The 115,343-nt window shown below is 31.0% G+C and carries 93 protein-coding genes, 1 other RNA gene and 1 other annotated feature (2 of these 95 cut by a window edge); of the genes, 9 read left to right on the top strand and 85 right to left on the bottom strand.

Annotated elements, in window-relative coordinates; all coding sequences use genetic code 11:
* The 24 genes from ileS to yfmF all read right to left on the bottom strand — a co-directional run.
* Nucleotides 1-1,568, bottom strand: partial view of an isoleucine--tRNA ligase gene (gene ileS / locus ACK2WO_RS05405; RefSeq protein WP_178412121.1) — the 5' portion only. The gene continues 1,552 nt to the left of window position 1, outside the view; only the first 1,568 of its 3,120 coding nucleotides appear in the window; it begins with the start codon at nt 1,566-1,568; the stop codon falls past the left edge of the window.
* A 102-nt stretch (nt 1,569-1,670) separates the two neighbouring features.
* Nucleotides 1,671-1,919: a binding site (T-box leader), on the bottom strand.
* Between the two features lie 154 nt (nt 1,920-2,073).
* A complete protein-coding gene (locus ACK2WO_RS05400; protein ID WP_178412120.1) occupies nt 2,074-2,688 on the bottom strand; it encodes a DivIVA domain-containing protein in 615 nt (204 codons plus the stop codon).
* 14 nt (nt 2,689-2,702) lie between these two features.
* Nucleotides 2,703-3,488 (bottom strand): RNA-binding protein, encoded by a 786-nt coding sequence (locus ACK2WO_RS05395; protein WP_414698645.1) that lies wholly within the window; start codon nt 3,486-3,488, stop codon nt 2,703-2,705.
* 1 nt (nt 3,489) lies between these two features.
* Nucleotides 3,490-3,738 (bottom strand): YggT family protein, encoded by a 249-nt coding sequence (locus ACK2WO_RS05390; protein WP_178412118.1) that lies wholly within the window; start codon nt 3,736-3,738, stop codon nt 3,490-3,492.
* 34 nt (nt 3,739-3,772) lie between these two features.
* Nucleotides 3,773-4,246, bottom strand: a complete 474-nt coding sequence (locus tag ACK2WO_RS05385; RefSeq protein WP_178412117.1) for a cell division protein SepF — start codon at nt 4,244-4,246, stop codon at nt 3,773-3,775.
* 24 nt (nt 4,247-4,270) lie between these two features.
* On the bottom strand, nt 4,271-4,972 hold the full coding sequence (locus tag ACK2WO_RS05380; protein ID WP_414698644.1) for a YggS family pyridoxal phosphate-dependent enzyme: 702 nt from the start codon (nt 4,970-4,972) through the stop codon (nt 4,271-4,273).
* Nucleotides 4,973-5,602: 630 nt separating this feature from the next.
* A complete protein-coding gene (locus tag ACK2WO_RS05375) occupies nt 5,603-6,610 on the bottom strand; it encodes an NAD(P)H-dependent glycerol-3-phosphate dehydrogenase (protein WP_414698643.1) in 1,008 nt (335 codons plus the stop codon).
* 20 nt (nt 6,611-6,630) lie between these two features.
* Nucleotides 6,631-7,239, bottom strand: a complete 609-nt coding sequence (gene plsY, locus ACK2WO_RS05370) for a glycerol-3-phosphate 1-O-acyltransferase PlsY (protein WP_414698642.1) — start codon at nt 7,237-7,239, stop codon at nt 6,631-6,633.
* Nucleotides 7,240-7,261: 22 nt separating this feature from the next.
* Entirely contained in the window at nt 7,262-8,587 is a 1,326-nt protein-coding gene (gene der, locus ACK2WO_RS05365) for a ribosome biogenesis GTPase Der (protein ID WP_414698641.1), read from the bottom strand.
* A gap of 30 nt (nt 8,588-8,617) precedes the next feature.
* Nucleotides 8,618-9,295 (bottom strand): hypothetical protein, encoded by a 678-nt coding sequence (locus ACK2WO_RS05360; RefSeq protein WP_414698640.1) that lies wholly within the window; start codon nt 9,293-9,295, stop codon nt 8,618-8,620.
* 12 nt (nt 9,296-9,307) lie between these two features.
* Nucleotides 9,308-10,636 (bottom strand): DUF512 domain-containing protein, encoded by a 1,329-nt coding sequence (locus tag ACK2WO_RS05355; RefSeq protein ID WP_178412114.1) that lies wholly within the window; start codon nt 10,634-10,636, stop codon nt 9,308-9,310.
* A 227-nt stretch (nt 10,637-10,863) separates the two neighbouring features.
* Nucleotides 10,864-12,144: an ATP-binding protein gene (locus ACK2WO_RS05350; RefSeq protein WP_178412113.1), complete on the bottom strand. Its 1,281-nt coding sequence runs from the start codon at nt 12,142-12,144 to the stop codon at nt 10,864-10,866.
* A 14-nt stretch (nt 12,145-12,158) separates the two neighbouring features.
* A complete protein-coding gene (locus tag ACK2WO_RS05345) occupies nt 12,159-12,848 on the bottom strand; it encodes a winged helix-turn-helix domain-containing protein (protein ID WP_178412112.1) in 690 nt (229 codons plus the stop codon).
* 36 nt (nt 12,849-12,884) lie between these two features.
* A complete protein-coding gene (gene pgeF, locus ACK2WO_RS05340) occupies nt 12,885-13,703 on the bottom strand; it encodes a peptidoglycan editing factor PgeF (protein ID WP_414698639.1) in 819 nt (272 codons plus the stop codon).
* A 3-nt stretch (nt 13,704-13,706) separates the two neighbouring features.
* Nucleotides 13,707-14,165 carry a transcriptional regulator NrdR gene (nrdR, locus tag ACK2WO_RS05335; protein WP_178412111.1) on the bottom strand — a complete coding sequence of 153 codons (459 nt, stop codon included), beginning with the start codon at nt 14,163-14,165 and terminating at the stop codon, nt 13,707-13,709.
* A 768-nt stretch (nt 14,166-14,933) separates the two neighbouring features.
* Nucleotides 14,934-16,085, bottom strand: a complete 1,152-nt coding sequence (gene ftsZ, locus ACK2WO_RS05330) for a cell division protein FtsZ (RefSeq protein WP_178412110.1) — start codon at nt 16,083-16,085, stop codon at nt 14,934-14,936.
* Between the two features lie 268 nt (nt 16,086-16,353).
* The gene (gene murG / locus ACK2WO_RS05325; RefSeq protein ID WP_414698638.1) at nt 16,354-17,454 is read right to left on the bottom strand and encodes an undecaprenyldiphospho-muramoylpentapeptide beta-N-acetylglucosaminyltransferase; all 1,101 of its coding nucleotides are present in this window, start codon (nt 17,452-17,454) and stop codon (nt 16,354-16,356) included.
* A 274-nt stretch (nt 17,455-17,728) separates the two neighbouring features.
* The gene (murD, locus tag ACK2WO_RS05320; protein WP_414698637.1) at nt 17,729-19,081 is read right to left on the bottom strand and encodes a UDP-N-acetylmuramoyl-L-alanine--D-glutamate ligase; all 1,353 of its coding nucleotides are present in this window, start codon (nt 19,079-19,081) and stop codon (nt 17,729-17,731) included.
* 19 nt (nt 19,082-19,100) lie between these two features.
* Nucleotides 19,101-20,063, bottom strand: a complete 963-nt coding sequence (gene mraY, locus ACK2WO_RS05315; protein WP_414698636.1) for a phospho-N-acetylmuramoyl-pentapeptide-transferase — start codon at nt 20,061-20,063, stop codon at nt 19,101-19,103.
* A gap of 91 nt (nt 20,064-20,154) precedes the next feature.
* Nucleotides 20,155-21,540: a UDP-N-acetylmuramoyl-tripeptide--D-alanyl-D-alanine ligase gene (locus tag ACK2WO_RS05310; RefSeq protein ID WP_178412617.1), complete on the bottom strand. Its 1,386-nt coding sequence runs from the start codon at nt 21,538-21,540 to the stop codon at nt 20,155-20,157.
* Nucleotides 21,541-21,861: 321 nt separating this feature from the next.
* The gene (gene rsmH / locus ACK2WO_RS05305; protein WP_414698635.1) at nt 21,862-22,797 is read right to left on the bottom strand and encodes a 16S rRNA (cytosine(1402)-N(4))-methyltransferase RsmH; all 936 of its coding nucleotides are present in this window, start codon (nt 22,795-22,797) and stop codon (nt 21,862-21,864) included.
* Nucleotides 22,798-22,855: 58 nt separating this feature from the next.
* Nucleotides 22,856-23,599, bottom strand: a complete 744-nt coding sequence (gene lgt / locus ACK2WO_RS05300; protein WP_414698634.1) for a prolipoprotein diacylglyceryl transferase — start codon at nt 23,597-23,599, stop codon at nt 22,856-22,858.
* A 98-nt stretch (nt 23,600-23,697) separates the two neighbouring features.
* Nucleotides 23,698-24,999, bottom strand: coding sequence for an EF-P 5-aminopentanol modification-associated protein YfmH (yfmH, locus tag ACK2WO_RS05295; protein ID WP_414698633.1), 1,302 nt, complete (start codon nt 24,997-24,999; stop codon nt 23,698-23,700).
* A 10-nt stretch (nt 25,000-25,009) separates the two neighbouring features.
* Nucleotides 25,010-26,278, bottom strand: a complete 1,269-nt coding sequence (gene yfmF / locus ACK2WO_RS05290) for an EF-P 5-aminopentanol modification-associated protein YfmF (protein ID WP_414698632.1) — start codon at nt 26,276-26,278, stop codon at nt 25,010-25,012.
* A gap of 217 nt (nt 26,279-26,495) precedes the next feature.
* On the opposite strand from yfmF, the gene ychF reads away from it, so the two are divergent.
* Nucleotides 26,496-27,593: a redox-regulated ATPase YchF gene (gene ychF / locus ACK2WO_RS05285; RefSeq protein ID WP_006439960.1), complete on the top strand. Its 1,098-nt coding sequence runs from the start codon at nt 26,496-26,498 to the stop codon at nt 27,591-27,593.
* Between the two features lie 153 nt (nt 27,594-27,746).
* Here the strand turns inward: ychF and ACK2WO_RS05280 are convergent, their stop codons facing one another.
* The 23 genes from ACK2WO_RS05280 to ACK2WO_RS05170 form a co-directional block, all read right to left on the bottom strand.
* Nucleotides 27,747-28,619, bottom strand: coding sequence for an IS3 family transposase (locus ACK2WO_RS05280; protein ID WP_414698735.1), 873 nt, complete (start codon nt 28,617-28,619; stop codon nt 27,747-27,749).
* A gap of 5 nt (nt 28,620-28,624) precedes the next feature.
* Nucleotides 28,625-28,795: a hypothetical protein gene (locus ACK2WO_RS05275; protein WP_158573270.1), complete on the bottom strand. Its 171-nt coding sequence runs from the start codon at nt 28,793-28,795 to the stop codon at nt 28,625-28,627.
* Nucleotides 28,762-29,511: a transposase gene (locus ACK2WO_RS05270; RefSeq protein ID WP_178411908.1), complete on the bottom strand. Its 750-nt coding sequence runs from the start codon at nt 29,509-29,511 to the stop codon at nt 28,762-28,764. The genes ACK2WO_RS05275 and ACK2WO_RS05270 overlap by 34 nt, the downstream gene beginning before the upstream one ends.
* Before the next feature lie 487 nt (nt 29,512-29,998).
* On the bottom strand, nt 29,999-30,814 hold the full coding sequence (locus tag ACK2WO_RS05265; protein WP_414698631.1) for a 4Fe-4S binding protein: 816 nt from the start codon (nt 30,812-30,814) through the stop codon (nt 29,999-30,001).
* Nucleotides 30,815-30,955, bottom strand: coding sequence for a CD1871A family CXXC motif-containing protein (locus ACK2WO_RS05260; protein ID WP_414698630.1), 141 nt, complete (start codon nt 30,953-30,955; stop codon nt 30,815-30,817).
* Nucleotides 30,955-31,488, bottom strand: a complete 534-nt coding sequence (locus tag ACK2WO_RS05255) for a TlpA family protein disulfide reductase (protein WP_414698629.1) — start codon at nt 31,486-31,488, stop codon at nt 30,955-30,957. Before ACK2WO_RS05255 ends, ACK2WO_RS05260 begins: the two co-directional genes overlap by 1 nt.
* A 220-nt stretch (nt 31,489-31,708) precedes the next feature.
* Entirely contained in the window at nt 31,709-33,241 is a 1,533-nt protein-coding gene (locus ACK2WO_RS05250; protein ID WP_414698628.1) for a hypothetical protein, read from the bottom strand.
* Between the two features lie 29 nt (nt 33,242-33,270).
* Nucleotides 33,271-33,756 carry a hypothetical protein gene (locus tag ACK2WO_RS05245; protein ID WP_178411815.1) on the bottom strand — a complete coding sequence of 162 codons (486 nt, stop codon included), beginning with the start codon at nt 33,754-33,756 and terminating at the stop codon, nt 33,271-33,273.
* Nucleotides 33,756-35,138 carry a dicarboxylate/amino acid:cation symporter gene (locus ACK2WO_RS05240; protein ID WP_414698627.1) on the bottom strand — a complete coding sequence of 461 codons (1,383 nt, stop codon included), beginning with the start codon at nt 35,136-35,138 and terminating at the stop codon, nt 33,756-33,758. The genes ACK2WO_RS05245 and ACK2WO_RS05240 overlap by 1 nt, the downstream gene beginning before the upstream one ends.
* 587 nt (nt 35,139-35,725) lie before the next feature.
* Nucleotides 35,726-36,937 carry a dicarboxylate/amino acid:cation symporter gene (locus ACK2WO_RS05235; protein ID WP_414698626.1) on the bottom strand — a complete coding sequence of 404 codons (1,212 nt, stop codon included), beginning with the start codon at nt 36,935-36,937 and terminating at the stop codon, nt 35,726-35,728.
* Nucleotides 36,938-37,435: 498 nt separating this feature from the next.
* Nucleotides 37,436-38,644, bottom strand: coding sequence for a dicarboxylate/amino acid:cation symporter (locus ACK2WO_RS05230; RefSeq protein WP_414698625.1), 1,209 nt, complete (start codon nt 38,642-38,644; stop codon nt 37,436-37,438).
* A 193-nt stretch (nt 38,645-38,837) separates the two neighbouring features.
* Nucleotides 38,838-39,845: an aspartate--ammonia ligase gene (gene asnA / locus ACK2WO_RS05225; RefSeq protein ID WP_414698624.1), complete on the bottom strand. Its 1,008-nt coding sequence runs from the start codon at nt 39,843-39,845 to the stop codon at nt 38,838-38,840.
* A gap of 422 nt (nt 39,846-40,267) precedes the next feature.
* Complete coding sequence (locus tag ACK2WO_RS05220) at nt 40,268-41,233, bottom strand: carbohydrate kinase family protein (RefSeq protein WP_414698623.1); 966 nt, start codon at nt 41,231-41,233, stop codon at nt 40,268-40,270.
* Between the two features lie 84 nt (nt 41,234-41,317).
* Nucleotides 41,318-42,763, bottom strand: a complete 1,446-nt coding sequence (locus tag ACK2WO_RS05215; RefSeq protein ID WP_414698622.1) for a glycoside hydrolase family 32 protein — start codon at nt 42,761-42,763, stop codon at nt 41,318-41,320.
* Between the two features lie 129 nt (nt 42,764-42,892).
* Nucleotides 42,893-44,818 (bottom strand): sucrose-specific PTS transporter subunit IIBC, encoded by a 1,926-nt coding sequence (locus tag ACK2WO_RS05210; RefSeq protein ID WP_414698621.1) that lies wholly within the window; start codon nt 44,816-44,818, stop codon nt 42,893-42,895.
* 184 nt (nt 44,819-45,002) lie between these two features.
* Entirely contained in the window at nt 45,003-46,001 is a 999-nt protein-coding gene (locus ACK2WO_RS05205; protein WP_414698620.1) for a LacI family DNA-binding transcriptional regulator, read from the bottom strand.
* Nucleotides 46,002-46,029: 28 nt separating this feature from the next.
* Nucleotides 46,030-47,193 carry a DUF3798 domain-containing protein gene (locus ACK2WO_RS05200; RefSeq protein WP_414698619.1) on the bottom strand — a complete coding sequence of 388 codons (1,164 nt, stop codon included), beginning with the start codon at nt 47,191-47,193 and terminating at the stop codon, nt 46,030-46,032.
* 10 nt (nt 47,194-47,203) lie between these two features.
* Entirely contained in the window at nt 47,204-48,337 is a 1,134-nt protein-coding gene (locus ACK2WO_RS05195) for a DUF3798 domain-containing protein (RefSeq protein WP_414698618.1), read from the bottom strand.
* Nucleotides 48,338-48,634: 297 nt separating this feature from the next.
* Nucleotides 48,635-49,930, bottom strand: a complete 1,296-nt coding sequence (gene brnQ / locus ACK2WO_RS05190; protein ID WP_414698617.1) for a branched-chain amino acid transport system II carrier protein — start codon at nt 49,928-49,930, stop codon at nt 48,635-48,637.
* 188 nt (nt 49,931-50,118) lie between these two features.
* Nucleotides 50,119-51,984: an HIRAN domain-containing protein gene (locus tag ACK2WO_RS05185; RefSeq protein ID WP_414698616.1), complete on the bottom strand. Its 1,866-nt coding sequence runs from the start codon at nt 51,982-51,984 to the stop codon at nt 50,119-50,121.
* A 115-nt stretch (nt 51,985-52,099) separates the two neighbouring features.
* Nucleotides 52,100-53,905 (bottom strand): cell wall-binding repeat-containing protein, encoded by a 1,806-nt coding sequence (locus ACK2WO_RS05180; protein WP_414698615.1) that lies wholly within the window; start codon nt 53,903-53,905, stop codon nt 52,100-52,102.
* 125 nt (nt 53,906-54,030) lie between these two features.
* Nucleotides 54,031-55,047 (bottom strand): UDP-glucose 4-epimerase GalE, encoded by a 1,017-nt coding sequence (gene galE, locus ACK2WO_RS05175; protein WP_178412784.1) that lies wholly within the window; start codon nt 55,045-55,047, stop codon nt 54,031-54,033.
* A 197-nt stretch (nt 55,048-55,244) separates the two neighbouring features.
* Nucleotides 55,245-56,126, bottom strand: a complete 882-nt coding sequence (locus tag ACK2WO_RS05170; protein WP_414698614.1) for a metallophosphoesterase — start codon at nt 56,124-56,126, stop codon at nt 55,245-55,247.
* Nucleotides 56,127-56,396: 270 nt separating this feature from the next.
* Between ACK2WO_RS05170 and ACK2WO_RS05165 the strand changes: the two genes are divergently transcribed.
* Nucleotides 56,397-56,567 (top strand): hypothetical protein, encoded by a 171-nt coding sequence (locus ACK2WO_RS05165; protein WP_414698613.1) that lies wholly within the window; start codon nt 56,397-56,399, stop codon nt 56,565-56,567.
* Nucleotides 56,568-56,750: 183 nt separating this feature from the next.
* On the opposite strand, the gene ACK2WO_RS05160 is transcribed toward ACK2WO_RS05165, so the two are convergent.
* The 11 genes from ACK2WO_RS05160 to ACK2WO_RS05110 all read right to left on the bottom strand — a co-directional run bounded on the left by ACK2WO_RS05160 (nt 56,751) and on the right by ACK2WO_RS05110 (nt 72,053).
* The gene (locus ACK2WO_RS05160; protein WP_414698612.1) at nt 56,751-58,211 is read right to left on the bottom strand and encodes a UDP-N-acetylmuramoyl-L-alanyl-D-glutamate--2,6-diaminopimelate ligase; all 1,461 of its coding nucleotides are present in this window, start codon (nt 58,209-58,211) and stop codon (nt 56,751-56,753) included.
* Between the two features lie 316 nt (nt 58,212-58,527).
* Entirely contained in the window at nt 58,528-62,064 is a 3,537-nt protein-coding gene (gene nifJ / locus ACK2WO_RS05155) for a pyruvate:ferredoxin (flavodoxin) oxidoreductase (RefSeq protein ID WP_414698611.1), read from the bottom strand.
* 278 nt (nt 62,065-62,342) lie between these two features.
* Complete coding sequence (gene pduL / locus ACK2WO_RS05150) at nt 62,343-62,909, bottom strand: phosphate propanoyltransferase (RefSeq protein WP_006439936.1); 567 nt, start codon at nt 62,907-62,909, stop codon at nt 62,343-62,345.
* A 211-nt stretch (nt 62,910-63,120) separates the two neighbouring features.
* The gene (gene aroB, locus ACK2WO_RS05145; protein ID WP_414698610.1) at nt 63,121-64,227 is read right to left on the bottom strand and encodes a 3-dehydroquinate synthase; all 1,107 of its coding nucleotides are present in this window, start codon (nt 64,225-64,227) and stop codon (nt 63,121-63,123) included.
* Nucleotides 64,228-64,358: 131 nt separating this feature from the next.
* Entirely contained in the window at nt 64,359-64,958 is a 600-nt protein-coding gene (locus ACK2WO_RS05140) for a flavodoxin family protein (protein ID WP_414698609.1), read from the bottom strand.
* Between the two features lie 58 nt (nt 64,959-65,016).
* Nucleotides 65,017-66,816 carry a GAF domain-containing SpoIIE family protein phosphatase gene (locus tag ACK2WO_RS05135; RefSeq protein WP_414698608.1) on the bottom strand — a complete coding sequence of 600 codons (1,800 nt, stop codon included), beginning with the start codon at nt 66,814-66,816 and terminating at the stop codon, nt 65,017-65,019.
* 183 nt (nt 66,817-66,999) lie between these two features.
* Nucleotides 67,000-67,446, bottom strand: a complete 447-nt coding sequence (locus ACK2WO_RS05130) for a hypothetical protein (RefSeq protein WP_414698607.1) — start codon at nt 67,444-67,446, stop codon at nt 67,000-67,002.
* A gap of 571 nt (nt 67,447-68,017) precedes the next feature.
* The gene (locus ACK2WO_RS05125; protein WP_414698606.1) at nt 68,018-69,244 is read right to left on the bottom strand and encodes an NAD(P)/FAD-dependent oxidoreductase; all 1,227 of its coding nucleotides are present in this window, start codon (nt 69,242-69,244) and stop codon (nt 68,018-68,020) included.
* A gap of 60 nt (nt 69,245-69,304) precedes the next feature.
* On the bottom strand, nt 69,305-70,216 hold the full coding sequence (locus ACK2WO_RS05120) for a phosphatase PAP2 family protein (RefSeq protein ID WP_414698605.1): 912 nt from the start codon (nt 70,214-70,216) through the stop codon (nt 69,305-69,307).
* Nucleotides 70,217-70,313: 97 nt separating this feature from the next.
* Nucleotides 70,314-70,844 (bottom strand): hypoxanthine phosphoribosyltransferase, encoded by a 531-nt coding sequence (hpt, locus tag ACK2WO_RS05115; protein WP_414698604.1) that lies wholly within the window; start codon nt 70,842-70,844, stop codon nt 70,314-70,316.
* A 642-nt stretch (nt 70,845-71,486) separates the two neighbouring features.
* Entirely contained in the window at nt 71,487-72,053 is a 567-nt protein-coding gene (locus ACK2WO_RS05110) for a hydrolase (protein ID WP_414698603.1), read from the bottom strand.
* Between the two features lie 373 nt (nt 72,054-72,426).
* Here ACK2WO_RS05110 and ACK2WO_RS05105 point away from each other — a divergent pair, with 373 nt between their 5' ends.
* On the top strand, nt 72,427-72,684 hold the full coding sequence (locus tag ACK2WO_RS05105) for a hypothetical protein (RefSeq protein ID WP_178411671.1): 258 nt from the start codon (nt 72,427-72,429) through the stop codon (nt 72,682-72,684).
* A gap of 58 nt (nt 72,685-72,742) precedes the next feature.
* Complete coding sequence (locus ACK2WO_RS05100; protein ID WP_414698602.1) at nt 72,743-73,819, top strand: pyridoxal phosphate-dependent aminotransferase; 1,077 nt, start codon at nt 72,743-72,745, stop codon at nt 73,817-73,819.
* A 310-nt stretch (nt 73,820-74,129) separates the two neighbouring features.
* Here the strand turns inward: ACK2WO_RS05100 and ACK2WO_RS05095 are convergent, their stop codons facing one another.
* From ACK2WO_RS05095 to ACK2WO_RS05065, 7 genes are all read right to left on the bottom strand, one after another.
* Complete coding sequence (locus tag ACK2WO_RS05095; RefSeq protein ID WP_414698601.1) at nt 74,130-75,020, bottom strand: Abi family protein; 891 nt, start codon at nt 75,018-75,020, stop codon at nt 74,130-74,132.
* Between the two features lie 420 nt (nt 75,021-75,440).
* The gene (locus ACK2WO_RS05090; protein ID WP_414698600.1) at nt 75,441-78,656 is read right to left on the bottom strand and encodes a cell wall-binding repeat-containing protein; all 3,216 of its coding nucleotides are present in this window, start codon (nt 78,654-78,656) and stop codon (nt 75,441-75,443) included.
* A gap of 699 nt (nt 78,657-79,355) precedes the next feature.
* On the bottom strand, nt 79,356-79,670 hold the full coding sequence (locus tag ACK2WO_RS05085) for a hypothetical protein (RefSeq protein ID WP_178411480.1): 315 nt from the start codon (nt 79,668-79,670) through the stop codon (nt 79,356-79,358).
* Complete coding sequence (locus tag ACK2WO_RS05080; protein ID WP_414698599.1) at nt 79,663-81,660, bottom strand: hypothetical protein; 1,998 nt, start codon at nt 81,658-81,660, stop codon at nt 79,663-79,665. Before ACK2WO_RS05080 ends, ACK2WO_RS05085 begins: the two co-directional genes overlap by 8 nt.
* A 146-nt stretch (nt 81,661-81,806) precedes the next feature.
* Nucleotides 81,807-84,404 (bottom strand): SPOR domain-containing protein, encoded by a 2,598-nt coding sequence (locus ACK2WO_RS05075; protein WP_414698598.1) that lies wholly within the window; start codon nt 84,402-84,404, stop codon nt 81,807-81,809.
* Between the two features lie 339 nt (nt 84,405-84,743).
* Nucleotides 84,744-85,046, bottom strand: an RNA gene (rnpB, locus tag ACK2WO_RS05070) — RNase P RNA component class A.
* Nucleotides 85,047-85,150: 104 nt separating this feature from the next.
* Nucleotides 85,151-86,302 carry an RNA-guided endonuclease InsQ/TnpB family protein gene (locus ACK2WO_RS05065; RefSeq protein ID WP_414698597.1) on the bottom strand — a complete coding sequence of 384 codons (1,152 nt, stop codon included), beginning with the start codon at nt 86,300-86,302 and terminating at the stop codon, nt 85,151-85,153.
* Between the two features lie 1,017 nt (nt 86,303-87,319).
* Between ACK2WO_RS05065 and srtB the strand changes: the two genes are divergently transcribed.
* The 3 genes from srtB to ACK2WO_RS05050 all read left to right on the top strand — a co-directional run bounded on the left by srtB (nt 87,320) and on the right by ACK2WO_RS05050 (nt 89,683).
* The gene (srtB, locus tag ACK2WO_RS05060; RefSeq protein WP_414698596.1) at nt 87,320-88,066 is read left to right on the top strand and encodes a class B sortase; all 747 of its coding nucleotides are present in this window, start codon (nt 87,320-87,322) and stop codon (nt 88,064-88,066) included.
* Nucleotides 88,067-88,211: 145 nt separating this feature from the next.
* Nucleotides 88,212-89,030, top strand: coding sequence for a threonine/serine exporter family protein (locus ACK2WO_RS05055; protein ID WP_414698595.1), 819 nt, complete (start codon nt 88,212-88,214; stop codon nt 89,028-89,030).
* A complete protein-coding gene (locus ACK2WO_RS05050) occupies nt 89,030-89,683 on the top strand; it encodes a threonine/serine exporter family protein (RefSeq protein ID WP_178411704.1) in 654 nt (217 codons plus the stop codon). The genes ACK2WO_RS05055 and ACK2WO_RS05050 overlap by 1 nt, the downstream gene beginning before the upstream one ends.
* Before the next feature lie 121 nt (nt 89,684-89,804).
* Here ACK2WO_RS05050 and ACK2WO_RS05045 read toward each other — a convergent pair whose 3' ends face one another.
* The 16 genes from ACK2WO_RS05045 to ACK2WO_RS04970 form a co-directional block, all read right to left on the bottom strand.
* Complete coding sequence (locus tag ACK2WO_RS05045) at nt 89,805-90,242, bottom strand: SoxR reducing system RseC family protein (RefSeq protein ID WP_178411705.1); 438 nt, start codon at nt 90,240-90,242, stop codon at nt 89,805-89,807.
* 8 nt (nt 90,243-90,250) lie between these two features.
* Nucleotides 90,251-90,583, bottom strand: a complete 333-nt coding sequence (locus tag ACK2WO_RS05040) for a metal-sensing transcriptional repressor (RefSeq protein WP_178411706.1) — start codon at nt 90,581-90,583, stop codon at nt 90,251-90,253.
* A gap of 97 nt (nt 90,584-90,680) precedes the next feature.
* Nucleotides 90,681-91,103, bottom strand: coding sequence for a hypothetical protein (locus ACK2WO_RS05035; protein ID WP_414698594.1), 423 nt, complete (start codon nt 91,101-91,103; stop codon nt 90,681-90,683).
* A 44-nt stretch (nt 91,104-91,147) separates the two neighbouring features.
* Nucleotides 91,148-91,357 (bottom strand): hypothetical protein, encoded by a 210-nt coding sequence (locus ACK2WO_RS05030; protein WP_178411708.1) that lies wholly within the window; start codon nt 91,355-91,357, stop codon nt 91,148-91,150.
* Between the two features lie 152 nt (nt 91,358-91,509).
* Complete coding sequence (locus ACK2WO_RS05025; RefSeq protein ID WP_414698593.1) at nt 91,510-92,280, bottom strand: lysozyme inhibitor LprI family protein; 771 nt, start codon at nt 92,278-92,280, stop codon at nt 91,510-91,512.
* A 38-nt stretch (nt 92,281-92,318) separates the two neighbouring features.
* Nucleotides 92,319-93,182 (bottom strand): N-acetylmuramoyl-L-alanine amidase family protein, encoded by an 864-nt coding sequence (locus ACK2WO_RS05020; protein WP_414698592.1) that lies wholly within the window; start codon nt 93,180-93,182, stop codon nt 92,319-92,321.
* Nucleotides 93,183-93,445: 263 nt separating this feature from the next.
* Nucleotides 93,446-94,171: a YARHG domain-containing protein gene (locus ACK2WO_RS05015; protein ID WP_414698591.1), complete on the bottom strand. Its 726-nt coding sequence runs from the start codon at nt 94,169-94,171 to the stop codon at nt 93,446-93,448.
* Between the two features lie 275 nt (nt 94,172-94,446).
* Nucleotides 94,447-94,794 (bottom strand): hypothetical protein, encoded by a 348-nt coding sequence (locus ACK2WO_RS05010; protein WP_414698590.1) that lies wholly within the window; start codon nt 94,792-94,794, stop codon nt 94,447-94,449.
* Between the two features lie 895 nt (nt 94,795-95,689).
* Nucleotides 95,690-96,520 carry a hypothetical protein gene (locus ACK2WO_RS05005; protein ID WP_178411875.1) on the bottom strand — a complete coding sequence of 277 codons (831 nt, stop codon included), beginning with the start codon at nt 96,518-96,520 and terminating at the stop codon, nt 95,690-95,692.
* A 474-nt stretch (nt 96,521-96,994) separates the two neighbouring features.
* A complete protein-coding gene (gene ptsP / locus ACK2WO_RS05000) occupies nt 96,995-98,707 on the bottom strand; it encodes a phosphoenolpyruvate--protein phosphotransferase (RefSeq protein ID WP_414698589.1) in 1,713 nt (570 codons plus the stop codon).
* A 41-nt stretch (nt 98,708-98,748) separates the two neighbouring features.
* Nucleotides 98,749-99,009 carry an HPr family phosphocarrier protein gene (locus ACK2WO_RS04995; protein WP_006439908.1) on the bottom strand — a complete coding sequence of 87 codons (261 nt, stop codon included), beginning with the start codon at nt 99,007-99,009 and terminating at the stop codon, nt 98,749-98,751.
* Between the two features lie 295 nt (nt 99,010-99,304).
* Nucleotides 99,305-100,510: a patatin-like phospholipase family protein gene (locus ACK2WO_RS04990; protein ID WP_414698588.1), complete on the bottom strand. Its 1,206-nt coding sequence runs from the start codon at nt 100,508-100,510 to the stop codon at nt 99,305-99,307.
* Between the two features lie 32 nt (nt 100,511-100,542).
* The gene (locus ACK2WO_RS04985) at nt 100,543-102,357 is read right to left on the bottom strand and encodes an Eco57I restriction-modification methylase domain-containing protein (RefSeq protein WP_414698587.1); all 1,815 of its coding nucleotides are present in this window, start codon (nt 102,355-102,357) and stop codon (nt 100,543-100,545) included.
* Nucleotides 102,358-102,509: 152 nt separating this feature from the next.
* Nucleotides 102,510-103,622, bottom strand: a complete 1,113-nt coding sequence (locus ACK2WO_RS04980) for an N-acetylmuramoyl-L-alanine amidase (protein WP_414698586.1) — start codon at nt 103,620-103,622, stop codon at nt 102,510-102,512.
* 165 nt (nt 103,623-103,787) lie between these two features.
* Nucleotides 103,788-104,267, bottom strand: a complete 480-nt coding sequence (locus ACK2WO_RS04975) for a hypothetical protein (protein ID WP_414698585.1) — start codon at nt 104,265-104,267, stop codon at nt 103,788-103,790.
* A gap of 748 nt (nt 104,268-105,015) precedes the next feature.
* The gene (locus ACK2WO_RS04970; RefSeq protein ID WP_414698584.1) at nt 105,016-105,807 is read right to left on the bottom strand and encodes an HAD family hydrolase; all 792 of its coding nucleotides are present in this window, start codon (nt 105,805-105,807) and stop codon (nt 105,016-105,018) included.
* A gap of 263 nt (nt 105,808-106,070) precedes the next feature.
* On the opposite strand from ACK2WO_RS04970, the gene ACK2WO_RS04965 reads away from it, so the two are divergent.
* On the top strand, nt 106,071-107,369 hold the full coding sequence (locus ACK2WO_RS04965) for an LCP family protein (RefSeq protein ID WP_414698583.1): 1,299 nt from the start codon (nt 106,071-106,073) through the stop codon (nt 107,367-107,369).
* 236 nt (nt 107,370-107,605) lie between these two features.
* Nucleotides 107,606-108,961 (top strand): LCP family protein, encoded by a 1,356-nt coding sequence (locus tag ACK2WO_RS04960; protein ID WP_414698582.1) that lies wholly within the window; start codon nt 107,606-107,608, stop codon nt 108,959-108,961.
* Between the two features lie 165 nt (nt 108,962-109,126).
* Here ACK2WO_RS04960 and ACK2WO_RS04955 read toward each other — a convergent pair whose 3' ends face one another.
* From ACK2WO_RS04955 to ACK2WO_RS04940, 4 genes are all read right to left on the bottom strand, one after another.
* On the bottom strand, nt 109,127-111,256 hold the full coding sequence (locus tag ACK2WO_RS04955) for a family 10 glycosylhydrolase (RefSeq protein ID WP_414698581.1): 2,130 nt from the start codon (nt 111,254-111,256) through the stop codon (nt 109,127-109,129).
* Between the two features lie 294 nt (nt 111,257-111,550).
* Nucleotides 111,551-112,519, bottom strand: a complete 969-nt coding sequence (locus ACK2WO_RS04950; RefSeq protein ID WP_178411952.1) for an NlpC/P60 family protein — start codon at nt 112,517-112,519, stop codon at nt 111,551-111,553.
* 329 nt (nt 112,520-112,848) lie between these two features.
* Nucleotides 112,849-114,636 carry an aminopeptidase P family N-terminal domain-containing protein gene (locus ACK2WO_RS04945; protein WP_414698580.1) on the bottom strand — a complete coding sequence of 596 codons (1,788 nt, stop codon included), beginning with the start codon at nt 114,634-114,636 and terminating at the stop codon, nt 112,849-112,851.
* Nucleotides 114,637-114,796: 160 nt separating this feature from the next.
* Nucleotides 114,797-115,343, bottom strand: partial view of an MFS transporter gene (locus ACK2WO_RS04940; RefSeq protein ID WP_178412228.1) — the 3' end only. It continues 836 nt past the right edge of the window; only the last 547 of its 1,383 coding nucleotides appear in the window; its start codon lies beyond the right edge, outside the window; it ends in the stop codon at nt 114,797-114,799.

The raw sequence follows: 115,343 nt of genomic DNA, 5'->3' as shown, positions 1-115,343 counted from the left end.
CAGCAGTCTATAACGTCTTTTACTCTAGTCATTGGTTTACCACATTTTGGACATTTTAGATGTATTTCATCAACGTATGGTCTGTGTAGTTCTACAGTTGCTGGATCTACTTCTTCAACAGCCATATCAGCTAATTCCTGTCTTGATCCTACAGATTCTGTGTTTCCACATTCACATCTCCACATTGGAAGAGGAGTTCCCCAATATCTACTTCTTGATATTGCCCAGTCTTTTAATTCTTCTAGCCAGTTACCGAATCTTCCCTGACCAACGAATTCTGGATACCAGTTTACAGTGTTGTTGTTAGCTATTAACTGGTCTTTTAATTTAGTCATTTCTATGTACCAACTTGGTTTAGCGTAGTAAACAAGTGGAGTCTGACATCTCCAGCAGTGAGGATAGTTGTGAGCAACTTTTTCTTTGCTGAATAATTTATTTTCTTTAGCTAGATATTTTATTATTTCAACATCTAGTCCTTCTTCCATTACGAATTTACCTTTCCATGGAGTTGCAGTAAATTCTCCTCTTTCATCAACTGGCTGAAGTACTGGTAATCCGTATTTTTTACCACAGTTGTAGTCGTCTTCCCCAAATGCTGGAGCAGTATGTACTATACCTGTACCATCTTCAGTAGTTACGTAATCAGCGCAAGTTATGAAGAATGCTTTTTTATCTGGTTTTACGAAGTCTAATAACTGTTCATATTCAACGTATTCTAAGTCTTTACCAGTCATTTTTTCAACAACTTCGTATTCTCTATCTTTCATTACTTTTTCTAGTAATGGTTCAGCTAAGTAGTAGAACTCATCTACATCAGCTGGTTTAACTTTTACATAAGTAACTTCTGGGTTTACTGTTAATGATACATTTGATGGTAATGTCCATGGAGTAGTTGTCCATGCTAAGAAGTATTCATTTTCAGTTCCAGCTTTTTTGAATTTAGCTACTAATGTATTAGTTTTTACTTCTTTGTATCCCTGTGCAACTTCGTGTGATGCAAGACCAGTTCCACATCTTGGGCAGTAAGGAAGTATTTTATGTCCTTCATACATATATCCTTCTTTGTTGAATTTGTTTAATATCCACCAAACAGATTCTATGTAGTTGTTATCTAATGTTATGTATGGGTTATCAAGGTCAACTTCATAAGCCATTCTTTCAGTCATATTTCTCCACTGTTTTTCAAAAGAGAATACTGAATCTCTACATTTATCACAGAATTCTGCTATTCCGTAATCTTCTATAGCCTGTTTATCTGATAATCCTAATTCTTTTTCTACCTGTATTTCTACTGGAAGACCATGAGTATCCCAACCAGCTTTTCTTTTTACCTGGTATCCAGACATTGTTTTATATCTACATACCCAGTCTTTTAATGTTCTGGCAACAACGTGGTGTATACCAGGGTTTCCGTTTGCTGTTGGAGGTCCTTCAAAGAATACGAAACTTGGATCGTTCTGACCTTTTTCTAAAGTTCTTTCTAGTATATCGATGTCCTGCCAGTAATCAAATACTTTTGCTTCTGCTTCTTTAACAGAAGTGTCTACTAATGGTTTAAAGTTCGCCATTATTAATTCACCCTTTCTTTTTAATATTCCCTTTATTTTTCATTGCTCAAAGTTTTCTAAAATAAGTTGCTCAAATAAAAAAACTCGTCGCCTTTGCATACACAAAGGGACGAGTTGCTCGCGTTACCACCCTAATTCCGCATAGATAATTTTAAATTTATATCTACACGACACTCTACTGTATAACGGCACATTACCGGAATAACTTATTCGATAAATCTTTATTAAGATAAATCTTTCAGCATTCAGCTCCGAAGTGATATTCAACTCAGTATATTTCACTGGTTCTCAGCTAACCCAGCTCTCTGTAAAAATAAAATCCGAATCTACTGTCTTCATCATAGCCTTTAAAGATTTTGTTTTCTATACTTTGAAAGTTTATACCAAAATTTAATTTTAGTCAATAGTTATTTTTTGATTTTTTCAGATAATTCTATATTGTTTCTAAATTCAAGCATATCTATAACAAAAAATTATAGTAAAAATCATAAAATTATAGATAATTTTATAGACCAAATATATTTTCTGGAGATGTATTTTCGTCATCAGAATCGTATTCTTCAACATCATCTTCCATTGCAGCAGTTGCCCCAAAATCCTCTATATCGAATCTATCATCTTCATACTCATCCATAGCAGTTCTCCATTCATACTGACTTGAAAGACCTGTATCTATATTAGAGCATATTTCATCAATATTTTTAATTTCACTCTCTAAAAGAGATTTAAATTTATTTTTAAACATTTTAAATTCAGCAGTAATATTATCATACTCTTTTCTTATTTCGATAACTCTGCTAGTAGCCTCATCTATTTTCTGTTTACCCATAAATTCAGCTTCTTCTATTATTATTCTAGCTTTTTTATTTGCAGCAGATGTTGTATCTTCTGCAGCTGTCTGAGCAGTTATAAGAGTTTCTTTTAAAGTATCCTCTATGTTTGTATATTTATTTAGCTGCTCACTATACATTCTAACTCTTTCTTTAAGAGATTCATTTTCTCTTATAAGATTTTCATAATCTACTCTTAAATCATCTAAAAATTCATCAACCTCTTCACAGTTGAATCCTCTCATAGACTTTCTAAAAACTTTTTCTTCTATCTCCTGTGGTGTTATCATTATCTTCTCCTCAACTATAATATTATTCTAGCCTTTACTCTAGTTCTTCCTTTTCTGGTCTCCCCGCCTATTTCAATAACTTCAGACCTACCTTTTCCCCTTACTGAAATAAGATCTCCTGAAGATACTGCCTTAGATGCAGATGTAATTTTTTCATAATTTACATGAACTCTCTCCGCATTTATATACTTTAGACTTTCCTGTCTTGAAATATTGTATATTCCACTTATTACACAATCTAGTCTATCTGAAGATACTGTAAACGAGATATCTTTATATTTCTTTTCTGAAGTTTTTAATTCTTCTCTTTTAATTTCTTTAACTTTTACAGAATTTGTCGCTACTTTTGTAAGGTTCATAACGATATAATCACAAATATCGCTACTTACTACAACCTGACAAAATTCTTCGTGAATTAATATATCGCCTATCTTTTCTCTTTTTATCCCAAGCCCTAAAATAGAACCTAAATAATCCTTATGTGATACACTTCTAAATTTAAAATTACCATCAATCTGAACAAATTTTATAGGTGGCTCAATATCCTCATACTCCATATAAAATGGAAATATAGTCATGACACTTCTTTCAGCACCTTCATATCCCCCGTCAGAATGGTATTTTAAATCTGATTCAGAATTAATTATATCCATAGCATTTTTAATTTCAAAAGGATTCATAAATTCTGTACTTTTTGCTTCATAATTTTTTAGACAAGTATTTGCCTTATCTATCAACTTAAACATTTTGTTCTTTAATTCTATATCTTTTATATGATTAGTAAGTCTTATCTTGTCCATCTTATAGCACTAATCCTTTCAAGAATATAAGTATTATTATCGCTATTACCGGTGAAAAATCTACAGGTCCAGAATAATTTCTGTAAAGAATTTTTCTAATTGGCCCTTCTATTGGCTCTGTTATTTCATCCATTATCTGGTATAACTTAGTGTCCATAAGAGCTGGTACCCATGTAAATAGACTTTTTACTACTATTACCCATGAAATTATATCAAGAAGATAGGCTATTGCTATCCTTAATGTATGCATTAGCATTCCCACTTTCATCTATATTATTTTGTTATTATTTCTGCCAAGGGAAAAGTGCTCTACTTTCAAGTTCTTTTTTCACACTGGCATCTATATCAACATTATTTGGAGCTAATATAAATATTGATCCTGCTACTTTCTGAATATCTCCATCTAGCACATAAACCGCTCCATTTAAAAAGTCGAATATAGATTTTTTAACCTGTGGAGAAGATACTCCATCTAGGTTTACTACTACTGTTTTTCTCTGTTTTAAAGCATCTGCAATCTGAGTTGCTTCGTCGTATATTTTAGGAGCATATATTACCACTTTCATCTGTCCTGTTGGGTAATCTATCACTTTACCTATTTTTTTATTAGATGCTAAAGCATTGTATTCTTCTGCTTCTTCGTGATTTTCTTCTGCTTCCTCGTATTCATCTTCTTCATATTCTTCTTCGTATTCATCATAATCTAAATCTTCGTCATCACTGAATATATTCTTCACTTTGTCGATTATTTTTGCCATTTTTCTTTCCTCCAATTTGCTTTATTATTTGTTATAATTTCTTTTTCCGAATATAGCAGTTCCGACTCTAACCATTGTAGCTCCTTCTTCTACAGCTATTTCAAAGTCATTTGTCATACCCATAGAAAGCTCCCTCATCTCAACATTTCCTATATTCATATTATTTATTTCATCAGAAAGCTCTTTAAGATCTCTGAATACTTTTCTTATTTCATCTTTTTCTGCATCAAAAGGTGCCATTGTCATAAGCCCTTTAATCTTTATATTAGGGTATTTTTCGGCAACAAGTCTAACAAATGGCTCTACTTCTTCTCTTGACATACCATGTTTGCTCTCTTCTCCAGAAATATTTACCTGAACAAGACAATCAATCACCCTACCTATTTTACTTGCTCTCTTGTCTATCTCCTCAGCAAGCCCTTCTCTATCTAAAGAATGTATCATACAAACTTTATCTATTATGTATTTAACCTTATTTGTCTGTAATGAACCAATCTGATGCCATCTAATCTTATCCCCTAGAACCTCATACTTTCTAGCTAATTCCTGAGGTTTATTCTCTCCAGCATCTAAAGCATCTGCTGCTATAGCTTCCTCAACCTTGTCAACATCAACAGTCTTAGTAACTGCAATAAGCTTTATATCATCGGCATCTCTACCTGTTCTAACTGCCGCATCTGCTATTCTCTTTCTTATACTTTCAATATTTTCTCTAATATTTTCCATATAAATCACCGCCTATTTTTAATATTTAAAAATATATGATCTATATCATACTTTTAACTATCTGAATTTATCATATTTTTAATTATAAAATCAAAAACACAATCAAATGACAAAATCAGAGCATAATTTCAATAGTTTATACCATATTATATTATACCAAATTTATCAACTTATAAAAAGGAAAAATAAAAATAATAAAAAGAAGAAGAAAAATAACTGCTCTTTGCTCCAGGCTTCAGCGCCCCATTCATTTTTATAACACATTGCAAGGTATGGGGCGCTTCCAGAATTGTCGCTTATAGAGCAGTTATTTTCCTTCTTCACATTTAATTAAATCGCTTACACAACAAAAATGAACATAAAAGAGGGTATATCCAAATACACTTATCATTTTACTAACTTATTACCTAACTATCTCATATTACTCTATAAGGTTGTCGCAATTTATTTTGTGGTGATGTCTTTTTTTTAAGAAAAAATTTGATTGATTTGTACCGACAATCTGCAGAACTTTGCAACATTTTGAAAGCTTTGCTTGAAAAAGCAAAGTTCGAAGCCTGGAGGAAAAATTATCAAATTTTTCATAAAAAAAGCCACCACAAATAATTGTGGCGGCCTCCTCTTTATTTCTTATAGCCCTATATGTTCTACTTCGTTCTTTTTGTTTCTAGTCATTAGTCCTTTTATTCCTTCAAAAGGTTCAAGTCCATCGTGAACAACTGCGTAGATAGCATTTGTTATAGGCATATCTATATTTAATTTTTCAGCTACATCATGTGCAACTTCTGTTGCTGTAATTCCTTCAACAACCATCTTAACCTTTTCAAGAGTTTCCTCAACAGAGTATCCTTCTCCTATAAGTATACCTGCTCTTCTATTTCTACTGTGCATACTTGTACAAGTAACGATTAAATCCCCTATACCAGAAAGTCCAGTAAAAGTAATCGCCTTTGCACCCATAGCAACACCAAGTCTACTTATCTCTGTTATACCTCTAGTCATAAGTGCTGCCTTAGTATTATCTCCATAGCCTAAACCGTCGCATATACCTGCTCCAAAAGCTATAATATTCTTTAAAGCACCACCAAGCTCAACACCTATAAGGTCTGAATTTGTATAAACTCTAAGTGCTGGAGACATAAATGTATCCTGCACTATCTGTGCGTATTCTATATCTTCTGATGAAACCACTATTGTAGTAGGTAAGCCTTTTGCAACCTCCTCTGCATGAGATGGTCCAGATAACATAACATACTTAGATTCAGGAAGTTCCTCTGCACAAACTTCAGAAAGTCTTTTTCCAGTTCCCTTTTCAAGACCTTTTGCAACATTTACAATAATCTGATTTGGTGTTAATTTTCCTTTTAATTTAGTACACATTCCTCTAACAGCCTGAGATGGAACTGCTATAACAACTATTTTACTATCTTTTACAGCTTCATCTAAATCAGAAGTAACGTTTAAATTATCAGGAAATACTGCTCCTGGTAGATATTCCGTATTTTCTCTATTTTTATTTATACTTTCAGCCCGTTCTTCTCTTCTAGACCACATAAGTACATCAAAATCATTTTTTGCTAGGCTTAATGCTAAAGCTGTTCCCCAGCTACCTGTTCCTAATACGCATACCTTTTTCATAATATCCCTCCTGAAGATGATTAATTCTTCTTCTGTCCAATTTTTCTTTCTGTTCCATTAAATACTCTTTTTAAGTTCGCTCTATGTGTGTATATTACTGATAATGCTAAGAATACAGTTACAGGGACAGCCTCTTTTTTACCCATTAAATATACTATAAATGGTGAACTAGCTATACCAACTACTGATCCTAAAGACACATATTTAGTAACTGCAACAACAACGCCAAATACTGCAAAACAAGTAAGCGCTGCTACTGGATGTACTGCAAGCATTGCACCAAGAGATGTGGCAACACCTTTTCCACCTCTAAATCCTAAAAATGCTGGCCAGTTATGACCTGCAACAACACCTAGCACTGCAACATATTTAGCAGTTAAAGTATCTATTGGCATAAATTTAGATACTATGCATGCTACTAAAACAGCAAGAGCACCTTTAAGTACATCCCCTAAAAATGTCATTAACCCTGCTTTTTTACCTAGAGTTCTTAAAACATTTGTAGATCCTGCATTTCCAGAACCCTGAGTTCTTATATCAATACCAGCTATTCTTTTGGCTATTATATAAGATGTCGATATATTTCCTAGTAAATATGCCACAACGGCAATTAGAATATAACCTAACATTCTCTATAATTACCCCCTTTAATTATCTCTTTTTCTGTCTGTATTCAAATCTTATTGAAGTTCCTTCAAATCCAAAGTTTTCTCTTATTCTATTTTCTAAATATCTCTGATATGAGAAGTGAGTAAGCTCTTTATCATTTATAAATAGAGTTATCTTAGGAGGTTTAACATCTGTCTGTGCTCCATAGTATATTTTTAATCTTCTACCTTTATCTGATGGTGGCTGATTTAGCATAACTGCTTCCCCTATTACCTCATTTAAAGCAGAAGTAGATATTCTCTTAGCATGTTCTGATGCTACATAATCAACTGTTTCAAGTATTTTATTCATTCTCTTATTTGTAAGAGCTGATACAAATAGTATCGGAGCATAAGACATGAATGGGAATTTAGTTCTTATTTCATCAGTATATTTTTTAACTGTTTTATTGTCTTTTTCTATTAAATCCCATTTGTTTATTACAAATATACACGCTTTACCTTCATCATGTGCTATACCAGCAACTTTAGTATCCTGTTCTGTAACACCTTCCTGAGCATCTATTACTATAAGAACAACATCTGCTCTATCTACAGCACTCATAGCTCTTATAACACTGTATTTTTCAACACTTTCGTATACTTTACTTTTTCTTCTAAGTCCTGCTGTATCTATAAGAAGATAGTTCTGTCCATTTTTTTCGAAATATGTATCGACAGCATCTCTTGTAGTACCTGCTATTGGACTTACTATAACTCTGTCCTCACCTAATATGTTGTTAAGTATAGAACTCTTACCTGCATTTGGTTTACCTGTTATAGCAACTTTTATAGTATCTTCGTCTATTTCTGTATTAAGTCCTTCTGGGAAATTAGCAACTATTTCATCTAATAAATCCCCAAGTCCCATACTGTTTGCCCCAGATATTGCAAACGGCTCGCCAAGACCTAATTCATAGAAGTCGTATACATTGTCATACTGACTCATACTATCTATTTTATTTACTACTAATATTACTGGTTTATTTGTTCTTCTTAGAGTTTCTGCTATTTCTCTATCTGCTGCAGTTATACCCTGTTTACCATCGACAACCATTAGTATAACGTGAGCCATGTCCATAGCAAGCATAGCCTGATTTCTCATCTGAGATACGATTATATCGTCGCTCTTTGGCTCAATCCCACCTGTATCTATTAGAGTGAAGTATTTGTTTAACCACTCTACCTCTGTAAATATTCTATCTCTTGTTACTCCTGGAGTATCTTCAACTATTGAGATTCTTTTCCCTGCAAATTTGTTAAATATTGTAGATTTCCCGACGTTAGGTCTACCAACTACGGCTACAATCGGTCTATTCATATCTGACATTTTATCAACCTTCCTTTCAAAATATATTATTTACATCCATCCTGCACAATCTAAACATTGATTACTAGGATAATCATACTCATATTCCTCTACCCAATTACCACAACGTGGACACTTAACTTCATCTCTAGCAAGACATTCTGGGCATAAATCTGACCAATCATCATCCTCTGGCTGAGTAAATATCTTACCACATTGTACACATGGAGCTTCATTTTTTCCCAAAGTTTTTTCATTAGTAGTCTCTTCTTCGATTTCCTTTTTTTCTTCAACTTTTTTTTCTATTTGTATTGAGTCATAATTTTTTTCATATAACTTTATAGTATTTTCTATATATTTATAAAATAACATTTCATCATTAGATTTTAAATTTAATATTGATTTATCTCCATTTAATGCACTTATATATCCTGCTATACAACTTTTATAATCAAAATCTTTATTTTCTTCATTTTTTTCTTTTGTTAGTTTTAATATTTTATCAATAGATAAATCGTTATATAACTCATTTTCTACAACATAATCATATGCTTCTTTAAATTCCTTACTATCTTCTTTATATGACTTTTCCTTTTTAGCATGATCTAACGCAATACTTTCTTTTTTATCTATTTCATATTCTTTATACCTACTTCCAACTATGTATCCTGTACCTATACATATTGCAATAGATAGTAATACTAAAATAAATTGTAGTCCTTTTTTCAAATGAACCCCCTCCTATTTCAATATCTTATCCACGAAATCATGTCCTTCATTTTCACAAGGAACGACTTCATTACCTAAAATTTCTTCAAGCTGCTCAAGCGTTACATCATCTAAGAATATAAGCTCATCAGCTTTTAACATACTTCTTGTTATATAAAGAGTTTCTCCTCTTTCTTTACCTTCTGTCTGTTTAATAATATCCTGAGCTGTTATAAGCCCTGAAACTGTTATTGTTTCCCCCCAGAATTCATTCACTATTCTATACACATTTATCTTAACCTGAGGGAATTTTTTCATAATAAGTTCTGCCATACTGTTTATAAACTCGTACGCAGACTTACCTGTAGCTATTGAAACAGTTTTTTCTCTTACATCGTAATCATCTGGAAGCTCATCAAGATAATTTATTATCTCTGTTCCAAGCTTTCTTATCATACCTACACCATCCTCAAACTGAAGGAATCCTTCATAAGAATCGTAGTCTGGTATTTCTCTTTTGGCAATTATATAGAACTCGTCTGACATAAATGCAAATCTTGAGCCAAATTTTTCTAAGCATTTTTTCTGAAGTCCTTCAACTAAATCAAGTGCCTCATTAGCTGTTTTTTCGTTGAATATTTCAAGATGAGGTAGATGATCTCTGTATCTAGTTACCCCAACTGGAACTATTGCAACACTGTTTACATTTGGATAAAGATTAGATAAATCAGTTATAGTTCTTTCTAATTCCTTACCATCATTTACGCCCGGACATAAAACTATCTGGCAGTTCATAGTTATTCCCGCCTCAGCTAGTCTTTCCATTATGCTGTATAATCTTCCAGCGAATCTATTTGTAATCATTCTCTGTCTTAACTCTGGGTTAGTAGTGTGGACAGATATATTTATCGGACTAATTCTATATCTTATTATATCCTCTATATCCTGCTCGCTCATATTTGTAAGAGTTACAAAGTTTCCCTGTAGGAATGATAGTCTTGAATCATCGTCTTTAAAGTATAAAGTCTCTCTCATTCCCTTTGGAAGCTGGTCTATAAAGCAAAACATACATTTATTTCTGCAGCTTTTTGCCTTATCTATAATAGGGTTAGTAAACTCTAATCCTAATTCTTCGTCGTAATCTTTCTCTATCTCGTATACCACTCTTTCTCCGCTCTTTGTCTGTATTTCAAGCTCGATATACTCGTCATCAGTTAAGAATCTGTACTGAATAATATCCTTAACCTTTTCTCCATTTACAGATATTAAAAGGTCGCCAACCTCTATCTCCAACTCTTCCGCTATACTTCCTGGATATATTCTACTTATTATATTGTTAGAATTTTTTACATTAACTTCCACTTTGATATTCCCCTTCCTAAACTTGATTATATCTCTAACTCAATTTATTAATTACAAAATATCAAATTTAAATCACGCTCTTAAAAAAAGTTATCACATATCATTTTATGATACCATTTTTACAGAAAGTATTCAACTCTTTAAGAAAATTGTTGTTCTTCTTATAAATAAAGAATTTACAAAAATATAAAAAATGGGCTGCTGTACAATACAACAACCCATAAATATTAATCTCTTTTAATAGGAATTTTTACTGTAAATGTACTTCCTTTTTCAAGCACACTTTCAACAGAAATAGTTCCTCCAAGGTTTATAACTATATGTTTTGTAATAGCAAGTCCAAGGCCTGTTCCACCTATTTCTCTACTTCTAGCTTTGTCTACTCTATAGAATCTTTCAAAAATTCTAGCTTGGTCTTCTTTAGGTATTCCCATACCTGTATCAGATACCTTTATTACTGCATAATCTTTTTCTTTAAATATTTTTACGTTTACATCTCCATTTTCTGGAGTGTATTTTATTGCATTATCAACTAAATTTAAAATTATCTGCTTTACATAATCTGCATTTGCCCGTATATTTATCGACTCATCCGCATCACATACTAGTTCAATGCTTTTTGTTTTTGCAGATATCATAAGCATATCCTCAACTCTTCTATACACAGAGTATAGATTTATAGATTCTTTCTCTTCTTTTTTATCATTTTCTATAAATGAAAGTGTAAGTATATCCTCTATAAGTCTCTTTAATCTATTTGCCTCTCCATCAATTATTCCAAGGAATCTATTTCTTGTTTCTTTATCTATATTTTCATTTAATTTTAATGTTTCGGCAAATCCACTTATAGAAGTAAGAGGAGTTTTTAATTCGTGGCTGACATTTGCCACAAAGTCTTTTCTCATATTTTCTGCTCTAACTCTTTCCGAAATATCCTCTATATTTACTATAGAACCTATAACTATGCTTTTATTATTTTGAAGGTATACAGGGTCTAGCTTTATTCTTAAAAATCTTCCATCATCTAAATTGACAACTGTTTTTTCATTTTCCTTTGACCCCATAAACATCATTATCTGTTTTAGAATCATATCATTTCTAATTGCAAATGATATATTCCTTCCTTCTACCATTACCTCTTTAGGGCAATTTATCATTTTTTTTGCTTCATCATTGATAAGAAGTATATTCCCCTCTATGTCTATTGCAAGTATCCCATTAGAAATACTTTTTAATATCGATCTTAGCTGTAAATTCTTATATTCTAACTCATCAAATGTATTGTATAAGTTTTTTATCATGTCGTTGTAGTTTTTAGCAAATTCCCCTAATTCGCCATTTCCACCTAAATCCATTCTTGCATGATGTTCGTTGTTGCTCACTCTTTTTGAAACATCTATAATCTCTCTTAAATATTTTCTTACATTTATCGCATATCTAGCCGAAACTATAGCTATTACTACAGAAACAAGTGTAATTATTATCTCTATGTTAATCGTATCCACCATATTACACCTCCAAGTTAGTCTATTTTATATCCAACACCTCTTATTGTTTCGATATATTTTTCATCTGCTCCAGCTTCTTCTAATTTTTTTCTAAGGTATCTTATATGAACGTCTACAGTTCTAGTTTCACCGTAGTATTCGTAACCCCATATCTCATCTAATAGGAAGTTTCTTGAAAGAACCTTTCCTCTATTTTTAAGAAGTAGCTTTAAAAGCTCGAATTCTTTTAATGTTAAATCAACTTTTTTATCATTTATTTTAACTTCATGTTTTGTAAGGTTTAATTTTAAATTACCTGCTGTAAGCTCTTCACTTTCTCTGCCTGTATTCATTCCATATCTTCTCATTACAGAAGTTATTCTAGCTAAAAGTTCTTTAATACTGAATGGTTTTGTTATATAATCGTCAGCACCAATTTCTAAACCTTCAACCTTATCGTCTTCCATATTTTTTGCTGTAAGCATTATAACAGGAATCTTCTTTAAATCTGCATCCTGTCTTATTTTCTTTAACACTTCTATTCCACTTATATTGGGTAGCATCCAATCTAAAAGTATTAAATCTGGTTTTTCCTCTTTCGCTTTTATAAATCCGTCAAATCCATCGTATGAATATATTGTTTTGTATCCTGATGTCTCTAGGTTGAATCTAAGTAATTCAACTATATGCATTTCATCGTCTATTATCAAAACTTTTTCACTCACTACAAACACCTCTCCTATCCTCTAACCTTTTTTTCTCTATAATTTTATCTGAACAATAGTACCTATTCTTTTATCGGTTTTATTATCCTTTCTATATGAATAGAATTTATCATTCTGACAAGATGTACAAATGTTAAGATTGTGTATATTTTCTTTCTTAACACCGCATTTTTCAAGTAAATAACTATTAATTTTTGTTAAATCTATATGAAATCTGTCCTCTTTTATTATATAGAATTTAAAGTCTTTGTTTGTAACGATTGTGTTAAATTTATCTACTAGGTCTTTTGATACCTCATAACAGCACGAACCTATTGCAGGGCCTATGATACAGACGATGTCCTCAGGATTTGTTCCAAAGTTATTTAACATAGATTTAATCGTTTTAACAACTATTTCAGCGTATGTACCTCTCCAACCAGCGTGTATATCCGCGATTATTTTCTTATTTGTATCCACCAAAACTATCGGAACACAGTCTGCTGTGTATATCATAAGAGGTATCTGAGGAATATCTGTTATCATTGCATCGGCTTCCTCTGTTACACCGATGTCGTCTTTTTTTATAATTCTCACTATATCAGAATGGATTTGCTTACAGTCTGTCATATTTTCATAATTTAATCCACATTCATCAAAAACTACTTTAATATCCTCTTTATTTTTTGCATCGTATTTTCTCTCTGTTATCACTACCTTGGCAAATCCACCATCTTTGAATTTTATCTCCTTAGTTATGAAATCGTTCATATCTGTTGTGCAATTATTCATATCAGTTATATAATCATTCGTATTTGTTGTACAACCATTCGTATTTGTTATACAACTGTTCATATTAGCTGTAAAATTTTCCATAAATTACTCTCCCTTTTCTGTAAGAATATTTTTAAGTTCATTTACAAAAGTATTTATATCTTTAAACTGTCTATACACTGAAGCAAATCTTATATAAGCTACTTCATCTAAATCCTTTAAACTATCCATAACAATCTCACCAATTACATTAGATTCTACTTCTCCTGAATACTTTCTATTTATCTCATACTCCACTTTAGATACTATTCTCTCTATATCCTCGACAGAAACCGGTCTTTTCTCACAAGCCTTCATTATTCCACGCTTAACCTTATCCCTATCGAACACTTCTCTTGTATCATCCTTTTTTATAACCATTGTAGGTGTCATTTCTATTTTTTCATAAGTAGTAAATCTTTTTTTACACTCTTCACATTCTCTTCTTCTTCTAATTGTATTTGGATCTGTGTGTCTTGAGTCGACAACTTTTGATTCTCTAAAGCCACAAAATGGACACTGCATACCTATTTCCTCCATTTTTTAATATTTCTTGATTGTTTATAATATCATAACACTATTATTATATTTGTCAACTTTTTTGTAAATAAAAAGGAGAAGCTAAATAACTGCTCTTTGCTCCAGGCTTCAGCGCCCCATACTTTTATATAACACATTTCAATGTATGGGGCGCTTGCAGAATTGTCGCTATAGAGCAGTTATTTAGCTTCTCCTTATCTTATTCACATGCTAGAACATACTAATTTGGTATTTCAAGAGCTTGTCTTATTTTCAAATATATATATACTGTAGATTATATTTTGTTAGTTAATTTATTTTTAAGGTTTAAATTATAATTTTTATTATTTATGGCTTTGGAATAAAATTTGGATAAAAGATTACTTTTGCTCGGATATTAACCTTTCTAATATTTTAAAACTCCTAAAAGCAACTCTATTTTTTTCTTTTCCTTATCTGCATGCGTAACCATATTTAACTGCTTTCTGGAAGCCTGTCTTTTTTTCAAAATATAGATGGGCTTGCGATTATATTTTGTTAGTCGGTCTATTTTTTATGATTTGAATTTATTATATTAGGCTTTTAGCAAAATCTCTCTTTTTGTTTTTAGCTTGAAAATTAAATATATCTACGAACTCGACAATGCAGCTTGACTGCCTGGAGAGGAGTAGATATATTTTTTTCAAGTTTAAAAAGAGATATTTTGCAAAAGCCTTTTAATATTTAAGACAAAAAAAATAGGCTGACACAAAATATTGCGCCAGCCCATCTATATTATTTTCTTCTTTTTCTGTTTCTTAAGAATGGTGGTATTTCCATGTCATAGTCATCTTCTATGTTTGCTTCTCCAACTGTGCTTGTTATTGATGGAGTAGGTTCTTCTTTTTCTTCAGAAGATGTTTCAACAGTAGCTATATCACTATCTAATTCTCTTCTTATTACTTTTTCAGCTTCTTTAGCAACTTTCTGCATATCAGGATCGAATCCAGTAGCTATAACTGTTACTGTTACTTCATCACCTAATTCTTCTTTAACATTAGCACCGAATATTAAATCCACGTCTTCATGGCATGATTCGTAGATTATGTTAGAAGCTTCGTTTATTTCAACTAAGCTTAGGTCTAATCCACCAGATATGTTAAGTATAACTCCTCTAGCTCCAACTATTGAAGTTTCAAGAAGTGGAGATTCTATAGCCTGTCTTACAGCTTCGATAGCTTTATTATCACCTTTTGCACTACCTATACCTATGTGAGCAAGACCTTTGTCTCCCATTATTCTCTTAACATCGGCAAAGTCAAGGTTGATTATTCCAGGAACTTTTATAAGTTCTGATACTGACTGTATAGCCTGTCTTAAAACATCATCTGCTATTGAGAATGCTTTAAGCATAGATGTATTTTTCTGAACAACCTGAAGTAATCTATCATTAGGTATTGTTATAAGAGTATCGACTTTGCTCTTTAACTCTTCTATACCTAATTCAGCCTGTTTCATTCTTTTTTTACCTTCAAAAGTAAATGGTTTAGTAACTACACCAACTGTTAGTTTACCCATTTCTTTAGCTAGCTGAGCTATTACAGGAGCTGCACCAGTACCTGTTCCACCACCCATACCAGCTGTTATAAATACCATTTCTGAGTCTTCTAATAATTTTATGATTTCGTTTTTGCTTTCTTCAGCAGCTTTTCTTCCTACTTCAGGATCTGCTCCTGCTCCAAGTCCTTTAGTTAGTTTTTCACCTATCTGAACTTTGTATTCTGCTTTAGATCTACATAGAGCCTGTTTATCAGTATTAACTGATATAAAATCTACCCCATTTATTTTGGCGTCAACCATTCCGTCTACTGCGTTACTACCGCCACCGCCGACACCGACAACTTTTATTTTGACCCATTCCTCTAATTCTACATCAAAGCCTAGCATCAATTCTCCTCCTTCTTTATCTCCAATATAATACATCTTCTCTATTATATATAATATTCGTTTTCTTATTTAGCCATAATTCTAAATTATATGATTATAAATTTTACTATAATTACACAGATAGCTATAATACCATTTTACTTCTAAATACCTAGTTATTGCAAGTCAATTTTGACAATTATAGAATAAATATTTATTTTTTTTACTATTTGTATTTTTTTATCACTTTTTATAAATATTTTACTCTTTTTATACTAGATTTCACCTTTTATCTGACTAATTCCTCTATTTCATCATAAATTAATTTTATAGCTTCAGGTTTACCTGCTTTTTTACTAGCTGCTGCCATATCAGATAATAATTTTTCATCTCCTAACATAGTAAATACAGCTTTATCTAATCTTTCAGGAGTTAATTCTTTTTCTAATATTGCTATACCAGCACCTTTAGCTTCTATACTTTTTGCATTGTATTCCTGATGATTTTCTGCAGTATAAGCTTTTGGTATGATTATAGATGGTTTACCAAGTGCAGTTATTTCTGCTAAAGATATAGCCCCAGCACTTCCTATAACTATATCACTTGCAGCTAGACCATTTGCCATATCTTCTAAATAAGGCATAACTCTCTGGTCTTTGTTTAATTTTATATCTTTTATTTCTTCCATAAATCCATCATAGAATCTTTTACCTGTAGCAAATATAAACGCTACATCTTCTTTAACCATGTGTTTTATAACTTTTTTCATAGCCTTGTTTATTGTACTAGATCCACCACTACCACCGTAGCATAGTACTAATTTTTTATCAGGGTCTATTCCTAGTTTTTTTCTTGCTTCTGTTTTATCGGCATCTAAAATTTCCTGTCTTACTGGGTTCCCAACAAATTTTAATTTATGCTGACTAGCTTCTGGGAATCTTGCATGAGAATCCTCAAAACTAGTAAGTACTTTTGTAACTGTTTTTGATAATATCTTATTTGTAACACCTGGGAATGAGTTCTGCTCGTGAACTACACAAGGTATTTTTTTCATAGACGCGTTAAATAGTACAGGTCCACTTACGTATCCTCCTGTACCAATTACAACATCTGGTTTAAAAGTTTTAACTATTTTTTTAGTCTGATGTAGACCTTTCATAAGTTTAAAAACTCTTTTTACATTTTCTAAATCTACTTTTCTCTTAAATCCCTGAACAGTAACAGTCTCTAATCTATACCCGTATTTAGGTACTATCTCAGACTCTATTCCACTCTGTGTTCCAACAAAAAGAATTTCTGCATCTGGATTATTGCTTTTTATTTCATTAGCTATGGCTATGGCTGGATAAACGTGACCTCCAGTTCCTCCGCCTGATAATATTACTCTCATTTTCTATCTCCTATTTTTTATTTTCAATTTATCTAATTTTACTCAGTAATGGTTAACTCACTTTCCACTTATAATATTATATCAGATTGACAATTTTTTTAAACTCCCTTTAATAGATTAGCATCCATTATTGTCAATTTTATTTAATTATTCTTATAAATTTTAATTCTTTAAACCTAATTTTACTAAAAAAATAGTTGTGCCGAAAAATTTTAACAGCACAACTTTTATATTATTTATATTAATTCCAAATTTTATAAACTATTTGCATTTTTTATAAACTATTTACATTATCTTTGAAATCTTTTCCTCTTACTTCAAAGTTTTTATACATTCCCCAACTAGCACATGCTGGAGATAAAAGCACTATATCTCCTTCTTTTGCTATGTCGTGGCAAGTTTTAACTGCTTCTTTCATATCCTCTACTCTGTGTATGTCTGTAAATCCTATTCTTCTAGCAGCTTCCTCGATTTTATCTGCAGTCTGTCCAAGTAAAACTAGTGTTTTAACATTTTTCTTTGCTATTTCAAGAAGTTCATCGTATGTACTTCCTTTATCGTATCCACCTGCTATAAGTATTATTGGATTTTCGTAAGCCTGAACTGCTTTTATTGTAGAATCTGGATTTGTTCCTTTAGAGTCATTTACATACTTAACCCCTTCTACCTCTTTTACAAATTCAAGTCTATGCTCAACAGCTTTGAAAGTTTTTAAAACCTCTCTTATAACTTCTATATCAATTCCAGATACGTAAGCCATTGCAGCTGCTGCCATACAGTTTTCAAGATTATGTCCTCCTGGTAAAGAAAGCTCGCAAACCTTCATTAAATTAATTTTTTCGTTTATATCTATTATGATGTCTCCATTTTCTACATAGATACCTTTTTCTAATTTTTCTAATCTAGAGAAAAATACCACATTTGCATTACATTTTTCTGCTAAAGCTTTTGTTAATTCATCGTCGTAATTTAAAACACAGAAGTTTTCCTTATCCTGATTCATAAATACTCTAGCCTTAGCATCTATATAATTTTCCATAGTATGATGTCTGTTCATGTGGTCTTCAGTTATATTAAGAACAGCACTCACACTTGGTTTAAAATCTTTTATACTTTCAAGCTGGAAACTACTAAGCTCTGTAACAAAGCTAGCACCTTCATTTGCAGCCTGTACAGCATCTATTACAGGGTTACCTATATTTCCGACAACATAAGTTTCTTTTCCTGCTTTTTCAAATATTTCTCCTGTTAGGCTAGTAGTTGTAGTCTTACCGTTTGTACCAGTTATTCCTACAAAATAAGGCTTTTTAGCTAACTGATAAGCTAATTCTACCTCACCTATTAATTCTTTATTTTCTTCTATTACTTTTTTGATAAATGGAAGGTCTAAAGGAACTCCCGGCGAAACAACAACCATATCTATATCCGATATATTTTCAGGATGATGTCCTAAAATATATTTTATTCCGTCAATATCTTTTATTTCTGCTATTATTTCTTCAAGCTGATCCTCTGTCTTTATATCATTAACTGTTATGTCTGCTCCGTATTTTGCAAGACATTTTATTGTTGATATTCCTGTCTTTGCAAGACCGACAAGTAGAACTTTTTTCCCTTTTAATTCCATTTTTTCATCCTCCAAATTTTTAGAATCCTGCTACTACTCCTATCCAAGCAAGTATAATTGCTACTATCCAGAATACAAATACAACTTTTGTTTCTGGCCATCCACACTGTTCAAAGTGATGGTGAAGAGGTGCCATTTTGAATATTCTTTTTCCAGTCTTTTTGAAATATGTAACCTGTATTATAACAGATAGTGCTTCTGCAAAGTATATACCACCTACTATAGGTATTAAAAGAACTGAGTTTGTAAGTACTGCAAATGCTACAACAGCTCCACCTAGTGCCATAGAACCCGTATCTCCCATAAACACTTTAGCTGGATTTACATTAAATACTAAAAATCCTACACATCCACCTACTGTAGCTGCAGCAAATATTGCAACACCAGCATCTTTAGCTACAAATATAGCAAATACTACGAAGAATGTAGATACTATAGCTGTTATACCTGAAGCAAGTCCATCAAGTCCATCAGTTAAGTTTACTGCATTTACTGTACCGATTATTATAAACATCATTATAGGTACATATAAAATACCTAAATCTATGAATTTATCTGTAAAAGGTATCATTATTTTTGATGCTGCTGGAGAAGATGTATACTGATAGAATGCTACATATCCAGATATAACAAACTGCATAGCTATCTTCTGCCAAGGTTTTAATCCTAGTGATCTTCTCATTTTGATTATTATAAAGTCATCAAGGAATCCTACTAATCCAAATCCTAACATACAAACAAGTCCTACAAACACATCTGGACCTAATTCAGCTCTGAATAGAACTGTTATCGTTATAGCAACCATAAACATAAGTCCACCCATTGTAGGCGTACCATTTTTAGCAAGGTGAGTCTGAGGACCGTCATCCCTTACTGTCTGACCAAATTTTAATCTATGTAGCATAGGTAAAAATATTGGCCCAATTATTACAACTATTATAAATGACATAAGCATCGTAATAGTTAAACTTTTAATATCCATACTAAAATTTCCTCCTATATTTCTCTTAAATCTTACTTTATCTATTATATACTTTCTATTTTAGTTGTAAATAGAAAATCCTATCTTTAGATTAATTGATTTCAGAAACTTCTTTAACATATTCTACAAATTTTTCAAATTTCATTCCTCTAGAAGCCTTAAATAACATAGTATCTCCATGCTGCATTAATTCTCCTAAAAGTTCTTTTGCCGCTTCTAAGTTATCAAAGTGATATGAATTTTTTGCATCAAATCCATTTTCTTCAGCTTCTTTATTTATAAATACTGCATTTTCTCCAACAGTTATTATAACATCTGAATTATCAACACAAGCTTTTCCTACTCTTCTATGTCCAAATTCAGCTAAATCTCCCATTTCAAGCATATCTCCAAGAACAGCTATTCTTCTACCTTCGTATCTTCCTAGTATGCTAAGAGATGCCTCCATTGAGTCAGGACTTGCATTGTAAGTGTCGTTTATAACAGTGTACTCACCTATTTTTCTTATATCCTGTCTCATTCCTGTAGCTTCAAAATTAGAAAGACCTCTTTTAATTCCTTCCATAGAAATTCCTTCCACTGTTCCGACAGCTATTGCAGCCATCGCATTGTAGATATTGTGTTTTCCTACAGTTGGTATAAATATTTTTTCTAATTTTCCCATAACAGAACATTCAAATTCTATACTATCCTCTGTCATATCATAAGATACACAGTATATATCATTATTTTTCTCAAATCCAAATGTTATAAGGTCGTAATCTTTTTCAACATTTCTTAAAGTAGATAAGAACTTATCATCCCCATTTACAACAAGAGTGTTTCCTTTTCCAAATCCAGTAGTTATTTCCATTTTAGCTTTGAAAATACCTTCCTGAGATCCAAGATTTTCAACGTGCGAAAGACCTATATTTGATATAACCGCAACTTTTGGATTTACCATATTTGCAAGGTACTCGATTTCTCCAAATCCTGACATCCCCATCTCTATAACAGCACATTCATAGCTACTATCTAAGTTGAATAATGTTAGTGGAACTCCAAAATGGTTGTTGAAGTTCTTTTCATTCTTTAAAGTAGCTCTTTCTGAAGAAAGTGCTGCATATACCATATCTCTAGTAGTTGTTTTTCCAACACTACCTGTTATTCCTATAAATGGTATATCAAATTTCTTTTTATAATAGTGTCCTATATCTCCAAGTGCTTTTGAAGTATCTTTAACCTCTATTATATTCATATCAGGTTTTATATCGATGTCTTTTCCTTCATTAACAATAAATACTCTGCATCCTAAGTCATAAGCAGAACCTATGTACTTATGGGCATCGTTGTTTTCCCCGACTATAGCAACAAATGCTGTATCCTCTTTAGCAAGTCTACTGTCTATAACAATACTTATTACAGATTCACTGCATTCCCCATTTTTTAAATTTCCTTTAGATGCTTCGACAATCTCTCTTACTGTCAGCCTCTCCATTCTATTTCCTCCTAACTTTCTGACACTTGTCAGTTTTGCGCAAAAAAATTTTGTGCTTTAGTTAATATTTTTCTATCAATAAAGGCAATGTATAGATGTCCACACATTGCCCTTGATAAATTTTAGCATTTATAATTATATAACAAAATCAAATTTTTTTGAAGTGATTTATAGTTATGTGTAATCAATCTGTTACATATTCAAAGTATATTCATATACATTTTAAAATTGATTACTATTTTTTATTACCATTTTATTATTGTTTTTTATTCAACTTTATTATTTTTTATTCAACTTTATTATTTTTTTCTTAAACTACTATTATTTTTTCTCAGCAACTCTAAGCTTAGCACTTCTTGATCTTGGATTCATTTCTATTTCTTCTGCACTTGGAAGTATAGGTTTTCTAGTTATAACCTTAACCTCAGAAACTTTATCACACTGGCAGAAAGGCATCTCTGGTGGGCAAACACAATCTAATGAAAGATATTTGAATTCATTTTTAACTATTCTATCCTCTAATGAGTGGAATGTTATTATACAAATTCTTCCGCCTGGATTCATTATTGAGCAGGCGTCATCTATCATTTTTGTTATTACTCCAAGCTCGTTATTTACTTCTATTCTTATTGCCTGGAATGTTCTCTTTGCTGGATGAGGTCCATCTATTCTCGCCTTTTTAGGAATAGCTTTCTTGATTATATCAACTAGCTCTCCAGTAGTTTCGATTGGTTTTTCTGCTCTTCCTTCAACGATAAACTTAGCAATTCTTTTAGCCCAGTTATCTTCACCGTAGTCTTTTATTATCTTTGCTAACTCTTCCTCTGTGTACTCATTTACAACATTGTACGCAGAAAAACCTTTTCTAACATCCATTCTCATATCAAGTGGAGCATCTTGCATATAAGAGAATCCTCTATCAGCCTCGTCTAACTGATGAGAAGAAACACCTAAATCTGCAAGCACACCATCTATTTTGTGTACACCTATTTTTTCAAGTTCTTCTTTTATATTTTCAAAGTTGCTGTGTACAAATTTTACTCTGTCGCTGTATTCTGCTAATCTCTCTTTTGCAGTTGCTATGGCATTTTTGTCCTGGTCAAATCCTATAAATAGCCCATCACTAGAAAGTCTTTTGACTATTTCTTTAGAATGTCCCGCCCCTCCCATAGTACAATCGACATATACACCATCAGGCTTTATATTCAGATTATCTATGCACTCATTAAGAAGTACCGATACATGATTAAATTCCATTGTTTTCTCCTTTTTTTGTATTATTTTTCTTCTATAATATAGCTTATCCAATTACAGATTAAGCTGCTTTTTTCTTAGCTCTATTTTTTAAGTAGAAGTGAAGTACTAAACCACCTACAACCCCAACTAAACTTATAAACTGAGCCATTCTTATAGGACCAAACATCAAGCTATCTGTTCTAAGTCCTTCTATGAAGAATCTACCTATTGAGTATAACGTTATGTAAGAAACAATAACCTCACCTTCATAAGTCTTTTTCTTTCTCATATAGAACATTATAAATAGGAATATTCCAAAGTCCCAAATTGACTCATATAAAAATGTAGGATGAACTTTAACTCCATCTACCATAATTCCCCAAGGAAGTGATGTTGGACCTCCATGAGCTTCACCATTTATAAAGTTTCCCCATCTTCCTATAGCCTGTGCAAGTGGCATACCAACCATAACTGCATCTGCTGTTTTGAAGAAGTCTAATTTTTTTACCTTTGCATATATAAATCCTGTAAGAATTCCTCCTATAAGACCACCATGGATTGCAAGACCTCCACCTCTTATATTAAAAATCTCACCTGGATTTTGTGAATAATAATCCCAACTAAATATTACATAGTACAATCTAGCACATATTATCGCCACCGGAATCGCTATAATTGCTATGTTTAAAACATCATCCTCAGATATTCCAACTCTCTTAGCTTCTCTAATAGCTAATGCAATTCCTATAAGCATCCCAGTTGCAATAAGTACCCCGTACCACATCACATCTATTCCAAAAATAGTAAATGCTACTCTGTCCATATTTTCCCCCTGTTTAATTCTTTTTTTCTCTTTTAAAATTTATTTTATTTTTTCTTAAATGCCACTTCTTTTTTAGCATTTTTAGCATTTTTTAGCAATTAATTTTCTTCTGCTTCTATAGGCTCAACTATTGATATTACACAGTTTTCTTCTTTGAAGTGAGTTCTTAGTCTGTTTTCAACATCTTCAAATTCTACTTCTTTTAAAACCTCTAAGTAGTCTAATATGTTTACATCTTTAAATGCATAAGATATAAAGTTATTAGCTATAAATTCCATAGAATCCATATATTTTAAGAACTCTCCTATTTTTTTCTTCTTAGCTCTTTCAAATCCAACTCTTGAAAGTCCTTCTTTTTTATATCTTTCTAGGTATTCAGTTATAGTATCTTTTACCTTGTGAGGATCTTTTCCTTCACCAGAAATCAATGTAAACGCATACTCAACTTCTGAATAGAATCCACCGTAGAAGCTATCGTTTACCATTCCCTTCATGTACATATCCTCATTTAATTCGCTACCTGTTTTAAATATCATATCGCAAAGAATATCGCTGACTACTTCCTTTTTAAGAAGTTCTTTTCCTCTTAAATTAACGTCCTCATCTTTGTATGCTATGTTAAACATAGGCATAGATACCTGATATTTTTCAACTATTTCCTTCTGAGCAATTTCTTTAGGCTCTTCATTTGGGAATCTCTGAATTTTTCCTTCTATTTTATCTATATCAGAGTGATTTGCTTTTTTAATTACATCCATAACCTCATTTTCGTCTAAATCACCAATTACGAATAGTATCATATTTGATGGATTGTAGAATGTGTTGTAGCATTTATAAAGCTCATCTGGAGTTATTTTGTATATGCTATCAACATCTCCAGCTATGTCTATTCTAACATTGTGTTTCTGATACATTGCCTTTAATGCATTGAAATAAACCTGCCAACTTGGGTCATCGTCGTACATTTTTATTTCCTGAGCAATTATTCCCTTTTCTTTCTCAACATTTTCTTCTGTGTAGTATGGTGTCTGAACATAGTCGATTAAATGTGTTAAACACTCATTGAAGTTTTCTGTAGCTGAGAATAAATAAGCTGTCATATTGAAGTTTGTAAATGCATTTGCACTAGCTCCGTATTTAGAGAATAAATCAAAAGCATTTCCCCCATCTGGCTGCTCAAACATCTTATGCTCTAAGAAATGAGCAATACCTTCGTGGACTCTAATTCTGTTGCACTCCCCTTTAGGAACAAATTCTAAGTCATTTGAACCGAAGTCTGTTGCAAGTATTGCATATTTCTTTACAAAGCCTCTTTTAGGCATAAAATAAACTCTTAATCCATTTTCTAATGTTTCAAAGTATAATTCTTCTTTTATTATATCGTTTACTATCTTTTCCATAATATCCTCCTTATTTTTCATTTGTAAGGAAGTATACTGTATCTTCCTGTATATCCTTCATAGCTTCTACTATGTCCTCTACTGTAATATTTTCAACATATTCGATTATTTCCTCTGCCTTGTAGTCTGTCCGTCCTAATTCTTGAGAGAATACGAATTCAGACATGCCACCTAGTCCATCACAAGAAGATCTAAGTCCATTTATTAAAGATTTTTTAGTATTTATTAATTCTTCTTCTGTTATATCTCCTTTTTTAACAGCTTCTAAGTTTTCGATTATAAGTTTTTCTGTTTTTTCTCTGTTCTGCACTTCTATTCCTGAAGAAATCATCATTATAGATTTATACTTATCCACAGATGCAAATATGTAGTAGCATAGGCTCTCTTTTTCTCTAACATTGTTGAATAATTTAGAGTGAGGACCTCCTCCTAAAACACCGGCTCCTACAACTAATGAATAATATTTTTTAGCATCTTTGTAGTCTGTGTTTGCTCTGAATCCCATAACAAGTTTACCCTGTGTTATATCCATAGCTTCGTCTACTCTTTTAACTTCTCTTACTTCTTTAGTAAACTCTTCCCTAACAACTGGCTGTATTTCTCCTCTTTCTATTGAAAAATGGCTCTTTATAGTGTTTTCGATTTCTTCACAGTCGAAATCTCCTTCTACTATTATATCTATTCTTGAATCTTTTATTATTTTTTTATAGTGTTCGTAAAGATTTTCAGGAGTTATAGCTTCTATATCATCTATTGTTCCTGCAGATGGTATACTGTATCTTTCACCTTCACACATTATTTCTATACATCTTTTATGTGCATAAGATCTTTTATCATTTATAATAGATAAAACTTTATTTTTTAGGTTTTCTTTTTCTATTTCCACATATTCTTTTTTGAATCCACCGTCTATTACAAGAGGTTTTGTTATTAAATCATTTAAAAGCTCGATTATATCTCCAAATATTTTTTCATCTATGTATTTGTCATTTGTATTTAATATTTTGAATGATATTATCTGTCTTTCTCCACGTTTTGAAGTATCTGCAGCTAAAGCAGCACCATAAAGGTCGTCAAGTCTATCAGATAATTCCTTCATTGAAGGATATTTTTCACATCCACTCGCAAGAACCTGAGGTAGTAGAGAGTTTTTAGCTGCCTCATCTTTATCTAACATTCTCTGTATATTTATGGTAATCAGATTTGATTTGAATTTTTCAGTTTTTATAAGAGTAAGCCCCATTCCTTTGGCTATTTCTTTTTTTATTATAGCTTCCATTATTTTCCTCCTATTTCAAAAATTTCCTATTATAATATTATAACCTTTTTAATTGAAAATATATATAATAAAATCTTTTGGTTTACTCAAAATATATTTTACATTGACACTTATTCTGTTGTATAATTAATCTATGTGTCAATAGATAAATAACGCTAATTGCCTAAAATGGATTTTGCATTTAGCTAAAAATACAATAAAGAGAGGACGATTAATTATGAAATTAGGTATAGTTGGTTTACCAAACGTTGGTAAAAGTACACTATTTAATGCTATAACTCAGGCTGGAGCTGAGTCAGCAAACTACCCATTCTGTACAATAGACCCTAACATAGGTGTTGTATCTGTACCAGATCCAAGATTAGACAAATTAAAAGAGCTTTACAACTCTAAAAAAATAGTTCAGACTGCTATAGAATTCTGTGATATAGCTGGACTAGTTAAAGGAGCTTCAAAAGGTGAAGGTTTAGGAAACAAATTCTTATCTAACATAAGAGAAGTTGACGCTATAGTTCACGTTGTTAGATGTTTTGAAGACCCTAACGTTGTTCACGTTGACGGTTCTGTAGATCCATTAAGAGATATAGAAACTATAAACTTAGAGTTAATATTCTCTGATATAGAAGTTCTTGAAAGAAGATTAGTTAAAACTACTAAAGCTTTAAAAGCTGATAAAACTCTTCAGGGAGAAGTTGATATATTAAACAGCTTAATGGCTACTTTAGAAGACAATAAATGTATAAGAACTATGGAATTTGACGAAGATACTGCAGCTTTCGTTAAATCATTAAACTTACTTACTTCTAAACCAGTTATATATGTAGCTAATGTTTGTGAAGATGATTTAGCAGATGACGGTGCTACTAATGCAATGGTTGCAAAAGTTAGAGAATTCGCTGAAACAGAAGGTTCTGATACAGTTGTTGTATGTGCTCAGATAGAAGCAGAAATATCTGAACTTGAAACTGATGAAGAAAAGAAAGAATTCCTTGAAACTTTAGGACTTGAACAGTCAGGTCTTGACAAGCTTATAAGAGCTTCTTACCACTTATTAGGATTAATATCATTCCTAACTGCTGGTGAAATGGAAGTTAGAGCTTGGACTATAAAAAATGGAACAAAAGCTCCTCAGGCTGGTGGAAAAATCCACTCTGATATAGAAAGAGGATTCATAAAAGCTGAAACAATAGCTTACGAAGACTTAATACAGTATGGAAACATGACTGCAGCTAAAGAAAAAGGTGCAGTAAGACTTGAAGGAAAAGAATACGTAGTTAAAGATGGAGATGTAATATTATTCAAATTTAACGTGTAATAAACAGAAGGACAAGAAAATAACTACTGTCCGTTCCAGGCTTCGACGCTTTCTTCGTCTAGCTCGAACTCCGTTCGAAGCAATGACGAAAGCGTGAAGGGGTCCCAATTTGTTGAACTTTGCGAGATAGTTTTAATAAACTATCTCGCATTTTTAAGCAGCTGAAAGGCGAAGCCTATACTCAATAGGACTCATCCAACCAAGCTTCGCTTTAATTCTTTTCTCATTATAATATTTTATATAATTTTCAATAGCCAATTTGAGTTCGTTATAGCCATTATATACATATCCATAATAAATTTCTTGTTTCAATATACCAAAAAAGTTCTCCATAACAGCATTATCAAGGCAGTTTCCTTTTCTGGACATACTTTGAAAAATTCGTTCTTTTTTTAACTTATTTCTATATAAATGCATCTGATATGCCCAACCTTGATCTGAGTGAAATGTTCTTCTATACTTACAATCGGATGTCACTTCTATAGCTTTATTTAGAGCAGACATTACATTATTTGCAGTTGGTCTTTCGGATATACTAAAACTTAATATTTCACTATTATACATATCCATAAACGCATCAAGATAGAGTTTTTTTACTATAGCTTCGCCATTTTTTCCTTTTTCATAATACTTAAACTCTGAAGTATCAGTTGCTATCTTTTGATGAGGGACACTTGTATAAAATTTCTGTCTAAATCTATTCTTTGCAGTTTTACCTACATTACCTTTATATGAGTTATATTTACGACTTTTTCTTGAAAAGGATTTTACCTGTAGACCTAATTTTTTTACTATTCTATGTACTTTTTTTATGTTAACAACCATAGTTTTTCTAAGTTCCCGATGTATACGTTTATATCCATAGTCTTTATGCTGAGCTCTAATTTCTAATATTAACTGTTCTATTTCCTGGTCTTTATTTTTTCTGTTAAATCTCTTTTGCCAATACATATATGTTGATTTTGGAAAATTGATAGCAGCAAGAATATCTTTTAATTTAAATAATCCTCGGAGATTATATACTATTCTTGCTATTTCTTCGGAAGTTGCTTTTCTTCTTCCAGATATAATCTCCTCTTTGCTTTTAAAAATTCATTCTGTATTCTTAGTTTAAGATTTTCTGCTTCGAGTTCTTCGATTCTTTTTAACGTTTTTTCATCTATATTATCTAACTTTCTTTTTTCACTTTTGGATTTAGCCATTCTTTATCATCCTTTCTTTTTACCTTCGGTTTTAAGGCACTAGTCCCATACCTTAGATACTTTATTACCCATAATCTTATTGTTGATCTATCGCTCATATTTAGATAGTCAGCTAGGCTTTGATATGAAAAATTACCTTCTAAGTATAACTTTACCACACGCATTTTATATTCAAAAGAATAATTTCCTCTTTTAGGAGCTATTTTTGAATAATCTCCGACTTTTCTAACGTAATCCATGTACCATTTAGATATGTCAGAACGAGAAGGAATATCATATTTTTTCATTAATACCTTACATCTACATTCTTCATTTATATATTCCTTAAGAACCATTTGTTTAAACTCCTTTGAAAAAGTTCTTTTTTTAGGTCGAAGACATAACGATTCATCTCCGATTTCATTTATGAACTGATTGAACCAATTAGATAGTGTACCTTTTTTTAAATCATATTTTACTTCTATTTCCTTTTGCATACATCCAGAAACAATATATTCCTGAATAATTTTCAATTTAAATGTAGTTGTATACTTACTTTTAGTCTTCGACTTTTTTATTAATGCTAAGTCCTTTGAGTTATTTTTATATTTTTCAATCCATTTGAAAACACTGCTTTGTGATACACAATACTTTTTCGAAAGTTCACTTTGCGTAATTTCAGTATCGAAATATTCACTTGCAATTTTATTCTTAAAATCTTCGCTATATTTAGGCATAAAAAATACTCCAATCGTTAGATTTTTAAGTCCAACAAATTGGAGTACCTACAGCGTCTGTAGATTGTCACTGGACTAGTAGTTATCTTTCTTGTCCTTACTTTATTTCATCGTTAAAATTTGAATAATACGGGAATACATAGCAGAAAAGCCCTCAGACGAGGGCTTTTTTTATTGTTTAAAAATATAAATATATTGCATATTATTAACCGATAGCCAACCCTTAAAACTTCTAATCTTTTTACTACCTTACTTGCGTATTTCCAGCGAATAAAATTTAAAAGAAATTTAATGCTATGAGAGGGCTGTTTATGATTTAGTAGCCGTCTTTTAAGTAATATCATCATGAATTATTTGCACCGACAATCTGCAAGCGTGAGGTTGTTTTTCAACAAAATCTTTTACCTACACCACGCTGAAGCCTGGAGTAGAATGATATGACACAATAAAAAAGAGGTTGCCACTAATAAAGCAGCAACCCCAATTATTATTTTCTTTTAAATTTTATCGCATTTTCTTTGCATTTGTTTATACATTCACCACATTGTACACATTCCATGTCTCCAACTTTTTTTACATCAAGTTTACAAGTTATTGTACATGCGTTACATCCTGTACATTTATTCTCATCTATTACAAATCCGAATACAGAAATTTTATTAAATAACCCATAGAACGCACCCAGTGGACATAAGAATCTACAGAATCCTCTAAATACAAATACTGTCATAACAAGAATTGTTATCATAATCCCTATTTTCCAATTAAATAAGAATCCTGTAAGCGACTGTAACCGCTGATTGCTAGACACTAAAGGTACACCTGCTTCTAATGTTCCAACTGGGCAAATATATTTACAGAACCCAGGCGCTGACATAGTTAGAGGTATTATTACAACGAATACCACAAGTATTACGTACTTTAATAGAGATAATTTTTCGCTCCATTTTCCTTTTTTTACCTTTTTAGTAGGTATTTTGTAAAGTAATTCCTGAATTAGCCCAAAAGGACATAAGAATCCACAAATCACCCTACCTATAAGTATTCCAAAGAGTAAAAGTATTCCTATTATATAGTATGGAAATTTATACTTGGCAGATACTAGTGCAGACTGTACACTTCCAAGTGGGCAAGATCCAATTGCTCCAGGACATGAGTAACAGTTAAGCCCTGGTACACACATTCCCTTGCTTGCTCCCTGATAGATTTTCCCCTCAGCAAATCCACCTATATTGCAATTGTATAATACTGCTGAAATTACTTGGATTAATCTTCTCTTTCTATCTTTTATCCATTCAAACATCTATCCTATTCCTATACATTCGTAGCAAATCCTATTGGCCTTGTTCATAACATCTCTAATTCCGCCATTTAAAGCTCCAACTATTATCAAAATAACTGCTGCTACGAAAATCACCTTTCTAAGTATTTTCCCCTTATTCATTATTTTTCATAAGCCTCCGTTAAAGCTCTTAAAACTCTCTTATACTGCTCATCTGCTCCAGCAGATCCTACCATAGTTTCATGTACTTTACCTTCCTTATCTACAACAACTAAATAAGGAATACCATCTGAAGGATATAAATTACATATATCCATACTTTCATCATAAGCTACTTTAAAAGTATAATTCTTATCCTTTAAAAACTCATCTACAGTCTTTTTATCCTCACCATAGTTTACTGAAACTATCTCTATCTTATCTCCGTACTCTTTCTGAAGTTTTTCTATACCAGGCATTTCTTCAACACAAGGTCCACACCAAGTTGCCCAGAAATTTATTAAAACAACTTTTCCTTTATTTTCTGAAAGTGTAAAACTCTTTCCGTTTGTAAGGTCTGCATAAAATTCAGGAGCTTCATCCCCTACTTTAAGCTCTGTTGATGCACTTGTTCCAGAATTTCCTCCACATCCAACTAAAGATAATGTCATTATTAACCCTAGTAACATAGCTAAAACTTTTATCTTTTTAGACATAAATCTTCCTCCTAATCTTTTTAATTAAATTCTATTCATAATTAACTAAATTATATAATAAAAAGTACCTCAAGAGTATAGCCTGAGGTACTTTTTTTTAATTTTTATTTAAGGATATATTTATATTATCTATTTTTTAGTAATTTATACTATATATTTTGATAAATCTATTTCTTAATAATTTATTTTTTATGGATTATTTTAAATTCCACTTTAAATATTATTTTAAATCCTGTATTTTAACACCTGTAAGTTCTCCGTATTTCTGCATAACAGTTAATATACTTTCTTTACAAGCATTTAAGTTCTTTTCTTTTCCTATAGAATATCTAGCTTCTGGATTAGAAGTATATGGCATTTCTACAAATGAAGCTATTGGAGCTATAAATCCGTCTTCATCTTTAGCATCTTTATTGAACTCGAAGAAGTAAGGTGCATCTATTATAGTTGTTCCGTCTTCCATTGTTCTTGTTCCTTCAAGATTAGTTAAATGTCTATCTATAAGATTTTTGTACATATGAACTATTGGAGAATTTTCTTCTAATATGTTAGTAGTCTGTTTGTATCCCCATTTATCTGTTGTATATGCACCATCTATCTGTGGATCATACATATAAACTCTTACATTATTCTTAACAGCATACTGGTTTACAGTAGATATTATAGAACGAGTTTTTTCGCTTCCTGGACCACCTATCATAACTAAAGAGTTTCCGTCCTGGTCAGTAAGCCATTCTAGCTGACGATATGTTATTGGGTATATATTTACCTTTTCATTCGCCTTGAATATTTCTTTTCCATAAGAATTAAACGCATCTTTCATATATTTTTCTTTATCATAATGAGCTAATTCTATTTTATTATTTTTTATGTAATCGAATATTTTCATAAGATTTTTTCTATATTCTTCAGTTACATATTTTCTAACTGGTTTTCCTTCTTTATCTAATACATCGTTTCCTTCTGCATCAGTTTCTTTTACATAAAGACCTTTTTCATCACGTTCAACCATCTGTTCAAAAGCGTAAACTACAGGGAATTTTCCTCTAGCTACACCTTTTCCACTGTTATCTTTTGTGTTGTCTTTATTGTAAAGGAACATTATTGGCTGCTGTAATCTACCTACAGTAACCTCTTTCCCAGCTGAATTTGTATAAGATATTGCAGTATCTGAATCTGATGGATATTCTATCCAGTCATCTAGATTAGTTAAGAATCTAGATACCATTTCTCCGTACATGTAGTTGTATTTAGCCCCTACTGTGTCTTTCCCGTTAGTCATACGAACAAACATAGAACCATCTTCCCCATTGTCTACGTTAAAGTCGTATGAATATATTGTGTCTATTCCATTTTTCTTTGCAAATTCGTTTACAGAAGGCCCCATGGCTCTACTGTTGTGGCACCAAGAACCACTTAACTGTATAAGGAAGTTCCCTTCCTGCTGCATTAAGTTCATAAGCTGATCATAGCTTATATCTTTGAATACTATTTCTTTATCTTCAAATGTATCTACACCATTCTGACGATCCATGTCAGCATTTGAATGTCTATTGAAATCTCCAAAAGCATATTCTTTTTCAAAATCATATTTTGGAGAAGATAGCTGAGCTTTTGTATCAGCTAAAGTTTCTTTTTTAGATGTATTTTCTGTTGCACTATTTTCTTTGTTATCACTACCACATCCTGTTAATACCCCTGCAACAAGTGTAGCTGCTAGTATTGTAGAAATAACTTTCTTATTTATCTTCATACTTTATTTATTTCTCCTTTCCTATTTAATTAGCACATTGGAATTGATACTTCTTCAGTAGCACCGCCACCGCCACTTGATGAATATTCTGATTCTAAAGCTACAAGGTCAGCATAGTTTTCGATTGACATATACTGGTCTTCTTTTAAGTAGTTAGTTACAACTTCTCTAGCTGCTTTTACATAGTTTTCAACGTCTGTGTTTGAATATTCTTCAACTGTTTTTCTTGCATCTGCAACTTTAGCTGCTTTTATTGCAAGTCTAGCGTATTCTATTTTTGCTTTGTCGAATTCTACTGTGTTTGATATCTTTTCTTCTAGCCCTAATTCTGGATCAAGAGAATTATAGTAGAAAACTGCACGATCTATTCTTTCTTTACATTCATCTGTATAAGCTACTTCACCTATGTTTGATATTGCATCTTCTGTTCTTGATACAGAGCATTTAGCTGAAACTATTGAAAGTACAAAGAACACAACAACAGATGCAAATAATAATTTTGTCGATTTTTTCATTAGTTAGCCTCCTTTATTTCTTCCTCTGTATTGAATATTTCGTCATCAAGAAGATCTGTTTTTCTTGCGACTATTGTTGCTGTAACATTAGCTGTAACAACGTTTAATAATGTACGAGCCATGTCTGACATGTTGTTTATAGGCATTAAAAGAACAACTGCTGCTATTGGTAAATCAACCGCACTGAATAACGCAACCGCAGATACAACACCTATACCTGGAACCCCAGCACTACCCATAGCTAATATAAGTGCCATGAATCCAAGAATTAAATAATCTCCAAATCCCCAGTTCATTCCTGTAGCATTCATGTAGAATATTGCTAGTAAAACTGGCCATACACTTGTACATCCTGGCATACCTATTGTAGTACCTAGTGGTGCTGTAAAGTTGGCAACTTCTTCATCTACCCCTACTTTTTTAACTAATCTATCTATAGTTATTGGAAGTGAACCAACACTACTCTGTGTAGTAAATGCTGTAACCTGAGCATCGAAAGTCTTTTTGAAGAATTCTAATGGATTTACTTTTGCTACGAATTTTAAAAGTAATCCGTTGAATATATAAGTCTGGAAGAAACATACTCCGAATATAGCAACTAATAATAATAATAACTGAACAACAGCATCCTTATCGCTGAATAACCGGCTTGCAGATGTTGCCATTAAGCATAATACTGCAAATGGTGTACAGTCTATTATGTATGATAATATACGGAATATTATTTTCTTTATTGCTTCTACAAGATTTTTGAAGCTTGATAATGTTTCTTCTCCTTCTTCAGAAGATATACTAACGTAAGCCACTGCTACAGATACCGCCATAACTATTATTGCTACGACATTATCTTCAGATAAATCTTTTATTACGTTTGTTGGGAATAATCCAAGTAAAACTTCATTTAATGAAGTTCCCATGTCTTTATATGCGTTTACAGTAGTATCAGTAACGGCTGCTATATCAGCAAATACAGCTCCTCCACCTTTACCAATTCCTGTAATTACACCAACTAACATAGTTACTACTATAGCTCCAACAGCTGATAATAATAACCAAACTACTGATTTAACACCGATATTTTTCATTTTTTCTTTATCGTTTAGTGTGATAAATCCTGAAATTACTGAAATTAAAACAACTGGCGCAACTAGTGCTGTTATTAGATTTACATAAACCTGACCGATTAAATCTAACCATACTAGATACGTGTTCCCCTCTGATGCGAATACTATACCTATTACTCCACCCATTACCATACTTATTAGTATGACAAATGTCCAGTTTACCTTATATGATATTTTTACAAGGGCTTTGAATAAAAGTAATGTAATAGATAATACTAAAAGTGAAATCCAATTCACGCTTGCTATTACGTCTATCATTTTTCAACCTCCTTTATTTTATGTCTTTGTTTTATGTTTTCTCTTAAAAAATGACTTTTTCATTATAACTTCAAACTAAAACTTTTTCAAATAGATTTCATCTATTTTCTTAATTTTGCATAGTTTTTACTAGTTATCGTTTTTATAAATTAACACTTGCATTTTTAGTTTAAACATATACAAAAATTTATTTTATATTCATTAGTTTTTCTTATGTTTAATATAAGTATTTTCAGTATATCAAATATATAATCCATTTATTTTAGAATATTTTTTTATTTTTTTAATTTTGCATGAGTAATTATTTATACATGCAAATTTCTGTTTTTATATATAGAAAAAATCTATATATGTATAGATTTTATTTGAATTAAGGGTTAATTTTATGTAAATTTAACAAAAAAATCATCTTTATTTTTGACTATTTTCGCCACACTATGAATTTTAATTTAATATTTTTGTAAAAAAATAATCCCCTTCCCGGTATACCTATCTACCGAGAAGAGGCTTATATCAAAAGTCTTTTTGGGTTTCTATTTGTTTAGATACTTTATATAGTATCTTTTACTTCTTATTATATATTTTTACTATGCTGCTTCTTTATTTTTGAATAGTTTGTCGTTTATTCTATCTACTATAACTGCTATTGCGTTATCTCCAGATACGTTACATGCTGTTCCGAAGCTGTCCTGAGTTAAGTATAAGGCTATCATTAATGATGCTAATCCACCTTCTGATGGTATACCAACCATTGGTAAGAATGGAAGAGCTGACATTATTGCTCCACCTGGTGCTCCTGGAGCTGCAACCATTGCTACACCTAGCATTGCTATATATGGGAATAATACATTGAATCCATGAGGCATATTATTCATCATAAGAACTGCTGTTGTGAAGCAAGTGATTGAAATCATTGATCCTGATAAGTGTATTGTTGCACATAGAGGAACAACGAATTCTCTTATCTGTTTAGAAACACCGTTCTTTTCTGCACATTCTACGTTTACTGGTATTGTAGCTGCTGAAGACTGAGTTCCTATTGCTGTTAAGTAACCAGGTACCTGATTTTTTAACATTGTGAAAGGATTTTTCTTTCCTATTGCACCTGCAAATGAGAACTGTCCTATTAAGTATATGAAGTGTAGAGGTATTACTGTTACGAATACTTTCCAGAATACTCCAAGTATACTCCAAACCTGTCCTGCATAAGCTATATTAGCAAATGTACCAGCTATGTATAGTGGTAATAAAGGTATTATTATTGTTGATAATGTTGCTGTTACTATATCCTGGAAATCATTGAAGAATTTATAAAGAACATCGCCTTTACCTTTGTTTCTTAATGAAGATATTCCAAGCCCCATCATAAATGCAAATACTATTGCAGCTGTTACATCTATCATAGGTTCTAGTGGTATTGAGAATATTGCACTTAACTGACCTGCACTTGGGTCACCTATCTGACTTGCTACTTCTGCGTTTATGAATTTAGGGAATAATGTTGATGCTACTATAAATGCTATTGTTCCAGCTACTAAAGTTGAGCCGTATGCTATTCCTGTAGTTATTCCTAATAATTTACCAGCACCTGTTGCTAGGTCTGCTATACCTGCTGTTACGAATCCGATTATTATAAATGGTATTACGAATGATAAGAATGCAGAGAATAATCCACTTATTGTTACTAACACCTGTATTACTGGTGCTGGACAGTATGTTCCGATTATGATACCTACTATAATCCCCATGATCAGTTTAGGGACTAGACCAATTTTTTTCTTTTTCTTTTCTTCTGCCATTGTTTTGTCCTCCTGATTATATTTTTAGGCTTTATTTTAATCACTACTGAATTTTAAATATTACCAATATAATTTCTAAATATAAATTTTCCCGTTTAAGACTTAATTGATTTAAATATTTTTTATATCTTAATTCAGTTGTGAATAAAAAACGTTTTCTGATTTTGTACGCTTTATTGTATCACGTTTTAAATAACTATGAAATAGTTTTCATAAATTTTTCTTATAAATTTTTCTTATACACCTATAAAAAAAATCGAACTATATAACTCATAACCATTGAAATCACATAGTTCGATTTGTTTTTTTATATACAAAGATTTAGTTTGAACAATAATTTTAAATTATCAAAAAAATTATTTTATTTCATTATTATTAAATTTATTATATTTAAATTAAGTTTTATTGTATTAACTGTATCATTCTATATTTATTTTTATAAATTTTAATCTATTAATCTTGTTATTATTTTATCCTAATCACATATTTTATTAATAATTAAGCTTCTTTAGCTTTGAAGAATTTGTCATTTATTCTATCTATTATAACTGCTATTGCATTATCTCCAGATACATTACAAGCTGTTCCAAAACTATCCTGAGTTAAGTATAGCGCTATCATTAATGATGCTAATCCACCATCAGAAGGTATACCAACCATTGGTAAGAATGGAAGTGCTGACATTATTGCCCCACCTGGTGCTCCAGGAGCTGCAACCATTGCTATACCTAACATTGCTATAAATGGGAATATAACACCTGGATTATGAGGCATGTTATTCATCATTAAAACTGCTGTTGTGAAGCAAGTGATTGAAATCATTGAGCCTGATAGATGTATTGTCGCACATAGAGGAACAACAAATTCTCTTATCTGTTTAGAAACTCCATTTTTTTCTGCACATCCAACATTTACTGGTATTGTAGCTGCTGAAGACTGAGTTCCTACTGCTGTTAAGTAACCAGGTATCTGATTTTTTAACATTGTAAATGGATTTTTCTTTCCTATAGCACCTGCTATACTGAACTGACATAATAAGTATATTAAGTGTAGAGGTATTACTGTTAAATATACTTTCCAGAATATTCCAAGTATATTCCAAACCTGTCCTGCATAAGCTATATTAGCAAATGTTCCAGCTATGTATAGTGGTAGTAAAGGTATTATTACTGTTGATAGAGTTGCTGTTACTATATCCTGGAAATCATTGAAGAATTTGAAAAGTACTTCACCTTTTCCATGATTTCTAAGATATGATATCCCAAGCCCCATCATAAATGCAAATACTATAGCTGCTGTTACATCTACCATAGGTTCTAGTGGTATTGAGAATATTGCACTTAACTGACCTGCACTTGGATCTCCTATTTTATCTGATACTGCTGATGTTATGAATTTAGGGAATAATGTTGATGCCACTGTAAATGCTAAAGTACCTGCTATTAAAGTTGAACCGTAAGCTATTCCTGTAGTTATTCCTAATAATTTACCAGCACCTGTTGCTAGGTCTGCTATACCTGCTGTTACAAATCCGATTATTATAAATGGTATTATAAATGATAAGAATGCTGAGAATAATCCACTTATTGTTACTAACACCTGTATTACTGGTGCTGGGCAATAAGACCCAATTACGATACCTACTATAATCCCTATAATCAGTTTAGGGACTAGACCTAATTTTTTCTTTTTGTTTTCCTCTGCCATTGCTTTGTCCTCCTATGTTTTTAATTTTTTTTAGTTTTTTAGCTTTGGTATTTTATTAAAATTCATTTTTGAATTATAATCTAATCAAAACAAATTTTAAAAATAAAAAACCGAGCTTAAATATAGTTTCACTTCCTGAAACAATACAGCTCGGTTTAATTTCGTATTTAAGTAATTCGATTTTTGATTGTATTTATAATAATTTTATTCCTGCTTTTTCACAGTCGTTGATTTGATCTTCAGGCCATATTCCAACCTGCACTTCACCTATATGTGCTTTTCTTAAATAATACATACAGATTCTAGACTGACCTATACCACCACCTACTGTGTATGGTAATTCACCGTTTAAAAGCATTTTATGATAATCAAGTTCTCTTCTATCGTCACATCCAGCTAATCTAAGCTGTCTGTCTAAACTCTCTTCATCAACCCTAATACCCATAGATGATAATTCTATAGCCTCATCTAAGATAGGATTGTAGAATAGAATGTCTCCATTTAATTCCCAATCATCATAGTCAGGACTTCTTCCATCGTGTTTTTCTCCATTTGAAAGAACTTTCCCAATCTGCATTATAAACACAGCTCCATGTTCCTTTACTGCCTCATTTTCTCTTCCTTTAGCATCTAGTCCAGGATATTTGTCTAAAAGCTCCTGAGATGTTATGAATGTTATCTCTTCTGGAAGTATTTCTGGTATATGAGGGTATAAAGAACACACGAATACTTCTGTATCTTTAAATACTCTATAAAGCTTTTCTACTGTATCTTTAAGTGTTTCTATACTTCTATCCTCTTTATTTATAACTAATTCCCAGTCCCACTGGTCTACGTATAAGGAGTGTAAATTATCAAGTTCTTCATCTTTTCTTATAGCATTCATGTCGGTGTATAATCCGGAACCTGCTGAGAATCCATATCTTTTTAATGCCATTCTTTTCCATTTTGCAAGAGACTGAACTATCTCTGCATTTTTATTATTTAAACAAGGTACGTTAAAATTAACAGCCTTTTCTACACCGTTTAAGTTATCATTCATTCCCGTTTCTGGTAAAACGAAAAGTGGTGACGATACTCTGGATAAGTTAAGCTCTCTGCTTAATCTTAACTCAAAATAGTCTTTTAATTTTTTTATTGCTATCTGCGTTTCCATTATATCTAATTTATCTTTATAATCTTTTGGTAACTTTAATCCCATAATTTATACTCCTCCTAATTGTTGCACGTTTGTATCTTTTTGATTTCTTGATATAATAAACTTTAATTTTTCATTTGTCAAGAAATTAGACAATTTTCTGATTTTTTTATTGTTCTTTAATCATTACTTTTTTATTATTAATTAAAGAAGAAATACTTTTTCTCACTTAATTTAATCTATATATCTATTGATTCTCATTTAATTTTTATTTTTTTAATTTTTATTTTTTTGAATATAATCTTTCAACAATAACTGTAAAATATCAAAAAATAACTATTTACTAGAATTATCATAATTTTTTTAAATCATATAATATAAAATAAAAAAGCTATCATCTAAATTAAAAAACTATTTCACATAAATTAAAAAGCTATCACAAAACTTTTTAATAACTAAAAAATATTGTAATAGCTTCCTCAAAATTAATTATTTTCCATAAATTTTACAGTATCTTCCATATTTGCATAAGATGCTAAAGCACCCTGTTTCTGAGTAGTTAAAGCTCCGTATGCATTGGCAAATTTTACCGCATCATAAATAAACTCTTCTGGTAATTCTTCAAGATTTCCATCAAAGTCTGCAGTTTTATATAATAAAGCTGCTATAAACGAATCCCCTGCTCCAGTAGTATCTACAGCATCTACTTTGTATCCATCATGTTTTGCCATAGCATTCTTAGTATAAACTTCTGCTCCCTCAGCACCTTTTGTGTATACTACAATCTTGCATTTATCTAGCGCAAATAAATCTTCTAAAGCATCTTCTATTTTCTGCTCTCCTGTTATAAATTCTAACTCTTCATCAGAAATTTTTATAATATCTGCATAAGGTAAAAATTCTTTGACAGCAGATTTTAAATCAGCTTCATTTTCCCAAAGAGAAAATCTTAAATTTGGATCAAAGCTTATAATCATTCCCTTTTCAGAAGCCTTTTTTATAAGTTCGACATGAGTATTTTTCATAGGACTTTCTTTTAACGAAACACTGCAAAAATGAAGTATTTCACAGTCATCTAGTACATTTTCATCTAACTCTGAAAAATCTAATGATAAGTCAGAGCAATTTCTTCTGTAAAACATGAAATCTCTATTTCCATCTGCAGCAAGTGAAACGAATGCAAGAGATGTATCCGCATCATCAGTTCTTATTACAGAATCTGTTTCTATCCCAACTTCTCTAAGAGTTTCCTCAATATAATCTCCAAACGCGTCGTTACCTAGTTTAGTTATCATTTTCGCATTTCCACCAAGTTTACAAAATGCACCCGCAACATTTGCTGGAGCTCCACCTGCAACTCTTTTAAACGTAACAACATCTTTTAATCTCTGTCCTTTTTCCATAGGCACAAAATCTATAAGTGCCTCTCCAACTGCACACAACTTTTTCATATCAAAATTCCCTTTCTTTAAAATCGAAATCGACTAATTTTAAATTTAAATTTTTAATTCATCAAAATCTAAAAGTTTTAACACTTAAAATTCATCAATTCCAAATACTATTTTTTTCATATCGTACATACAAACTTTTGCTAATCCGTCTAGTTTTTCAAATCCAATTTTTTGAGCACCATCTGTGTATGCTCTAGTTGTAAACACAATTTCTCCATTGTTTATAAATATCTCAAACGCAGATGTATCAGAGTATACGTCTATATTTCTTATCTCGTCGCAGTAAGCATATCTAACATCTCTACCACATCCACTTTTTCCCATATTTAACTCAATTAAACCTTTAGATTTATCAAAAGATAAACTTACATCATTTCTTAAATTTAATTTAAACTCATTGCATTTTTCAAACTCAGCACACAATTCAAAAGAAAGATTTTCCACTTCTAAATCTTTAAATTCCTCAGCTGCAAATGTACGATTATTTCCTCTCAAGGCTTTTATTTCCTCAACTGGTCTCTGATATATTATACCATTTTTTAATATTAATTCTCTAGGCATTGTAAGTGCGTGTTGCCAACCATTTTCAGTAGTTCTATTAGTGTAGTCTGCATCTGGAATTCCCATCCAACCTACAAGGATTCTTCTTCCTGATTCATCTTCAAAAGTCTGAGGTGCATAGAAGTCAAATCCGTAATCAAATAGTCTAAACCTAGATAATTTAACGTTTTTAGATTCTAAATCTCCACTCATTATAAAATATCCATTTTGGTGAACATTTTTGTATATGTATCCTTCTTCTGGAACTCCCTGTGGGCAAGTAACAAGCACAGTTTCACCATTTAAATCGAATAAATCTGGGCACTCCCACATATATCCAAATTTTTCATCGCTATATATTATAGTGTGGCATTCCCAATCTTTTAAATCATTCCCTTTTAAAACTAGGACACACCCTGTACTATTATCATCTCTAGCACCTAAAACCATATAATCTACACCGTTCTTTGGATAAACTTTAGGATCTCTTACATGTAAACTCAACTTAGATGGAAAATCTGTGTTTGTCATTATTAATTCCTTCTCACTAAAATTAAATCCATCCTCGCTGCTACAAGCTATTAGATTCTGCTCTCTACCTGTCATTATATAATCGTAGTCACCATCTAAATGCTTAACATTTCCTGTGTAGAAATAATTTATCTTTCCATTTCTAACTACAGCACTTCCAGAATAAACCCCATTTTGATCATATCTATAGTCAGGATATAAAACAGGCTCGTGCTCCTGATATTTAACAAAATCCTCTGTAGTTATGTGTCCCCATAATTTCAATTTTCCATTTATATCAAACGGAGAATATTGGTAATAAATATGGTAAACCCCATTAAACTGGCATAACCCATTTGGATCATTTACCCAACCACTAGTAGGCATTATATGATAATTCAATCTATCCTTATCATTTGCTGCCAATTCTCTAAGTCCTTTATTCTCTTCCCAAACTTCTCTAAATTCTTCTATGTTCATTTCAATCTCTCCAATTTTTTAGTCTTTCTATTTTTTATCATTCCTAATTCTTTAGTCTTAATAATTTTTTAGTCTTAATAATTTTTATAATTTTTAAATACTCTGTTATTTCTTCAAACATTACATATTCTATTCAAATATTATATCTTCAGTACTACATTCGCCCTGTTTTTTAAGCTCTAAATCTTTTTCAGATCCAGTTATAACCATAAGAACTTCTGATGAATAACCTGATTTTTCTACAAAATTCTTATCAAAGCTTATTAATAAATCGCCTTTTTTAACCTTCTGCATTGATTCAAGATTAGTATCAAATCCATTTCCTTCTAGTTTTACAGTGTCTATTCCGCAGTGAATTAATATTTCTGCTCCAGCATCGCTTTTTATACCGCATGCATGTCCTGTTGGGAATGTAAACACAACTTCTCCATCTACTGGTGAATAAACATTTCCGTCATGTTCAGTTATTACAACACCATCTCCCATAGCTTTTGATGAAAATGCTTCATCTGATGAATTTTCTATATCTTTTACAACACCGTTCATTGGGCTGTATATTTTTTCTTCTTTCACTTCTTCTATTCCATTTGCTTCAAGCATTTTTTCCGCTGCATCCTCTTCTTCTGCAACTTCTTTTGCCTTTCCATTTTTAATTGCGTCTCTCTTAGCAAGTATAAAGGTTAATCCAAATGCAACTACAAACGATATTATTCCACCTATTGCAAAGAATCCCCAGTTCTGAATTGGTATTGATATAAATCCTGGTATTCCTGCAGCTCCCTGTGCTATTGCTAATACGTGGAATGCCGCTAAAAATGCACTACCGCAAGCTGTTCCTATTATAGCTGCTATGAATGGATATCTAAGTTTTAAAGTAACACCAAACATCGCTGGCTCAGTTATTCCAAGTAATGCTGATATACCTGCTGCACTACAAACTGATTTCATTTTTTCGTTTTTAGTTATCCAAAGTACAGCTAAAACTGCAGCACCTTGAGCTATGTTGTTCATTGACGCTGTTGGGAATATAAAACTTCCTCCAGTAGTCGCTTTAGCTGCTATAAGCTGAGTTTCTACTGCTATAAAACTGTGGTGCATACCTGTCATTGTTATAGGTGCATATAATAAACCAAATAATCCTCCACCTACAAAGCCTAAAGTGTTGTACATCCAGCTAAGCCCATCTGCTAAGTAATCTCCAGCACTTCTCATTATAGGTCCTATGAATAAGAATGTTACAAATCCTGTGATTAATGTTGTTAATAGAGGAGTTGTTAAATTATCTAACCAACTAGGAGTTATTTTGTGTAATCTTTTTTCTATAGTCGACATTATCCAAGCTACAGCTAAAACTGGAAGAACTGTTCCCTGATATCCAGCCATAGCTATATGTAGACCAAATATATCCCAATATGGAATTTCTGTTGCAGTTCCAACTGCATAAGCATTTAATAATTCTGGATGAACCATTATCATCCCCATTGCAGCTCCTAAATATGGATTACCGCCGAATTTTTTACTAGCTGAGAATCCAAGTAATACCGGTAAAAATGTAAATGCTGCATTTGAGAATAGATTTATCATTGATGCCATTCCAGCAAACTGAGGATATAAATCTATAATTGATTTGCCACCTGCAAAAAATGCCGCAGTAAGTACATTGTAAAGTCCCATCATTAACCCACCTGCAACTATTGCTGGTATTATTGGAACAAATATATCACTTAGTCCTTTAACTGCTCTCTGTAGAAAATTTCCTTCCTGTTTAACTTCTTCATCTTCTTTTGAATTTTTATTTTCACTATTTAAATTCGCCTGTTTAATTACTTCTTCGCAAACAAGATTTACTACACCTGATCCCAATATTATCTGATACTGGCCATTTGTGTAGAATGTTCCCTTTACTGCATCGATTTCTTCAAGACCTTTTTCATCTACAATATTTTTATCTTTTAATACTAATCTTAATCTAGTTGCACAGTGCTGTGCTGATTTTATATTTTCTTTACCACCTACACAAGAGATTATATCTCTCGCTACAACTGAATAATTCATAAATCGTTTTCCTCCTGTTCATAATTAAAAATGGTACCGATTTCATATTTACAACTTTATTATAGTACCGGTTCCACTTTCTTGTCAACAAAATCTTTAAAATTTTTTAAACTTATTTTTCAACAAAAAAATATCCGAGAATTTGTATTTATTTTACAAATCTCGGATAAATATATTCTAAATTTTAATTCATATCAGACACAGATTCACCCTCTATAAATTTAGCTTCGACACTCTGTATTTTTTCAACATCTTCTTTTTTTATCATTTTTAAAATTGTTTCTGTTGCAATTTTGCCCAATTTTTCAGAGTCAAATTTTATAGTTGTAAGTCTTGGTTTTAGAAGGTTGCTCGTTTCATACCCACCAAATCCGCATATAGACACATCTTCTGGAATAGAAAGACCTAATTCTTCTATTACTTTCATCACTGCCACAGCCTGTTTATCTGTACTGCATACAACTGCATCTATATTTCTTACACCATCTTTAAAATATTCCTTGGCGCAATCATACGTTCTGTGATGTGAAAAATTACTCTCAAGTATATCTACGCTATCTACATTAGATTCTTTTAAAGCATCTAATATTCCACTTCTTCTCTTCACTCCAACAGCTATATCTTTTTCATTTACACTAACTACGAGTACGTTTTTATGTCCTTTATCAGCTACATATTTTCCCATTCTATAGCCTGCATCGTAATCGTTATTTATTATAGACACTCCATTTTCATACTCCTGCTCTAGTACAAGAAGTGGAACATCTACACTGCCAATTACTTTTTTAAGTTCGTCGGTCATACTTATCGCACTCAAAATAATCGCATCTACCCTAAGTCTCTGTAGATTTTCAATATTTTCTATCTCAAGGTTATGATCATGTGCTGTGTTCATAATAAGCATAGTATATCCTGCTGCTCGTAGTTCCTCATCTAAAGACATAAGAACTCTAGACGTAACTGTAGAATCTAAGCAAGGAACAACAACACCTATTATTTTTGTCTCCTTTGCTTTTAAACTTTGAGCAAACGTATTAGGTTTATAGTTGTACTCCTCTATAACTACCCTTATTTTTTCTTTTGTCTCCTCTTTTACATAGCCCCCATTAAAATATCTGGATACAGTACTTTTCCCTACACCAGCTATTTTAGCTATATCCGCCATGGTAAGCTGTTTTTTCATACTACTCTCCTCTTTTCAGTATATCTCTTTAATATATAACCTGGTCTATAGATACTATCTTAACATTTGGGTATCCTTCTTCAGAGGCATTAAATGCCGCTGTAAGACCTTCTTTTTCATATATACTCTTTTCTATGAAATATGAGTTGTAAGCCTTTTTAACATCCATTTCGTTTTCTATAATTGCTATTGCAGTATCGGCTGCAGCATATATAGTAAACATCCTATTAGGCATGATTATACCTCCAAGCCTTCCATTCATCTCATACTTCAAGCTTCCATCACTTATGTATTTTGTAAATCCTCTGTAGTTACCATTATCAAGAGTTTTTCTAAATACTCTATAAAAATCTCCCATCTGATTTACCATACAACCGTCGCTAGTTTCAGCCACAGCTAAAGTATTTTTTATTGCTCTTCTAAGTATTACATCGTCCATTGTGTAGTTTGTACCATAAAGATTTATATCTTCTCCGTATTTATATATTTCTTTATTTATATCTTCACTTATAAACTTTTTAACGCTGTACTCGTCCTCTTTTGAATTTATATCCTGTACTTTTACCTTTTCAAGCACTAAATCCTGTTCTACGCATTCTGACTCTATTTCAGATATTTTCTTAGAAAGAGTTGGCTTATCTTTTAAATCTTTATCTGAATAATATAGTATAAACGCCTTTGCTCCCATTTCTTTGGCAAGCTGGACTGTATTTTTCCCATCTAAAGTAGTATCTGATATATAGCTAAGGTCTAAATTATCAGCTAATTCTTTTTCTGTAGCATTTAAATCTGCACCTAAAACTACCATATCTTTTCTAGCTTCTTTTAATTTATTTGCATAAGTAAGCATTCCTTTTTCCCTTGAAGAAAAAACAACCGCCTTTATATCTTTATCTTTTGCTAATTTATTTATAGTTTCCTCAGATTTATTTGCATTTTTCACAAAATCCTTAGGCATTACAATGTGTTTTATTTCATCATTTGTAAAACCATTTTCTTTTTTAAATTTATACATATTTGATATATAATCCGCTGATTTATAACCATCTGGATTTTCTTCTTGATCCTCTGTTACAATAGCTATTTTAGCTTCTACATCATCTTCTTTTTCTCCATCTTTTTTAGAAGAGCATCCAACAAGAGATATTGATAACATGGATATTATCAGCATTACTGAAATTATCTTTTTCATTTTTTACCTCCTAATATAATGTCGGATACATTTCAACTACTCTGAAGAAGTTGCTATCGTATCTAACTTTTGTATATTCCGCTAAAATACCAGTTTTTTCTTTTATATTTTCTGGCATTTCTTTAAATACATTGAATTCATCACCTTTTTTAGTGAATATCTTATTTGTTGTTTCTATAGCTGCCTCAACACAAAACGCCTTTTCAGGAATTTCTGTCCCAGCTAATCTGCCATCCATACCTAAAGTTTTTAGTTTTTTAGATATTATAGAGTTTATCTTTTTGTAGTCTGCTATGTCATCCTCTGCCACTTTTATACCTAGTATATCGCAGTAAAGCTCTGCACTGTTAAGAGAATGTAGTGTTGGAACCATTAGTTTATTTTTTATAGCTGCCTCTATAACAGCCTTATCCATAGATTCTCTACATCCGTATAAACTAACATCTTCTCCATATGCTTTTTTCTTATTTGTAGCATCTTTCATAATAAACTCTTGTGTAGTTTTAGAGTCGTTTTCATCCTTCATATTTGGAACTTCTACCTCTACATACTTTAATCCATTTCTGTTACATTCTCCATGTATCTCTTTTATAATTTTCCGAGATGCTATATCATTTTTAGCAAATGAGTCTACATAATTTACAAATACCTTTGTTCCCATAGCCTTTGCCATTTTTACAGCATTTACATTGTTATCTGTATCAGTCGGATTGAATCCCATACTTATATAACTATTTGTCTCAACATCATTTTGTTTTTCCTTAATCTGCATTTCTTCTATACCAGCAGCTACTGTTATAAGGGAGTCATTTTTTTCTCTTATTTTTTCAAATACAGGAAGTAGCCCCTCTTTATCCGAACAAACAATTATACACTTAACCTTTTTATTTTGTGCAAATGAAGCTATTTCATCTGTTATTTCTTCTAAATTTTTATCATAGTCTTTTGGTAAAACTATATTATTTACATTTGGATATTCATCTAAAAATCCTTTTTCAAGTTTTACAGACTCAGGTGTTATAAGCATCGTTTCCGTATATTTATCTGTAAGTGATATACCTTTTTCTTCCTCTTTTTTACCACAAGCAACCATTCCAAGTGCCATACAAAGAGAAAGAACTACTACAGTAAATTTCTTTAACATCTATTTTTCTCCTCTCTATCTCAATATACAATAATTTTCTTTTGTTATTTTTTAATATATTTGTACAATTTGCTTAACAATATACTTATTTAGTTTATCATATTTTGTCAAAAAAAACATCAAAACTTGCACTAAAAAAGGTGCTTGGAATCCCAAACACCTTTTATCTTTATAAGATTAAATTTAATCTTTATTAATCACTTTTAATTTGTGTTAATCAATCTTAATTTATTTTTATTAATTTATTTTTGTTCTTGTAAATTGATTTTTATTCTTATAAATTAATTTAATTATAGACTATAAAGTCTGCATTGAGCCTTTAGTTTTTATAAAGCTTCCTACTAAAGCTCCTACTAACCCTGGAACTATCCAACCAAGTCCAAGAGATGTAAGTGGTAATACATTTATAAATTCAAATGCACCTGTTAAAGAATTTGCTACAGATAATATACTAGCTACAAATGTGAAGTACGCAGCACCTTTAAATGTATTATCATTTTTAATCTGTTTAGTGAATATTGTAAGTACAACAAGTATTATCATAACAGGGTATATAGTCTGAAGTATTGGTATAGATATCTGTATTATCTTGTTTACACCAAATGTAGAAACAACTGCACTGAATATACATATAGCTGTAACTATTTTTTCGTAAGATAATCTTCCATCTGTTGTATCTTCAAAATATCTACCTGCAGATGATGTTAAACCGATTGATGTTGTTAAACAAGCGAATAAAACCATTATCGCTAGTAGAACTTTACCTGGTGTTCCAAATATTCCCTCAGTAGCTGCAACCACTAGAAGAGCCTGAGAAGTGTTTATATCGTGTATAGTAGACATAGTAGCTCCTAAGTAGCAAAGTCCACCATATACTATTGATAATGCTATACCTGCAACAAATCCAGATTTTATAGTCATAGATATCTGATCTTTTGTATCTTTATATCCCTTAGAAACTAAAGTATTTATCATTATACCAGCCATTGCAGATGCTCCAAGTGCATCCATTGTTAAATATCCCTGAGAAAGACCTTCACTGAATAGACTTCTGTCTATCATGTGGTCTGGACTCATAGGTCCTATTGGTGTTATAACACCTTTTATTATAAGAGCTAATAAGCTTAATAAAAGTACAGGAGTTAAGAATTTACCTATAATATCTAAAACTCTTGTAGATTTTATTGTAAGTACATAAGTAGCTACAAAGAATAATATCGAGAAAATAACAGACCCTGCAGTGCCTAATTTAGGCATAAATGGTAGAATACTCATTTCAAATGTAGTAGCTGCTGTTCTTGGTATTGCTAAGAATGGCCCTATACATAAAATTGCTGCACAACCAATAAATCTGGCCAGCTTCTTTCCACCTCTAACTAAAATTTCATCCAGTATCCCCTTGTTTTTAGCTGCAACCACTATAACTAAAAGTGCTAAACCAGCATCCCCAATTATGAATCCTAAGAATGAAATAAACCAATCTTGTCCCGAAACCAGACCTAAGTATGGTGGGAAAAGTAAGTTACCTGCCCCAAAGAATATTGAGAACAGTGCAAACCCCACGACAAATATGTCAGTTGTTTTTTTGTTCATGAATAAATCCTCCCCTTTTTAAACTTTCTGATTATTCCGTTTTTTTGACTTTATTCTATTTTATCAGATTTGTCTGTATTTTTCAAAGATTATATGCTTTTTATTTTAAAAAAACTTCAATCTTTTTAATTTTTTTCACTCTATCTTAAATTTTGTATCTTCTATTCCCCTCTATGAAATATAATATGTTAATTGAATCTATTTTTCTTAGGCTCTAATGATAAAGCCCTAGCAACTTGATCTATCTGCATCATAACATCTTTGTAGCTCATATATATTTCTATGCCAACATGGAGTCTATCCATATCTACCTCATTTATTATGCAGTAGAAATATTTTCCAGAATCCATAAGTCTACTTATTATCTCATTGTCTTTTTTAGGTACAAATCCGACAACATGCCCACTTTTAGATACAATCTTTATAGCTTTAATATCGTGTAAATTAGAAATATCTCTCTTCATATAGAATCTTGCATTTTCCCTAATTTCTTTTTCAAGCATATCCTTGTCTCTATAAGCAAGTCCTGCTATATAAGTGTCTAATACATAAATATCCTTAGAATTTACATCTACTTTTATATCCTCTACAGATATTTTTTCTATTTTTTTATTTACATCTCTATTTATAATTTTTTCGTAATTTTTCTTAACTTCAGGAATAATTTCCATAGAGAATCTCATAACTATATAATCCACAAAGTCATTAGGTAGCTGTTTTTTTAATTTCAATAAAACTTTTGATGTTTTTCTTCTTATTCTAGTGCTATTTGCATCCATTCCCATTTTAAGAAGGTTTACACCTACTGGATAAACTTTATCTAATTCAGATAAAATCAAATCAAATATTTCCTCTTTTTTATTTAATTCTCTCTCATCTCTAAGACTTATCCCTTCCATTTTGCCGACAATATCAGAAAAATCTAGATTTTCTTCTACATATTCTACAAGTTCAACATGATTTAAAAAAGTATCGCATTCAAGTAGTGATCTGTATATTTCTGGATTATAGGCATCTTTTTCTAGGAACTTCTTAACCTTTTTAAGATTAATATTCATTTCAATATTCTCTGCCATAAACATTAAATCAGATAATTCAAATTCTCCCTCTGCTAGTGCATTTTTTAAGGAAGCTTTAAATTTTTTCTGACTTGCCAATGATTTTATCCCTTTTGAAAACTCTTTTTCATCTATCTCTATTTTTTTATCCTCTAAAACAATTTCCTTTATCGCAAATATACAATACAGTGCCTCTATACTGTCTCCATATTTTTCTATATTGTATAAAAATGCATCTAAAAAGTCTAAATCTCCTGTAAAAGGTGCAGGCCCTGAGCTTCTAAAGAAATCTACAAACAACTTACAGAATTTATTTACTTCATCAGTTGTTATATCTTCTCTAAGTAGATATGCAGAACAATTAAACAGATTAATAACAAGTCCTGCCATAAAATCTCCATAATAATCGTCTTTATATCCCTCTGTAAGCATATACTTAGTTATTTTCATATCTATTTCTTCAATATTTTCAGCAGCTATAAATTTTATCATTCCCTTTGAATTTTTTATTAAATCGAAAAGGAATGTGTTGTAGTTTTGCATTCTTTTTATAACACCTATAACATAAGTTATATAATCTCCAGATTTTGAAAAGACTTTGCTAACTTCCTCTACAAGATTATCTGCTAGGAAATATTCCCCAAGTGCCAATGCAATCTGAACTTCTTTTTTATCTTTAGAATTTAAAATTGTGTTTTTTGTAAATTTTTCTACCCATTCTTTTGGGAGTATATTTTCAGAGACAATTCCCCTTACAGAATTTACAAAGCATCCCATATACGAAGAAATCGGGTACTCTGTTTCGGGAAATTTTAGATTTTCACTATCTTTGTTATATATCTGAATTAGAGACCTTAAAACTATGTTCCGATAATTTCTCTTTGAAGCCTCTGTAATAAAATCGTATTTATATCTATATTCAAATTCTATATTGTCTGTGTAGTCAACATAGTCGTCTACATTTTTCAATGATTCGTATATACATAGATTAACCATAAAACCACCCCTTTAAAAATAACGCAGCCCCCGATTTCATCAATATTTAGATTACTTTCGGAAACTGCGTCTATTTATTCCAACAATATACTTACAATAATCAATTAATTTTTAATTATTTTACCATAGAGTAAATCTGGCTCATTCCTTTAAATGAAACTCCTCCACCTATCTGATATAGGTTGTCTACATAAGATCCATTTAATGCTTTTTTCTGAGCTGTTGTAAGTCCTTTTGTATTCATTAATACTACTGGACAATTTCTCTGTGCTGCCATTGGTCCAGCAGAAAGAGCATCTACTAGTACATTTGATTTTGCTACAAATAAAGTACTGTATCCGTCTTTATAAAGTTTTTCTATTACTTTAGCATTTGTTTCTTCTCTATTTTTACCTGCTATTCTGTTTGCAGATACATCATTTGTTGTTATTTCATTAACTGAAGATATTAAGTTATTTGATATAACTCTTTCTCCACCTATGAAGTATGCATCCTGAAGGTTCTGTTCTTTTAACCATTCATACATTTCTGGATTTAAAGCATCTTTTCCAGTAAGTATTATAGGCTGTTTTTCTTCTCCAGCTTTTGAAGCTACTGAAAGCGCATCTGCTTCACCTTTTCCAGATACTATGTAAGCAGTATTTATTTCTACTCCATTTTCAGAAAGTTTTTTAGCTATTTCGAATGATGTAGAGTATCTATCTTTTCCAGCTACTCTTTCTACTTCAGCTGAGTAATCTTTAGCTATTTTTGATTCTAAAGCTGTGCTAACTGCATTTGTTCCACCTACTATTATAACTTTTGAAGGTGCTATTTCTTTCATTCTCTTAGCTGTTTCTGATGGTAAATTATCTTTATTAGCTAATAATATTGAAGCATTTTCTGATGCAGCAAGTGGTGTTGCAGCTATTCCGTCTGCTACTGCATTACCATTTACAAGTACTACAGTTCCTCCTGTTGCATAGTTCATCTTACTTATTTCTGTAGCAGTAGAGTATCTATTGCTTCCTTTAACTACATCCCACGCTGGAGTTGCTTCTCCTTTTGCATTGAATGTATATTTTATTCCGTCTATTTCCTGTTCTCCTGTTACCATAGCTCCTGTCTGGTCGAAGTAATATGTCTTACCATTTAACTCAAGCCATCCTATGTGAGCTTTTCCATTTGAATCGAAGTAATATTTGAAGTCTCCTTCAGTTATCCATCCAGTCTGCATAACACCATCTTTGTCAAAGTAGTATTTGCTTCCTGATATAGTCTGCATTCCTTTATCAGTTGTACCATTTCCATTGAAGTGGTATTTTTTACCTGATATAGTTAACCATTCGTTAGACGCATATTTTCCATTTTCTTTTAAGTATTTTTTCTGACCGTTTACAGTTTTCCATCCAGCTTTTACACCCTGATTGAATGAAACACCGTATTTTTTAGCTATCTGAGCATCAGTTTTTGAGCTGTAGTCTATTAAAACAGTACATCCTACTCTAACCTGAGGGAATAACCATCTTATTTCGGCATTATGCATTCTTATACATCCGCCAGATACATGTTTTCCTATAGAACTTTCTTTGTTGTTTCCATGGATTCCGTAAGTACTTCCTCCAAATATTCCTATCCATCTATTTCCTAGTGGATTGTTAGGATGTCCACCTGGAATTCCTCCAGAATAGTAAGGTCTATTTACTATTTTGTTGGCAACTCTAGTTTTACCTGTTGGTGTAGGTGTACTAGGTTTTCCAGATGCTACGTTAAATCTTTTTACTAACTTATCATTGTTGTAGAATGTTAGCTTATTGTATTTCGTATTTACTATTATGAGCTGTTTTGGTGCTGCTTCTACAGTACTAGTTGGAACTACTGCTGCAAATATCATAAAAACAGACATAAGCACAACGAGATACTTTTTCATTAGCTTCTTCATTATTCAAGCCCTCCTGCAAATTACGATTAATTTATCTTATAATTTCTAAAAAATTTATAAGCTACTTTTAATAACTTTTTAAATAAAAAGTTGTACTATTTTTTGATTATATCCATAAAGCTATATTACTTTTGATTGTATCCATTTGGATTATTTTCCTGCCATCTCCATGAATCTTCGCACATTTCTTTAAGTCCGTACTCAGCCTTCCAACCTAACTCCTTTTCTGCTTTAGTTGGATCAGCATAACATTCAGCTATATCTCCAGCTCTTCTTCCTACTATTTCATAAGGTATATCTCTACCGCTAATTTTTGAGAACATTTCTATCATTTCTAAAACACTGTATCCTGTTCCTGTTCCTAGGTTGTAGACAACAAGTCCTGGATTTTCTTTTAGTTTATCTATAGCTTTTACATGTCCTTTTGCTAAGTCTACTACATGTATATAATCTCTTACACCTGTTCCGTCTGGAGTAGGGTAGTCATTTCCAAATACATTGACCTTTTCAAGCTGACCGATTGCAACTTTAGTTATATATGGAACTAAGTTGTTTGGTATTCCATTTGGGTCCTCTCCAATTTTTCCACTCTTATGAGCTCCCACTGGGTTGAAATATCTAAGTATAGCTATATTCATGCTATCGTCTACTTTAGCTATATCCTTTAACATTTCCTCTATCATAAGTTTTGTTCTTCCATAAGGGTTAGTTACTGAAAGTGGGAAATTTTCAAGTATTGGGCACTTATGAGGATCTCCATACACAGTAGCTGAAGAACTAAATACAAAGTTTTTAACATCGTATTTTTTCATAAGCTCGAATACTGTCAACGTAGATATTAAATTGTTGTTGTAGTATTCTATAGGCTTTTCCACTGATTCACCTACAGCTTTAAGGCCTGCAAAGTGAATTATTGAATCTATTTTGTGATTTTTAAATATCTCATCCATTTTGTTGAAGTCTCTAACATCTACTTCATAGCAAATTACATCTTTTCCAGATAATTCTTTTATCCTATCTATTACCACTGGATTACTATTGCAGAAATTGTCAGCGATAATTACCTCGTAACCTTCTTCTAGTAATTCTATCGCTGTATGACTTCCTATATAACCAGCTCCACCTGTTACTAATACTGCCATTTTGTTTACCTCTTTCTCTAATAACTTCTTTTAATCATTTAATAACTTCTTTTTTAAATACTATTTTTCATTTCAAACGTCATAAAGATATAATAACACACTTATATGATTTCATCAAATTTACAGTTAATTTGAATGCATATTTTTATATAAATTTTTTGTAAAATTTCTTTAACTTTTATTACCTATTTTCATTTTTAACGATTAGTTTTTAAAACTGTAACTGTTATCTCAGGTCTGTTTAATATTCTTATTGGAAGCACACTATTTCCAAGCCCTCTACTAACTACCATTTTTGTATTTTTCATATTTATTACACCCTTTGTATACTTAGGCATAAACCCTTGATGAGGTGCGTAAATTCCTCCTATAAATGGAAGCCTAATCTGGCCACCGTGTGCATGTCCTGAAAATACTAAATCAAATCCTGCATCTGAATAATCTTTTATATGCTCTGGCCTATGAGAAAGAAGTATGCTAAACTCATCAGCTTTAACTTTTTTCTTTAAATTTTTTAATATTTCTGGAACATATTCTTCTCTATCTTCAAATCCTGTGTCTATTATTCCTGCTATCTTGATTTCTGAACTACCTTTTTTTATACTTTCTGTTTTACCTACTTTTCCATTTTCTTCTTTACGTTTTCTTATACTTTTTACTTCATCATCCAAAATATTTACATCGTATTTTCTTAAAATTTTCTTCACTATATCGTACTTAAACGACCAAACCTCGTGATTTCCAGATACATAATAAATAGGAGCTGACCCTTTTATTTCAGATAAAAACTTCTCCATATTTTTAGTTCCCCATTTTCTTCTATCTACAATATCTCCTGTTATTACTATTAAATCTGGGTTTTCTTTTTTTATTTTTTCTATAAGCCTTTTCTGATTTTTCCCAAATTCCTTATTGTGTAGGTCTGAAATTTGAACTATTCTATATCCATCAAACTCACTTGGGATTTTTTCATTTTCTACAGAATATGTTGAGGTAACTATATCATTAGTTCCCCACACCAAAAGTATCACTACTATTAAAATTATTATTGATATTATTTTTAAGTTTTTATTTTTCATAAATTCCTCTATTTCTCTTTTACACTTTTTATGCTTTCACTCTTTATTTCTATACTTTTATTTCTTTATTATAATCTATTGTATTTTCTTTTTCTATCATATTTTTTATTTTATTAAATCAACTTAAATCTATAATAAACTCTAATTTACATAGAAAAAAACTATTATTTTATCCTCTAAAGTTGTATAATATAATTAAAGATAAGAAAATTTATTATTTTCAGAAAAATTAAGAACTTTGCTAAATAGCAAAAGTTAGGAGGATAACTTATGAACAAAACTAAAATTGTAGAACCTCTTGAAAACGCAAAAGATTTGATGGAAGAAAAAATAACACCACTTACTATTTTATTTGGAGTAGTGGCATGTCTTTTAGGTGTTGGATTGATTTATCTAGCGTACCTATTGATTGCTCACTTTTCTCATTCAGAAGAAGATTAATATTTAGTTTCAATAAAAAGGGCTACCACATTAATCAAATTTTAATGTGATAGCCCATATTTTTTTATCCTTATTAAATTTTTTTATTAATTTTATTTTTCATTAATTTTATTTTTTATTATTTTTCATTAATTTCATTTTTTTATTAATTTTATTCTTTTGCTTTATCTTGAAATTACAACACTATTTTAATGAGTCTAAAACTTCTCTTGCAACTTCTTTATCATCAAAGTGGTGTTTTACTGTTCCTAGTATCTGATAGTTTTCATGACCTTTTCCAGCTATTAAGATAACATCGCCTTTTTTAGCAGATTCTATAGCTTCTTTTATAGCTTCTTTTCTATCCATTACTACTTTGTAGTTTTCATTACTTTCATCTAATCCTGCTAGTATATCTTTTATTATAAGCTCAGGATCTTCTGTTCTTGGGTTGTCGTTAGTTATTATACATCTGTCAGATAATCTCTGTCCTATTCCTCCCATAAGAGGTCTTTTTTCAGAGTCTCTATCTCCACCACATCCAAATACAGCTATTAACTCTCCTTCAACAAATTCTCTAGCAGTATTTAACACATTTTCAAGTGCATCTGGAGTATGTGCGTAGTCTACTATTACACTTATTCCCTTATCATTTGGTACAGTTTCAAATCTACCTGCAACCCCACCTGTATTTCTTAAAGAATTTAAGTAATCTTCTTTGTCTATTCCAAGCATTTCGCATGCTGCAATTACAGCTAATGTGTTATAAACTGTAAACTTACCTGGAACTGGTATGAATATATCTTCTGTGTGGTTTGGAGTAACTAAAGTATATGCAACCCCAGAAGCATCAGATTTAATATTTTTAGCAGTGAAATCCGCTTCATGTTCTATTCCGTATGTGTAACATGGAGTATCTAATTCTTTTATACTTTCGTATATCTTTCTTCCACCTTCATCATCTACATTGATTATATTTGCCTGAGTAGTCTTGTGGAATAATTTTTCCTTAGCTTTTCTGTAGTTTTCTAGAGTCTTGTGGAAATCTAAATGGTCTGGAGTTAGATTTGTGAATATACCTATTTTGAAGTTTGTATCATCTACTCTACTAAGCTCTAATGAATGAGATGAAACCTCCATAGCACAACAGTCGCATCCATTATCTACCATTCTTTTGAATATCTTCTGTAAATCAACACTTTCTGGAGTAGTTGAATTTGATGGAACTTCATTATCCCCATCAAATATCTTTATAGTCCCTATAAGCCCAACTTTTTTATTGCAGTTTCTAAGTATCTCATTTATAAATGTAGTAATGCTAGTCTTTCCATTTGTACCAGTAACACCTATAACATCAAACTTATCTGCTGGATGCTCACAGAAATTAGCTGCAACCTTTGCCATAGTTTTTCTAGTATCTTCAACCTTTACATAAGTACAATCTTCTTTAAAATCTACATCATCCTGAATTAAAAATACCCTAGCTCCCTTTTCATAAGCTGAGTCTATGTATCTATGCCCGTCTGACACAAATCCTTTTATACAAATAAATAAAGTACCTTCCTCAACCTTTCTTGAATCGTACTCAACATTTAAAACTTCTACATCTTTATTTCCAACAACTGAAAGAACCTCTATTCCTTCTAATATATGATTAAGTTTCATAAAAAATACCTTCTCTTTCTTACTATATTAATACTTAATATATTATATCACACAAACAAAAAGCATTCACTCAAAATAAATTACCCCACTCAAATAATTTACAACAAAAAATGGGTTGTTGATAATATTCCACAAGCTATTTTTTGCACAATAAAACCGCAGATTTATTTGCTTGACAATCTGTAAGAGCCCCACAACATTGAAATGTGTTACATAAATGTGTGGGGCTCTGAAGCCTGGAAAGCAAAGAACTGCGGTTTTGTGTGCATTAAAAAAGGGCTGTTGCAATATTGCAACAGCCTTTTTTTTATAAAAATTATACTAATCTTTTGTATGATTCGTATCTTTCTTTTGCATTTTCTTCAGCCATAGTGAATAGTTCTTCAGCCTGTTCTGGGAACTGTTTAGCTATTGCTGCGTATCTTGTCTGTTTCATTAAGAAGTCTCTGAAGCTTTCTGTTGGTTCTTTAGAGTCTAATGAGAATGGATTCTTACCTTCAGCTTTTAATTCTGGGTTGAATCTGTATAAATGCCAGTATCCACAGTCAACTGCCTGTTTTTCGTTAGCTATACTTCTTCCCATACCTTCTCTTAAACCATGGTTTATACATGGAGCGTAGCATATGATTAGAGATGGACCATGATGAGCTTCTGCTTCAGTTATAGCTTTCATGAACTGGTTCTTATCAGCACCTATAGCAACCTGAGCTACGTAAACATTTCCGTAAGACATAGCCATCATACCAAGGTCTTTTTTCTTAGATCTCTTACCAGCTGCTGCGAATTTAGCCATTGCTGCTACTGGAGTAGCTTTAGAAGCCTGTCCACCTGTATTAGAGTAAACTTCTGTATCGAATACTAATACGTTAACATCTTCACCCTGAGCAAGAACGTGGTCTAATCCACCGTAACCGATGTCGTAAGCCCAACCGTCTCCACCAAGTATCCACTGAGATCTCTTAGCTAGGTAGTCTTCTCTTTCTTTTATATCTTTAACAGCTGCTGCTATTTCAGGATCATTCATGCAAGATTCATGTAATCCGTTTACTAATTCAGCTACTTTTGCAGAAGCTTCTTTATTAGCAACACCGTCTTCTTTAGTTTCTAACCAGTTGTTAAGAACTGCTTTAGAGTTTTCATCATGAGCTTTAGAAGCTAAAACTTTTATGTCTTCTTCTAATTTAGCTCTCATCTGTTTAACAGCTACGAACATACCGAATCCGTATTCAGCATTGTCTTCGAATAATGAGTTTGCCCAAGATGGACCTTTACCTTCATGGTTGCAAGTATAAGGAGTTGATGGTGCAGATCCTCCCCATATAGAAGAACATCCTGTAGCATTTGCTATCTGCATTCTATCTCCGAATAACTGAGTTATAACTTTTATGTATGGAGTTTCTCCACATCCAGCACAAGCTCCTGAGAACTCTATTAATGGCTGTCTGAACTGAGAACCTTTAACTGTATTTACGTTCATTAAATCGCCTTTTGGAGCAACTTTAGTTGTATCCATAGCGAAGTTCCAGTTTTCTATCTGTTCTTCCTGAGTAGCTAGAGGCATCATTTCTAATGCTTTGTTAGGAGCTGGACATATGTCAGCACAGTTTCCACATCCTGTACAGTCAAGAGTAGATACCTGCATTCTATACTGTAATCCATCGAATCCTTTACCTATAGCTTTTTTAGCTTTGAATGCTTCTGGAGCATTTGCTAATTCTTCTTCAGTAACAAGTACTGGTCTTATACAAGCGTGTGGACATACAAATGAACACTGGTTACACTGTATACAATTGTCTAATTTCCATTCTGGAACGTCTACTGCTATACCACGTTTTTCGTAAGCAGCTGTACCACATGGGAATGTTCCGTCTGGTAATTCTTTGAATGCACTTACAGGTAGGTCATTACCTTTCTGAGCAGTCATAGGTCTTAATATATTTTTGATGAAGTCTGGTTCGCAAGCTTCTTCTTTTGGTGCATCAACAGCAGTTTTCCAAGATTCTGGAACTTCTACTTTAACTAATGCGTTTATACCTGCGTCAACAGCTTTGAAGTTCATGTCTAATATTTTCTGACCTTTTTTACCGTAAGTTTTAACTATTGATTCTTTTAAGTGTTCAACAGCTTCGTCTACTGGTATTATTTCAGCTAGTTTGAAGAAAGCAGCCTGCATTATCATGTTTATTCTGCTTCCTAATCCTATTTCTTTACCTAATTCAACAGCATTAACTGTGTAGAACTGTATGTCGTTTTTAGCTATGTACTGTTTCATTGATGCAGGTAGGTTAGCTTCTATACCTTCCTGATCCCATATAGTATTAAGTACGAATGTACCACCTTTTTTAAGTCCTTTTAATAAATCATACTGATATACATAAGACTGGTTGTGACATGCTATGTAGTCAGCTTCATCTATTAAGTAAGTTGATCTGATTGGAGTATCACCAAATCTTAAGTGAGACATAGTTATACCACCAGATTTTTTAGAGTCGTAATCGAAGTAAGCCTGAGCGTATTTGTCAGTGTTATCACCGATTATTTTTATAGCCTGTTTGTTTGCACCAACAGTACCATCTGATCCAAGTCCCCAGAATTTACATCTTACTGTACCTTTAGATGCTATTCTGAAGTCTTCAGCTTCTGGTAATGATGTGTTAGTAACATCATCAACTATACCTATTGTGAACTGATTTCTTGGACATTCAGCAGCTAAGTTGTCGTAAACAGCTTTTAACTGAGCTGGAGTAGTATCTTTAGATCCTAATCCGTATCTTCCTCCTACTATTAGAGGAGCATTTTCTTTTCCGTAGTATATATCTCTAACATCTAAGTATAGAGGGTCACCAGTTGCACCTGGTTCTTTAGTTCTGTCTAATACACATATTCTTTCTACTGTAGAAGGCATTGCTTTTAAGAAATGTTCTGTAGAGAATGGTCTGTATAAGTGAACTTTAACGCATCCAACTTTTCCGCCTTCAGCGTTTAATCTATCTATAGTTTCTTCTAATGCTTCTGTAACTGAACCCATAGCAACTACTACATATTTAGCATCTTCTGCTCCGTAGTAATCGAATAAGTCATGTTTTCTTCCTGTTAATTCACTTACTTTGTGCATGTATTTTTCAACTATGCCAACCATATCATTGTAGTAAGTGTTTGATACTTCTCTTGTCTGGAAGTATATATCAGGGTTCTGAGCAGTACCTCTTGTAACTGGGTGGTTAGGAGATAAAGCTTTGTCTCTGAATCTCTGAACAGCGTCGAAGTTTAATAATGAAGCGTATTCTTCATTTTCCATTAATTCAACTTTCTGTATTTCGTGAGAAGTTCTGAATCCATCGAAGAAATGAACGAATGGAAGACTTCCTTCTATTGCTGCTAAGTGAGCAACTGGAGCTATATCTGCAACTTCCTGAACTGAACCTGAAGCTAATAAGCAACATCCAGTCTGTCTAGCTGCCATAACGTCCTGATGGTCACCGAATATTGATAATGCCTGAGATGCTAAAGCTCTTGCAGAAACGTGGAATACACCTGGAAGTAATTCCCCTGCTACTTTATACATATTAGGTATCATAAGTAATAATCCCTGAGATGCTGTAAATGTAGATGTTAATGCACCAGCCTGTAAAGAACCGTGGAATGCACCAGCAGCACCTGCTTCTGACTGCATTTCTACAACATTAACTTTCTGTCCAAATATGTTTTTTCTTCCCTGAGAAGCCCATTCATCAACTAATTCTGCCATTGTTGAAGATGGTGTTATTGGGTATATAGCTGCTACATCTGTAAATGCATAAGCAACATGAGCTGCGGCTGTATTCCCATCAACAGTTTTCATAAATTTTGCCATGATTAAAATATCCTCCTTGATAGTTTCATTCGCTTGTCTATCTAAAGGCAAGTCTATTTTTAATTTATACTAATAAAGCTCTAAGCATTTATTTTCTATAAATATCTAGAGTATAAAAAGCGTATAAATCTTATTCCTTTATATCATACTACATTTTTTTTAAAAATGCCAATTTTTTTTCAGAATATTTACTACTATATACAATGTTCACTTCAATTCAAAAAAATTTAAATTAAAGTGTATCACATTAAGATTTATACCAATCTAATTCGTAGTAATTATTCAGCTATTAATTCTACTAAATCTCCATTTTTAACGCCTGCTGCATTTCCTTCTTCCATGTCAACATGCATTTCTAAGTTGAAGCTATCTTTAGCTCTAACTAATACGTTTTCGAATATAAGACCTCTTGGTCCTTCTGTTCTAACTTTTACTATATCTTTGTCTTTTACTCCGAATTTTGCAGCATCTTCGTTGCTCATATGTATGTGTCTTGAAGCAACTATAACACCTTTTTCTAATTCAACTTCTCCTGCTGGTCCAACAAGTTTAAGTCCTGGAGTACCTTCTATATCTCCTGATTCTCTTATTGGAGCTTTTACTCCTAGAGGGAAACAGTCAGCTAAAGATACTTCTACCTGAGTTTCAGGTCTAGCTGGTCCTAATACTCTAACTGTTAATTTTCCTTTTGGTCCAACTAAGTCTACTTTTTCTTCACAAGCATACTGACCTGGCTGAGAAAGATCTTTGAATTTAACTAATTCATGACCTTCACCAAATAAAGCGTCTATGTGTTCCTGTGATAAGTGTATGTGTTTGTTTGATAAAGCTATTGGTAATTTCATTGCCTATCACTCCTATCTTTTTTTATTATTGTATTCATTAAACCACAAATTACTTCAAATACATTATACAAAATATAATTGTTAAAATCAAATATTTAGTTCTTTAGTAATTTTTAAATTTTTTTCATTTTAATAGGTATTTTTTTCAATTTCGTATAACTTTTTTATTTATAAAGTTGTGATAACATTTTCACGCTATTTTAATTTTATTCTACATAAAGTTAAATTCTTTTTTCAGTAGCTCTTCAATTTCATCAGAAGTCATTTTGAAAATTCCAACACATGAACTTGCATCTGGAAGTATAACCGAAATATCTCCAAAACTATTTTTCTTGTCTTTTTTAATAACTTCTACTAACCTTTTTACAACTACTGTTTCAAAATCAAATTCAAAATCAAATTCAAAATCGTATTTATCAATAAGGCCTACAAAATTGTCGTAGTAATCCTTCTTTATATACCCTTTAGATAAAGCAAGTTTAAATGCTATTTTCATTCCTATAGCAACCGCTTCACCATGTTTTAGTTCATATTCCATTTCTATTGCATGTCCAAATGTATGCCCAAAATTAAGAATCTTTCTTAAACCGGTTTCTTTCTCATCAGCTTTAACAACTCTTGCCTTAAATTCAGCACACTTTACGATAGCATTTATAATTTTTTCATTATCCAGACATTTTACTTCATCTGCATTTTCATATAAAAATTTTTCAAATTCTCCATCGTCGTCCATTATAGCAGCATATTTTATAACTTCTCCAAATCCACTTTTTAACTCATCTTTTGGAAGAGTTTTTAACGTTTCTGTGTTTATATATGTAAATAAAGGCTGCTTAAATGCTCCAATCATATTTTTATAGACTCCAACATCGATTCCTGTCTTTCCTCCTATAGCCGAATCAACCTGAGATAATACAGTAGTAGGAACTTGTATATAGTCTATTCCTCTCATATATGTAGCTGCCACAAACCCAGCTAAATCCCCTACTACACCGCCTCCAAATGCTATAACGAGTGATTTTCTAGTAACACCAATCTCTATAAATTCAGATATAATTTTATTAAATGTGTCTAAACATTTTGACTCTTCTCCAGGCTCTATACAAATTTTCGAAAAATATTTTTCATTTGTCATAGAAAAAATCAATTTTACAAAATCATCATATAGATTAACTTCTACATTTTTATCGGTTATTATAACAACTTTATCGTATTTTTTATCTCTTTCAACTAACTCATACAGAATATTTGCAAGCTCTGTATATTCATCGGACACCATTATTCTACATAAATTATTTCCTGTAGCAATTAACTTCATCGAATCACCCCATTAATATAATAATTCATTTACTTTATAATAATTCACTTACTTTATAATAGTTTTCTTCATTTGTTTTGCAATAATTCTTTTATCTCATATTTATTTCGTTTATTGTAATATTAATTCTTTTATTCACTCATTATATCTTTTATATGTGATGCATATTCCTCTGCTGCTTTCTTTATATTTTCTACAAGTTCTCTACTTTCAACATAGTTAACCTCGTCGCTATCCGGAATCCTTATATTTTTAACACTTCTTGAGTTTATACTCTTAAAGAAAAAGTCCATAACAATATCTCCACCTTCAAACTGATCCTCATACTCCTTAGAACCGCCAACAGCTACATACATTCCAGCTCTTTTTCTACTTCTATCAATCATAGAATCTCCAAGAACAAATTTGCTAGAATACACCGCCTGTGTTCTATCGACAACAGTTTTCATTTTAGCTGGTACAGAATTAAAATAAACTGGGCTTACAACAACTGTTCCTCTTGACTTATCAAACATATCGTAAAGCTCAGTCATATCATCTTTTATTCTACATCCCTTTTTATGCTCGCAGTATCCACAAGCATTACAATAATCTATGTTCATTTCGTAAATATCTAAAAGGGCGCAAGATACGCCCTCTTTCTCTAAAATTTTCGAAATATCCCTAGATATATTAAAACAATTTTTGTCCTTTCTTGGACTAGCATTTATTATCAAAATATCTTTTGTCATATTTCCTAATCTCCATTTTATTTATTTATCTATATATTATATGAAATTATACTGCATATTAAATATAGTTATCCTTCAACATAACCATCATAATATCATCTGAGTATTCTTTTTTTCCAGAAAAAGCGTAAAATTCTTCTTTTGCTCTCTCTATAATAAACTCAGGACTGTATTTATAATTTTCACAAAGAAGTTTTTCAAATCTTTCCTGACCGAATTCTTCCTTATCCTTATTTTTAATCTCAAGAATTCCGTCTGTAAACATACATATCATAGGATAATTTTCCATACTTATCTGATTATCCTTGTATTCCCGTTCCTCTATAACCCCTATAGGAATTCCTTTTTTACAGTTTACATATTTTGCAACAGTTCCATCATTTTGTATAATAACAGGACTGTAATGTCCTGCATTTGATACTGTTAGCGTATTTTCTTTAGTATCTATACTTGCAACTATACCTGTACAAAAAACTTCCATCTTATCAAATTCTTCAAAAAGCATCTTATTAAGATTATTCATTATATCTGATGGCTTATCAAACTGTCTGCAAAGCACCTTAAATGCACCTTTTATAAGCGCTACCATGTAGTTGGATACTATACCATGTCCCATAACATCGGCAACTATATAAATAACCTTATCATCGCTTATTCTAACCGCATCATAGAAATCCCCACCTACAACCTTTGCTGGCTGATGATAGCAGTAAAGATGTCTATTTCCATTACAAATCATATTTGCATCGTTCATTATAAGTCTCTGCTGCTTATTTAAGACAGAAAGCTCATTTTGAAGCACTCTATGTCTAACCTCATTCTGGTTGTATTCATAAAGCTGAGTACCTACAGTTATCTGTTTTGAAAGTATTGATAGTATATTTATATCGTCTTTTGTGTACTTAGTTGCATTTGCACATATTATATAGCCTAAATTACTATCCTCATCCATAAGCCTATGATATATATAACTATTTATTTTAGATCCATTTTCAAGAATCATATCGACGTCATTTGCAAAGTCTCCATCTTTATAATTTTCAGAAATTTCATCTAACATTAAGAATAAATTACTTCTACACTCATTTTTATTGTAGCAGTTTACTATTCTTCCATGTTTTTCATTTTTATCTAAAATTATTATAGCCTCTTCACTATCTGTAATTTCAACTGCCTGCTTAGTTAAATCCTTTAAATAAGTATCTATATTTTTGTCTTCATAAAGCTTTCTAGTAGCTTCATTTATAGATGTCATTCCCTGTCTAAGCTTATTCACTAATTTATGAACAGACTCATTTTTTCTAGTTATCTCTATAGAAAGTGTCATAAGAGATGCAACTGATGCTATAAAATTCATATCCTCATCGCTTATAATTTCCCCTTCTGTTGTAAAAGTAGTCATAAATCCAACAACCTTCCCCTCTATAACAAATGGAAATACTGCTCTTCCACAATAACCTTCATTTTCAGCAAGATTTCTCTCTTTTGCTGCTGACTCATCTAAAAATATGTCCTTTATATAAACTATTTTCTTTTCCTCAACAGCCTCTCTTATATAATCTGGATACAAATCAAAGTCTATTCTAGCTCCTTCAGGTCTATCCACACCGTCAAAAACGGTAGGAATGTACTTTAAAGTACTTGAACAGACTAGATATGCGTAGTTAAAATCGTCGTTATAGAAAATATTTACACATGCCTTAGCTGGATGTACAACATCTAGCATCTTGCTAACGATAATATCCTTTATCTTGAAAAAATCTTGAGATTGTGTAACTAACTTAGAAATCTCAACCAAATTTTTCATTCGTTTCATATACTCTTCAGTCATATCAATTTGCCAAAACGGCAACTTCACCTCCTATATCCAAAGTCTATTTAAAAATCTATATATACTTTCTTTAAGTTTTTCTTAAAGAAATTACTTTTCAATTAATATATATTCTAACATATTCTGAGCTATTTTTAGTTAAAAATAAAAAAGGAGTAAACAGTCTGTAAATCTTTTGAATTTAAAGAGGCTGTTTACTCCTTTTTTGTTTTAGTGTTCTTTGTAAACGTAGTTGTAAATCTTTTCATTACCTAAGTCTATTGCTCCTGTCGTAATATATTTTGCTATATTATCAATATCACTTATTGTCAGATATTGACAAGGAATAGACAGAACATATCCAGTATCACTAAGAAGATGTTTTAACTTCATCACTTTAGACATATCTGGTTTCTCATTAGCCTTTTTGTAATTTCTATTTTTGCTTCTTATGAGATTTTCGTTCTGAATACAAATAAGCTTGTCCACATAATCTTGATATGAATCTATAAAATCGCTCTCCTCTAAAATCTCATCAGGAAGAACCTCATGAATAGATACATCTCCTAAAATATTATGAACAAACTTGTCAGATGTCAGCTTACCAGAAATGATTCCCTTTTGATACTTTCTTAAAACCTTTTTAGTAATTGTGTAGATTTTGCTTCTAGTTTCCAAATTAAGTTCCTCTACCAGCATTGCAATCCCATCCTTTCACTCTTTATTGTAATTTAAATTTCCAGAAAAATCAAGAGTTTAGTAATACTAAAAATAAAAAGTAAAACTTTTTCAAAAACATTTTCCTATAATAAAATAAAGTGCTAAAAATGGACAATCTAATTAATATATACCTAAAAAATTTTAATAACTAAATTTGCTTTTTGAAATAAACTATTATTATATATTTGTAAATAGAATAGCTCAAAAATCCACTATCAACTAATTATTACATAAATAGAGACTTAGAAATTTTGTAAAAAAAGGGAAATATAAGTAGATACTTAAACATCATTTTTTTCTCAACATATATAAAATAAAAAAAGCAGGTTTCACAAGAATTTTTCAGTAGATAAAATTTTGTATACAATCGTAAATTAAATCGCACCGACAATCTACAAGCGACTCGCAACTTATAAATGTGTTGCATAGCATAAATGTGCGAGTCGCTGAAGCCTGGAGGGCGATTAATTGCGGTTGGATACAAAATTACTACTGAAAATAATTGTGATAACCTGCTTTATGCTTCATTTTATATACTCATTCCTGCTAAATATCCCGTAGAGAACGCAATCTGTAAGTTAAATCCTCCAGTGTAAGCATCAACATCTATCACTTCCCCAGCAAAATAAAGCCCCTCAACTAACTTAGACTCCATAGTACTAGAATTTATCTCAGATGTCTTAACCCCACCAGAAGTAACTATTGCTTCCTCCATAGGTCTATATCTCTTAACGTGCATCTCAATATTTTTAATTGTATTTACAAGATTTCTTCTTTCTTCCTTAGTTATAGAATTTACCGGAGTAGCTGGATCTATGCCAGAAAGTTCCACGATTACTGGTATCATCTTACTTGGAAGTAAATCTGATAGTGAGTTTTCAAATCTCTTATTTATATATTTCTGGAAATCTCTCTGAACTCTTTTATCAAGCTTTTCGTGGTCTAGAGCTGGTTTTAAATCTAAAGAAATCTTATAACTTTCCTTAGATAAATCCCTCATTATACAACTTGCAGATTTTATAATCGGCCCATCTACACCGTAATCAGTGAATTCCATTTCTCCAAAATCGTCGTATATTTTCTTATTTTTCTTTCCATATACATTTATTGCCACATTTCTAAGACTAAGACCTTTTAACTTAGATACAAAATCTTCCTGTATCTCAAGACCTATTAAAGAAGGTTTAAGAGGAGTTATCTTATGACCTAATTTTTCAGCAAGTCTATATCCGTCTCCTGTAGAACCTGTTCTCTGATAACTCGCACCACCTGTCGCAATTATAACTGCATCTGCCTTAATCTCTTTTCCGTCACTTAAAACAACAGACTCAACTTTTCCATTCTTTTCCTTTATATCTTTAACAGTTTTTCCTGTAACTAACTTAATATTTTTTCTCTTTATAAGTCTAGCCATCGCATCAACGACATCCATTGCCCTATCGCTCTCAGGGAACACCCTATTTCCCCTCTCTGTCTTTAACCTAACACCTAGGCTTTCAAACATCTCCATAACAGCATCATTTGTAAATGTGTAGAATGCACTGTATAAAAATTTCCCGTTTGTATTTACATTTGCAATTAACTCCTCAACCTCGCAGTTGTTTGTTATATTGCATCTACCTTTTCCTGTTATCAGTAGCTTTCTACCTACTCTCTCGTTTTTCTCCACCAAAACAACATCTATACCATTTTTCGATGCCGAATATGCCGCGGTCATACCTGCAGGCCCAGCACCTATTATAACAACCTTTTTCATAATTATTTCCTTTCCTAAGAATTTTATAAAAACCCTTATCTAAAAAAACTTATCTAAAAATTATATTCCCATTTTTTTGAATAAATATGGAGCACCTGCTACACCTTGAATCACAACAGCCGAATATCTAACAAAATCTAGTACCATATCAAGTGTACTTCCATCAGTTGCTCCAAATAAAGAAAATACAAGCTTTAAGCCTAAATAAACAACACCTAAACTAAGCATCCCTATTAAGAATCTTTTTCCATTTTTTCTAATAATTTCTCCACTGCTCAGATTTTTTTTATCTATAACTTCAAAAAATACATATTCTCTCTCTAAAATATATCCTACAGTAAATCCAAACATAAGTGCAAAAAGCTTAGTATAATCGCTGCTCTTTAGCACAAATACCATTATCGCAAGTGGAACTAAAATCAGTATCATTTCCCAATATTTTCCACTTTTTTCAGATCTATCCATTATCTTTATCAAAAGTAGAGTAAATAAAAATCCAAGAATAAGCCCTACAACAACATCCATTGGCCAATGAACAGCTAAATAAAGTCTTGAAATCCCAGCACCTACAGCCATAACTACTGCTAAAGCATAAACCAATTTCTTCTTTAACTGAACTGCTAAAGAAGTCCAAAATGTAGTCGCAGTCTGAGTGTGCCCACTTGGGAATGAATATCCTGTAGCCGTCTCAACTCTCATAGACTCAAGTCCAAATTTTCCAATAGGTCTTTCCACCTTAAAATAGTCCTTAATTGCCCCATTTAAGGCAATATTTCCTGTAAGTGAGTACAACATTCTCCGTCCTATTTTCTTATCAATACACCAATACATAAGCGCTGTAAATAACACTACAACTGGTGTCTCTGTACTTATTGTAAAGAATAAAAATAGAATATTTAAAATTGGGTTCCTAATACTCTGGAAAAACAAAAGTATCGGAGCCTGAATATGCTCAAAATAATTTATATTCATCAAATCTATCCTTTCCGATATAATATTTATTTTTCATACATCCACAAATTTAAAGGCATACTTAAAAAGCATGCCTTTTTATATTAATTATATCTAATTATTCTGCTACATCTTCAACTATTCCTATATAAGGAAGGTTTCTATATTTTTCAGCGTAGTCTATTCCATATCCTACTATGAATTTATCTTCTATTTCAAATCCAACGTATTCAACATCAACATCTACAACTCTTCTGCTTGGTTTGTCTAATAGAGTACATAATTTTAAGCTCTTTGGCTCTCTTATCTGTAACTCTTTAACTAAGTTGCTAAGAGTTCTACCTGAATCGATTATATCTTCAACTATAAGAACATTTCTTCCTTTTATATCTGTATCTAAGTCTTTTAATATTCTAACTGTACCTGAAGACTCAGTTCCACTTCCATAGCTTGAAACACTCATAAAGTCGATTTTTACATCTAAGTCTATTTGTCTTATAAGGTCACAAGTGAACACATTTGCACCTTTTAATATACCAACTACTAAAACTTCTTCACCTTTGTAGTCATTTTCTATCTGTTTACCTAATTCTACTACCTTTTCTCTTATCTGTTCTTCTGTGAACATCTTTCCAGTTACTTTGTACATAATTTCCTCCTACCAGTTCTCTGGGTTATTTAGAATTTATTAATATCCTTTAAAAAAGAATTTCTCATCAAAAATAATTTTTAGATATTATATATTATACTCTAAAACAAAGCTTTTTCAAATAAAAATTCCATTTTGTTATATATTTAAATATAAAAGTTAACTGTTACAATTTTTCAATTAATTATTTAGATAGTTTAAACATATCAATCAATCCAATAAAAAAGTGCTGTCATAAAATGTAAAATATTTATACAACAGCACAGATTTTTATATAATATACAAAAGGAACCCGACGCATCAGGTTCCTCCAAGTGTAGTCCGAAGACATCCACCGCAATTCTTATCTATAATATACCTCTTTTTTACAAAACTATCAAGTTTTGAATCCTAAGTTGTAGTATATAACTCATCGAAGTTGATTTTTCAGTAGCTAAAAATTTTGCGTGCTAACACAAATTAAATTGCAGCGACTACACCTACTCTTTCAAAATCTGAGATGAAAATATAGTAGGGCAATAGAAATAAATGCTATCCGGTGACAATCTACAGACGCTTTCAACTTTGTTGTTCGAACGTAGTTCGAATAAAACAAAGAAAGCGTCGAAGCCTGGAACGGATAGCATTTATAATATTGACCTCTTATATTTTCATTCTATCAGATAAACTTCTCATTGCATCTATTGTTCTCTGCATTAGTTCATCCAATTCCCATCCTAGTTCTTCTGCACCTTTTTTGATTGTATCTCTTGAACATCCTGCTGCAAACTTAGGAGTTTTAAATTTCTTCTTAACAGATTTCAACTCTAAATCCATAACACTCTTAGAAGGTCTCATTATCGCAACCGCACCTATAAGTCCAGTAAGCTCATCTGTAGCAAATAAAATCTTTTCCATTATATGCTCTGGTTTCTTTTCTAACCCTTCACATATTCCATACGCGTGGCAAACAACCGCATGGATAAACTCTTCATCATATCCATTCTCTCTTAAAAGTTCTTCTGCCTTAATACAATGTTCGTCTGGATACATCTCAAAATCTATATCATGAAGTAGTCCAACAGTTGCCCAAAAATCTTCTCTCTCAGGATCATATTCCTTAGCAAAATATCTCATCACCCCAGAAACAACTTCCCCATGTCTTATATGGAAATCATCCTGATTGTATTTTTTAAGTATTTCCAGTGCTTTGTCGTATTCTAATATCATTTTTTTATCCCCCTCAACTTGATTTTTAATTTGTTTTTTAACTTAATTTTGTTTTAAGTTTAATTTAGCTTTAAATTTAATTTTGTTTTTTAATAAATTTTTATTTCCTTTTTAAATTTATTATTTTCATTCTTTTTTATAGGTTTTATCTTACTACTTTTTTTCTATATAGTCAATATTTTCTGAATTTTTAAAGTATTGTTTTTATCTTTAATCATCTAAACTATTATTTTATGTAAATTTTAATTATCTAAAATATTATTTTATATCAATACAATATAATAAAATTTTTTCTGTTATTTTACTTTAATCTAATTCTCACTCTTATATGTTATAATAAATTTACGAGATAAATTTCAAAAGAGGTGACAAAATGGAAGAATTATACAGAGCAATAGAAGAAAAAATAAAAGCATCAGGATATACTGGACTTTTCACTGGTGAAGAGGTTTACAACGATATATGCGATGAAATAGAGGACAAAGAAAACGGAACATATCTTTTATTATCTAAAAAAGATAACGGAGATGTATTCACTTACAACGTTTCTATATTCGATGACAACTTCAACCTTTCTGTTCTTAAAATAAACAGTGGTGATGAAGAATTTATCATAAACTTCGACGAATAAGATTAATAAGATAAGAATATGGTAAAAATACGATAAATAACATTTGGGAGGTATCATTATGAGTGTAAATCACGGTGCAAATTTATATGAACTTTCCGCAAAATACGGATTTTCAAAAGAGGACTTCATGGATTTCAGTTCAAATATAAATCCATTTGGCTCTTCAAAAAAGGCTAAACAGTATGTAATAGACAATATAGACATGGTTTCAATGTATCCTGATCCAGAATACGTTGAATTAAAAAAATCTATATCAACATATTGCAAATGCAACAGCGAAAATATAGTACTTGGAAGTGGTGCAACTGAGCTAATCTCTTCATTTATCGGCACAGTTAATCCTAAAAAAGCAGTACTTGTGTCTCCAGCATATTCTGAATATGAAAAAGAGTTAAACAAAATCGGCTGCGAAATAAAAAAATACTACTCTAAAAAAGAAAATAACTTTGAAATAGATCCTATAGATTTAGCGAATACTGTCAAAGAAGGTGGATACGAACTTCTTATAATTTGTAACCCTTGCAACCCTACAGGATTCGCATTTTCTAAGGAACAAATAAGAGAAATAGTATCTACTTGTGGATGTTATGTGATGATTGACGAAACTTATGTTGAATTCACAGATACATCAAAATACTCTTCTACTCCACTTGTAGACGAGTTCGACAATTTATTTGTGATAAGAGGGACTTCTAAGTTCTTCTCTACTCCTGGTATCAGACTTGGATACGGACTTATTTCAAATGAAAAGGTTAAAGAAGCTATAAATAAAAGACTTGACCTTTGGAATATAAACGTTGTCGCATCTAGAATGGGTGAGATTATGTTTGTCGATGATGATTTCATAAACGAAACTATCGAGCATATGAGCAAGGAGAGAGATTATCTTGAAAGTGAACTGAGATTTCTTCCAGGTGTTAAAGTTTATAACACTTATGGAAACTTTGTTCTTTGTGAGATAGTTGATAGAAGAATGACAGCAGAAGAATTGAGAAATGAGCTAATTCCTGAAAGAATAATAATAAGGGATTGTGCATCATTTGATGGATTGGATGAGTATTTCTTTAGGGTTTGTATATTAAAACCTGAGGAAAATATCTTATTGATTTCTGAATTAAAAAAAATATTTGGATAATTTAAAATGGATTGGTGCGTTTTACCAATCCATTTTATTATATATTTTATTTTTCGAAGTCTATTGTAAATTTCATTCCACCAACCTGAACTGTGTCCTTTCCTACTAGTACTTCTGCGTTTACTAGTACTACGTTGTCGTATAATCTAATCCTACCTGAAGATAAGGATCTTGTCCTTACTTTAGAGGACGGAAAACTTATAATAGAAAAAGAACACCCTGATGAATAAAAAAATTGATGCTATCGCACAAACGTTTTTAAATGTTCTGTAACAGCAACATTTTGTTTATTATAAAGTTAAAAATAATTTCAAATACTTTCTAGAAGTATCTCATCATAGTTTTCCGGAAAACCTATTAATTTTAAATTTATTTCATTTTTATAATTTTCTATAACATCTTTTATTCTTGATACAAATTCTATTCTATCATCTTTGTTGGGTAATGATTTTACAATAGCAACTATATAGGCATACAATGTATCATTAATTACATCTGAATATTTTCTAAGAAAGAATGGACTTAATTTTATTGGTGGATTTAAAACCGTATTGTATAATCTAGATCCATGAGCACACTTATTTCTTAATATAGAAAAACATTTTAATCTATTTCGTAATATATTTTGTGTACTATTTACATTAGTGGCTATTAAATCAGCCTCTTTATTATACATACATCCATATAATTTAGATAATGTTGAAAATGACATTAACTCAACAGCGACCCATAATGGCATTTCATCGTTATATTTTTCTTTATGGTGTTTCACTATATTACTATCTTTATAATAATTTTGCTCTCTTTTGAAATTTTCCATTACTTTTGTATAGTTATTTTTATCATAAAAACTATCGCTATCATAATGCTGATTATGCGGTTCTTCATTACACTTCAATATTGAAAATCCATAAGATATTTGTGTACGATAGTATAGTTCTAATTTTTCAAGATAGTCCCTTAAAATCCCTCTCATCTTTTCATCAAAACAATAAATTTTATATACATTCATAAAGTCTGTTTCTGGTTTATAAAAAAATGTATCTTCTTCCATTCTAAATTGTAATGCATATCCCGTTAATTTGTAATAATTTATTCTTTTTAAAATATTGGTTGCTATTTCTCTATCAGATATATTCATTCCATGTTCTTCAAGTTTAAGAACTTGTTCTTCAAATGTTAAAGGTTTCTTCAAAACCATTATTTCCAACTCCTTATATAAAATAAAAAAGGCCGGACATAAAAGCCCGACCTGGTCCCCAATGGTCAACGTACGACTTTGGGCAACTCTGTTGTTTATAATTATATATTATTACTTTACTTTTTTCAATACTTTTCTTGCTATTTGTATATATTTTATTAACGTTAAATATAATTCTTAAAAATGCCACATCACGTATAACAATGGCTTAATCATTTATATAATTAGCTAAATTCTCCACACAATATACAACAAAATCCATTTCTTTTTCATTTATCATAATTATTCACGTCCTTTAATTCTTTATATGAAAATTATATCATAATTTTATCTTTCTTTTGTTTTTTACATTGTATGAAATAAAAATCCCCCCACCTATTTCTAGATGAGGGATTTGTTTATTATTTAATTTTTTAGTTTCTATTTATCGAAGTCTATTTCAAAGTTCATTCCACCTATCTGAACAGTATTTTTATCTTTTAATACACTGTTGTCAGATTTTTTATTTACTAAAACTATACCATGGTTTTTAGCTATTGTTGAAGCTGTTAATGCATCAACTAAAGTTTCTCCATTTGCTAGGTATAATTTATCTGATCCTGAGTAGAATTCATCTATAACTTCTCTATTTGTTGCATATCTATCTTTTCCTGCTAATCTTTCTGCGTTGTATTTATCTGCTATTGATTTATTAACTACAGAAGTTCCACCAACAACATAGTATTCAACGCCAGATTTTTTAGCATGAGTTGAAGTTTTTCCATTAGTTAATAGTATAGGAGCTTCGTATCTAGCTGCTATTGCTGAAGCTGACATAGCATCTGCTTCACCTTTGAATCCATTAACTATGAATGCATTTGAGTAGTTGCCTAGTTTTTCAGCTACTAATTCTGATGTTTCAACTCTATTTTTTCCACCGATTCTTTCAACTTTTATGTTTGCAGCTGTTATCTGATTTGCAACTTTCTGGCTTATTGCGTTTTCTCCACCTATTATGTATACTTTTTTAACTTTTTTGATTCTATCCATTGTTGCTTTAGGGATAGAGTCTTTTTTAGTTAATAGTATTGCTCCGTTTTCTTTTCCTGCAAGACCTGAAGCTGCTAGACCGTCAGACATTGTAGATGTTGCATTTACAAGTACTACGTTGTCGTATGAACCTAGTTCGTCTGCAACTTTTGCTGCTGTTTCGTATCTGTTTGCTCCTATTACTTCTTTGTGAGTGTATACTGGTTTTGAAGGTTTAGATGGTACTGATGGAACACTTCCTCCTCCAGAGGTAATATTTTCATTATTAAAATCATTTGAGTCTGTTTTATTGCCCATTATTACATCATCTGAATGATTATTACCTATTTCAGGAGTTTTGTCCTTATTTATAGTAGAATCTTTATCAAGTACTACTAAAGAATCCTTACCTTGTATTTCTACAACTGTCTGGTTAGAAGTATTTCCTGTTACACTAGCATCTCCTCTTATCTCTACAGAAGCATTTTCTACATATATTGCAGAACCTTTATTATTTCCTGCATTATTTACTTCAATATTTTCTACTACTATACTTGGATGATTTATTTTGTCACCAACAACTCTTATAGCATCTAACTCATTTTTATTAGAAGTATCAAATTTAGCATTTTTTATAACTATACCTTTTGACTTAACATCTAACAAACTTGATAACTTTTTATCTTTTCCAGTTGATAGTCTATGATTTTTAAAATCTAATAACACATTATTTTTATTTATTTCAATTGTTTCTTCTATTGTTACATCTTTATTTAACTCTATTTTATCATTGTCTTTTAAATCTTTTATAGCATCTTCAATAGTATTATATGGTTGATTTCCATTAACCACAACTTCTGAACTTTCTGGAATGGTTATATTGAAATCTTGTTTTGCTAATTCAAATTTTTCTCCATTTATTATTACATTAAGTAAAATACTTGCCTTACCATTTTTCTTGATAAGAACTTTATCACCATCTACTTTTAATACATCTTCATTACTTGATTCATATAATATATTATCTCCTTTAAATAAGTTTTCTGTATTAAAAATTTCTTTGACTTCTATTTCATTATTATTTGAACCTATTTCTTTTTTAATTTCTTGCTTTGTTGATATAGAATATTTAGAATTATCTAGATCACCAAAGTCTTTTATACTATTAGTGCTATTATTTACATATCCTATATTTTTCCCTAATGTTATATTAGCTTTTTCATTTGCAATTCCTGCAACTTTAATATTTTCATCATTTACTCCTGTAATATTCATATTTACAAACGTATCAGATATATCACAGTTCCCTTTCTTATGGAAGTTAATTATTCCTGCTATATTTGTAGTATTTTCTGCTTCACTTAAATCAACAGTTACATTATTTACAAGACATCTATTTATTGTGGACTTAGCATCCGTATAATCTTGTCCAACCCAAACTCCTGATACACTACTTTTTTTTATATTACTATTGCCATAAATTGAAAGAGTACTATTGTTTATAACAGAATCTTCTATAGTTGTACTTTCATTCTGTCCTTCACCACTTACACTTCCTTTTATGCCTCCGGCTTCATATATTCCTTTTATATTACTATTTAACACCTTGCATCCTTTTATACTACTTATCCATTTTGCAGTATAATTTCCGCCACTTACTCCACCTACATTGATTGTTCCTTTTACTCTACAATTATCAACTATACAATTTAAAATTTTACTTCCATATTGCATACCAACTATACCACCTGTACCACGGCTACTTCCTTCTATACTACTATCTTTAACTGTACATTTTGAAATAATTGCATCATTATTTACATATCCAGCTATTAATCCATTTTTATCTCCATCATTATTTTGATTTGGATTAATATATATACCGTAAGCATTTGTATTTAATACATTACAATTTTCTACTTTTCCTCCTTCAAGTCCACCGCATATTCCTCCAACTACACCCTTTACTGCATATAGTTCTGAATTATCAACTGTGACATTAGAAATAGTAGCAAAATTATTAGCTGCTACAGTTCCCATTGGACGCCCATTTTGTTTTGTTTTATCATGTTCTTTATTATATACAGAATTTTTTATAGTTAAGTTTTTTATAATAGCAGTTCTATCACTTGATGAACCATTATTTCCAAATAGACCTACTAGTGAGGCTTGATTTCTAGTAATTAAATTCTCTATTGAATAGTTATTTCCATCAAAACTTCCTACAAAGTATTTATCTCTATTTTCTATTTCTGTTCCACTATCTTTTCCAATAGCAATCCATCCATATCCATCATTATAGAAAGCTCCATCCTTAGCAAAGTCTGTTTCAGAAAATACAATATCATTAGCTAATTTAAAGTAACCTGTTACAATATTTTTATTTTCTCCTTTATGCGTTCTAATTTTATCTAAATCTTCTTTTGTACGTATAATATGTGGCTTTTCTTCAGAACACTCTGTACATCCAGCCCAAGATTCTTTTTTAGATAATTCATTATCAACTACTCTAGAATGCTGACTCTCATCACCATTCTCTTCTGCAAATATAATACTAGATTGAGAAAATATCATATTTGCTGAAATTAAAACTGCTATCACCTTTCTCAAATTTTCTTTTAACTTCATATCTTTTCCCTCCCATTTTTTAACAAAAAAAGCACAGAAAAAACTATATTCCTTTAGAATATAATCTCTCTGTGCTTATAATCGATTTTATATTTTTTTGCATTAAAAAATACAGGCACTCTAATGTCTGTCTGTCTGTCTGTCTGTCTGTCTGTCTGTCTGTCTGTCTGTCTGTCTGTCTGTCTGTCTGTAATGATTTTCCCAAACAAATAGCATACTGTCAACACTCCCTCTAATGCAAACTAATATTAATGCCTATATTATAGCAAATAATATATAAATTTCAACTTTTCTCAATCATAAATATTTAACTAAATTACAAATAAATTTAATTATTTTCACAAATATTTCCAAAAAAACTTCAAACAGATTTATTTTTAAAACAAATTCATCTAATACTTTTTATAATTTAAAAACTTTAAAAACTCATCTTCCCTCTATAACAAAAATTATCAAAAGACTTTATTCTAATCACACACTCTCTCAAAGTTGATAAATGATTTTACAAAAAAATAGAGGGTTGGTGAATACCCAACTCTCGCTAAAAAAGATGGACATAGCCAAAAACTACGACAATCTGCAAGCGACACGCAACATTTAAATGTGTTACATAAATAAGCGTGTCGCTGAAGCCTGGAGTGTTTTTGGCTATAACATCTTTTCTAAAGCGAGTCGATACTTCACCAACCCTCTCTATTTTTACTGTAAATCATTTAATAACTCTTCTATATCCATATCCAATTCTTCATCAAAGTCATCTAAGTCAGTCTCAAACTCAAGATACTGAGTATCCACATCCGCATCATCGTCTATATCGTTTATTTCGATACCTGATGCAAAATCATTGAAAATACTCGACTCTCTATCATCTGTATAATCAGAAATATCTCCTTCCTCAAAAAGAGGATTTTCCATCATCTTCTTATCCAAATCAATTTCATGATAGTGTGAAAGCTCTTCCCCACTACCAAGCTCTAAAAATCTATAATTGCCTTTCCAAATATTTTTACTCATATCTACCACCTCCGATAAAGAATTTATTTGAATCTATACCGCTTATTCCCTTATCAGCAGTTTTATAAATCTGATTTATTATATCTTTTCTTCTTGTCTCATCTTCCTCAGAGTACATAAGCTGCCCAAAGGCATACATTTCTGTAATCTCATCAAATAAAATTTCCTTAACATCTTCAGATTTAAGCTTATCGTATTCCTGCCCTAATTTAGCAAATACATAGTATAGCTTTTCATTCATCTCTCTTATGTAATATGGGTACATATTGTCTATAATATGGTTAAGCTTTTTAAGAATTTTTTCCATAAATAAATTTAATTTATCGCTTTCATTTTCTTTAAGCATTCTGTAGACATGTCTTCTTCTATCAAGAGGAGATAGCACAAACTCTAAATTACCTAAAATTATTTCAATATCGTTAAGCCCGTCCTTTAACATATACGCTGTATCTGCAAACACCTCTCCAAACATTCTGTATACGTTTCTATCTGGTCTTATTCCTTCTCTTTCAAATAATTTTTCTCCACTTTTTTCTATAACATCAGGCATATACACACTTAAAGTATCTATATTTTCTTTTTGAACCTGAACCTCATCATAAAGTCTATTTACTAAATTTATTCTAACCTCATCAGTTATATTTTCCTGTCCAAGAGTTTCTCTAACCAATTTTCTCATATTGTAAAGATCTGCAAAGAAGTTGTACATAATCATATCATTCATAGATTTTGCCCAGTTCTGATATACTTCTTTATTTTCAGCTTCTTCTAACATCTTTTTCTTAGAGCTTAAAAATACATCTCTAAGCAGCTTTTCAACCATTCTAGTCTTTAGATATACTCTTACATACTCATTTTTAAATCTTATATCTGTAGCAGAAAAGTCTTTATGTATTTTTTCCTCGTCGCTCTCTTTTATTGTGATTATTCCAACTATATCCTTATCCGCTATAGACATTATTTCCTTTTCTTCAGATTTCATAAATCTAACTATTCCATCCTCAGCTCTTACAAATAGCGGATTTCCAGACTTAGTAAATCCTATATCGTTTCTTTCAACGTCTGGTATTGAGTCAATATCCATTATTTTTTTATTTTTATCGCTTAGGTATAATCTAAATATATTTTTTCCGTCGTATATTATATTTTCTCTTCCAACAGCTATTTTTCTGCATTCATCAAATTTTGCTGCTACAATCTTTTTCTTAGTTTTCTTGTTTATAAGTATTAGATTGTCAGTGTATTTAACTAATAGCATATTTGAATTATTGTAGTCAAATCCTCCAATATTTCCAGAAATTCTACTAAATACTATATCGCTATCTGCTGGAAGATTTCCTATTTTTCTGTTTCCTGCAACCATATCTTCAAACCCTCTTGGAAGGATTCTATTGATATTATTGGCAAAAATCTGCACACTTCTAGCTATTATAGACTCCCTTTCTATATGGAAATACCCTTTAAATGAAATCTGACTTCCTTCTATAAGGAATCTTTCTATATCGTCGTAATATATCTCAAATCTATTCTTTCCTCCGATGAATACAAATTTTTCATGGTCTTTATTTATTCCCCCCATAAAAACTTTATCATCATCTAATACAAAGAAACATTTATCGTCATTTATTTCAAATATAAAATCTCTCTGATTTTTGCATATTAGAGAAAAGTCTTTTATGCTCATTCTTATTTTTAAATTTCCTGGCATCTCCTTAGAATTTCTTCCTGTTCCTACGCTAAATGGAACATTTTCATCGTATATTACTATATCGTCTTTTTCTAAAGATGCAGATAATTTTATTTTATAATCTGAATAACTGTAGATGTATTTTGTACCTTTATCTGCTAGTACATCACCTTCATTTCCGATTATTATATTTCCTAAATTTGTTATAAATAACTTTTTCCCTTCAGATGAATATCTATTGATTCCCTCTAGACTAAACCCATTAGATAATTCATATATTATTTTCTCACCTAGTTTTAACATCGGTATCAACTCCAACCTAAAAAATTTAAAATTACTATTTTAAAATTATTGCTGCCTGAAAATCAGACAGCAATACTATTAACCATTTTATTCAATTTTTAGAAGCTTGCTCTGCTTATTTTAGAAATTTACTGTAATTTTTCAGCTTACTGTGCTTTTTCAGCCATTATTTCTTCATAAGTCTGAGCCATTATTTTGTCATAATCTTTGAAGTTTCTTCTTGATTTTAACTCTTCTTTTAATGTGTTGTAAGCTTCTTCTACCTGTGCTTTGTCCATAGTTTTAGCTTTTAATCTAAAGTCTTCTATTTTTAAATCACAGTATCTATCGTATTTTTCTATATATCCATCAAAACCTTTAGCTTTTAGTGAAGATAACTGTTTTTTAGCTTCTGAATAAACTCCTGTATCTCCACCTACAAATACTTTATAGTAGTTTCCTATTTTTATTATTTCACCTTTTAGGTTCTTTTTGTTAAGGTTGGCAACTAAACTTTCTGCATGTCCTTTATCTTTTAATGATCCTGCATACACTCTGTAGTATTCTCCACCCTGTTTAGCTTTTTCTATTTCTGCAGCTCTCTTAGCTTCTTCTGCAGCTATTTTTTCAGCTTCGGCTTTCTTTCTCCGTTCTTCTTCTTTTTTCTGCTGCTCTAACTGCTGTTCCTGTTTTATCTGCTGCTGTTTTTCAGCTTCCCGCTGTCTTTTTCTGTTTATAGTTAAGAAATATCCTCCAGCTGCTATAGCAACTATTAAAACAGCTATTATAAGGTCTAGTTTTTTTCTAGATTTTTTATATGCTTCATCCTTAACTATTACTACTTCTTCCTCTATTTCTACATCGTCGCCTTCGTAGTCATCATCTACATATTCGATTTCTTCTTCATCATCGTATGCTTCTTCTTCAACTACTTTAGCTCCTCTATTAGATTCTTTTGTTTCTTTATTAGGTGTTTCTTTACGAGGCTCTTCTTTAGCTGATTCCTGAGTATCTTCTTCTACTGCTTCTTCTTCAGAATAGTACTCATCCTCTTCGTATTCTTCATCTTCGTCCTCATAATCATCTTCTTCGTCTTTTTTTCTTCCAAAGAATGAGAATATACCTCTTTTCTTAGGTTCTTCTTCCTCTTCTTCAATTTCTTCTTCCTTAGATTCATTTATTCCAGCTATTCTAGATATTTCCTGTAAATCATCCTCTTCTTCATTAGCTTCAGATACAGGAGCTTCTTCTACAACAACTTCTTCTATTTCTTCTGCTTCAACATCATCAGAATCTACTTCTGATATTTCTTTTTTAAGCTCGTCAACTGCTTTTTTAGCTCTTTCAACAGGATCGTTTAATTTTTCTGCTTCTTCCTGTCTTAATCTTTCTGCTCTTTCAGCTTCTAATTCCTGTCTTTCTATATTTTTTATAGCTTCTCTTCTTCTTGCTGGATTAGTGTGTATTTCGTGGTCATCACCGTCATTTGAAGGCATTTCAACCACTTCATTATTAGATGCAACATCTCCATCTATAACATCTTCACTTACAACTTCTTCAACTGCTACATCATCTATTTCTTCTGTAGTTTCTTCAACTATTTCTACATCTTCTGGTTCTACTTCTTTTATTCTAACCGCTGGTATAACTAGAGAAGGGTCTATTCTTCTTGATAATTTATTTCTGAATGGCTCTGATTTGTCCGCATTTTCAAGCATATATGCGTATTCGTCCATATCTATATCAGCAGGTAAAGTTCTTTTTATAGTTGCAGGAGTAGTAGCTTCTACACAAGATTTATTATCTCTAAAGTACTTGCAAGCTTCCTTCCAAGTATCCATTTCTACTAATTTTCTATCTTTTATAACAGCATTTATAAATTCTCCAAAGTTTTCTTCACCAAATTCACCTGCTACAGTAAGTCTCATAGCTCCTTCTATTAAAGTTCTGCTTTTTACAAACTCTAATAAAACTGTAGCTGCTGCAAATTCATATATAACTCTTCCACCAAATCCATAAGCTTCTTCGGCTTCTAAATTTTCTAAAGTTAATATTCTTTTAAACTCTTCTTCTACACAGTCATTAAGCTCTGCATTAGATATAAGTTTTACTCTTCTTAAAAATTCAGAATCTATTAAATCCTTCTTTGGCTCTTCTTCTACAGAGTTATTTTCTTCAACTGATTCTTCTTTTTTAGATCCACCTGCTAAAATTCTATTAACGATAACGATAATCTCTCTCTTTAATTCCATTCTAGCATCGGCAGGATTCATCTGGAATATTCCAACACTGTCCTCTTTTCTTAAACTAAGTTCTCTAAGAGTCATAGTTAAAACTTCCATATATATATTTAAAACCTTGTAGTCTTTCTGAAGTCTTTTTATTTTTTCAGAATTTTCCATTTTGTCGTAGTAATTAAAGCTCTGAAGGTCGGCTTCTTTTAAATTCTGTATACCGTCTCTTTTAGCTATGTTTATGTATTTTCTACATTTAGCATTTATAAGCTCTATATCACTTTCTAGCTCATCTATATCTGGGATGTATTTTTCAAGTATCCATTTTGATATAATCGGCTCTGTATTTCTAGATAAAGTTTTATAAAATAGTACGTTATATTTTAATAATTCTATATATTTAACTTCATTTAACTCAACTTTTTCAAATTTTTTATTTAGTATACTGTCTAGTTTCCTATTTGTTTTACTTTCCTGTTTTAAAAATCTCTGTGTAACATTTAAAACAGTGCTTTTTATTATGCTATTCAAACTATTCACTCCTTGCCCAACAAATTTCTCTATAATATCAAACTTATGTGTATTATACGATTTAAGTATCAATTGATTGTGTCAACTGTACTTCTATATTATATCATTTATAAGTTAATATTCCACTTATAATCATACCATTTTTTTTATTTATTTTAAATAATGTAACTTTGCTTTCTTTATACAAATTTATTAATATTTATATTTAATATTATATTTTATTGAGTTTTTTTTAATACTTATTTATTTCTAATAAATTTATCAGTAGTTTTTCAAACTTACATTAATTCAAATAAAAAAAGGCTGCTACAAATTCTGTAGCAACCTCTATCATTCACGATAGTGAGCAAGTCTATAAGCGGAGTTCTGTATTAGATAATCATCTTTCTAGGCTTATTGTCACCAATAAGCTCAAGCGACCTACCAACCGGAGAGTACGAGCAATACTCTTTAATCCTATTTTGGTCTTGCTCCAGGTGGGGTTTACATAGCCGACTAGTCACCTAGCCGCTGGTGAGCTCTTACCTCGCCGTTCCATCCTTACCATTGCTGGCGGTTTATTTCTGTTGCACTGTCCGTTACATAAAATCTATATTCTCATAAATTATTTATAAAAAAATACAAATTATATTTCCTAATTCATCGAAACCTATTTTGTTACTTTTAAAGTATCTACTCTAGTTTGATTGCTTCTCCAAAGGCTTAAATTCCCGACTAACGTATCGGTACATATTTAGTTTACATTTCTAGTTGTAAGCTAAATTTTTCAAATTCAAACTTGCATTAAAATCTCTATCAATAATATTCCCACAGTATTCACATCTATAAGTTCTCTCTGAAATACTCAGACTTTTCTTCTTATTTCCGCAGTTACTACAAATTTTTGATGACGGATAAAATTTATCAGCAGTTATAAACTGTATTCCTCTCTTTTTACATTTATATTTTAATTGCCTATAAATCTCATAAAAAGAACAGTCTGCTATCTTTTCTGACAAGTATTTATTTTTCATCATTCCTTTTACATCTAAGTCCTCTACTACTATAGCTTCTGGATTTAGTTTTATAATTTTTGTAGTAGCTTGATGAATATTATTAAGTCTTATATTAGCTATTTTTTGATACTGTTTACGGATTAAAGTTTCAAGCTTTAGTAAATTTTTCGATTTATTTACATATCTATAATCTTTATTTTCGTAGTTTTTATAAATATCAAATGATTTGTTTTTCATCATTTCGTAATGTCTACTTGCTTTCTTTTGAAGTCTTTTTAATTTCTTCATTTCTCTTTTGGTATTAACTTTTTTAAAATTCATACCGTTAGAACAAGTCATTAATGTTTTTATTCCCATATCAATTCCAATTGCTTCCGTTTTGGGAAGATTATTTTCTTCATCTTTCAGTACACAATTAATCCCTAACCAAAATCGAATTCCATCAAATGATATTCTTGGTTCTTGATATTTACAATCTCTAGGAATTATATTTTCCGCTATATCCATCCAACCTATTGTTTCCAGTCTAACTTTATAATCATCAAACTTTATCTGATATGTATCATTATAGAAACTCATTTTAGATTTTTTTCTACTCTTAAATCTAGGATGTTTAGCTTTTTTATTAAAAAAATTTTTATATGCTCTACATAAATCTTTTATAGCTTGTTTTGTAACATTATTATTTACTTCATTGAGCCACTTAAATTCTTCTTTTTTCTTAAGTTGTGTAAACTCTTTTCTTAATTCTCTATCTGAAATGAATTTGCCACCTTTTTCATAGTTTTCATTTTGTTTATTCAACGCCCAATTATATGCAAATCTAGCACATCCAAAACTTTTAAACATTAATTCCTTTTGTTTTTCACTTGGAAATATCTGAACTTTAAATCCTTTTTCCATATAATCACCGCCTTTCTGATAATATTTCTATCTTTCTATTATTATCATGGACGACAATTATTCTTTTTATACAAGTTTCTTAAAAAATTTTATAATTTTTTATAAATAATTTATTTAGTTTTTATAGATTTTATTATTTACCATACAACGCTACTTGTATGATGCCATTTTGCTCACGCTAATGGCCTCGATCTTTCGAATACGAGCGTAGACTATTTCTTCACCTACAGCATTATCTGTTTAGGGCAACCCATTTCCACTACCAATAGCTTGTAGTGTACTCCTTCCCAGGATAGTCGTTTGACCTTTCTATTTCTAGATTTGGCGACCAAACATCCATTGTAACGATACTTAGGCTCTCACCATATATCATCTCAACTGTTTTTTCTGAATTTCTTCACATTCATAGAAGTTTATGATTTTATCTTCTATTGTAGTCGTTGAGCTTTAGGAATTACTGGTTTTAAAGTTGTGTCCTACAAGAATTTCTTCTTGTACGAGGCTGCAATTTTTAACTATTTTTTAGTTTAATTGCTTTGTTACCTTAAGATCACTCTCACTAGGCGTTACCTAGCACCCTGCTCTGTGGAGCTCCGACTTTCCTCACGCAGATTTCTCTGCCCGCGATTATCTGGCTTACTCACTATTAAATTAACTATGCTATTTTACCACATAAAAAACACTATGTCAAAAATTTATTGGCCAAACAAGTAAATTTCAATTTATTCTTTTACTTATCCTTATATTATCCATTTTTCTTTATACTTCATTCATAATTTATTCCTCATTTATATTTTATTATTAATTCATGCTTTCCCGTTCGATTTTTATACACCATATTATTTCTTTTTTATTATTTCATTTGATGTATAAATTTATTCTATTTTTATATCATACTTCTATAAATTTATTCTATTTTTATATAGTTAATATTCCAAATTGCCGTTATAATGATATATAGATAAAACTTTTAGAAAGGGCTTAATTATTTACTTATGAGCTGAACTTTTTTACAATATGCTCATTTGTAAATTTCACATAGACATGAACAAACATTTAAGAAATTTTATTTCGGTAATTCTAGTAGCAGTTATGGCATTTAGCGGATACAAAATCGCCACAACACTTTTAGACTATAAAAAGGCCGAAGATACATACACAGAAATTCAAGAAAACTACAGTCCAGAAGCTGAGGAAGGATTTATGGAATCCGATTTAAAAAATATAAATCCAGACTATAGACTTTGGCTATTTGTCGAAAATACAAATATCAACTACCCTGTTGTATCTTATGGAAATAACGACTACTACCTTTACCGAGATTTTTTAGGACAGGATTCAAGATCTGGAACGTTATTTATGGATTACAGAAATAATTTTGAAGAAGATGAAAGTACTGTAATTTATGGGCACAATATGAAAAACAAAACAATGTTCAATAATTTAGAGCTATTTAAAGAAAAAGACTTTTGGGAAAAAGATTCTGTAATACGTATATACAGAGGTAATTACGAGTATATCTATAAACCATTTTCAATTTTTGTAGCTGAGCCATCTTTTAATTATGTAAAAGTAGATTTTAATGGCGAAAATGATTTTAACGAGTATATAAACACAGTCAAAGCTAATTCTACATTTTGGAATAAAGATGCTGCACCAAAGTACAAAGATAAAATACTAACTCTTTCTACTTGTAGCTATGAGTTTGACGATGCCAGAACGGTGCTTGAGGCAAAATTAATAAAAAAAATACCTATTAATTAATCATATAAGTAATTTTATTAATTATTATAATCATTAATAATATAGATATTTTAAGTTTGTATTATAAAATCATAAATTTATAAGTATTTTTAATTTATATTATAAAGTAATTTTCAAATCACATATTATAAGGGGGGGATTATTTATGGATACTTCTATAACAGATTCAAGATTTGCCACTGAGGCAGAAGAGAAAGAATATAAGAAGAATATTCTAAAAATAGCTCTCTTCGTCGGGGAGCTTATGATAAAAAATGGTGCCGAAACTTCAAGAGTTGAAGACAGTGTTCTTAGAATCTGTAGGTCTCAAGGTTTTTATCATGCAAATGTCTTTACAACTCCTACAGTTGTAATAATTTCAGACGAAAAATTCGATGGTTTCTGCTTTATGAAAACAATCGACAAAAGATGTATCAATCTAAACAAAATTTCAAAGCTTAATAACTTCTCAAGAGAATTTTGTTCAGTAAAAAATCCAGACATAGATAAATCTATTGCTGAATTATATGAAATAGATAAGGTAAAACCTTATCCACTTTGGTTCTTCTACTCATGTACAGGACTTGCATCTGCTTGTTTTGCATGCTTACTTGGTGGAAACCAGCTTTTAAACTTTATATTTACTTTTATAGTCGCTATCATAGGAGATATTATATACGACCAAATAATGAAAATAAGCTCTATATCAGCTTTTTCCTGCGTTGTTGCATCATTCGTGATAACGTTACTAGGAGTTGCATTTACAGAGTTTGGAATAATAAACACACCTACAATGCTTATAGTTGGTTCGATAATGCCGCTTCTTCCAGGGGTTGCAGTTATAAAATCTATAAGAGACCTTATATCAGGAAATTTAATCTCAGGTATCTCTAGGGTATTTGAGGCATTTATGATACTACTTTCTATAGCCTCAGGAGTTGGGGTTGTACTTGATTTATGGTTTAAATCAGGAGGTGTTTTATAATGGGAGATATGTCTTTATTTGCTCATTTTATGTTTGCTACAGTTGCAACAGCAGGATTTGCAGTTTTCTTCAACGTACCTCTTAAACTATTATTGCCACCTGCTGTAGTTGGTGGTATTGGTTGGGTTGTTTATTTAGTTATTATGGAAGTTACAAATAATATGTCGCTTTCAGGATTTTTAGCAGCTGCTTCAGTATCTGCTATGAGTGAAGTCTTAGCTAGAAAAATGTACCAACCTGCTATTTTATTTGTTATTCCGGGTATTTTACCTCTAATTCCAGGGATAGGGCTTTACAATACTATGCTTGCAATCATACAAGAAGATTATTTATTAGCTGCTACAAAAGGAGCTAGTGCAATACTTCTTAGTTGTTCAATAGCTCTTGGAGTACTTGTTGTAGCTGCCTTAGTCAGAACTATCAACATATACAGATTCAAAGGGGACTTACTTGCAAACTTTAGACCTATTCTAAAAAAACGTGAATTTAATATAGAATATGATCCTAATGCTAAAAAGAAACCTAGTAAAAGAAAATTAGGTAAAAATATCAAAGTCAATGAAAAAGACTTCAGCGGACTGGTTACTGAACATACTGCTGAATTTGAATTAAATTTACACGATAATGAAGAAGAATCTCAAGATAAAAATTAAAACGTATTTTTTAATACAAAAATATATGCAAATACAAAAATGTATTTCTGATTTTTAAATATAAAACATATTTTTTAATACAAAAAGACTGTTGTAAAATAATACAACAGTCTTTTTTATATTATAAATCGAATAATATTTTTGTGACAACAGGAACGTATTCTCTACTTTCTTTAAACTTTTTATCGTTTATTTTTAAGTAGATATAAGAAAGTCCCATAAGTGCAATACCTATAATCGCAGCCACAACTTCTGTAGGGCCAGCAAATCCTATAGCATTAAGTGCATAGTATGAACCTACTATACCAACTATTAGAAGAACCATAGGTATTACATATACTAAAAATGTCGCTTTCATGACATTTATATGTTCCATACTTACCATAACGTGGTCGCCAACTTTGGCACCTATAGTATTGTCCACTTCAACTAGTATCTCTTCAGACTCAGAAGATGCATTCATACATTTACCGCATTTTGCACACGCAGACATTCTCATCATTCTCATTATAGCAGTTTCTTCATCTACTATTTCTACTATATATCCGTCCTGATTCATTTTGCCTCCTATTTCATGAATTTATAAATATTTTTCATTAGTTCCTCGATAAGCTGATCTGACTCATCTTGGCTCTCATTTTTTATACTTTCGGTAACACAACCCTTTATATGATTTTCAAGTATTATCTTTCCTACTTTGTCGATAGCTGCTTTTACAGCAGAAATCTGGACTAGTATATCTATACAATACCTTTCATCATCAATCATCTTTTGGATTCCTTTTACCTGTCCCTCTATTCTTTTCAATCTTTTTATAAGATCTTCTTTATTATTTCTCGGTGAAAGCTTTCTATCCTGACTATCTCCGCCTCCACAACAAGCACATTTTTTCTGTTCCATAAAGAAATTCCTCACACTTTCCCTATTTTAAATACGTTTCTGTCGACATTTATATTATAGCACAGTAATTCGTATTTTTTTCAAAGCAAGGTATAAGTTATTTTTTAAACACAAAGAAATAATACCATACTGCTATGAATAATAATAATGATAATGCTATACTTCTACTCTGTCTTTTTGTTTCATCATAACAAGTTCTTGATTTAGGATTAAATGTAGCATAAGGGAATGCTAAGAATAGTATAGAGTCTATCATTATAAATATCTGAGCTAATGCATTATTCTGTAAAAGCATTGCTATTATCCCAGCTAACCCGAATGCAACCTCAGCATATAAAGCTATTTTCTGTTTTCTAAATCCTTTATAATATTCTGTCATATCATCATGACACTGTTTTGAACAGCAGTTTAATTTAAACCCATTTGGTGTTGGAACATCAAGTTTTCTATTTACGTTCTTTATGTTTCTACCACATTTTGAACACTGTCCAGCTTCTTTCATTATTATTTTTTTTGCCATTTCTAACTAATTCTCCTCACAATTTACATTTTTATAATTCCATTTTATTTGAAAAATAGTACATATAAACCAAATCCAAGTACAAATAGTAAAATAAGTGTTGAAACTACTAAAGCTATCTGATCTTTTTTGGCATTCTTAGCTCTTTCTTCTTCCATTCTTAAATATTCTTCTGTTTTCTTTACTTTTGCACCACATTTTCTGCATTTTTCTTCTCCAAATTTCATTGGATGTCCGCAACGATGACACTTCATTTTACTTCTCTCCTTTTTATAAAAGCTTTTAATTCCACAAATTATATTGTATTACAAGATTAAACATCTTTCAATACATTAAAAAACACCATATCACTTTACTAATATGGTGTCAATTATTTTATATTTACTTTTTAAAATTTAAAGCTATCTTAATACATGTAGGTGTGTATCAAATAATAACATCTGTCTTTTGTAGAAGTAGCAAGCGAGTCGAAATATACCCAATTTTCATCAGATTCACTAGTATCTTCAGAACCAACAGCCGTAGATGCTGTTGCATCTTTTTCTTTTATCCAGGTAATCTCGTCTTTTTTTAATTTTTCAAGCTCTCCATTTTCAAGAGAAGATGTAATATCACTGTAAATCATATTTAAGACAGTATCGTATTTTTTATATATTTTACTAGTATAGTTAAGTAGGCTTTCCTCTTCACCATTTAGCTCAGAATCTGCCATCTGGTCAACTTCTGTATTTAAATCCGACATTATCTTCATATATTTTTCTTTTTTGGGAATAACCAATGTCTTAGATTTATCTGCACCTTTTTCTGAAGAAGCTTCTTCTTTTTCTTCATAAACAGATTCACTTGTCTTTTCTTTTTTTACGATACCATTTTCTTCTATATCCTCGTATGATTTTTGACTAGGTCTTTTTAATATTTTTAATTCAGACTTTTGACTATTAGCAGTGTGTGCTATATTCTTACCTGCATTAAAATATCTCGATACTATATTTAATCCAAGATAACCCATACATACAACAAATACTATAATTATTATATTTGCCTTTAGTGTTATCTTCTTTTTATTATTTTTAGATTCACTTGTTTGCGAAAGACTGGCTATTTCCTCTCCACAAACAGGGCACTTCTTTTCGTCTTTATCTGCTTTTTTTCCACAGTTCGGACAGAAATTTGTCATTTCACCACCCCTCTCGTCGGATAATTATCCAACTTCACTTATTTAGCAAAGTATTTATCTATACCATTAGAAATTCCGATTGCAATTTTTTCTTGATAGCTCTGATCTGATAATTTTCTATCTTCCTCTGGATTACTCATAAATCCTGTCTCTACTATTGTAACTGGCAGTTTACTCCAGTTTATACCTGACATAGTATCAGTTTCCATAACACCATTATTTTTTGCCCCAGTTTCAGTGCATAATTCTAGAAGTACATCATCAGATAGCCTTTTGCTATCGTCGTACATAGATACAAAACTGTTTGAAGGTGTCTGGCATATTGTAAGCGCACCATTAGACTCACTGCTTTCACTTGAATTACAGTGAACTCTTACAAAAATATCTGCCCCACTCTGATAAGCTAAATCAGCTCTTTCCTTATTGCTGATATTTACATCATTTTCAGTTCTAACCATGTACACCTCGTATCCTCTATCTTTTAAAATCTTTTCTAGTTTTTTAGATATTTCTAGTGTAACCTGATATTCAGGAATTTTTGTTTCACATCCCTCTGTTCCTGATGCAACCTTCATCTTTGTTTCGCTTGCTCCAGGCCCAATAGGCTCCTTATCGCTATTTTGATTTTGCTGATGTCCAGCATCTATTGCTACTTTTAGTCCTGTTGACTTTTTATTTTCTTTCTCTATATCCGTTGAACCAACTTCTTTATTATCGTTGGAGTTGTTGACCTTGGCATTTGAATACTCACTATCTTCCAGCATATCCAATATTTCAATGTTAATCTGTTTTTGCTGTTCTAATTCATTGTTCATCCTTATAGCATTTACAGTTAAAAGAACATTGCTCAATAAAAGAACTGATAAAAGTATTAATATTACTTTCTCATTTATCTTTTTCATAGTCTTTTTAACCCTCCTGTACTATTTTTCTAATTATACACTATAATTATTTATATGGATAGAGAAAATATTGTAACTTTTTTTGAATAAAAGTTCAAATCTCCCCTATCTATATAAGTTTTCTATCGTTTTCGCTAAATCTTTTCTATTTTTTTACTGTACTTTTTCTATTATTTCATTAAATATTTTCTGCCATTTTCACTAGAGCCTTTGATTGTTTTTACTATGCTTTAAAATAAACTTGCTATACTTTAAAACAAATTTTACTCTAAGCTTTTTATAAGTTCTACATTATATTTTTCGTATGCATTTAAATCATTTACATTATCTGTTGTATATGAGTTTGGATAATACCAAGTTTTACTTCCAAAATAATTGTTGTACTTATCTGTTTGGAATATGTACCCATGTCTAGCAAATATTTCGTTTCTTATATAAGCTAACTGGCTATCAGAACATCCACTTAATTCCTCTGGATCTATGTATCTAGTATCACTTCCTGGGAATAGGTATCCGTCGCTACTGTTGTAATTGCTATTATAGTAATCAACTGCATAGTAATAATCAGATAAATCTCTTATTGTAGCATTATTGTACTCATCTTGTCCTTCATCGTTACTTGACATTTTACCTTCATCATTGCTTTGATTTTCTACATGCTGTTGCTGCTGATTATTTGCTACATTTGCATTATTTTCCACCTTATTTTTAGAAGGTAAATACATATTTAAAGCCAATAATATAGTTACACAAACAGCTACAACTGTTAAAAATATTAATATTCCATTTCCTATTTTGCCTCTATTTGAATAATTATTTCTGCGCTGACTTTCATATCTGTGTGTTTCATATTCGTACTCATCGTCATCATAATCATCGTCATAATCGTATTCGTATCTGCTATTTTTTCTTTTTCTTAGTGGCTCTCCACATCTATCACAATATTTTGCATCATTCGGCATGTTGTTACCGCATCTACTACATCTCATAAATAATTCCTCCTATATTTAATTTTCCACATTATATTATACTATATTCACAATAATTTCAAATAGCTTAAGTTTTATAATTTAATATTTATCTATAGTTATTCTCTAGTTAATATATAGTAATTCTCTATAAATATATATATAAATAAAAAATTCAATAAAAAAAGACGTATACTTAAATAACTAATTTAAATATACGCCTTAAATGATATAAATCTTCTATTCCAATCTCCATACTTTCAATTTTCCAATCTTAATACTACTTTATTTTTATTTTATCTTATAGGTATTAAGTTATAGTTAGAATCATATGTATATAATTTTAAAGTCTTTTTATTTACTAAAACTTTTTCATTATTAACATTAAATACATGATGTGTATCCTTTAAATATTTCTTATCTACTCCATTTCCTTCTTCATCGTATACAACTGAACCTTCAGCAACTCCTAGCACATCATATACATATTCTTCAGCCACTTCAACAGCTACTCCTGCTCCAGTTAAACAACTTAAATTAACTTTGTTTGCAGATTCTTCTTCAACTACTAATGCTGATACTGGTGCTGCAAATAATGCCATTAATGCTACTCCTGATACTAATACTGATAACTTCTTTTTCATATTGAACACCCCCATATAATTACTTTCACTTAACTTTTTTTAGTTTGTTACACTCATTATTTTAATTTTTTTATTTAATTTTTCTCTCTTCCTTTTCTATGTCTATATCATAGTCCATAAGTTTAAGTAATTCAAGGATATTTTTTCACTGTTTAAAATCTTTCAACAATTGCATATTTTTATTCTATATTTTCTTTTTTGACTTTATTTTTTTAATTTTTGTATTTTTTGTACTTCTTTGTTACTCATATAACATGTAAATCAAGCTCTTATTTTAGTTGATTTTTCAATATTTTTAAATATAGATAGAAAAATAACATAAATTTCACAAATTTTATAAACCTACAACTTGCACACATACAATGAATTTTTTCTTTTAAAGTTGTTATTTACTTGTTATTATTAAAACGAATATGTATTTTCTAACTTTTGTAAAAAATTACACAAACTTAAAAATAAACATACTCAATAACTGTTGTAAGTTGTTTCTTTTTGTAATTTTAATTATTTATCTAAAAGAAACTATTTTTCACTTTTCCTTTAATATTTTAGAGTTATTTTTTTGCTTTTAAATATATCTTTTCATAGACAAAATCATATAATTTGTATATTTTAATACTATATGTCAATTTCTTCTCACATATTATTTTGTAGTTTTATCGCACTTATATAACCTATTCTTATCCTTTAGGCATACTATTAATAACAAATATCTAAGTATTTTTTAGTATCTAGACAGTTGTTTTTTTATATTTATCTATCTATTTTTTACTATTTATCCAATTATTTTTTTATACTTATCTATATACTTTTCTATATTTCAAAAAAATAGACGATAATTTTATAATTCTTATAAAACTATCGCCCATTATATACTATATTCACTGCAATTATATTATTTATAATCTTCGTATCCTTCTTTAAAAGCATCTATAAATATTTTTCTTGCTTTTAATTTCTGAGTTGCTTTTATTGGATTGTCGTTTTCTAGCTCTTCAAACATCTTTTTAGCTTCTTTTTCTATACCTGAGCTACTTCCACCATTAGCTTTGTATTCCTGTCCTGAAAGGAATCCATTTTCTCTTATAGCATCTTTTAGCTCATCATCTAAATCTTCTCCGCTATTCCGTTTTTTAACATCTTCTACAACACCAGTTATTATATCATTTGCATCTTTTTCCTCTGTTTCTGGCTCTGTAGCCTCTGTAGATGTATTATCTGTACTTTCGTCCATCATTGTAGAATCTTCAAATTCACTTGTTCCTCTAACTTTTGATATATCAGTTCTTGCAAGTGCCATATATTTCTTGAATTCACCGAAGTTTCCTTTGAATTTAACTATATTCTTATCATATTTTGAATGATTTCCTATAGCTCCTTCACTAGCTTTTTTTACATCCTTGTAGCATTTTTCTAAATACTTCTGTGCCTGATATAAGTTATCGTATTTATATTCAAGAGCTTTTACCTTAGTTAAATTCTTTTCTATATTGTTAGTAAGGTTTGTTGCAGTCTTTTCGCTGCCTCCCTTTTGTCTTAATTTATCTATAGATAGTATATCCTCTCTTAGCTTATTATAATATTTATATACCTGTGTATAATCGCTTACAATTCCGTTTACATTTTTCTCAGTAACTTTAGTCTCAAGATCCTTAGTACATCCAGTCGCTAATACCGAAAAAGCAAGAACCGCACATAAAGCCACAGATTTAATTCTCTTTAGCATATTTCTTCTCCTCTCTATCTAATTTTTAACATTACTATACCTATATAATTTTAAAGTATTTAAAGAAAAAAGTCTACCTTCTTTTCACCATTTATCCCATTATAGCTCTAAAAACCTAATCTAAATACATAATATCCAAAAACAAAAGAACACATACTACTTCTCAAACTTTCCAAACTACAAAAATAAATTCACCTTCATCCTAAACTGCACAAAGAAATAAAAAGCCCACAATTTGCAAATACTTCTCTAACAAATAATCTTAAATATAAAAAATAGCTGTTAGCAAATATTTTGCAAGCAGCCTTTTTCAAAGACTTAAACACAAGTAATTCGCCTCGACAATACTGCAAGCGCCCCATACATATAAATGTGTTACATAAATATATGGGGCGCTGAAGCCCTGGAGAGCGAATACTTGTGTTAAGTCAAAAAAAGGCTGCTGCAAAATCGCAACAGCCTATTATAATTCAATTATTTACAGAAAGTATTTGCAACGTGTGCTTTTATTTCTTCAGCAGTTCCCATTGCTAGTACTTCATCAGCAAATTTTTTCATATCTGCTTCATTTACTGAAGTTATAAGTTTTCTTGCTGGAAGTATAGATATTGGAGACATAGAGAATTCATCTAATCCGAATCCAAGAAGTATTGGTATCATCATCTGATCTCCTGCTGCTTCTCCACACATACCAACCCATTTACCTTCTTTGTGTGCGTTGTCTATAACCATTTTTATAAGTCTTAACACAGCTGGATTGAACTGGTTGTATAAGTAGCTTATTTTCTGGTTCATTCTGTCAACTGCAGTAGTGTACTGTATTAAGTCGTTTGTTCCTATTGAGAAGAAGTCAACGTGTTTAGCAAGTACATCAGATATAACTGCTGCAGATGGTACTTCTATCATCATACCTAATTCTACATCTTTAGAATATGCTATACCTTCAGCATCTAATTCAGCCTGAACTTCTTTAACTATTTCTTTAGCCTGTAATAATTCTTCTAATGAAGATATCATTGGGAACATTATTCTTAATTTTCCATATACACTCGCTCTGTATAATGCTCTTAACTGAGTTTTGAATATATCTGTTCTGTCTAAGCATAATCTTATAGCTCTGTATCCTAAGAATGGGTTCATTTCTTCATCTAGAGGAAGATAGTCTAATTTTTTATCTCCACCTATATCAAGAGTTCTTATAACGATTGGTTTACCGCTCATTCCTTCTAATACTGCTTTATATGCTTCAAACTGAGTATCTTCTTCAGGTAATTTGTCTGAATCCATGTATAAGAATTCAGTTCTGTATAGTCCAACACCTTCAGCGTCATTTTTTATAAGACCTTCTATATCGTTTGGAGTACCTATGTTACCTGCAAGCTCTACTCTTCTTCCGTCTAAAGTAACAGATTCTTTACCTTTTAATAATTCTAAAGCTTTCTTTTCTTCTTCAAAAGCCTGTTTTTTAGCTGCATAAGCTGCTTTTGTTTCTTCGTCTGGATTTATTATAACTTCTCCAGTATCCCCATTGAATACTACGAAATCTCCATCTTTAACGTTTTCAGTTATGTCAGTAAGACCTACAACTGCTGCTATTTCAAGAGTTCTAGCCATTATAGCTGTATGAGAAGTTCTTCCTCCTATGTTAGTAAGGAATCCTAGAACCATTTTTTTGTTCATAGTAGCTGTATCTGATGGAGTTAAGTCGTGAGCAACTAGTACTACTTCTTCATCTAATGCAGATAAATCTACTACTTTTATTCCTAATAAGTGTCTTAACACTCTGTTTGTAACGTCTTTTATGTCTGCTGCTCTTTCTCTCATGTACTCATTGTCCATAGATTCGAACATAGCAACGAACATTTCTTTTATTTCATTTAATGCATAGTCAGCATTAACTTTTTCATCAGCTATTTTAGCTTCTGCTGCACCAGTTAATTCTGGATCTTCTAAAACTAAAAGGTGTGCCCCGAATATTTCAGCTTCTGTTTCACCTAGTTCTTTAGCTGCTTTTTCTTTAACTTTTTCTAGTTCAACTTTAGATACCTGAACAGCATCTCTTAATTTAGCTATTTCAGCATCTACATCTGTTATAGTTCTTTTTTCTATAACAAGTTCTTTATGTTCTACAACAAGTGCTTTACCTAGTGCTATACCAGGAGAAGCTCCAGTTCCTTTGAATGCCATAACCATATCCTCCTAAAAGATTAATTATTTATAACCGATTCTTATTCACCGAATCCTGATTCAACCATTTCAGATAATTTAGCTATAGCTGCTTCTTCATCTTCTCCGTTAGCTATTAGAGTGAATTCAGTTCCTTTTGATAAACCTAAGCTCATAACACCCATTATTGATTTAGCGTTTACTTTTTTACCATTAGATTCTATTTCTACTGTTGATTTGAATTCAGATGCTCCTTTAACGAACATTCCTGCTGGTCTAGCGTGTAAACCTGTTTCATTGATAACTGTTAATTTTTTTTCCATTTTTAAATTCCTCCTGAAGTGTTTTTTAATTTAAATTATTATTATCTATGTCTACCCCAAACTAGTGGGACATTTTTCGTCCGACGGTATTATTAATTACCCACTCGGCTATCTTTTTCTATTATACTACTAAATATTATTTTTTTCGACAACTTTCATTAATATTTTAAGAAAAAATTTCAAAAAATTTTTTTATAAAATATGTATAACATAAAAGAATAGTTTTTAGATTTAATTTTATAAGCTTTTTTACAAATAATCGTATTTGTGCGTACAATTTTAAGTATATATCATACTATTTAAAGCTAGATACAAAACAATCTACAAGTAAAGATTTTTTGTATTCTTTCTTTTGCTTTATAGGAAGTCTCGCCTCTTCTCTGCGGAACTCTCTATAATCTATAAGGTTGTCACAATATGTTTCATTTATTACTGAATTAATATCGTACACCTTTACCCTATTTTTTCCTCTACGCTCTAAAGTATTTTCGTAAAGTGCAAAGTATAAATCTCTATAATTGAAATTTTTTGGCAGTGATAATACCTCACCTGCCTTAGGAACTAAAACTTCCATCAGTGTTCTTAAATCAGGATTTCTTCTTATATTAAATACCTGGCATAAAAACTTTATATCCTCTTTTTTCATGCGTCTTATTTTTTCAAAACACATATCCTCTGTAAATGGAGCTGCATTTCTAAAATAGAATCTAAATCCATCGTATTTACCAAAAGTTTTCATAGTATCCAAATATCCTAAGTTTATATTTTTCTGAATATGATCCCTATCTTTATTCATAGAGCCACCTAGATACTCTGAAGGATAAACAACTTTTAAGTTTAAATCACTATGTTTTTTTATACTTATCGTTCCCTGTAGGTTGTCCTGAATTCTAATTGCTACAATATCTTTGTAGCCCTTTTTTTCAAGCATACCAATAGGTAGGTTATCGACAAACATCCCATCTACGTATAGCTTGTTGTCCATAACATTCATCTTAAATATAGGTAGACTTGCACTCGCTATCAAATAATCTACTAGTCTTCCCTTTGGTATATCCTCCAAAAATAAAGATTGTGGATTTAGTTTTTTATCTATATACATAGTAACCATTCCAAAATCAATACCTTTACTTCTTATCTTATCCTCATCTAGGGTTTCCTCTAGCATCTCTCTAAGTGGAGTTATATCGATACCGTCATTTTCTTTAAAAGATTTTTTAATAAGTGAAAGAATTTGATTCATCCGTTTCATACTTAAATCCATATCTTTTAACTTTTCGTATGTTTCAAAGTCTACATTTATAAAATGTCTGTAATCGTACTCAAGCCAGATTTCTTCCATAATACGTATGTCATCTTGAACCATATATGCACCATTCAATGCACCTATTGAAGAACCAGTAATTCCTTGAAAATCCATGCCCATACCTTTTAGCGCTTTATAAGCACCTATTTGATAGGCCCCTTTTGTGCCACCACCTTCAAGAACTAGACCTCTCATAATACACCTCTTCTGATGCAAAATGCATCTTATTAAATTTTCTCTTTAAAAATATCTTCCTCAACTAATAAATCTATCTTTTGTACAAGAATATCTATTTCACTTGATAATGTTTGATTAAAATCCTCAATTTTTAAAGCTCCCTCTTTTTTACCAAAAGCATCAAATTCAATAAGCTTATCTATATTATCCGATATATTACGTTTTTTTTCCATAATTTTTTTCGAATAATTTTCTATTTCTTTATAGTTTTTGCCCTTAAATATTTTCATCTTCATAACTTTATTAGGATAATAGTCGTAAATTCCCCTGCTCATCTTTTTAGCATTAATTTTATAATATTTATCATAAACAGAAGAATTTAAAAGACCTACTATATACTCGTATGAAAATTTTTCCTTATATTCATCTTTAAGGTAAAAAGAGTATACATCTGCGCTGCTATATAAATGATCGTAGTCTACAGCAAATTTATTACATCTGGATTTATAAGGATACATTATTTTCTTTCTTTCAAATAAGCCATTTTCTCTTCCCCACTGTAGTTCATACCACTTTCTTATACATTTTAAGCACTCTCTTCTATTTTCTAACTTTTCTTTATAAGGAGATATGCAATTTTTAAAAACATACTTCTCTTCTTTATCACTTTTTATATCATTAGAATAAATTAACTTATATCTCGGTTTAGATATTGTATATTTATCTATGTCTTTATTTTTTATCCAGTTTTTTAACAGTTTTGGATTTATATTTTCTATTCTTTCATCATTCTTTTTCAAGATAAAAGCTTTATCACACCCTGTTATAATTCCCTGAAAACTCTCAGCTATTTCGTCCAATCTAAATCCATCCATTTCCTCAATCTTTAGATAAAACTCCATATCATCGTCATTTGCTATTATCCAATTAGACTGCAGTATTTCTGTAGAAATAGTTATGTCCTCAAAGAAATTTTTATCCTTTTTAACTACTTCTATCCTATCATCCATCTGTTTTCTATCTTTCATATATATGTATTTATCTGATATTTTTCTATAGATATTTGTCTTTTTAATGCCATATCCTTTTTTTCTCATCTTTATTATGCACGCAGAAACCCCTATATATGTAAATACTTCCCCACCTAAAAAATCTATAATCTCTTCTATCTCAGCATTTTCTTCTATATATTTTCTCAAAAGCTCTGCAGACATACTTTCTAAAAAATATCTCGGCGTTATTAAATGAATTACACCATCTTCTTTTAACAAATCCAACGAATTTTTATAAAAGCAAAAATACAAATCAGACTTATCCCTATATACTTCCTTATACTCACTTAAAACAAATTTTTTGTATTCTTTTGTTAAAAGCTTGTGTCCAACATAAGGCGGATTTCCTATTATAACATCAAATTTTGCATGCCATTTAATTTTTAATCCGTCTTCATTAAATATGTTTAAAGAAATATCTTTTTTGCATAATCCTGCTGCTTCTAATAATAATTTCTTTGTTATTTCTATCGCATCAGAATCTATATCTGTCCCATATATACAGTTTTCTAGTATATACATTGAAATATTTTCTTTTTTAAAGCATTCTTGTCCATATAATATATACAGCTCATCAGATTTTTCCATAAACATATTTTTTAATTTTTCAAAAGCATATATCAAAAAATTTCCACATCCACAAGATGAGTCCAAAATTTTAGGACATGGATTTTTTAGTAAATCCAATTTTTCAACTGTATTTTCTACTATATATTCGACAATTTCTTTTGGAGTATAATATATTCCATATCTTTTTCTTTTTTCTACATCTAAGTTGTTTTCATATAATCTTGCAGTCTTAAATTTATCCATAATATATCCCTCAAAATAAATAAATTTACTTACTTAATTACTTACTTAATTACTTAATATTGATTAAAATTCATTTTTACAATAATTTATTAATTATTACTTTAATTTATTAATTATTACTTTTTATTGCTTCTAAATATCTTTTGTAATCATTAATTTTTACCATTTTTTGCATCTAAAAATGAAAGTGTACCCTGCATTATACCTTCAGCAAGCATATCCTGATAATTAGGATCTTTTAATTTTTTCATATCAGATACATTTGTTATAAACCCACACTCTACTAAAACAGCAGGCATAGTAGTTTCTCTAAGTATTTCAAAATTGTTCCGCAAAATTCCTCTACTCATTATTTCTACATAAGATGCTGTTGTCTGTTGGACAGAAGCCGCAAGTTCTTTTGAGCCATCAGTTGCTCCACCTCTGTACCAAGTTTCAAGCCCATTTGCATCGCCAAATTTTTTCTGTGCGTTTAAATGTATAGAAATAAGTGCATCTGCATTTACTCTTTTTGCTATATCTGCCCTTTCCTCTAAACTAACATACTTATCCTCTGTCCTTGTCATTACAACATTTACATCAGATTCTCTCCCTAATCTTGAGGCAACCTTTTTAGCTATCTGAAGTGCCACGTCCTTTTCGTATACAGTCTCTGTACTATCTAAAGAACCCTTGTCATTTCCACCGTGTCCAGCATCTACTACTATATTGTATTTTTTCGACCGCTCTTTTTTCTCATCATTCATATCATACTGCCCTTTTGAAGAAGTCTGGTTATTTTTAGAGTTTGAATTGTCTTCTGTATCTTTATCATTTTTATTTGAATTATTTTCTGTATTAGCTGTTTCATTAGTAACTGTTTGTGCTTTAGAATCTTTATTTGTTAGCATCTGGATTCCTTTAAATCCTCCAAATAATATTGCCAAAACAAGAACTACAGCAATTGCTACTCTACCCTTATTAATTTTTCTTCCTTTTTTAGTTTTTTTCTTATTATTATGTTTTTTATCTACTGGACTATGTTTTTTGTCTACTGGCTTTTTATCTATATTCTTTTTATCTGCTGGTTTTTTCTTTGGTTGTCCAGGTTTAATCTGTTTTACATTAGGAGCACTCTTTACATTTGAAGTATTCTTTATTTTAGGAGAATTTTTTCCAACTTTAGCCCCTTTTTTATTTGAATTATTTTTTTCATTTACTTTTTTTCTATCTATATATACAACGTTACTTTTTTTCTTTAGTTTATTATTTTCTCTGTTATCCATACTCTCACCTTTCTATACATAGTCCTTATTATTTTAACACTTAAGCCCCTTTTTTTCAATTAAATAGTTTACATAACATTTTTATCAAATATTAAAAAAACAGGCTCCGCAGCCTGCTTTTTTAAAATTATAAGTCTTTTGGGATTAATTTATACTTGATTCTCTCTATTTATGAGATAGGATAGTTTCTGAAGTTATTATTGGACTCATTACATCATCTATAGATGCTGTTGATCTTACATCCATTTTAGTTTCTGATTTTACAAAGTCTCTTGAAGTTATTATTGGGTTCATTATTTCTTCTTCTGCTACTTTGTTTAGGCTGTCATTTTTAACTTCTTCTTTTACGAAGTCTCTTGAAGTTATTATTGGACTCATCATATCTTTTTCAGCTACCATATTTATGTTGTCGTTTTTAACTTCTTCTTTTACAAAGTTTCTAGAAGTTATTATTGGATTCATTTCATCAACTTCTGGTAGTTCTATTGTATCTTTAACCGCTCTATCTTCTGTTGTTCTTGAAGTTATTATTGGGCTTAAGCTTTCATCTATTTCTAGTGCACTTACGCTCTGTACTCCAAGTCCTCCTGCTACTACTACTATTGCTACTGCTGCGATTATTTTTTTAAGATTTAAGTTTTTCATGACTGTCCCTCCAATTTATGTGAATGTATTTTTTTACGATTTTGTTTGATATTTATTTATCTCTTTCTTTGATTATAGTTTAACAAAACTTTTGCAAAAAGTAAAGCCTTTTTTGACAAATTGTTACAAATTTTTTTATTTTGCATTACAATTTTGATAATTAAGCAAAACAGTCTTATTTATATTTATTTTCAGAAAAATCCATCATAAAAATTTATTTTTTTAGATATTTTTAATCATATCTCACAAATTTTCTGATAATTCCCTTACCTTAAACAACCTCGAAAACGGTTGCAAGTTGTAACTTTTTCAGTTGAATATTCTGAAATTTTAAAACAATTTAATTATTATTTGGTTATTTTTTTAACATAATTTAAATTCATTTTACTATTATTCTTATATATTTTTCTCCTACTGCACACATTTTGAATATTTTTTATCATTTATTCCTCTATTATTAACTTTTTTCATCAATTTTACCCTTTTCTCTACATATATATGTATATTTTTCTACAATTTTATAAAACAAACCTAATTAAATTTTATTTTATGTACATTTATATACTTTTACTACTTTTTAATAAATCAAAAACTATACTTAATACATAAATATACTAAAAAAGGGATACTGCAATTACGCAATATCCCTGTGGTATATATCTACTTATAATACTTAATACTTATATATTTATTTATATTATTTAGTTATATGTTTACATTTATTAATGTATGCACTTATATTCATTAATTATAAATTTATATTTAGTACTTCTTTTATCTTTTCAAGAACTCCATTTTCACTATTTTTACCAGCTATAAATCTAGCTTTTTCTTTTAAAGCATCTATCGCATTTTCCATTGCATAGCTATAGTATCCACATTCGATAAGTTCTAGGTCGTTCATCTGATCTCCAAATATCATTATTTCATCATCTTTTAAATCATATTTTTCTTTTATATGTTCAAGAGCTTTTCCCTTAGTAACATCCTTTTTCATTAAATCTAGCCAATGAGGTCCAGATGTACACACAGTTAATCTATCTCCAAACTTATCAAAGTATTCCTGACAATGATCCGCCATTAGTCTATCATCATATATAGCTGTTTTTAATATATCTTCTTTTACATCTTTTAAATCTTCAACAACTGTTACATTTGCACAGTATATTTTTAGCATTTCTAAAAAATCTTCGTCGTTACATTCTGTATAAGCTGTGTATTTAGTGTTTAATAGTATTTCTTTATGTTCTGCTTCTCTTGTAAAATCTATTATCTCATCCACGTTTTTTCTATCCATTGGATCAGATAGAAGCTCTTTTCCTTTATGTACAGCAAAAGTCCCATTTTCTGCAATAAACATCATTCTGTCTTTTACATGACTAAATAATCTTTCAAGCGCTGGATACTGTCTTCCACTCGCTGCCATAAAAGTTACTCCTCTTTTATCTAATTCATCAAAAACCTGGTCGAATTCTTCATTTAATTCACCGTTGTTATCTAACAACGTCCCATCTAAATCTGTCGCTATAAGTTTTATCATGTAATACCCCCCTCTTATTTTTAGCCTTTTTATAATATACTCCACCTTTATGAAATTTTCAAGAATTTTAATTTTCTAGCTATATTTATGCTGAAAAAAGTTGTAGAATATATTTTATGACAATATCATACAAAAAAGCAAAATCTATTGAATAATTCTCTATATTCTAATATAATTATAAGATGATTTTATAATATTTTTTGCAAAACAATTGTTAAAACTTCGTAAAAAAAGAATATTTTTAAAAGAAAGAAGGGATTTTTTTGTCTAGACTCAGAAAGTTAGTTATACTTCTTGCTGTATTAGTAATAGCCTTTCCAACTTGTGTCTTTGGATATGTGTATAGTAGGTTAAAGACTGTTCAGACAGGAACTGAAATAGATGCGTTGGAAAGTTTAAATCATAAAAACGATAGCAGTATAACAAACATTCTTCTTCTTGGGACAGATGGTAGACCTGGCGAAAACGCCCAGAGATCTGATGCTATGATGATTCTTACTATAGATAATAAGCATAAAAGTTTAAAACTTACTTCTCTTGGACGTGATACTTATGTAGATATACCTGGGCATGGAAAACAAAAATTAACTCATGCTTATTTCTACGGAAAAGCTGATTTACTTATCCAGACTATAGAGGAGAATTTTAAATTAGATATTCACGATTACGCCCAAGTTGATTTCTATTCATTTATGGATATAATAAATGTACTCGGCGGTGTAACTGTTGATGTTCAAAAGAGTGAATTAAAAGAACTTAATAAGTTCATTAATGAGACATACAGATGGTATGATCATAATGACAAAGGTGAAATAAAATATATAACTAAGGCTGGAAAACAGAACCTTAACGCTTACCAGGCACTTTCATTTGCACGTATAAGAAAAAATGACGGTACTATGGAAAGAGATAACAGACAGAGAATGGTTATCGAAGCTATGGTTAAAAAGTTAAAAGGACTTCCAATATCAAAATATAATGACCTTATGAATTCTGTTTTACCTTATGTTAAAACTAATATGTCCCCTGCAACAATTTTAGGACTTGCAAAAGATGTACTTTCTATAGGTAACTTCAATATAACTTCATTCCAGTTCCCACTTCATCCTGAATATGAGGTAAGACTTGGAAAAGCTGGATATGTTATCCCATTTGAAGAGTACGAAGTAGATATACTACACGACTTTATATTTGAAAATATAGTTCCTACAAAAGAACTTATAGATAAAGCCGAAAAACAATACGGAAGAACTCACTACGATGAGTATATTCCATTTGAGCCTACTCCTTCAGAGGAAGAAGCTTTAAACAATTCTAATACTACAACAGATGATGAATCTAGTAGTGATAGTAGCGATTCTGGACATTCAGGCTCTCACAATAGTGATTCTGATTCTAGTTCTGATGATTCAAGCTCTGATAGCAGTGATTCCGGAAGCTCTGACTCAGGAAGTTCTGACTCAGGAAGTTCTGATTCAGGTAGCAGCGACTCTGGTAGTTCAGACTCAGGAAGCTCTGATTCAGGAAGTAGCGACTCTGGTAGTGGCGAAGTAACAGAATAATAAATTTACCCTCTGGTTTTAAATCAGAGGGTTTTTTATTGTTTTTTTAATTATTAATTGTGTTTTATGCATTTCATTATATTTTATTTGAGTCACAACAATATATCTACTTGAATTACTGTTAACTCTTTAATATAATAAAAAAGTAACTTGTATATTTTTACAATGCTACTTATAATTATTAAAGTATGATTAATTGGAATATATTTATTTAATTTTAGAAAGAAGGTTTTATTTTGGCAGACAATAGAGAAAATCCGTCTAACAAAATAAGAAGGGTTAGCACATCTTCTAAAAACGGACCTCGTACCAATGCTTCTAATGTTAGAAGATCATCGGGAAAGGACAATCATTCTGGTAATAGATCATCACAATCTATAAATACTAATATCAGAAGAAGTTCGGATAGTAGAACATCTCAAGGTCGTTCTAATTCTAGAAGAAATCCAAGTGGGCAAAATAGAAATATAAAAAAATCTCCTATGAGCTCAAATTTTGGCAATAATACTAATTCTTCTGACGGAAATAATTATGATAGTATAAACAAACAGCAGCCTAAGAAAAGCTCTGTACCTAAAAATAGTGCTTCCGCTAGAGCTGCTAGAAATGCAGAGAGAAAAAGAAAAAAAAGACAAAAGATAAAAAGGATAATGATTTTAATTTTGGTAATTGCTTTAGCTTTCCCTACTATAAGTGCTATTTCATTTATAAAAAAGGTTGCAGATGCATACGATCCAACTATAGCAAGTGGTGTATTTGACAACATAACACATATAAATAAAAAAGGTATAACAAATATACTTCTTCTTGGTTCAGATGCAAGAGAGGGTGAAAAAGAGTCTAGAACAGATACTATGATGATTTTTACAATAGATACTGTTCATAACTCGTTAAAGCTTACATCCCTTGCTAGAGATGCATACGTAAATATTCCAGGACATGGAGATACAAAACTTACCCACGCATATTATTATGGTGGTGTAGAGCTACTTACAAAGACTATAGAAGAAAACTTTGGTATAGATATACATAACTACGCACTAGTTAATTTTGAATCGTTTATGTATATAATAGATGCTATTGGCGGAGTAACGGTAAATGTAAAGGATACTGATTTAGCAGAGCTTAATAAGTTTATAAAAGAGACATATCGCTGGTATAACGACAAATCACAGCCTATGCAACCTGTAGAAGAACCTGGAGAACAGCTTCTAAATGGATACCAAGCACTGTCATTTGCTCGTATAAGAAAACACGACTCGGCATTTGAAAGAGACCGTAGACAGAGAGAGGTTGTTCAGGCAATGTTTAGCGGTGTCAAGAAGATGTCTAAATGGCAGTATCCAAAATTATTAAATGCTGTACTACCTTACTTAAAGACAAATATGAAAACTACTCAGATAGTATCACTTGGTATGTCTGTTATAAGAATGGGTAATTTAGATATTAAACAGTTTGAATTCCCAATAACTAACTCTCCTTATTCTATAGAAGGAAAATATTTAAATGCTGGTTGGGTTATAAGATTTACAGATGAATCAGTTAAGATACTTCAAGATTTTATATTTAACGACAAAGAATATGTAAAATAATAAAATATAAAAAAGCTGTTGCAGATTTTGCAACAGCTTTTTTTGTAAAGTTTTATAGACTTTTTTGCAAAGTTTTTAAACTTTATTTAAGTGATTCATTTAAATGACTTACTATCTATTTAAACGATTTACTATCTATTTAAACGATTTAATTTTTATATATTTCTATTTTAAGTATTCTCTTACTTTATTGAAGCTACTATTAGATATTCCTCCACCTATTCTAAATACAGAGTTTGCTTTTTTATTTTTTAATACATTTCCCTGCTCTGAATCAAGTGCATTTCCTGCTATAACTATAGGTGATTTTGTCTTAGCTGCATATACACCAACGCTTATTGCATCTACAAGTGGTCTATTTTTAGCAACAAATACTGAATTGTAGCTAGATGCTGGATAAAGAGCTTTTATTACTCTGGCATTAGTCTGATTTCTATTGCTTCCACCTAGTCTATTTCCAGAAACATTTCCTGATACAACAGAATCTATTTCTTTTATTACACTATCAGAAAGTACAGCACTTTCACCTAAGAAATATGCTGATGATATAGAATTAGATTTTATCCAATTTTTAACTGATGTAGTTGTTTTATTTTTTGAAGTAACTAATATAGGAGCTTTTTCTTCAGCAGCCTTAGATACAACTGATAGTGCATCTGCTGCACCATTTTCTCCAGCTACATATATTTTGCTTACATTAGCCTTAGAATCTATTTCTTTAGCTATATTAACTGATAAATCAGATATACTTGCTCCCTGTATTCTTTTTATAGATGCTGATGGAACAGCTTTCTTTATAGTACTTTCTGCACTACTTCCTATTGAATTACTTCCACCTATTAATATAACTTTTGACGGTTTTAATCTTTTTAATTCGTCTATAGTCTGTGTTCTAACTTTGTTTTTATCTGCAAGAAGCACAGGTGAATTATAAGTAGCTGCAAGAGGATTTGCTATTATTCCCTCTATTTCGTTGCTTCCATTCGCTACAACAACTGTTGAAGCTGAGCTCCAACCCTTTTTACTTATTTTTGCTGCAGTATCGTATCTATTAGATCCTGCAATTTCTGTAACAGAGGGTAGTTTTGAATCTGTTCCCTCATTAGATGAGCTTCCATTGTAAGCTCCGTACATGCTCTTTAGGTCGTTGTATATACTGCTTTTATTTACTATGTCCTTAGCAGAGAAATACATACTTCCTTTAACTGTACTGTACTGTTTATTTACATTAATCTGTTTCTTTATTTCTTTAGCTATATTCTGTCCATTGTAGCTTGACTGACCTTGTTTGTATATTCCCTGTCCTATATAAAGGTCTACATCGTATCCTTTTACTTCATTTGCCCACCATTTTACAAGTTTTGAATAGTCTGCTGCACCAAATCCTATTGGCCAATAAATCTGAGGTACTATGTAATCTACATATCCTTTTCTTATCCAAGTTCTTGAATCTGCGTACATATTGTTGTAAGACTGACTTCCACCTGTCTCAGAGCCGTCTGGACAAGAAGCAGATTTATTTCTCCATATACCAAATGGACTTACACCAAACTCACATCCTGATCTAGTATTTACAACTGCTTTAACTTTTCTAAGAAGAGTATTTACATTTTCTCTTCTCCAGTTGTCTTTATTCTGACCTTTTCCGTATTTTTTGTAAGATGCATCATCTGGGAATTTTGATGATGGGTAGAAATAGTCGTCAAAATGAACACCATCTATATCGTAGTTATCCACAACCTCTTTTATTGTTTTAACTAAGTAGTTTACAACTTCTGGGTTACCTGGATCGTAGTACATTTTATTTCCATATTTTATTACCCAATCTGGATTTTTTCTAGCTGGATGAGATGATACAAGTGCATTTAAATTTGTACCTGAAGATGTTACTCTATAAGGATTGAACCATGCGTGTATCTCCATTCCTCTTTTATGTGCTTCAGAAACTGCAAATGCTAATGGGTCGTATCCTGGATTTTTCCCCTGTGTTCCAGTTAAATATTTAGACCATGGGTTTATCGATGATTTATAAAATGTATCTGACTCTGGTCTAACCTGAAGGACTATTGTGTTTATTCCACATCCTTTTAGCTTATCCATTAACTGAGTTAATTCTGATTTCTGTTTTGAGGCATTGTTCTGAGTTTTAGGCCAGTCTAAATTGTAAACCGATGAAACCCAAGCTGCTCTCATTTCTTTTTCTGCTGCCTGTGCGTTATTAGTGTAAGAAATACTTCCTACAAACATAAACACTGCCAACATTACTACAGTTAGTTTTTTAAATAACTTTTTCATTTTTTCACTCCTTTATCTCTAATATAAATTTTCCTACAATTATATATTTTATAATAAAAAGTCATTATAATAAAGAATATATTACAGATTATGAATAATATATTATAGAAAAAGCAGTAAATATAAATTTACCGCTTCTTCTATAAATCTTAATTTAGTTTTTTAATTTGTCGGTTAAGAGTATATATTATAACTGCAAAATGCAGGTATAATCAATTTAATTTTTATTTTAAGCCACTTACTTCATTTCAATTTTAAAGTACTTATTTCATTTTAATTTTAAGCCTCTTATTTTTAAACTACTCTTCTAGCAACTATCATTTTTCTAGCTGATAGTTTACTTACTTTAACAACGTCTCCTGTCTGTGGTGAATGTATATACTGGTCATTTCCTAAGTACATACCAACATGACTTACAGAATTTCCACTTCCAAAGAATACTAAATCCCCTGGTTTTAATTCTGATTTAGAAACTTTTTTACCGTATCTTGACTGCTCTCTTGATGTTCTAGGTAATGTAACTTTTGCTCCATTTTTATAAGAGTAATACATTAATCCTGAACAGTCGAATGAACTAGGTCCTGTTGCTCCCCATCTGTATGGTTTTCCAAGCTGAGCCTTAGCTATTTTTACTGCAGCCTGTGCTTTAGAACTTGTTGCTTCTGGTATTGTTACATAAGATGCACTAACCCATCCAGCTTTTCCACTTTCTGTATTTACTTTGTACCATCCAGATTTTGTTTCTTTTATTTCTACAAAATTATTTGTATATATTTTTTCTACAACTTTTGCAGAATTAGATGCTGATTCTCTTACATTTAAGAAATCACATTTTAAAACTTTTCCACATTTATTTGGAGATACTCTACCATCACTGTAGAATCTGTATACTTTTCCATCTATTTCTCTAAATGCATTTCTTAATAAATCTCCATCTGCTTTGAAGTAATATTTTTTCCCATTTATTTCTCTCCACATTTTTTTAGCTAATGTGTAGTCTTTTAAAAGATAGTATGTTTTGTTACCATCTTTTACCCAACCTTTCTGTTTTACTCCATTTTTATAATAATAGTATTTTCCATTTTCAAGTTTTAATCCATTTTTAGCTCCAGCTCTTGCAACATCAGTTGTAGATACTGCCTGTATATTACTTATTTCCTCTGCACCTGCATCTACAGTTGCATCTGTAACCATTATCGCTCCTGATATCATAACTGCTGCCATGATTCTTGCCAAAAACTTATTTCTAAATATCTTCGTCATTAATCGTCCTCCTGTAATTATGATTCATGATTTATAGATAGTGGGTATTTTATAAATCATTTTTGTAGTCCCTCTCACTACATTTACAATTGTAACATAATGGTTACAGCGCTACAAGGTTTTTGTTACATTTTTGTAACTTTTTTGTTACTATTTTGTAACTTTTTGTATATTTATCTCAACTTAAAAGTATTTTTGTAACTTTTTACAAAACAAAAAGACCAAATCGGTTATATTTTACTATATTTCAAATGGGAAGGTCGAAAAATTGTAACAAATTTTTACCGATTTGGTCTTTTATATTTAATTTTTTATATCTTCACTTTTAACTATATTTCTCTAGTGTATTTTCTTAACCATTCTGTTTCTTCTTCATTTAAGTATGGAGAAATTTTTTCGAATACTAGTTTATGATAGTCATTTAAGTATTTTATATCATCACTGTTCATAACTTCTGGAACTATACCGTCTAAATCGAATGGTATGTAAGTTATTGGTTCTAAGTACATGAACTGTCCATATTCATTTTTGTCTCCTTTGCATACTAGAAGTTCATTTTCTAATCTTATACCATGAGATCCTTCTATATATACACCTGGTTCATCTGTTAATATCATTCCTTCTTCTAGTGGATGAGTATCTCCAGCTCTATATCTCCATCTGAAGCTTGTTGGAGCTTCGTGTATATTTAATAGGTATCCTACACCATGTCCAGTACCACATTTGTAGTCAAGACCTCTTTCCCATAAAGCTTTTCTAGCTAGTATGTCTAAGTTCATACCAACACAACCTTCTAGGAATATTGAGTTTGCAAGACGTAAGTTACACATAGCAACTAGTGTAAAGTGTTCTTTTATAGTATCTGATACTTCACCAAGTACAAATGTTCTTGTTATATCTGTAGTTCCTTCCCAGAATCCAGCACCAGTATCTGTTAAATAAACACTACCTTCTCTAAGTCTTACATCTGTTTCTGGTTTTGAGCAGTAGTGCATCATTGCAGCATGGTCTGCATAAGCTGATATTGGTTCGAAGCTTGGTCTTATGAAGTTACCCATTTCTGCTCTTAATTCATCTAATTTTTCAGATGCACTCATTTCAGTTATTTCCATTGTTTCTGCATTTTCTTTAACCCATTTCATGAATTTAACATGAGCTACAGAGTCTTTTAACTGAGCTATTCTCATGTTTTCTACTTCTTTAGGGTTTTTTCTAGCTTTGAATAAAACTTCTGGGTTTCTTTCTTCAACTTTAGCTACACCTTCTGGTATATTGCTGTATATAGCATAGTTTAATCTAGAAGGGTCTATAAGTATAGTTTCACCTGCTGGTATTTTTTTAGTATCAGCATAAACATCATTGTAAGGATGAACTGCTACACCTATTTCAGCAAATTCTGCTTTAAGTTCATCGTTTAATTTTGTTTCATCTATGTATAGATCTACTCCATCCATTTTAACAACCATATAAGATAATACTAGTGGGAAGAAATCTATATCATCTCCACGCATATTAAGTGTCCAGCATATATCATCTATAGTTGCAACTGTGTGGTAAGTAGCTCCACAACCTTTCATGTATTCACGAATTCTTTCTATTTTACTAGCAGCGCTTTCTCCTGCGAATTCTTCTCCTAATTTGAAAGCTGGTTTTTTAGAAAGTTCTGGGCGGTCTTCCCATATTTCATCTATTAAATCTACTTCATATTTTATAGTAGCATTATTTTCTTCTATTATTGATTCGTAGCCCTGTCCATCTCCCATAGCCACTACTCTACCGTCAAATCCTAGGCAGTTACCTTCAGACACAGTAGATTTTAAGTATTCATTTATTGTAGGTACTCCTGGTTCAGCCATTCTCATTAATTCTACACCAGATCCTTCTAACTGTTTAGCAGCCTGAGTGAAGTATCTTCCGTCTGTCCATAATCTAGCTTCGTCAAGAGTTATTACTGCAGTACCTGCAGAACCTGTAAATCCTGTTATAAATTTTCTAGCTTTAAAATGTTCACCTACGTATTCACTCTGATGGAAATCAGATGTTGGAACAACATATATATCTATTCCATTTTCTTTCATTAATTCACGAAGTTTTGCTATTCTTTCTTTAACAGTCATTATAATTACCCCCTACTGAATTTCATAATACAATTATTTTTTTATCTACATTTAAGTTTTTTCTATTTTTTTAAAATTAAAAATATTTGATTGCTTTTAAAAAGCTGTTTCACAATTAAGTGAAACAGCTTTTATATGCTATTTTATTATATTGTCAAGATTAAGCTTCTACTTCTTCTTCATCTTCAACTAGTTTAGATAATCTCTTATCTAGTACGAATAGAACAACAGCTGATATGAATGCAACTACTGCTATTGCTATACATACGTGAGAGAATTTGAATCCACCTTCGAATGTAGCACTGAATAATGGTCCGTATGCTAATGAAGATATGAATGTAGCTATACCCCAAACAGCCATCATTGTTGATAAGTAACGGCTTGGAGAATATTTACTTATGAATGCATGTCCTAATGGTGAGAAGAACATTTCACCTAATGTTAATATGAATGAGAATATTAATAACCATAGAACACTTATCTTAGCTCCACCACGCATTATATCTAATGCTGCGAAGAATATGTAAGATACACCAAGTACTCCTATACCTATACCAGTCTTTTTGAATAAAGACATATCTCCCTGTGGTCTAGCAGCAAGTTTTCTCCATAACATAGCTGTAATAGGTCCTAAGATTACACAGAATAGTGAGTTAGCAGCGTCGAACCAAGTAGTTGGAACTTCGTATCCTGCAACAACCCAGTTC

Source organism: Peptacetobacter sp. AB845, assembly GCF_047528295.1.
Classification (GTDB): domain Bacteria; phylum Bacillota; class Clostridia; order Peptostreptococcales; family Peptostreptococcaceae; genus Peptacetobacter.
This window is presented reverse-complemented; position numbering and strand designations above follow the sequence as displayed.

Excerpts from the sequence above, each read along its gene's own strand:
- ACK2WO_RS05385 (WP_178412117.1), bottom strand. The coding sequence starts at position 4,246 with ATGGCAAAAATAATCGACAAAGTGAAGAATATATTCAGTGATGACGAA.
- ACK2WO_RS05125 (WP_414698606.1), bottom strand. The coding sequence starts at position 69,244 with ATGAAAAAGGTTGTTATAATAGGTGCTGGGCCTGCAGGTATGACCGCG.
- ACK2WO_RS05400 (WP_178412120.1), bottom strand. The coding sequence starts at position 2,688 with ATGATAACACCACAGGAGATAGAAGAAAAAGTTTTTAGAAAGTCTATG.
- ftsZ (WP_178412110.1), bottom strand. The coding sequence starts at position 16,085 with ATGCTAGGCTTTGATGTAGAATTAGAGGAATGGGTCAAAATAAAAGTT.
- ACK2WO_RS05165 (WP_414698613.1), top strand. The coding sequence starts at position 56,397 with ATGAACAAAACTAAAATTGTAGAACCTCTTGAAAACGCAAAAGATTTG.
- nrdR (WP_178412111.1), bottom strand. The coding sequence starts at position 14,165 with ATGCAGTGTCCATTTTGTGGCTTTAGAGAATCAAAAGTTGTCGACTCA.
- lgt (WP_414698634.1), bottom strand. The coding sequence starts at position 23,599 with ATGGACAGAGTAGCATTTACTATTTTTGGAATAGATGTGATGTGGTAC.
- ACK2WO_RS05220 (WP_414698623.1), bottom strand. The coding sequence starts at position 41,233 with ATGAAAAAGTTGTGTGCAGTTGGAGAGGCACTTATAGATTTTGTGCCT.
- ACK2WO_RS05105 (WP_178411671.1), top strand. The coding sequence starts at position 72,427 with ATGGAAGAATTATACAGAGCAATAGAAGAAAAAATAAAAGCATCAGGA.
- ACK2WO_RS05005 (WP_178411875.1), bottom strand. The coding sequence starts at position 96,520 with ATGCTAAAGAGAATTAAATCTGTGGCTTTATGTGCGGTTCTTGCTTTT.
- ACK2WO_RS05250 (WP_414698628.1), bottom strand. The coding sequence starts at position 33,241 with ATGAAGATAAATAAGAAAGTTATTTCTACAATACTAGCAGCTACACTT.
- ACK2WO_RS05230 (WP_414698625.1), bottom strand. The coding sequence starts at position 38,644 with ATGGCAGAGGAAAACAAAAAGAAAAAATTAGGTCTAGTCCCTAAACTG.
- ACK2WO_RS05110 (WP_414698603.1), bottom strand. The coding sequence starts at position 72,053 with ATGATATTAGAATACGACAAAGCACTGGAAATACTTAAAAAATACAAT.
- plsY (WP_414698642.1), bottom strand. The coding sequence starts at position 7,239 with ATGTTAGGTTATATTCTAATTGCCGTTGTGGCATATTTACTAGGAAAT.
- yfmF (WP_414698632.1), bottom strand. The coding sequence starts at position 26,278 with ATGGAAGCTATAATAAAAAAAGAAATAGCCAAAGGAATGGGGCTTACT.
- ACK2WO_RS04980 (WP_414698586.1), bottom strand. The coding sequence starts at position 103,622 with ATGGATAACAGAGAAAATAATAAACTAAAGAAAAAAAGTAACGTTGTA.
- ACK2WO_RS04970 (WP_414698584.1), bottom strand. The coding sequence starts at position 105,807 with ATGATAAAACTTATAGCGACAGATTTAGATGGGACGTTGTTAGATAAC.
- ACK2WO_RS05045 (WP_178411705.1), bottom strand. The coding sequence starts at position 90,242 with ATGAATCAGGACGGATATATAGTAGAAATAGTAGATGAAGAAACTGCT.
- ACK2WO_RS05240 (WP_414698627.1), bottom strand. The coding sequence starts at position 35,138 with ATGATAGACGTAATAGCAAGCGTGAATTGGATTTCACTTTTAGTATTA.
- ACK2WO_RS05100 (WP_414698602.1), top strand. The coding sequence starts at position 72,743 with ATGAGTGTAAATCACGGTGCAAATTTATATGAACTTTCCGCAAAATAC.
- ACK2WO_RS05035 (WP_414698594.1), bottom strand. The coding sequence starts at position 91,103 with ATGGCAAAAAAAATAATAATGAAAGAAGCTGGACAGTGTTCAAAATGT.
- ACK2WO_RS05200 (WP_414698619.1), bottom strand. The coding sequence starts at position 47,193 with ATGAAAAAGATAATTTCAGTAATGCTGATAATATCCATGTTATCAATA.
- ACK2WO_RS05050 (WP_178411704.1), top strand. The coding sequence starts at position 89,030 with ATGGGAGATATGTCTTTATTTGCTCATTTTATGTTTGCTACAGTTGCA.
- ACK2WO_RS04985 (WP_414698587.1), bottom strand. The coding sequence starts at position 102,357 with ATGGATAAATTTAAGACTGCAAGATTATATGAAAACAACTTAGATGTA.
- ACK2WO_RS05120 (WP_414698605.1), bottom strand. The coding sequence starts at position 70,216 with ATGAATATAAATTATTTTGAGCATATTCAGGCTCCGATACTTTTGTTT.
- hpt (WP_414698604.1), bottom strand. The coding sequence starts at position 70,844 with ATGTACAAAGTAACTGGAAAGATGTTCACAGAAGAACAGATAAGAGAA.
- ACK2WO_RS05205 (WP_414698620.1), bottom strand. The coding sequence starts at position 46,001 with ATGAAAAAACAGCTTACCATGGCGGATATAGCTAAAATAGCTGGTGTA.
- ACK2WO_RS05140 (WP_414698609.1), bottom strand. The coding sequence starts at position 64,958 with ATGACAAAAGATATTTTGATAATAAATGCTAGTCCAAGAAAGGACAAA.
- ACK2WO_RS05195 (WP_414698618.1), bottom strand. The coding sequence starts at position 48,337 with ATGTTAAAGAAATTTACTGTAGTAGTTCTTTCTCTTTGTATGGCACTT.
- ACK2WO_RS05085 (WP_178411480.1), bottom strand. The coding sequence starts at position 79,670 with ATGAGTAAAAATATTTGGAAAGGCAATTATAGATTTTTAGAGCTTGGT.
- murG (WP_414698638.1), bottom strand. The coding sequence starts at position 17,454 with ATGAGAGTAATATTATCAGGCGGAGGAACTGGAGGTCACGTTTATCCA.
- yfmH (WP_414698633.1), bottom strand. The coding sequence starts at position 24,999 with ATGGAAAAGATAGTAAACGATATAATAAAAGAAGAATTATACTTTGAA.
- ACK2WO_RS05275 (WP_158573270.1), bottom strand. The coding sequence starts at position 28,795 with ATGGCTAAATCCAAAAGTGAAAAAAGAAAGTTAGATAATATAGATGAA.
- ACK2WO_RS04945 (WP_414698580.1), bottom strand. The coding sequence starts at position 114,636 with ATGACTGTTAAAGAAAGAATAGCAAAACTTCGTGAATTAATGAAAGAA.
- ACK2WO_RS05235 (WP_414698626.1), bottom strand. The coding sequence starts at position 36,937 with ATGGCAGAAGAAAAGAAAAAGAAAAAAATTGGTCTAGTCCCTAAACTG.
- ACK2WO_RS05260 (WP_414698630.1), bottom strand. The coding sequence starts at position 30,955 with ATGAATAAGGGGAAAATACTTAGAAAGGTGATTTTCGTAGCAGCAGTT.
- aroB (WP_414698610.1), bottom strand. The coding sequence starts at position 64,227 with ATGAAGTTAATTGCTACAGGAAATAATTTATGTAGAATAATGGTGTCC.
- ACK2WO_RS05380 (WP_414698644.1), bottom strand. The coding sequence starts at position 4,972 with ATGGAAAATATTAGAGAAAATATTGAAAGTATAAGAAAGAGAATAGCA.
- ACK2WO_RS05310 (WP_178412617.1), bottom strand. The coding sequence starts at position 21,540 with ATGGAGAGGCTGACAGTAAGAGAGATTGTCGAAGCATCTAAAGGAAAT.
- ACK2WO_RS05025 (WP_414698593.1), bottom strand. The coding sequence starts at position 92,280 with ATGACAAATTTCTGTCCGAACTGTGGAAAAAAAGCAGATAAAGACGAA.
- rsmH (WP_414698635.1), bottom strand. The coding sequence starts at position 22,797 with ATGGAATTTAATCATGTATCGGTACTTCTTAATGAGTGCATAGATAAT.
- ACK2WO_RS05255 (WP_414698629.1), bottom strand. The coding sequence starts at position 31,488 with ATGTCTAAAAAGATAAAAGTTTTAGCTATGTTACTAGGGTTAATAATG.
- ACK2WO_RS04950 (WP_178411952.1), bottom strand. The coding sequence starts at position 112,519 with ATGACGAAGATATTTAGAAATAAGTTTTTGGCAAGAATCATGGCAGCA.
- ACK2WO_RS04995 (WP_006439908.1), bottom strand. The coding sequence starts at position 99,009 with ATGGAAAAAAAATTAACAGTTATCAATGAAACAGGTTTACACGCTAGA.
- ACK2WO_RS05215 (WP_414698622.1), bottom strand. The coding sequence starts at position 42,763 with ATGAACATAGAAGAATTTAGAGAAGTTTGGGAAGAGAATAAAGGACTT.
- ACK2WO_RS05375 (WP_414698643.1), bottom strand. The coding sequence starts at position 6,610 with ATGAAAAAGGTATGCGTATTAGGAACAGGTAGCTGGGGAACAGCTTTA.
- ychF (WP_006439960.1), top strand. The coding sequence starts at position 26,496 with ATGAAATTAGGTATAGTTGGTTTACCAAACGTTGGTAAAAGTACACTA.
- ACK2WO_RS04990 (WP_414698588.1), bottom strand. The coding sequence starts at position 100,510 with ATGAGAGGTCTAGTTCTTGAAGGTGGTGGCACAAAAGGGGCCTATCAA.
- ACK2WO_RS05080 (WP_414698599.1), bottom strand. The coding sequence starts at position 81,660 with ATGTTAAAACTAGGTGAGAAAATAATATATGAATTATCTAATGGGTTT.
- ACK2WO_RS05015 (WP_414698591.1), bottom strand. The coding sequence starts at position 94,171 with ATGAGATGTAGTAGATGCGGTAACAACATGCCGAATGATGCAAAATAT.
- mraY (WP_414698636.1), bottom strand. The coding sequence starts at position 20,063 with ATGGATATTAAAAGTTTAACTATTACGATGCTTATGTCATTTATAATA.
- murD (WP_414698637.1), bottom strand. The coding sequence starts at position 19,081 with ATGGAATTAAAAGGGAAAAAAGTTCTACTTGTCGGTCTTGCAAAGACA.
- asnA (WP_414698624.1), bottom strand. The coding sequence starts at position 39,845 with ATGGGATTAAAGTTACCAAAAGATTATAAAGATAAATTAGATATAATG.
- ACK2WO_RS05160 (WP_414698612.1), bottom strand. The coding sequence starts at position 58,211 with ATGAAACTTAATCATATATTAGAAGGAATAGAGGTTCTTTCAGTTGTT.
- ACK2WO_RS05350 (WP_178412113.1), bottom strand. The coding sequence starts at position 12,144 with ATGGTGGATACGATTAACATAGAGATAATAATTACACTTGTTTCTGTA.
- pduL (WP_006439936.1), bottom strand. The coding sequence starts at position 62,909 with ATGAAATTACCAATAGCTTTATCAAACAAACACATACACTTATCACAG.
- ACK2WO_RS05030 (WP_178411708.1), bottom strand. The coding sequence starts at position 91,357 with ATGAAGTGTCATCGTTGCGGACATCCAATGAAATTTGGAGAAGAAAAA.
- nifJ (WP_414698611.1), bottom strand. The coding sequence starts at position 62,064 with ATGGCAAAATTTATGAAAACTGTTGATGGGAATACAGCCGCAGCTCAT.
- ACK2WO_RS05040 (WP_178411706.1), bottom strand. The coding sequence starts at position 90,583 with ATGGAACAGAAAAAATGTGCTTGTTGTGGAGGCGGAGATAGTCAGGAT.
- ACK2WO_RS05180 (WP_414698615.1), bottom strand. The coding sequence starts at position 53,905 with ATGAAGAAGCTAATGAAAAAGTATCTCGTTGTGCTTATGTCTGTTTTT.
- ACK2WO_RS04955 (WP_414698581.1), bottom strand. The coding sequence starts at position 111,256 with ATGAAAAAGTTATTTAAAAAACTAACTGTAGTAATGTTGGCAGTGTTT.
- ACK2WO_RS05390 (WP_178412118.1), bottom strand. The coding sequence starts at position 3,738 with ATGCATACATTAAGGATAGCAATAGCCTATCTTCTTGATATAATTTCA.
- ACK2WO_RS05170 (WP_414698614.1), bottom strand. The coding sequence starts at position 56,126 with ATGAAAAATAAAAACTTAAAAATAATATCAATAATAATTTTAATAGTA.
- galE (WP_178412784.1), bottom strand. The coding sequence starts at position 55,047 with ATGGCAGTATTAGTAACAGGTGGAGCTGGTTATATAGGAAGTCATACA.
- ACK2WO_RS05185 (WP_414698616.1), bottom strand. The coding sequence starts at position 51,984 with ATGGTTAATCTATGTATATACGAATCATTGAAAAATGTAGACGACTAT.
- ACK2WO_RS05265 (WP_414698631.1), bottom strand. The coding sequence starts at position 30,814 with ATGTTTGAATGGATAAAAGATAGAAAGAGAAGATTAATCCAAGTAATT.
- ACK2WO_RS05095 (WP_414698601.1), bottom strand. The coding sequence starts at position 75,020 with ATGGTTTTGAAGAAACCTTTAACATTTGAAGAACAAGTTCTTAAACTT.
- ptsP (WP_414698589.1), bottom strand. The coding sequence starts at position 98,707 with ATGGCATTCAAAGGAACTGGAGCTTCTCCTGGTATAGCACTAGGTAAA.
- ACK2WO_RS05065 (WP_414698597.1), bottom strand. The coding sequence starts at position 86,302 with ATGGAAAAAGGATTTAAAGTTCAGATATTTCCAAGTGAAAAACAAAAG.
- ACK2WO_RS05055 (WP_414698595.1), top strand. The coding sequence starts at position 88,212 with ATGGATACTTCTATAACAGATTCAAGATTTGCCACTGAGGCAGAAGAG.
- ACK2WO_RS05270 (WP_178411908.1), bottom strand. The coding sequence starts at position 29,511 with ATGCCTAAATATAGCGAAGATTTTAAGAATAAAATTGCAAGTGAATAT.
- ACK2WO_RS04975 (WP_414698585.1), bottom strand. The coding sequence starts at position 104,267 with ATGAAAAACTTAAATCTTAAAAAAATAATCGCAGCAGTAGCAATAGTA.
- srtB (WP_414698596.1), top strand. The coding sequence starts at position 87,320 with ATGCTCATTTGTAAATTTCACATAGACATGAACAAACATTTAAGAAAT.
- ACK2WO_RS05090 (WP_414698600.1), bottom strand. The coding sequence starts at position 78,656 with ATGAAGTTAAAAGAAAATTTGAGAAAGGTGATAGCAGTTTTAATTTCA.
- brnQ (WP_414698617.1), bottom strand. The coding sequence starts at position 49,930 with ATGAACAAAAAAACAACTGACATATTTGTCGTGGGGTTTGCACTGTTC.
- ACK2WO_RS05020 (WP_414698592.1), bottom strand. The coding sequence starts at position 93,182 with ATGAAAAAGATAAATGAGAAAGTAATATTAATACTTTTATCAGTTCTT.
- der (WP_414698641.1), bottom strand. The coding sequence starts at position 8,587 with ATGTCAGATATGAATAGACCGATTGTAGCCGTAGTTGGTAGACCTAAC.
- pgeF (WP_414698639.1), bottom strand. The coding sequence starts at position 13,703 with ATGGAAAATTTTACAGCTAATATGAACAGTTGTATAACAAATACGAAT.
- ACK2WO_RS05395 (WP_414698645.1), bottom strand. The coding sequence starts at position 3,488 with ATGGACAAGATAAGACTTACTAATCATATAAAAGATATAGAATTAAAG.
- ACK2WO_RS05010 (WP_414698590.1), bottom strand. The coding sequence starts at position 94,794 with ATGAAAAAGAAGTTATCAGTATTAGTATCAGGAGTAGCATTAATGGCA.
- ACK2WO_RS05245 (WP_178411815.1), bottom strand. The coding sequence starts at position 33,756 with ATGAAAAAATCGACAAAATTATTATTTGCATCTGTTGTTGTGTTCTTT.
- ACK2WO_RS05210 (WP_414698621.1), bottom strand. The coding sequence starts at position 44,818 with ATGAATTATTCAGTTGTAGCGAGAGATATAATCTCTTGTGTAGGTGGT.